Source organism: Polyangium jinanense (assembly GCF_028435365.1).
The window spans coordinates 1-85,848 of sequence record NZ_JAGTJJ010000050.1; the positions used below are offsets into that span (position 1 = coordinate 1).

An 85,848-nucleotide genomic window follows, 5' to 3' on the forward strand; every position below is an offset into this window, starting at 1 on the left:
AGCGCTGGACTCGGGGTCGATGAACTGCGCGATGCGCAGTTCATCGAACAGGCCGTGGCAAGACCCGCGACGACCTTGCCAGCTGAGACAGCAGCGCTGCCGTATGTGCTGGGAACGTCTTCCCTGTCGACAGCGCGCATCGCGCGCTGTCGCCCCGGGTCCAGCGCTTGCGCTGGTCCGGGTCCAGGGGTGGACAACCCCTGGTCGGGGTCCGGGGTGAAACCCCGGCGCCACGCCCCCACCACGGGCTTGCCCTGACACGCGCATCGCGGTAGTGGACCTCCCGCGGCCCGCCTTCCCAGCGGGACGGGGTTCGTGTTGACGAATCCACGGGCGAACGGCCGCGATGACCTCCTCATGACTGAGCTCGCGCTCATCCTCGGCATCAGCCTGCTCGGCATCGGGTTCGCGGGCTACCTCGCGCGCTGGGTGCTTGGTTGCCCTACGGGGGAGGGGGACATGCCGCGCGTGGCTGCTCGTATCCGCGCGGCTGCGGTGTTCTTCACGAAGCGGCTGCGCGGCACCATCCTCGCTGTCTCGGCTGTGCCTGGGGGCGGCATCTTCCTCGCTTATGGCCTTGCTCGGCAGAAGCCTGAGGCCCAGGCGTTCCCGCCGCTCGAGCTCGGGGCTTGGCTCACGCTTTCGTTCGCTCTCGGCGTCGGCTCGGCTGTTGCGGCTGCGCAGGTTGCTTCTTGGACTGCCGCGCGCGCGAACGTGCGTGCGGCGAGTGGTGCTCGGCGCTCGCTCGATCATGCGCTGCAGATCGCCATCCGCGGCGGCGCTGTCTCGGGGCTGTTTTCTGTCTCGCTCGGGCTTGTTGGGCTTGTCGGCCTCTTCGCTGCGGTCTTTGCGACGAAGGGCGGCTTCTCGGCTGAACCTGGCGCTGCGCTGAAGCTTGCTCCCTCGATCCCGCTCGTCATCGCTGGTTATGCGCTCGGCGGCGCGTTTGCTGCGCTCATCGCCGAGCTCGGCGGCGGCGCCTTTGCGAAGAGCGCGGACATGGGCGCCGACCTTGCTGGCAAAGAGCTCGGCTTGCCTGAGGACGATGCTCGCAACCCGGCCACGATCGCGGATCTTGCGGGCGACTGCGCGGGGGAGGGCGCGGGCAAGGCTGCGTCCGCGTTTGCTTCGACCGTGGCGGAGAACCTCGGCGCGATGCTGATTGGGGCTGCTGTCTTCCGCGGGAACGAGGGCATCCCGAGTGTGCTCTCGATCATGCTGTTTCCCGTGGTCACGCGCGCTTTCGGCGTGCTCGCCGCGATGTTCGGCGTGATGGTCGTGCGCACGGATGACCGCGAGGATCCGATGAATGCGCTCGCTCGGGGCTTGTTCGTGACGGCGCTGCTCGGCGCGGCGGGCACGGCGGGCGCGGCGAAGTGGCTGCTCGGCAAGCACTGGCTGCCGCTCTTCGGCGCGGCCGCCGTGGGCATGGCTGCTGGGATCCTCCTCCTCTTCGTGGCGCAGTACTACACGGAGAGCCGCTACCGTCCCGTCCGTGAGATCGCCGAGGCCGCGCGCGTCGGCCCGCCGCTTGCGCTCCTCCGCGGGGCTTCGGTGGGCCTCGAGGGCGCGCTCGCTCCGCTCGTGATCCTCGGCGCGGCCGTGGCGTCGGCGCACGTGCTTGGCGCGCGCACCGGCCTTGAAGGCGGCGGCGCGCTCGGGATCGCGGTGGCCACGATGGGGCTGCTCGGCACGGCTGCTTACGCGCTCGCCATGGCCGGGTTCGCGCCGATCATCGACAGCGCGGGCGGGATCGTGGAGATGACGATCGGTCGCGAGCGCCCGGATGTTCGCGGGCGGACCGTGGTCCTCGACGCCGTTGGCAACACGGCGAAGGCGTTTGCCAGGGCGCACGCGGGCGCGGCGGCGCTCCTCGCGACCTCCATGCTCGTGTCGGTTTGGCTGGAGGAGGCCAAGCGACGGCTGCCTGCGGGCAAACCGGCTGCGGCGGCCGCGAATTCGCTCGCGGTGGGCCGGCCGGAGGTGTACCTCGGCGCGGCCGTCGGCATCGTCCTGGTCGTATGGTTTGCCTCGCGGTGTATCGGTGGCGTGTCACGCGCGGCCAGGCGTGTGCTCGATGAGGCGCGCCGGCAGATCAACGCGCCCTCGTCGCTCGGGACGAGCACGGCATGGACCCCGCCGCATCCGCGGGCGTCGCGGTCGAGCCAGTCCGCGGCGCCTGCCACGCGGGGTGGGCTTGTGGCGCCCGACCTGGACGCTTGCGTGGAGCTCGGCAGCCGCGCTGCGCTCGGCCATGCGATCACGCCGGCCCTGGTCGCCGCCTCGGTACCGATCGCGGTGGGACTGGGCTTGCGCTTCGCCGGAACGGAAGATAATCCTCTAGCCGTTGCCGACGCGGTCGCTGCCTTGATCCTGGCCGCGACGATCGCAGGCGTCCTTGGCGCGCTCCTGCTCGGCAATGCGGGGGGCGCTTGGGACAATGCGAAGAAGTACATCGTGACCGGGGCGCACGGCGGGCGGTACCTCGTCGACGAGACCGGCGCGCGGGTCGACAACCCGACGTACCTCGCGGCGGCCTGCGGTGACACGGTCGGCGATCCGCTGAAGGACGCCGCCGGGCCCGCGATCCACGTGCTCGTGAAAATGCTTCCCGTGGTCACGCTCGTCTTTTTGCCGTTCTTCGTCTAGTCCGCGCCAGAAGGCGCGAAAACCACCCGATCGACGCGCCCGCTCGCCGCGGGACAAACCCCCCATTCAAACGTGCCGCCTCCGATCACCGACGCACTCTCCACCTTGAGCGACCGCGGGCTGCGCCGTTTGCTCGGCGCTCGCACGTTCCTACGCGGACTCGAATACTTCCGAAGGCGCGTCGTCGAGGACATCGACGTCCAGGAGATGAGCTCGAGCGGCGTCGTCCGCGCGAGCGACTCCGAGCCGTACCCGGTAAAGGTCGAGCTCACGCCGGACGGCATCAAGTCGTACTGCTCGTGCCCGACGTTCTCGAAGGGGGGCCAGCACTGCAAGCACGTCGCCGCCCTTCTCATCACGCTGCGGGATCAAGCCCGCGGCGCGCAGCCGAGGCCGGGCCCGCCCGCCCCGATGATGCCGCAGACGGCGCACGCCGGCGGCGATGCTTTGAAGCGCGTGCGAAGGCGCGATCGTCCGCGCGGCACGCAGCCGCCGCTCGGTAGCCCCGGCCCGGGCGCCCCGATGGGGCACATGGGCGCAAGCGAGAGGACCTCGATGGCCGCGATGGGACCGCCCGGCTCGTCCGTGATCACAGCGCCGCAGCAAGACGCGACGGCGAAACAAACCGGCATCGGCGCGTGGCTGCCGCCCGAGGGGCTCGGCGGCTCGCGGCGCGTGGAGTTCCGCCTGCACGTCCGCCAGGGCGCGCTCACGGTCACGGTGCTCGACGCCGACGCGCGCGTGCCGATCCTGCCCTCGACGGCGCTCGCCTGGCAGGCGCTCTACCCGACGCCCGATCGCGACGCCCTGCGCCTCCTCGCCCGCTTCGAAAGCGGCAACCCGCGACACCCCGCGGTCGACGTGCGTGGCGAGGACGTGGCCGAGCTTCTGCCCTTGCTCGAAGGCCAGCGTGTGCTGCTCGAGCCCGCACTCATGCAGCTCCGTTTCGCCGAGGAGCCTTTGCGCCCGCGCTTCGACCTCGAGACCGTCGGCGGTGACACGATCATCGTGAAGGCGAGCTTCGAGCGCCCGACCGACAGGCGCCGCTTCTCACTGCTCCAGGGCGGCTGGTTCGAGGGTTGGCCCGGCTGGCACGTCGACACGCAGGAGGGCATCGCGCGGCGCCTCGACAAACGCGTCTCGCCCGCCGCGATGCGCAGGCTCCTGCGCTCGCCCACGATCGGCGAGCCGATGCGTGACCTCGTGCGCCTGATCATGCAGGGCTTGCCGAAGGTCGCGCTCGAGGTCGGCGCGGAGCTGCCGGACCTCGCGCAGATCGCCGACGTCGTGGATCTGCCGCCGACGTTCCGCATGCGCGCCGGCGGTTCGCTCGTCGAGGCGCACGTGCAGCTCTACGCCGCGTATGGCGAGGAGGAAGTGCAGGTCCGCGCCGACGGCATCTCGCCGCCCGTGCTTGTGCAGCCGCCCGAGGAGGGCATGAAGCGCGCGCGGTGCGTGCGTGTCGACATCGCGGCGCAGCAGGAGGCGGCGGCGCGCTTGCTCGGCCTCGGCCTCAAGCCCGACGAGACGGGCCAGGAGTTCGTGGCGAATGGCGACGCGGCCATCCGCTTCTGGAGCGATGGCCTCGCGGAGCTGCCCGAGGACTGGGACCTCTTCGTCCCCGAGGATCTCGTCGACACGCAGGTGCGGCACAAGCCGCTCGGCGTCTTCGCGAAGGTCACGAGCGGCATGGACTGGCTCAACGTCAAGCTCACGTTCGAGAGCGAGGGCGTGGCCGTCGATCGCGACGAGCTCCGACGCTGTCTCACCGAGGGCAAGCGCTACGTGCGCCTCGAGGACGGCTCGTTCGCGCCGCTCGATCCGGACACGATCCGCGCCATGCTCGACCGCGAGATCGAGCTCATGACGGCGGCCGGTCGCACCGGAAAGCTCCCGCTCGCGCACGCGGGCCGTATCCAGGAGCTGCTCTCGCAGGTGAGCGGATCGAGCGTGGGCCAGGGCGCGCGCGAGCTCTTCCACAAGCTCTCCAGCATCGAGGAGATCGAGAGCACGAAGAAGCCCCGCGCGCTCAAGGCGACGCTGCGCCCCTACCAGGAGGCCGGCCTCTCGTGGCTCAAGTTCATCCACGACATCGGCTCCGGCGGCGTGCTCGCGGACGACATGGGCCTCGGCAAGACGGTGCAGACGATCGCCCTGCTCCTCAGCGTCAAGCAGGAGGAGAAGCACGTCAAAGCGCTGATCGTGGCCCCGACGAGCGTCGTGACGAACTGGGAGCGCGAGCTCGTCCGGTTCGCGCCGACGCTCAAGGTGGCGCTCTGGCACGGCGCGGATCGCAAGGACCAGATCGAGGAGGTCCAGGAGGCCGAGGTCATCATCACGAGCTACGCGCTGCTCCGCCGCGACGAGGAGTTCCTCGCGAAGCTCGACCTCACCTACGCGATCCTCGACGAGGCGCAGCACATCAAGAACCCGCTGTCCGCGACCGCGGCCGCCGCGAAGCGCCTCAAGGCGCGCCGCAGGCTCGCGCTCACGGGCACGCCGATCGAGAACCGCCTCTCCGAGATCTGGTCGATCTTCGACTTCGTCTCGCCGGGCCTGCTCGGCTCGCTCGACAAGTTCGAGGCGCGCCTGGCGCGCCCGATCGAGGCCGGCGACTACAAGGCCGCGCAGCGCCTGCGTTCGATCATCCACCCCTTCATCCTGCGCCGCACGAAGCAGGAGGTCGCCAAGGACCTGCCCGAGAAGATCGAGACCGATCAGATCTGCGATCTCACGGGCGATCAGCGGTCGATCTACATGCAGGTGGCGCGCGAGGTGCGGGCCCAGGTGCTCGGCGAGGTGGAGCGTGTCGGCATCGCCAAGAGCCAGCTCCAGATCCTCGCGGGCCTCACGCGGCTGCGCCAGGCGGCCTGCGATCCGCGGCTCCTCGGCCTGCCGCGCGAGTTCTCGGACGAGGACTCGGGCAAGCTCGTGGCGCTGCGCGAGCTCATCGCGAACGCGGTCGAGGGCGGCCACAAGGTGCTCGTCTTCAGCCAGTTCGTGATGATGCTGAAGATCATCGAGCGGGCGATGAAGGAGGACGGCGTGGCCTACGAGTACCTCGACGGCGCGACGAAGGACCGCGCGGAGCGCGTGGAGCGCTTCCAGAACGATCCGACGGTGCCGGTCTTCCTGATCAGCCTGAAGGCCGGCGGAACGGGCCTCAACCTGACGGCGGCGGACACGGTCATCCACTTCGATCCGTGGTGGAACCCGGCCGTGGAGCAGCAGGCGACGGATCGCGCGCACCGCATCGGACAAACCCGCGTCGTGACGGCGTACCGCCTCGTCGCGGAGGGGACGATCGAGGAGAAGATCCTGCAGCTCAAGGCGAAGAAGCGCGAGCTCGTGGCCTCGGTCCTCAGCGAGGATCAGGGCGGCGCGAAGAAGCTCACGAAGGCCGACGTGGAAGAGCTGTTCGCGGTGGATTGAACGCGGCCCTCGGGGGGAGGGCCGGGGGCAGGGAAGGGGCCCGCGCCGCGTCTTGCGGCCGCGGGCCTTACTTCTTCCCGCTCAGGATCATGAGGTGGTACTTGCCGAACTCGCTCTGGCCGAGGGTGTAGAGCACCTCGATGAGCAGCCGGTAGGGCGTGGTCTTGTCGGCGACGATGCGCGCCTCGGACGTGGACGGGTCGAGGCCCTTCGCCGCGCGGACGGCCTTGTCGATCTCGCGCGCGTGCTGCAGCGAGTTCGCCAGCGGCACGATGTAGAGGTCGTTCGGGCCGCTGCGCTTGTGCTTGGCTTCGATGCCCGACTGCGCGAGCTGCTCGCGGCTCGGCAGCGTCACGACGGGGGTGGACTCTTCGCCGACCAGGATCTGCGTCTTCGAGACGACCACGAGCACGCCCTCGTCGCTCGGCTCGCCGACCATCACGGATTGCGGCAGGCGCAGGTCGTCGGACTGCGGGATCGCGCCGGCCGACGAGGCGAGGCTCTTCAGCAAGAAGACCAGGATGATGGTCATCAGGTCGAGCATCGCCGTGATGTTGAGGAAGTCGATCTCGGGCTCGCGCGCGTTCTTGCGCTTCGCCTTTCGAAGGGCTGCCTTGTACTTGACGATGCTGCCCTTCTGGGCCTGCACGGGACGCGGGCGCGGGGCGGGACGGGGCGCGTTCGGGCCGCTGTCTTGCCCGGCTTCGGGCTCGAAGGTCTCGTCGATGTTCATCGCGCCACCCCGAAGTGCACGTCCGAGAAGAGCTCTTCTTCGCCGTCCTTCCGGAGCGCGTCCATCGTGTCGATGATCGTCCCGTACTCGACGCCCGGGTTCGCGGTGATGGTCACCTGGGTCTCCTCCTTGAACTCGGGGGCCGCGTTCTTGAGCCGCTTCGCGCAGCTCGTGACGGCGGAGAAGTCGTGCACGCCGCCCTCGCGCATCGGGATCGTGATGCCGGCGCCGATGCCCTGGCAGCCCGGGGCGACGTTGCCGCTCGAGGTCTTGAGCGAGATGCCCTGCGTCGTGATGAACGCCGAGAGGTTCAGCGCCTTCGTCGCCACGTCGCTCCGACCTTTGCCGCCGATCGCGGGCGGGGTCGTGTCGATCGAGGCGATGAAGGTGACCGAGACGCTGGCGAGCACGAACATCATCACGTTCGTGATGATGTCGAGGAAGGGCACGATGTTGAGCTCACCCGCCTCCTCGCCCGGCTCCGGATCTTTCGGCTGGGAAAGCCGCCGGATGCGCGATTTCTGCGAGGCGCTGAGCGGAGCGTCGTGGGTCTCGGCCATGGGCGACGCTCTAGAAGTTCGGCTTGGCGATCGTCAGCAGGTTGAACACGCGCTCGGTGGTCGACTCCAGATCGTGCTGGATGTTCTTCGACCGCGTGTGGAGCAGGACGTGCGCGATCATGCAGAGCACGGCGATGCCGAGGCCGAACGCCGTGTTGTACATGGCCTCCGCGATGCCGTTCGAGAGCATCTGCTGCTTGACGGCGGCGGAGAGGCCGGGGGCCGAGATCGAGGCGAAGGTCTTGATGAGACCGCTGACGGTGCCGATGAGGCCGATCAGCGTGGCGATGTTCGCGAGGGACCAGAGGAGCGCGACGCGCTTCTCGACGGCGGGCTTGAGCTCGGAGAGCTTCTCGCTGAGGGCGGCGTCGATCTCGTCGGCGCCTTTGCTTGCCTGCGTGAGGCCGGCCTTGACGAGCTGCAGGATCGGGTAATCGCCGGCGTCGCAGAGCTTGATGGCGCGGTCGATGTTGCCTGCGACCACGAGCTTCTTGATCTGGGCGAAGAACTCCTTGGAGTTCACGCGGTAGCGATCGAGCTGGAAGTAGGCGCGCTCGATGATGACCGTCACCACGATCGCCGAGACGACGAGGTTCATCACGAGGAAGGTGGGGTTCTCCTTGATGGCCCCCCACATCCCGACCTCTCCTCCTTCGGACGCCAACATGAACAGGTGACGCATCCTCGCAGTCCCTTTCTCCCTACCTAGTCACCAGAGCGCCACGAGCCGTGGTTATGCCCCATGCGCAAAAGTCGCGTTGGGGCGCGACTATAGCCGTCGCTCGATCTCCCAGGCAAGCGACAGACGGCGCGTGTGAGCGGAGCCCCCGCCGAAGCGAGACGTGGGCTGCTTGGGCTTTGTCCGATGAGGCTGGATCCTTCCAAGTTCGTGGCGAACGTGCGGTGTTTCCCGTGTAGCTCGCGCGATCTCGACCAAATGTTGCTTGACGAGAGAGGGTCTGAATCGCGAAGATGCCGGTCGCCTGGGCGATGAAGCTTCAACGTGGGCCGATTCGCGCTGGGTCGACGGAGACGACGATCCTTGGATACCGGCCATTTGCCCCGTTCGGATGCGGGCGGGTAGACTGGCCCCGGATCACGCGAGACCGTGCGCGAACACGGGATCTCGAGATCCATCCGGGATCACCGCTTACGAAGAGACCCGAGACGGAACGAAGCCAAACACCCTACTTGCGTTGGGGCGCGCGGCTCGGCTAGCGTCCTGGTTCGCTTGGATGCCTTGGCCGAAGTCGCACCCTCCCCAGCGATGCAACGAAGCGGAATTCAACGCGGAGAGCAACGAGCGGGGCGCGGGGCGCGAGGCCGCGACGGCCAGCGCGATCGCACGAAGACCGTCGCAGTAACTGCCGCATTCGATCCGGAATGGCTTTCATGTAGAGTGCGACACCTCGGCCCGAGCGGACGCGAGGCAAGCTGGAGGACCTGACAAATGCACGCAGCGTACGAGCACTTCAAAGAAGGTGGATGGGGCATGTGGCCCATCTTGTTCTGGTCGATCCTCACGATCGGCATCATCGTGGAGCGCTCCATCTATCTGTTCGGCGCGTCGATCAACAAGGACGTCTTCCTCGCCACGATGCAGAAGTGCATCCTCGCGGGTGACGTGGCCAAGGCCGTCAAGATGTGCTCCGCCGCCAACGCGCCGCTCGCCCGCATCGTGCAGGCTGGCCTCGTGAAGGTGAACCGTCCGGACGAGGAAGTTCAGGCTGCGATGGACGAGGCCGCGCTCCGCGAGCTTCCGCGCCTCAGCAAGAACACCGCGTACCTCGGCCTCCTCGCGAACCTCGCGATGCTCTCGGGCCTCCTCGGCACCGTGACGGGTCTCATCATGGCATTCGGCTCCGTCTCCGGTGAGTCGATCGATCCGAGCCAGAAGGCGCGCGTTCTCGCGGCAGGCATCTCGGAGGCCATGAACTGCACGGCGTTCGGCCTCGCCGTCGCGATCATCGCCCTCATCGGCTTCGCCATTCTCAACGGCAAGACGCAGCACCTCGAGGACGACATCAACGAGGCGTCGGTCATGGTGCTGAACCTCGTCGTGACGAACCGCCAGAAGGTGAACGTCGCGGCCGTGGGCCAGGCGGCTGCCTGAAATCCACCTCCGGGGCGGCGCCTGCGCCCGCGCCGCCCCCGCCGTGATCTCGGGAGAAACTTTCACCCAGATCCGTTGTCGTACAAAGGGCAATGCCCTGCCCACGAGGGCGGGCAACGGTAGCGTGTAGGGGGCGCGTCATGCGTCCCCATCGCAGTACGCTCGCGAGAGCGAGCATCGCAGGAGGCAGCCCATGGGTGGCGTAGACGTAGGCAGCGAGGGCGGCAAAAAGAAGGCGACGAACGCGGAAATCAACATGGTCCCGTTCATCGACCTGTTGATGTGCACGATCGCGTTCCTCTTGATCACGGCTGTGTGGGTCACGAACTCGCGCATGAACGCGGACGCGCAGGTGCCTGGGCCGCCGAACCCCGACAAGGAACTCACGCCGCAGACGCCCGAGAAGGTGCTGAATCTGCACATCGGCGAGAGCGATTTCGCGCTCGTGTGGAAGCAGGGCGCGACCGTCGTGAGCGAGGTGCGTGTCCCCAAGCCGCCGCCGAGTGACAGCGCCGTGATCCGGTATTCGGACCTCGCGAAGAAGATCGAGGCCGAGTGGAACACCAACGGCAGCCATCGCGATCCGAGCGACAAGAAGCTCGATCAGGCGATCATGCACACCGACAACCGCACTCCTTTCAAGGAGATCGTCGCGGTGCTCGACGCGCTCTACGCGACGAAGCGCAAGGTGAAGCTTGAGGCTGGGGAGAAGGATCTCCCGGCCTTCAACATGACGTTCTCCGTCCGCTGAGCAAGGAGACCTGAGATGGGTGGCCACGCCAAACCTCCGGCGAAACATCACAACCCGCACGCCCACGTCATCCACCAGCCTGGCCGGCGGTTGATGCACCACATCCCGCTGAAGTTCGTGTGGAACAAGGTAGCGGGACACGGCAGGCGGAGCGGCAACGCCGCGCTGAACCTGGTCAGCTTCATCGACTTCTTGATCACCACCGTCATCTTCCTCCTGATGTCCTTCTCGGCGTCCGGTGAGATCACGGTCGACAAGAACGTCAAGCTGCCGAAGGCCGAAAACGTCGAGGACATCATCGACGCGCCGATGGTCGCCGTGAACGGCAACCAGATCCTCGTCGACGGCACGCTCGCCGGCTCGACGCGCGCGATCGAGGAGCTCGGCCGTATGCAGAAGATCGACGAGCTCTTCAACCTCCTGAAGAACAAGCGCGAGCTCTGGAAGCAGGTGCAGCCGAACAAGCCGTTCCCCGGCGTCTGCATCCTCCAGGTCGATCAGAACGTGCCCGCGATCGTCGTGAAGAGCGTCTTCCAGACCGCTGCGTTCGCCGGTTATCCGAACGTCAGCTTCATGGTCGCCAAGCTCCCCAAGAGCGGCTGAAAGCTACCCCCATGCCGCCCAGCGCGGATGAACGACCCCGCGGCCTGCCCTCGCTGATCCAGTCCAAGCAGGACCGCGGGGCAGGCCGTATGCGTTGGCCCGCCCCCAAGGTCTGGGCCTGGATCGGCCTCGTGATGGCCGTTACGGTCATCATCCAGTGGAAGTGGTCCCAAGGCCGCCTCGAGAGCGAACGAAGCGGCGTCCTCGCCAAACAACGCGCCGTCGTCGCCGAGCTCGGTCCCCGCTGGTTCCCCTTGCGTGACCGGATCGAGCGCTGGACGGTCGACCTCGCGAAAGACCCGGCCCCGGACGTCGTCGAGACGGAGATCCTCAAGGCCTGGAACTTCCGCGACAAACCCGGCATCTACCTCCGCCTCGACGCCGACCAGGCCACGAGCGCGGATGCCATCCGCAAAGCCGCGAACGATTCGTTGCGGGATGGTTTCACCGCCTGCCTGTTCACGGCGGAAAACAAGAACCAGCTCTCCGACAAGGAGTGCAAGCTCACCCGAGATTGCGCCTTCGGCGAGATCTGCAACGAGCTCGATCGCTGCGCGCCGCCCGCGCAACCCTACAACCTGCGCGTCGCGTACCGAGCGATGCGTATCCTCTCCGAGGACTGGGTGCGGGAGGCGCAGGAAGCATCGGGTGAGCTGAAGCTGCGCGCGCTCACGAGCTTTTTCGAGGACGCGGTCCGCGACGACATTCCGATCGCGGTCGATCTGCTCACCCGCGCGCAGTACTTCGCCGTCGTCCTCGACGAGACGCCGCCGAACTTCCAGGTCCCCGCGGGCATGTCGAAGTCCGAGGCCTTGCGCGCCGTGCCCCATGCGTCGCGCGTCGGCATCTGGCGGCTTTCGGACAACAAGCTCGTCCTCCGCATCCGCCGCTCGCCCGAGGTGGAGCTCAAGATGGCCGGCGCGCAGCTCGATGAGCGCGTCGTGAACGCCCAGAAGCGTCAGGCCTTGAGCTGCGCGCTCGCGAACACCGTTCGCGACGCGATGGGTGATGCCCAGGCGGGTGTCGTCCCTCCCACGCCGTAAGACGCGCCGCCTCAGTTTTCCGGAAAAACCCGCGCCAGGATGTGCAGATCCGTGAGGTTCTGCCCCGTCGGGCCCGTGTCGATCGCCGTGCCGAGGGCACGGTGGATCGGAGCGTCGTCGTAGCCGGCGAGGGCTGCGTCGATTCGTGTTGCATCGAAGTCACCCGCCGCGCCGGAGCTCACGACCGCGCCCGCGGCGGAGGAGCTTCCGTCGGTGCCGTCCGAGGCACCGCAGAGGAGCGCGACGCCCGGCGGGAGTTTTTTCAGGGCAGCCAGCGCGACCCAGCCCGCGCGTCCGCCACGTCCACGCACGGGCGGTAAGGCGAGCGTCGGCTCGCAGGCGACGACGATCGCGCTCCCCGGGGCGAGGGCCGCGGCCTGCGCGAGGCGTTTTTCCACCACATCACGCGCGTCGCCGCCTTCGGGTGGGTCGATCCGGACGGAAAAACCCCCAGCGGAAAGGTGTGCGGCGGCCACGCGGGCGAAGTCCTCGGGGCCGGCGAGCAGGTGAGCCTCGGTGCGCGTGGGAAAGGGTTGTTCCGTTGTGTCGTCGAGGTAAGGGGCGAGGCGCGCGGCGAGCTCTGCCGGCGCGTATCGGGCGAGCGCGGCGCGAGCTTCGGCCGCGGTCGTGGGATCCGGGACCGTGGGGCCGGAGCCGATGTCGTGGAGTGCGCCGCCGACGACGTCGGAGAGGGCGAGCGTCTGCACGAGCGCGGGCGCTGCCGCGGCAGCGAGGCGTCCGCCCTTGATGCGCGAGAGGTGGCGGCGGACGAGGTTCACGTCGTGGATGGGCGCGCCGCCTTCGAGGAGCGCGCGGACGACGCGGCGTTCGTCCTCGAGCTCGAGTCCGGGCGGAGGCAACACGAGGAGCGCGGAGCTGCCGCCCGAGATCAACGCGAGGACGAAATCCTTGGGGCCGAGGCCATCGACTTGCGCGAGGGCCGCATGGGCGGCTGCGACGCTGCGTTCGTCGGGGACAGGGTGCGCCGCGCGGAGGACGACGGGCGCGCTTCGGAGATCGAGTCCGCGAAAGTCGGTGGGCGCGCCGTCGACGGTCACGACGAGCGTGCCCTCGATGGAATCGCCCCAGCGGGAAAGGGCGCCTTGTGCCATCGCGGCGGCCGCTTTGCCCGCGGCGAAGAGCCGGACGCGCGCGCCCTCGGGAGGTCGCGGGGGCAAGGCCTCGGCGACGAGGCGCGCGGGGTCGAGCGCGGAAAGGCTTTCGAGGAAGACCTCGGCGAGGACGCGCCGCAGGGCCTCCTCGGCGGCGCTCATCGCACGAGCCGATCGGCCGCGTCCACGAGGTGAACGGGGACGATGTGGCGCCAGGCGAGCGTGACCGAGAGCAGCGCGCCCTGGTCGATCAGGCGGAAAGGACCCGCGTCGGTGAACGCGCTCGGCCGGATGCGGAGCGCGCCCCGCACACCGAGAATCGGCCCCGTGGCCGTGGCGAAAAATGGGATGCCGATCCCCATGGAGAACTCGAACCCCGGCTCGGCGCCAAACGTGCCTCCACGCGGTGCTTCCCAGAAGGCGCCCATGCCGAGGGCGAACGAGTCGAGGACGAGGTCGAGGCGCGCAGGACCACGCTCCAGGTTCGTCGCGAAGCGGCCGAGGAAGAGCGGCTCGAGCACCACGCCGGCCGCGATCGATCGCGTGACCGCCGGGCCGTCCGTGCCGAGGGCGTCCGTGTAGTGCACGTACAGGCCCGCGGACGAGAGGTACAGGAGGGACGCGTGCGCGGCGAGCGCGGGGCCTCCGCGGGCGAACGCGGCGCCGGCCCCGATGCGCATGTCGAGGTCGCCGTCGAGGCGCCCGTACACGCCGTCGGGCCCGTCGTCCTCGGCGCGCGCGGCCGCGGCCGAGCTTGCGAGCGCGAGCAGCACGGCGAGGCCCGCGCCGCGCGCCCAAGAGACGCGCGCGCGGCTCAACGGACGAACGCCTCCCGCATCGCGTCGCGCAGCTCCGGGGCGAAGATCAGCCGGCAGCGGGTGAGCGTCTCGTTGCGCAGACGATCGAGCAAGAACGAAACCTCCGACGGGGGACGGGGCCTGCCCTTCGGGAAGACCACGTGCAGCGAGTCGTCCTCGGCATACGGCGTGTCCGTCGCGACGTCGAGGCCCACGTAGAGGTCCGGATCGAGCCCCTGCTCCGCGGCGATCGCGCGCGCGGCGGCGAGCGCCTTCGTTCGCGCCTCCTCGTCGAGCGCGCCGAACGCGTGGCTCGTGGATCCCTCGTCCTCCCCTTGCGCCTCGGGCGATAGCTCGATCGTCTTGAAGAGCGAGCGCGCGCGGAGCCTCCGGCAGAGATCACTCAGCGTCGGGTCCTTCGCGTCCTCCCACGCGTGGATGGCGCCGAGCAGGACCTGGTCGTCGAGGTCGAGGTACTGCTCGAGCGTGGGTACGTCCCCGGCGGCGACGGCGGCGATCGCGGGTGGCAGGACGGGCAGGCGCGTGCCATCCACGACGAGCGCGAGGGCACGACGAAGGATCGCGCCGATCATCCACTCGGCCGCGCGCGTCGCTTTGTGAAAGTAGACCTGTTGGAACATGAAGTAGCGCGCGAGCAGGAACGACTCGATCGCGACGATGCCCTTCTGCCCGTCGATGGCGAGCGAGGGCGCGTGGTGGCCGGGTGGGCCGCTCGGCTCGCTGAAGCGGAGGCTGCGGAGCAGCCACGGCAGGTCGTAGTCGCCGTAGCGCACGCCTGTCGCGTGCGCGTCGCGCAGGAGGTAGTCGCAGCGATCGACGTCGAAGGTGCCGCTGACCGCGCGCGCAAGGTAGGGCAGCTCGTGCTTGCCTGCGACGAGATCGGCCACGCGTCGCGGCAGGCTCGGGTCGTCCTCGGCGAGGATCTGGTGCAGCTCGCATGCCGGGTCGAGCAGGATTCGGGCGGTCCATGTCTCGTGCTCAACGGCGCCTGGCATCGCAGCCTCGAACAGATGCGAGAGCGGCCCGTGCCCCACGTCGTGAAGCAGCGCCGCCGCGATGGCATCGCGCGCGCGTTCGCTCGTCACGCGTTGCCAGAACGGCAGCTCTCGATCGATCTGCCTGAGCCGCACGAGCAGAAGTTTCATCACGTGCGCGGCGCCGATCGCGTGCGAGAAGCGCGTGTGCTCCGCGCCCGGGTACGCGAGCGAGGTGAGCCCGAGCTGGCGGATACGCCGAAGCCGCTGCATCTCTCGTGCGCCGAGGAGTCGCGGCACGATCGAGTCTTCTTCACTTTCGAACGCGACGAGCCCATGCACCGGGTCACGCAGGATCACGCTTGTCCTCCAGGAATCCATCGTAGTCCCGCATCACTTGTCCGGCATCTCCTGCGCGCATCGGGAGTTCCCTGACGCCTTCGATCACGCTCAAAAAATTCCCGGAAAAACCCATGTCGAAATCCAGTCGTGGTAGCAGCGGAGCCCATGCGAGGCGCGCGAGATGCGCACGAAAACGGCGCGAAGACACGCAGAAATGCGCCGATTGGGGGGTGTCGGTGTTCACTTCGTCGTGTAGTGTCGTTCGTTGGACGTGAAGCGAGTTGACGCATCCGAAAACCCTCCTCCCATGTCGGTGATGTCATGACCTCCATCGGCGGACGACACGGCGAAGCCGCTCTGGAACCTGCACACGGTGCCTCGAAGGGACAACGCGCCTCGCGCGCTTTGGACCCCGAGCCCGCGTCCGACGAGACCGGAGGCGGATCGCCCCGCCGGCTCGATCACATCCTCCGCGCGCTCCCCGACTCCGAGCTCGCGGCGCTCATCCGGCGCCTCGGCATACGCATCGATACGCAGAAGCGCATCGACGCTCCATCGCAGGTCGCCCGCGCGCTCGTCGGCATCCCCGACGTGCGTGATCCGTCGCGCCTGCAGGCGTCGAGCCGGGAGCTCTTGCACCGGATCGCCGAGGCCGGCGGCGCGCTCGTCGTGCCGACGCTGCCCTCGGGGCTAGAGCCGCTCGTCGCGCGTGGCGTGGTGTACGCGCGCAAGATCGACGAAGGCATCGAGCTCGTCCTGCCAACCGCGTTCCTCGTGCAGCTCAAGTCCTGGGAGAGCGAGGACCCGCGCGCCCTCCGCGCGCTCCTCTCGCAGGCGTCCTTCGAAACGGTCAGCGCCGTGGCCGCGCACTACCTCGGCCGTCCGGCCACGCCGCCGATCGCGCTCTCGCTCGAAGCCGCATGGGAGACGCTCTGCGACACGGCGCGCTTGCAGTCGGAGGTCGAGCGGCTCGCGCCGGTCGAGCGTCGGTTGCTCGAAGCGATCGAGGCCGTCGGCGGTGAGGTCGACACGCAGGAGCTGCTCGACCTCGAGCGTGAGCCCATGCGCCTGCGCGGCGCCACGGGCATCACCGCCAGCCGGCGAGGCGCGGGCTTCGCGCTCGAGCGCCGCGCCTTCCTGATCCCGATCCACCCGAACCGCCACGTCATCCCGACCGAGATCGCGAACATCGTCGGCGCCGAGCGCCGCAAGGCCCGCGAGGCGCGCCGCGCGCAGATCCGATCGTTCGTCCTCGAAGAAGATCACGCGCCGCGCCGCGCCCGCTTCGCCCCCGACCCGGGCATGCTCGCGCTCGGCCTGGCGTACGCCGTGCGCGAGCCGGGGAGCGACGTTCGTCCTGGCGTGGGCACGCCTCGCTCGCTCCTCGTTCGTCTCGCCCAGCGCTTCGGCCGCGACGTGGAGATGGTCGCGCTCTCGGCTGCGGTCTCGCGCGCCATCGGTTTGTGGGAGCCGTCCGCCGCTTCCGCGGCCACGCCGCCGGGATCACTCGCCGTGCACGAGCTCGGCCGTGTCCTCTTCGACACGTGGCGCCGCGGCGGCGCGTGGGACGAAGCGCGCCCCGAGCGCGAGGTGTTACGTGCGGCCTCCGAGGGCCGCGAGTCGAGCCCGATCGGCGCGCTACGCGAGATGGTCATCGACGCGTTGCAAGAGCTCGGCGAAGGACGCTGGGTGCCGTGGGCCTCGCTCCGCGGCTACCTCGCCGCGGACGATCGCATCGGCGGCGTCGAGCGGCTCCTCCGCCGCTGGGGCGATCGCACCTCGAACGAGGCGCCCGAGGTCCTCGAGATCACCCGCCGTATCGCGCTCGAGTCCTTGCCGGCGCTCGGCATCATCGACCTCGGCGGCGACGATCTCGACGACGGTCCCGCCTTGCGCCTCACGCCGCGCGGCCGCGCCATGCTCGCGGGCACCTCGCCGAGCTTCGATCCGTCCCCGAGCCATTTCGTCGAGACGCAGATCCTCCAGATCGCCCCCTCGGCGCGGATCGCGCACGTGCTCGCGCTCGTCCCGTTCGCCGAGATCACGCGTATCGGCGACAAGGTCGACCTCCTCCTCGCGCCCTCGTCGATCGCGCGCGCCCTCTCCGCGGGGCTCGAGAGCGACGCGCTGCGCGCGCGGATCGAGGCCGTCGCGAAGCTCCCCGAGGGCATCTCGCAGATGCTCATCCAGGCGAGCGTGGTGATCGGCCGCGCGAGCTTCGTCCCGGCCGCGGGCTTCTTGTGGGTCGAGGACGCGGAGATCCGCGAGCTCTTGCGCACGCGGCGCCCGGCTTCCGAGCTCTTCATCGATCCGTCCCCGCCATCTGGTTTGCTCCTCGCGCCCGACGTTGATCTCGAGCGCCTCGTACGACGCTGTCGCGCGCTCGGCGTCGAGGTCGAGTGCGACGGCAACCTCCTGCGCGCGCGCTCCGTCACGCCGATGCCTTCGAGTCAGGAGGCGCCGTCGCGCGCGCCTTCGACGAGCCGCGGTCGATCACGGACGCCGGCGCCGCGCACCACGCGCTCCTGACGGAGGATCACGCACGCCCGGAAAGGCGTGCGTGGTCGTGAGGCGCGGCGCGCAGCCGTGCTTTCCGGGAGGCATGACGGCCGATCTGGCTGATACTCCAACGCCCATGCCCCCCGATCGGCTGCGAATCGTCATCGGCCTCGCGAGCGCGCTCGGGCTCGCCGTGCTCCTCGCGCAGCCGAAGGTGAAGGCGCTCGAGCAGCGCTTCGGCGTCACCGTCCTCATCTCCGCGGGCGTGCCGTTCCTTGCGATGGGCGCAGTCTTCTCGCTCGACAGCGTGGGCATCTTGACGCCGCAGGTCCTCATCGACCTCAAGCCCGCGTTCGAGTTTGGCCTCGGCTGGGTCGGGTTCATCGTGGGCTTGCACTTCGACGTGCGCAAACTCGACGCGCTGCCTGCGTCGCTCGGCCCCGTCATCGTGCTCGAGTCCGTCGTCCCGATGCTCACGACCGCGGGCTTCTGCGCCATGGCGCTGCTCGGCATGGGTGTGCCGTGGGAGCGAAACGCCTTCGCGCGTGACGCCCTCGTGCTCGCGGCCTGCGCCGCGCCGAGCGCGCCGATCAGCATGGAGCTCTGGGAGCGCCGCGTCGGCCGCAAGGCCGCGCGCATGATCGACGAGATCACGAGCCTCGACGAGGTCACGGGCCTCGCGCTCCTCGGCGTCGTTGCGATCCTCTTCCGCCCGGAGAACGACACGACACGCTGGGTCTTGCCGGCGTCGGCGTGGCTCCTCCTGACGCTCGGCCTCGGCGGCGTGCTCGGCATCCTCACGTACGTCCTCCTGCGCGGCGCGCGCAACGCGGCCGAGGAGCTCACGCTCCTGCTCGGCGCGGTCGCGCTCTCCGCGGGCGTCGCGGGCTACCTCGCGCTCAGCGTCCCCGTCGTCTGCGCGATCGCGGGCGCCTTGCTCGCGAACCTCCCGATCCGCGATCTCGAAGGTTTGAAGAAGACGCTCCTCGACGTCGAGCGCCCGATCTACCTGATCTTCCTTCTCGTCGTCGGCGCGACGTGGCGGCCGCTCGAGTGGCAGGGCTGGCTCCTCGCGACCGCGTTCGTCCTCGCGCGCGTCGCGGGCAAACGCCTCGGCGCGATCTGGTCGAAGCGCGTGGGCCCGAAGGAGCTGCCGAGCGCGCGCATGCTGGCGCTCGCGCTCGCGCCGCAGAGCCCGAGCGCCATCGTCCTCATGGTCAGCGCGGCGACGCTGTACCACGGCTACGGCCCCGAGCGCGTCCGCTGGGCCATCAACGCCGTGATCATCGGCGGCGTGCTCACCGAGGTCGTGGTGCGGATGCTCGAGTGGCGGCGCCGGCGCACCGGCGTGGATCTCACCCCGATCCCGCCCACCCGCGTGCAGGCCCCGGAGGCGCCGAGGCCCCAGGTTGACGAAGCTCCGGTCATCACGACGACCCCGGAGGGCAGCGCGTGATCCGCGCAGCGCTCGTCCTCGCGCTCGTCGCCGGCATCTCCTTCGCCGCGCGCTCCTTCTTGCCCGCCGACGCCACGATCACGGGCTCGGGCGCGGCGCTCGCGTTTGGCTTTTTGCTGATCGCGGCGATGCAGACGGGGCACATCTTCCACGATCTCCGTTTGCCGCACCTCACGGGCTTCATCCTTTGCGGCGCGATCTTCGGCCCCGAGGTGCTCCGCCTCATCACGCCGTCGATGCTCGGCGACCTCACGCTGGTGAAGAAGGTCGCGGTCGGGCTCATCGCACTGAACGCCGGATGCGAGCTCAACTTCGCGCGCCTCCGCCCGAAGATCCGCAGCATCGGCCTCGTTTCGATCTTCGGCCTCCTCACCGAGTTCGTCCTTCTCTTCGGCCTCTTCGCGTTCGTCCTCAAGCGCATTGACTTCACCGCGGACATGACCTCGGCGCAGCGCCTCGCGGTCGCGCTCATCTGCGCCACCGTCCTCTGCGCGCTTTCGCCGGCCGTCGTGATGGGCATCCTCAAGGAGACGCGCGCGGTCGGCCCGCTCAGCGAGATGTGCCTCTCGATCGTGGTGCTCGCGGATCTCGCGGTCGTCATCGCCTTCTCGTTCACCGAGTCCGTGGCGCGCGCCGTGTTCCCGCCCGAGGCTGCGGCAAGCGGCGCGGGCGGGCACTCGATTTTCGGCGCCCTCGCGGTGCACATCTTCGGCTCCATCGCGACCGGCATTGCCGTCGGCCTCATCTCGGCGCTCTACATTCGCCGTGTGGGCCAGCGCATCGGCCTCTTCGTTTTCGCCGTCCTCTTCGTCGTCGCCGAGATCGGCGGCGCCCTGCACCTCGACCCGCTGCTCGTTGGCCTCTCCGCGGGCCTCTTCCTGGAGAACATCAGCCCCGTCAGCGGCCACGAAGTCATCCACGAGACCGAGGTCGCGGCGATGCCCACCTTTGCTGTCTTCTTCGCGGTCGTCGGCGCCGAGGTACACCTGCACGCCTTCTTCACGGTCGCGCCCTATGCGGCCATGGCGGCGCTCACCCGCGCGGCGGGCATCTACGCCGGCGCGCGCTTCGGCGCTCGCGTCGCGAAGGTCGATCCCGAGGTCGCGGCCCGCATCCCCTTCGGCATGTTCCCGCAGGCCGGCGTCGCGATCGGCCTCGCGAACCTCGTCGCGAACTCGTTCAAGCCGTGGGGCCAGGCCGCATCCACGCTCATCCTCGGCACGATCGTCATCAACGAGATGCTCGGCCCCGTCCTCTTCCGCATCGCCCTCGCGCGCGCGGGTGAGATCAGCAAGAAGCGTGAAGCAAGCCTCCTCGATCTGCCCTCGCACGCCCCCACGCCTGAGGCCGACGTCGAGGCCACGTGACGCGAAGCTCGCGCGCGTGGCCTTTGCGCCGGGCTTCCCTGTAACATCGCCGCCGGAGGACGAGAGGTGACGAGCGCATTCGATCCGGGGCCTTCGGGCGACACGTTCCCGTGCGGCCAGTGCGGCGCGAAGCTCGGCTACGACGCCGGCGCGCAGGCCATGAAGTGCCCTTATTGCGGCTTTCAGCAGGCCATCCCGCAGGCGACCGGGGGCCTCGTCCGCGAGATCCCGATCGAAGAGGGCATGCGCCTCGCCGCGCGTGGCTACGGCACGCCGGTCGCGCAGGTGAGCTGCCGCGAGTGCGGCGCGACGGTCAACGTCCCGCCGGGCGAGCAGACCGCGACGTGCACGTTTTGCCGCTCCCACCAGGTCCTCGCGCAGGAGTCCGCGGGCACGGCGATCCGGCCCGAGTCCGTCGTCCCTTTCAAGGTCGACAAGAACAACGCGAACCATCGCTTCGAAGAGTGGCTCGGCTCGCTCTGGTTCCGCCCGAACGACCTCAAGAAGATGGCCAAGGTCGAGGGGTTTGCCGGCGTGTACGTCCCTTACTGGACGTTCGACGCGCGCGTCGACTCCTCGTGGACCGCCGAGGCCGGCTACCATTATTACGAGACCGAAACGTACACGGACGAGCAGGGCAACCGTCAGACGCGGCAGGTGCAGAAGACGCGCTGGGAGCCGGCGCGTGGCCGTCGCACCGACGCCTTCGACGACGTGATCGTGTGCGCCTCGAAGGGCCTTCCCGAGAACCTCGGGGATGACTTCCGCACCTTCAACACGCGCGAGCTCACGCCCTACCGACCCGAGTTCCTCGCCGGCTGGCGCGCCGAGTCCTACGCGATCGATCTCATGCCCGCGTGGCAAACGGGGCAAACCATCATGGCCTCCACCCAGCGGAGCCGCTGCGGGAGCGACGTTCCGGGCGACGAGCACAGGAACCTGCACGTCGACAACCACTTCTCGTACGTGACCTTCAAGCACGTGCTCTTGCCCGTGTGGATCGCGGCCTATCGGTACCAGGACAAGCCCTACCAGTTCCTCGTGAACGGACAGACCGGCGAGGTGATCGGCAAGGCGCCGTATTCGTTCTGGAAGATCTTCTTCTTCGTTCTCTTCCTGGTCGCCCTCGTCGTGGGCATCGCCGTCGTCGTGAAGGGCCAGAAGAGCGGTTCGTCGTCGGACGAGCGCACGCCGGCGACCTCGCCCGCGAAGGCCCCCTCGCGAAGCCGTCGCTAGGTTCTTCTCTCCGCACCTCTGGCCGCGCTCGCCGCTTGCAATCGCGGGCCGACGGGGCACGCTCTCCGGCCATGCGATCGATCCGTCCGCCCCTTCGAAAGCGCCGCGCGCGAGCCGCGGTGCTCCTCGCCTCTGCGCTCGCGTTCGCCGCGCCGCTCGCTTCGCCCTCGTTCGTCGCGACTGCTCGTGCCGAGCAGAAGGCCGAGATCAAGGTCCCGTTCGAGAAGTACACGCTGCCGAACGGCCTCACGGTGATCCTGCACGAGGATCACGCGCTGCCGCTCGTCGTGGTGAACACGATGGTGAAGGTGGGCTCGCGCTTCGAGGAGCCGAAGCGCACGGGCTTCGCGCACCTCTTCGAGCACCTCATGTTCATGGGCACGCGCCGCGCGCCGCCCAAGATGTTCGACACGTGGATGGAGTCCGAGGGCGGCTGGAACAACGCGTGGACCAGCGAGGACCGCACGGACTACTTCGACGTCGGCCCTGCGCACACGCTGAAGCTCTTGCTCTGGCTCGAGGCCGATCGCTTCTCCTCGCTCGCCGACGAGATGACGAAGGAAAAACTCGACGTCCAGCGCGAGGTCGTGCGCAACGAGCGACGCCAGCGCACGGAGAACGAGCCTTACGGCAAGGTCGAGTTGCGCCTCCCCGAGCTGCTCTTCCCCGCGGATCATCCCTACCACCACCCGGTGATCGGCTCGCACGAGGACCTGCAGGCCGCGACCGTGGACGACGTGAAGGGCTTCTTCAAGCGCTGGTACGTTCCGAACAACGCCTCGCTCGTGGTCGCGGGGGACTTCTCGCCGGCCGAGATCAAGCCGGTCATCGAGAAGTGGTTCGGCTCGATCCCGTCCTCGCCCGTGCCCGCGGCGCCCCCGGCGAAGCCCGTGAAGCTCGACAAGGTCGTGCGCGACACGCTCACGGACAAGGTGGAGCTCGGCAAGGTCGTGATGGCGTGGCACAGCCCCGCGCGGTACGCGCCCGGCGACGCGGAGCTCGACCTGCTCAGCGTAATCCTCACCGACGGCAAGGCGAGCCGGCTCTACAAGGCGCTCGTCTACGACAAGGCGATCGCGCAGGAGGTCTCGGCCTACCAAGCGTCCGGAGATCTCGGCTCGTACTTCCTCGTCGAGGCCATCGCGCGCCCCGGCGTGACCCTCGCCCAGCTCGAAGCCGCGATCGACGAGGAGATGAAGAAGATCACGAACGAGGCCGTGAGCGCGGCGGAGATCGCGCGCGCAAAAAACCAGTTCGAGACGAGCTTCGTCTCGCGGCTGCAGTCGGTCACCGCGCGCGCTTCCATGCTGAACCAGTACGAGACGTACGTCGGGGATCCGGGCTTCGCCGAGAAGGATCTCGCGCGCTACCGCGGCGTCACGCCGGAGTCGCTCCAGCGAATCGTGAAGAGCCACCTCGACCCGAACGGCCGCGTGATCATCCACGTGGAGCCCGAAAAGAAGACGAACGGCGCCGGAGGTGCCCCGTGAGGTTTGCCAAGAAGTCGGCCTTGCTCTCGCTCGCCGCGGTGACGGCGCTCGCCGCGTGCGGCGCCGAGCCGCAGGTTCAGCCGGCCGATCCGACGACGAAGGAAACGACCCCGCCCGTCGCCGAGACGAAGCCAGCGGCATCCGCGGTGGACCTGCTCGGCCCGAAGCCGGAGCTTCCGCCGAGCCGTCCGTTCACACCTCCCGCCGTCGAGACGTTCACGACCAAGAACGGCCTCTCGGTCTGGCTCGTGGAGAAACACGGCTTGCCGCTCGTGTCGGCGGTGCTCGTCGTGCGCGGCGGGTCCTCGGCCGATCCGGCGAACCAGCCCGGCCTGATGCACATCACGACCGACATGCTCGACGAGGGCGCCGGCAAGCGCAGCGCCGTCGAGGTGTCGAGCGGCATCAACGACCTCGGCGCGACGCTCGCGCTCGGCACGAGCGCCGACGCGAGCGTCGTTTCGCTCACGGTGCTGAAGAACAACTTCAACGCGGCGTTCGGCATCTTCTCCGATGTCGTCGCGCGGCCGCACTTCGACGCGAAGGAGTGGAAGCGCGTCTCGGAGCTCTGGCAGAACAACCTGAAGAAGCGGTCCGACGAGCCGATGAGCGTCTCGCGCGTGATCAACGCCGCGGTGCTCTTCGGCCCGGACACGCCCTACGGCCACCCCGCCGATGGCTCGCTCGAAGCGGCGGCGAAGCTCGATCTGCCCACCGTGAAGCGCTTCTACACGGAGAGCTTCCGCCCCGATCGCGCGGTGCTCGTCGTGGCCGGCGACATCTCCCGCAAGGAGGTGACGGACATCGTCGACGCGCAGCTCGGCGCCTGGAAAGCGCCGCCCGCGAAAGCCGCGCCGAAGCAGGCGGACTTCCCGGGCCCGCGCGCTGCTTCGGCGCGCCCGAAGCTCGTGCTCGTCGATCGGCCCGGCGCCCCGCAGTCCGTCATCGCGGTCGTGCGCGATGGCGTGGCCGCGAACGATCCCACGCTGCCGCGGCTCGAGCTCATCAACACGGCGCTCGGCGGCTCGTTCACGTCGCGGCTCAACATGAACCTGCGCGAGGAGCATCACTGGGCGTACGGCGCGGGCTCGACGTTCCAGGAGAGCCGCAACAAGGGCGGGTTCTGGGCCATCGCCTCGGTCGAGACGCCCGCGACGGGCGTCGCGTTGAAGGAGATGCTGAGCGAGCTGACGAAGATGGCGGCTTCCGGGCCGACGGCGGAGGAGCTGGAGAAGGCGAAGGCGCAGGATCGCGCCGACCTCATGCAGACCTACGAGACCGTGAGCGGCACGGCGCGCAGGCTCGCGACACTGGCGCGGCTCGGGCTCTCGCCGTCGCACGACAGCGAGGCGACCCGCGCGCGGCAGAGCGCGACGCTCACGGAGGTCACGGCGCTCGCGAAGACGCACGTGGATCCGGCGTCGGCGACGGTGATCGTGGTGGGCCCGCGCGATGCGGTCGGCCCGCAACTCGCGACGCTCAGCCTCGGCGAACCCGAGCTCTGGGATCCGGAGGGCAAGCCGGCGAATGCGGCGGCGAAGCCCGCGGACAAACCGGCCGCGAAGGCCGCGGACAAGCCGGCACCGAAGAAGGGCAAGTAGAAGGCGCTGGGTGGGGAGAGGAAAGGCCCGGTCGACGTGGTGTCGGCCGGGCCTTTTTCGTTCACGGCACGGTCGGGACGAAGTCGACCGGGCTTGTCGGGGCGCCGTTGTGCAGGACGCCGTTGCCGAACCAGTACACGAAGCGCGGCTGCGGCACGCCGTCGATGAGGACTTCGAGGCGGAGGATCGCGCCGGGCGTCGTGCTGATCTCGAGCGCGTCGTAGTCCACGCCCGTATCGACGTGCAGATCGACCGTCCCCGCGGCTTCATTGATGTTCACGTGGTCGGCGCCTTCGAGATCGTCCGTCGTGATGGCGTCGATCGTCGAGCTCGTGTCGACCGACATGAAGATGTCCATCGGGCAAACCGCGCCGGAGAAGCTCGTGTCGCAGGTCGTCCAGACCCGGTACACGCCGCTCGAGTAGTACTCGACGAACACCCCCACGCCGTCGCCCGGGACCGCGTCGAGCTGGACATCGGTCTCGATGCTCATCTCCATCGGCACCTCCGAGGGCCGCGGGCCGTCGTCGATGATCACCGTATCGTCATCGTCGTCGTCGACGATGATGCATCCCGTCGTGGTGCTCCCCAGGCCGACGCAGGCGACGAGCCCGAGAACGGCCGGCCACACCGTCAGTGAACCAAGCTTCACGTTGCGTAGAAAAGAAGGCATCGGGCGTGCTCCTGTTCGGCGGTTTCGCAAGAGACGGGCCAAGATCAGCGGGTTACCGCCCTCGCCGCGGCGACGGCGAGAACGAACGCGACGGCGACGACGACGAACGCGACGGCGACGACGAACGCGAGGGCGAGATCGAAGGTCGCGAGGGCGAGGCCGAGGGCCGCGACGGCGAGACCGAGGGACGCGAGGGCGAGACCGACGGCCGCGACGGCGAGGCCGAGGGACGCGACTCGGTCGACGGGCGCGACTCGGTCGCTGGCCGCGAGGGCTTCGGCGAGGAGGCGGCCGGCCTCGACGGCGCGACCGCGGGGCGCGAGGGCGAGGCGCTCGGCGTGGACACCTCGGGGCGGCTGCCACGCACGTCACGCGGGCTGACCTCGCCGCGCGGGCTGCGATCGACCTGCACGCCACGACCCTCGGCATGCGCGCCGTTGGCCCTGGAAACGGACGGCGCGGCGACGAGCCCGCGCGACGGGGCCGGCATCGTCTTCGCCTGCGCCGTCGTGCTGCGGCGCGAATAAGCGACCGCGCGCGCATCGGGCGCCGAGCGTTTTTCCGGGGCAGCCCCGGAGGGGATCTTCGCCTCGGCGAGCGTGGGCGAGGCCGGGCGATACGACGAACGCGCGTTTGCGCCGCCGCCACCGCCGCCCGCCGTGGGTTGGGCCGGGCGATACGGGCGCGAATGCGCGCCGATGCGGCGAACGACGTCACGATCCCGCACGACGTACGTGTGCACGTGGCGGTGGAAGACGTAGCTCGACGGGCAGAACACGAACGCCGACGACGGCGTCACCCACACGTTCACCGCGGAGCCGCCGAACCAGTACCAGGTCGGCGCCATCGGAGCCCAGCCGACGTAGCCATAATCCGTCATGCGCCACGTGACCCACGCGGGCGCATACACGCGGCCCGGGATCCAGCCCCAGCCGCGACCGCCGATCCAGGTCCAGCGACCGTAATGGAACGGGATGTAGCCCCAGTCGTAATCGCTGACCCACATCCAGTTGCTGTCGGCGTCGAGCTCCCAGTGGCCCGCGGTCTGATACGGCGCGAAGTCCGATCCGACGACGCTCGCGCTCGGCACCCAGACCGTGCCGTACGTGCCATCGTCGACCCACGTGCCGTAGGCCGCGAGCGGCTCGCGGAAATCGTTGAGCGCGGCCGGATCCGTGTCGACGTATTCGTCGGCCGACACCGACACGCTGACCTGCGCGTCCACGGCTTGCGTGGGCTGGAAGCCAGCGGCATTCGGGGCGGTGTTCTCCTCGGGCGCGTCGCTCGTCCAGCCCTGGGGCAGGCCCGCGGGTGTATCCGCTTGGACTGCCAGAGGTGTGAACGAAAGTGCTGCCGCGAGGAGCGACAGCGCGACAGAAGTGAAGCGACGCCCTGGCAAGGCGGGCCGGGGCGCGGGGCGATCGTTGCTGGGCGACGTCTCGGCAAAGCGCATGGCGTTCATGATGATGGGACCTCGTCGAAGCAGTTGCCAGAGCGGAAGCGCTCGTCGCTACGGTCTTGCAAACGTCGTTCCGCGCCGTGATCCCTTGGACGGGCGAGGGGCGGGATCGTTGCTGCGCCTCGTGATCTCGGCCCGCGGGGCGCTCAGAGGTCGGGGCGCGAACCTGCCTGCGCAGGATCTTCGTTCCGATGCAGGTCCCAGTTCCAACGGCCCCTGCAGTGCATGTAAGGTGGCCCCGTGCGTGCACGGCAAGGATGGGCAGGGCTTTTCGCGTTCGCGATGGGCTTTTCCCTCGCGGGCGCTTCATCGGCCCAGGAAAACAAGGCCCGTCTCGACGAGGGCATCCGCATCGACCAGCTCCAGCCGGCCTCGCCGGAGAGCCCCTTCCTTCGTGCGCTCGGACCTCACGAGAAGGGCCCGAACACCATCGAGTTCGCGTTCGGCCTGTCGTTCGACTACGGCATGGGGCTGCTCAAGGCCGTCACCGTCGATGGGCAAGGCGGCGAGAACGTCGCGGCGACGCCCGTCAAAAACGCGCTGCTCGCGCACGTCGGCGGCTCGATCACGCCGCTGCCCTGGCTCACCGTCGACCTCGCGCTCCCCGTCGCGCTCTTCATCAACGGCGACGAGCCGTTCGACAAGTACGGCGTCCTCATCCGTCAGTCCGAGACGTTCGGCGTCGGAGATCTCCGTGCAGGTCTCCATTTCCGTCCGGTCGACACGAAGGCCTTCACGTTCGTCGCGGGCGCACGGTTCTGGGCGCCTGTCGGGTCAACGGCGTCGTTCCTCTCGGACAAGAGGCTTCGCGCCGAGGTGGATCTCGGCATTGCGAGCGAGAAGGACCGGCTGCGGTGGGGTTGCACGGCGTTCGTGTCGCCCCTGTTCTTCATCGATGTCGCCGGCTCCGACGGCGAGCGGATCGCGCTCGCGTGCGCCGCGCAGTTCCGCGCCGCGTCGTTTCTGTGGGTCGGGCTCGAGCCGAGCTTCGCGATGTTCAACCAGACCCACGCGTCCGTGGACGCGGGCAAGGATCCTCCGAGCTCGATCGATCTGCAGATCGAGCCGCTCGCATCGGTGCGCATGGCGTTCGGCGGGATGCAGATCGGTGTGAGCGGCGGGCCCGGGTTCGGCGGCGCCGCGGGCGCGCCGGGCTTCCGCGGGGTCCTGAGCCTCGCGTACGTCGGCGGGGGACGGCCCAAGCCGGTCGCGCCCAAGGGGCCGCCGGATGGCGACCTCGACAAGATCCCCGACGCCGAAGACGCCTGCCCTGCCGAGGCGGGGCCCGAGAACGCGGATCCGAAGAAGCGCGGCTGTCCGTCGAGCGACAAGGACGGCGACAACATCATCGACGAAGAGGACGCTTGCCCGCAGAGCCCGGGCGTCAAGCACGCGAGCGCCGAGGCGAACGGTTGTCCGGACGTCGACAACGATCAGCTCCCGGAGCCCGTGGACAAGTGCCCCGTGGAGCCGGGGCCGGCGCCCGAGGGCTGCCCGAAGTACGCGCGGCTCAAGGGAGAATCGTTCGAGATCAAACCGCCGATCAAGTTCAGCACGGGCGATCAGCTCACGCCCGAGGGGCAAGCGGCGCTCGAGGAGATCGCGGCGACGATGCGCGCGAACCCGAAGATCGAGCAGGTCAGCGTCTCGCTCGGCACGAAGGGCGTGAGCGCGGACCTCAGCGATCGGCGGGCGCAGGCGATCATCTTCGTGCTGCGGTCGGGTAGCCTCGACTCGAACCGCTACGAGCTCGTCCTGCGCGACGATCTGCGTGCGGGTACCGTTCAGGCGCGCATCATCAAGTAGGACCATGACCCGAGCGAAGGCAGCTCTGTCCCGCGGCGCGCTCGCGCTCGTCGCGGCGGCTGCCTTCTTCGGGCATGCGCGCGCGATCGGCGCGGGCTTCGTCTTCGATGATCGCGGCGCGATCCAGGAGAACCCGGTCGTGCAGGGCGACCTCGATCTCGGGGCGCTCTTCGGCTCGGATTTCTGGGGGCGTCCGCCGGGCGAGGGGCCGGGGACGTGGCGGCCGCTCGTCGTGCTCTCGTTCTGGCTGAACAAGCACATCACGGGCGGGTTTCACGAGACGAACCTCCTCTTGCACGCGGCGACGTCGGTGGTGCTCGCGCTCGCGCTTTCGCGGCACACGGGGCGGACGACGTTCGCCGTCGTCGCGGCGATGGTGTTCGGCGTGCTCGGCGTCAACACGGAGGCCGTGGTGGGGCTCGTGGGGCGCGCGGACGTGATGGCGGCAGGGCTAGGGTGGCTCGCGTGGTTCGTCGCGGGGCGCGCGGACGAGCCAGAGGAGCCTCGGAGCAGCCTGTGGGCGGCGCTCGCGTTTGCGGGGGCGCTCGCCTCCAAGGAGTCCGCGATCGTCTTTCCGCTGTTTCTTTTCCTGGCCGATCGGCTCCTCGCGCCGCCGGGGCGCGCGCCACGGATCCTTTCGGCGCGGTACGGTTCTCTCGTCGCCGCGGCGGTCCTCGTGATCGCGTTGCGCACCGTGGCCTTCGCGTCGCCGCTCGCCGCGGTTTCTCGCGAGCTCCAGGCAAACCCGCTGCTCGCCGAGGGATGGGGGCCGCGGATCTTTACCTCGCTGCGGCTGTTTGCCATGGCGCTCGGCAAGATCGTCCTGCCCGTGGGTTTGTCGGCGGACTACTCGTACGCCGCGATCCTGCCCGAGCACAGCCCGTTCGCGCTGCCTGTCCTCGTCGGGGCGCTCGTGCTCGTGGGACTCGTCGTGCTTTCGATCCGCCTGCGCCGGCGAGAGCCGCTCTTCGCGCTCGCGGCCGTGATGGTGCTCGTGCCGTGGATCGTCATGAGTCAGCTCCCCTTCGTGCTGCCGACGATCTTCGCCGAGCGGCTGCTTTATCTGCCGGCCGCGGGCTTCGCGCTCATGGTTGCGCGGATCGGCGAGTGGATGCTGGAGCGAACGCCGGGGGGGCTCGTTTTCCCCGCAGCATCCGCGGGGAAGGGGAAGAAGCGCGCGGCGCAGAAGCGGCCGAAGGTGGAGCCGGCGAACCTGCGCTCGTTCGTGCTCGTGCTCGGCCCCGTGATGCTCGCCAATCTGGCGCTCGCGTGGAGCCGCGCCGCGGACTGGGAGAACGATCGGACGCTGTTCGCGTCGGCGATGGAGGTCGTGCCGAGGTCGGCGCGGGCGCATCACAACTACGGCTCGGCGCTGCTCAACGAGGGCAAGTCCGCCGCGTCGATCGCGTCGTTCGAGCGTGCCGTCGAGATCCTCCCGACGTGGTCCGAGCCGCACGCGCAGCTCGGGGTGGCGATGCTCGACACGGGGCGCGTGCGCGAGGCGGAAGAGCACTTCCGCAAGGCCGTGGAGCTCGATCCGGACTCGACGAAGGCCGTCTTCAACCTCTCGGTTTTCCTCGCCCGGCAAGGCCGACTCGAAGAGGTGCGGGCGAACCTCGCGCCCTTCGTCGAGCGTCACCCGAACCGCGCCCGCGAGGCCGCGCTACTCCGTCAAATCGAGGCGGATCTGCGTTCCCCGCAGCGCCCCTGACGCTTCATTCGTCGTCGTCCCAGCTCCGACGCGCCGCCGCCGCGTCGCCCTCGGGCGGCGGTTTTTCTCCCGTCGGGTTCGAGCTTTTGCGCAGCCGCGCGAGCTCGTCTTCCGCCATCGAGAGCCGGCGATCCGCCTCGCGTAGCCGGCCGCTCACCACGCGCAGGACGCCCATCGCGATCTCGGCCGTGTCGTGCACTGCAGCGCTGAAATCCTCGCCCGACACGCGCAGGAGCTCCACGGGTTCGAGGCTCACCGCCGTCGCGGCGCGGGGCTCGCGATCGATGATCGACGTCTCGCCGAAGACTTCGTTCGCACCGAGCCGCACGACCTCCTTGCCCTCGACGCGCAGGCTCACCGAGCCCGAGATGATGAAGTAGAGCGCGGCGCCCGAATCGCCTTGCCGGAAGATCACCTCGCCGCGCGGCAGGCCGAGCACCTCCGAGGTCCGCGCAAGGCCCACGAGCTCATCGCCCGAGATCTTCGAGAGGATCGGGACACGCTGCAAAAAGAGGACTTTTTCGATCGTCGTGTACATGCCGTCTCCCGCGTCGATCCCGCTCCGCCCCGTCCTCGCAAAGTACGCAGCCCACCGCGCGACGACCCGATCCGGATCCGCCGAAAGGGCCCGGAGTTTTTCCTCCGCGCCCTCGGCACGCGTCTCGACCACCGCGATCGCCGCAGCCTCGCGCACGAGCGGATCGGGCGCGTCGAGCGCGACGAGCGCGTCCTTCGCGCACGCCTCGATCCGGTGCGCCGCGACCGCTTCGAGCACGAGCGCGGCGCGGTACGGGTCGTTCGACTGGAGCTCGGATCGCACGAAGGTCACGACGTCGTCCGTGCTCGGAGCCGCGCCGCCGCGCGGCAGGCCCTCGGCGAGCTCCAGGTAGCGCTCGAAGAGCGCGACGAGCCGCGCGCCGCGCCGGCGATCGAGCAGCGATTCGAGCACCTCGAAGGCGTTCGCCCGGAGCGAGCGATCCTTGCCGAAGACGTGCGTCCGCACGCCGGCCACGACCTCGCGCGGGTAGACGAGCTCGCAGAGGCGCAGGATGCGGATGAGGCCCTTGCGCAGGCGGCGCTCGACGTGCGCGTCGAGCAGCGGGCGCGCGAGGCGAGGGCGGACCAGGAGGTAGGCGTCACGCTCGCGCTCGTGCGTCTGGGCTTCGCGTTCGATGCGCTCGCGGATGGGCTCGAGCGGCGCAGGCGGCGCACCAAGCGCGAGGCGCAGCCGCGAGGCAGAGGCGAGCACCTTCTGCCTGACCCGGTCGTCCGGTTCGTCCACCCGATCGAGCAGCGCGGCGAGTGCGGCGCTCGTGCCGATCCGCGAGAAAAGTCGTGGGATCGCGAGGCGCACGGTCGCATCCGCACCCGGATCGGAGAGCGTCGCCACGAGCCGCGGGATCGCGCGATCGCCGAGCGCCACGATGGCATTCGACGCGGCCTTCCCGAGCGTGTGATCGGCGAGCGCTTCGCAGAGGAGCGGCAAGAGCTTCGGCGCGGCTACCGTCGCCGAGGCCGAGAGCGCAGCCTTTCTGACGGCCGGATCTGCGTCGGCGAGCAGCCGCGCGACCGCGCGTTCGAGCTGCGGTTGTCCCACCAAACCAAGCACCCGCGCGGCCGTCACGCGCTCGGCGGGATCCTCGCTGTCGAGCAGATCTCGCAGCCTCGGCGCGCCTTCCAGCATCCCGCCGAGCCCGCCGTGACGGAGCAGCGCCGCGATCGACGCGGCCCGCACGGCCTCGTCACCCCCTCGCGTCGCGAGCGCGCAAAGCTCCTCGTGTGCGTCTTCGCCGAGCGCGTTCGCCAGGAGCTCGACCGCGATGCCTCGGACCTCGGGATCGGTATCTTCGAGCCGTTCGCGGGCCAGCGTCGCGGCGTCGGGGTGCCCCACGGCGCGGGAGGTGCGGAGCGCCGCGGCCCGCACGCGCGACGAGACGTGCCGCGTGAGCGCGGGCAGCGCCTCGCGGACGCGCGCCGGATCGAGCTGCCGCAGCCGATCGAGGGCGAAGAGCACCTGCGGCGCATCGAGGCTCGACAGCGCCCCCGCGAGCGCGGCCACGGCCCTGCCGCCGCGCTGGGGCATCTCCGGCGTGAGCTTGCCGCGCAGGAGCGTCCCCTGCATCGCCTCCACGTAGCCGCGCCGCACCGTGAGCAGGAGCGGCAGGATCGTGAGGCCGATCGGCAGCGTCACGTAGCCGAGTTTCGCCGCGGCCGTGATGAGCGAAGCTCCCGGCTGTGCTTCGTTCGCCGAGGGGCTGAACGCGAGCAGCAGCGCCGCGCCGACGCCGCAGCCGAGAGGCTTCATGATCGCGGACGCGAGCGTTCGCACCCGATCCCGGAGCGCCGCGGGGAACGGGAAGAACAGGATCTGCAGCGTCACGTCGAAGATCGAGAACTGCAGCGCGTTGTCGCTCGCCTTGAGCACCGCCGCGAGCGGCATCGAGGGGAAGGCGAGGAGCAGCGTCGTGCTCGCGAGGAACGCGATGGGCATCGTGGCCGCGCCGCCGAGCACGCCCGCGCGATCGAGCATCCGCGGCGTGACCACGAGCTGGACGAAGAGCCCGACGATCCCGATGACGCCGTAAAACGTGCCCATGAACCGCGCGAGCGAATCGCGGTCCGGGTACGACGTGCGGGCGATCGCCTTGAACTGGTAATCGCCGACCGTGAGGATCGTGTAGACGACCAGGATCGTCACGGCGAGGGCGCCGACGTACCGCGAGTTGAAGAGCGGCGTCTGCTCTTGCTTTTGCGCGTTCGGCCGATCGTCGGCGCGGCTCCGCGAGGTCGTGCCGTGCCTTCGCGCGACGATGCGGCAGAGGAGGGCCACGCCGAGCAGGGCCGCGACGAGCACGAAGATGAGGTTTTCCGCGCCGATGATGGGCGCGATCGCGCCCGCGCCGAGGCCCGAGACCACCGTGCCCGCGATGTGCCCCGCGCCGATCAACCCGAAGATCCGCCGGGCGCTGCGCGCGTCGTAGAGGTCCTGCGCGATGCTCCAGGCGAGCATGCCGGTCAGGTTCGCGATGACGTCGGCCCAGATCGCGAAGATCAGGTACGCGGGCCCGATGTCCTCGCCGATGAGCACGCGGAGCAGGACGTAACTCGCGGCCGCGCCGAGCGCGAACACCGCGCCGAAACGCGCGCGCGGCAGCTTCCGGAGCCCGCGCTCGTAGCCGAAGGCCACGACGGCCGAGACCACGCCGTACGCCATCCACATCGGCGCGATCCACGTGACGGGAAAACGCGTCAAAAAGAGCGCGTCGCGCGCGGTGCGGCCGACGACGAGCAAGAGGGCGGACAGGAAGAGCAGCGTCGACAGGAGCACGACGCGCTCGACCTCGGCCCGGCTGAGGGCGATGCCGAGGAGCGACGACGCGGCGGCGTGGCGCGCTTTGTCCCGGTTCGTCGCGACGGTCCCCTGGCTCGGGCCTTCGTGCGGCAAGGACGGGGATGCGGTCGGGACGGGAGGTTCGGCCACGTGGCGTGAAAGGGTAGTATACCGTAACGAGACGGTCGCCTTGGTAGGCCATGGTGGGCGCCCGGCTCCCGATGTCGGGGCAGGCCCGAGCCCGGCTGTTCGTGTTCAGGACGACCGGGCGAGCGCGACTGTGGCAACTGGGGATACGTTTTTCGCGACGAACGCGCCGTGACGCGCCGTCAATAATGCCAGGGGAATTTCTTGTAATCGGGTTTGCGCTTTTCCAGGAACGCGTCGCGGCCCTCTTCGGCCTCCTCGGTGCCGTAGGCGAGCCGCGTCGCCTCGCCGGCGAAGAGCTGCTGGCCCACGAGGCCCTCGTCCGGGAGGTTGAAGCCGTATTTCAGCATTCGCATCGCGGTCGGGCTCTTGCCGTTGATGAGCGCGCCCCATTCGAGCGCCACCTTCTCCAGGTCCTCGTGCGGCACGGCGGCGTTCACCATCCCCATCGCCGCAGCCTGCTCCGCCGTGTAATCGAGGCCGAGGAAGAAGATCTCCCGCGCCTTCTTCTGCCCGACCTGACGCGCGAGCAGCGCCGATCCGTAGCCGCTGTCAAAGCTCGCCACGTCGGGATCCGTCTGCTTGAACCGCGCGTGCTCCCGGCTCGCGAGCGTCATGTCGCAGACGACGTGCAGGCTGTGCCCGCCGCCCACGGCCCAGCCCGGCACGACGGCGATCACGACCTTCGGCATGAAACGAATGAGACGCTGCACCTCCAGGATGTGCAGTCGGCCGAGGCGCGCCGCGTCCACCTCGCCGGCCTCGCTCCCCTCGTATTTGTACCCATCCTTGCCGCGAATTCGTTGATCGCCGCCCGAGCAGAAGGCCCAGCCGCCGTCCTTCGGCGAGGGGCCGTTGCCCGTGATGAGCACGCAGCCCACGTCCGACGTGATCCGCGCGTGCTCGAGCGCCGTGTAGAGCTCGTCCACCGTCTTCGGCCGAAACGCGTTGCGCACCTCGGGCCGGTGGAAAGCGATACGCACGGTGCCCTGGTCCACGGCGCGGTGGTAGGTGATGTCCGTGAACGAAAAACCCGGCACCTCGCGCCAGCGCGCGGGATCGAAGATCGCTGAGACGGTCATGGAATCGAGCCTCCTCGCGGCCGCGACCCTACACGTCCCCCGCGGCATCCGCCACAGGCCCTCGCGCGTGTTGTCAACTTGTCACGCGTGGCGCATCCGTCCGGCCAACTCGTCACGCGGAGGGCTCCGTCCGGATGGAATCGCCCGCGCGCAGCAGGATTTGCTCCGTGGCACGAGCTGTGCTCAAACACGCGGGATGGATACAGCTTCGTCGGGTCTTTTGGACGGGAGGCGGCGCATGTTTCGCTCGGCGTGGGCAGCGCTTTTGGTCGCGGCGGGGGGGCTCACGAGCGGCGCGGCGGAGGCGCAGACGGTGGCGCTCCAGTCGCAGCAGCCCGTCGTCCGGACGCCCCAATCGGACCATACGGCCACGCCCTGGGACATCAACCGCGAGGAGTGCCTGGACCCCGAGGACACCTTCACCTTCAACCTCACGTTCTCGGGGTTCACGAGCTCGTATTCGTTCGAGGTCTGGGGCACGACGACGGCAGGGATCGATTGCAAGGATCCGATGCAACGCACCGGCGCCGCGCCTCAATGCTTTCAGCTCAATCCATCGGAGCTCCCTCAAGCGAACCCCAAGGACAACATCGGGAAGGTCGTGCTGACGGCGCAGGAGATGGTGGCCGTCGATCAGGACCCCGACGTCCAGGCCTGCGCGGAGAACAGCATCACGGGGGCGGAGAAGGCGCTCGCGGTGCATTTCATGCTCTTCGGGAGCGGCTCGGTGGTCGCCAGCGCGACGTGGTCGAAGACGAAACTCGACCTCTGGGGGCCCGCTGCCCCGAAGAACGTGTCCCTGACGCAGGGGGACGGTGGCTTCGAGGTCGACTTCGATCCTCCGACGGACACCGATTTCGCGGGCGTCGCCGTGTATTGCGCCAAAGGAAACGCCCTCTTCCCGAGCGGTCAGACCATCAATGGCGGCGCGGGGGGGAGCGGGGGCGCGGGCGGGAGCGGGGGCGCGGGCGGCGCGGGGGGGAGCGGGGGCGCGGGCGGGAGCGAGAGCGCGACGTGCACGAGCCCCTTCGCCGCGGGGCAGCGGCCCGATCCCACGTGGACGCCTTGTGGCACCACCAGCAAGGTCTCCGATCTGGAGAACGGCGTCACCTACGCGGTCGCCGTGGCGGCCAAGGATACCCGTGGCAATGTTGGACCGCTGTCCGAGGTGCACTGCGTGGCGCCCATCCCGGTCGACGATTTCTTCGAGGTCTACAATCAGCTCGGCGGCAAGGGCGGTGGCCTCTGCTCCGCTTCGGCTTCGCCCAGCTCCCGGGCCGCGGGGCTCTTCGGCGGCGCGGTCGCCCTGTCCGCGGTCGCGTTCGGCTTGCGACGGCGCAGGAGACCGCAAAGAGGCGGACGCGGCGCCGGCAGCGAGGGGGCGTCGTGATGCGGACGAAGATTTTCGCTTCGGCGCTCGTCGCCCTCGCCGCGCTGCTCGCCGCCGAGGGCGCGGAGGCGCAAACGACGAGGCGGATCCGCGATTCGAACTGGCGACAGAGCGAGCGCGGGAGCGTGCAGCAGGGCAGCCCTCAGCGGTTCGCGCTCGAGCTCCGCTTTGGCCCTTATTATCCGGCCGTCGACGACGAGTTCGGCGGCGATGGCCCGTACAGCAAGTTCTTCGGCGACAAGGGCCGGTTCCATTTCGGCGCCGAGTTCGATTGGCAAGCGCTGCGCATTCCCTGGGTCGGCTCGCTCGGACCTGGCATCGGCCTGGGATACACCTCGGCGTCGGGCAAGGCCTTCCGCGAGGGGACGTACGACGCGCCCGACGGGGCGTATTATTATGACGATCGGCGCGTGGGCGAGACGTCGCTCACCATTCTCCCGATGCACCTCTCGGCCGTGCTCCGCTTCGACGAGCTCTTCCGCCGCACCGGGATTCCGATCATTCCTTATGGCAAGATCGGCTTCGGTGCGGGCCTCTGGTGGGTCGACGTCGGGGATGAAACGGCAGAGGTCGGGACCGGCGATGACGCCGTCAAGGGCCGCGGATTCAGTTATGGCGTGCACTGGGCGCTCGGCGGCATGCTCGCGCTCGACTGGCTCGGCCGCCGCTCGATGGCCGCGCTCGATCAGGAGTCGGGCATCAACCACGTGCACCTTTTCGGCGAGTGGACGAACCAGAACCTCGGCCTCGGCGCGAATCAAATGAAGGTCGGCACCTCGACCTGGACCGTGGGCCTCACGCTCGAGATGTGAACACGCGTCAGGGGGTTTCGAGGGCCCCGGGCGTATACACGAACGGCTTTCCGTTCGCGGGATCGACGAGCCCCTCGGTGTACGCCTTGATCTTGGCGTCGCCGAGGAGCTCGGACCAGTGGCGGATCCGCGCTCGGGCGCGGTCGATCTCGGGTGTTTGGATGCTCCACGCCCTCGCCCGGAGCAACGCGTCGGCGTAATGGCGGACCAGGGCGGCCTCGGTCGCCTGGAGCCAGTTTTCCCGCGCGGACTGGAACATCTCCTCGCGCCTCCGGCGGAGCTCCTGCGACATGGAAGCGAGGTTCGGATCGCCGCTCGTCGCGGCCTTGTCGAGCAACTCTTCTTCTTTGTCGGTGTAGAGTTTTACGCGGGGCGGCTCGGCGCCCGCGAGGCGCTGACGCAGGACGTCGTAAAGGGCGGCTTGCTGGATGCGCGCGCGGATCGAAACGACGCGGGGCTCGGGGCGCACGGCGAGCCAATCGAATTCGCTGCTGAGGCTGTGGACCACGGCGAAATCGTCGTCGTACGCCTTCTTGACCTCCATGATGTTGCCCGCGTAGGGCTCGATCGCCCGATCGATATCGAGCCGCCGGGGGATTCTCTTCACGATCGCGGCGTACACGCACGCGGGCTCGTTCTCGTCCTCGGCCTTGCCGGGCGGGCAGGCGGCGTCGGGAGCTTCGGCTGCAGGCGTGGTCTCGGGGGCGGGATCGGCGGGGGTGTTCGTGGTCGCCGCCGGCGCCGCCACGCGTGGCTCGGAGGGCGTGGGTGTGGCGCAGGCCGTGGCGGCGGTCGTGAGTGCGGCGAGGAGGAAGGAGCGTCGCACGATGAGCCGAGTATACAGCTTGACGCCGCGTGCGTGCTGGGCGAATGCAATTTCGTGGGCAGCGATCTCTACGATGTGAGCATTCGATCCTACCGGGAGTGGACGCGCGACGAGGCCGAGCGGCGCGCCCTCGCGCTCGGGCCGAATATCGAGACGGCGGTGCGCTTCTTCGACGAGGAAGGTCCCTTCGTCGAGGCGCGATTCCACGTGAAGAGCATTCACCCTGATGCGCCGATCGCGTGGGATCACGGCTTCGTGGTCCGGCTCTTCGACGAGGCCGTGCTGGAATGCGAGGCGCCTGCGGGCGAGACGTTCGGCTACGAATGCACGCCCCTCGCCCGCGAGATCCAGACCCTTTGGAAGATGAAGTTCGAGTTCGACAAAAAGAAGAAGCTCCCCGTCCTCGTCGCGGACGTCCTCGTGAAGCAGCGCGGCTCCGGGCGCAATCGCAATCCGATGGGGGACACGGCGGAGTTCGTCGCTTTCTTGCCGAAGCGGCTCGCGCCGAACATCTCGAAGCTAGGACATTTCGCGTCGCGTGCTTGGTCCGGGCCCACGTGGAGGCAATGTGAAGACGAACCGAGGACGAAACGGCCGCGGTTCGCGCATGTGTTTCCTGTTCGCCGCTCGTTCGTCCTGGGAACGTCGCTGGAATCCGCGATAGGCATCGTGCCCCGCGCCGAGGGAGGCGTGTATGTGCTGACCCCGCTGCTCCTCGCCGCGGTTTCGCGGAACGGCGAGGTCACGCCCGTGTTCGAGGTCGGAGCGGTGAGCGGGGGCGCCGTCGCGAAATCGATCGCCGTGGATAGCGCGGGGAACGTGTGGATCGGCACGGCCAAGGGATTGGTCCTGCGCGAGCGCTCGGGCGAGGTGACACGTTTCGGGGCGAAGCACGGGATCAAGAGCGCGGTGGGCGTGGCGATCGGGCCGGATGGACGGGTCTTCGCCGGAGGAAAGGACGGGCTTTTCGTCCGCACGGAGGCGGGAGGGTCGTGGTCGCTCGTCCATCCGGACCTCGAGGGCGAGGATATTCGAACCGTGCATGCCGGCGAGGACGGCACGATATGGGCGACGAGCCTCCGATACGTGTGGAGGGTTCGTCCGGATGGAACCCTCGACAAGATGGGCAGCCGGCAGGGCATCGGTAGCATCAGGCATGTGATTCCGCTCCCGGACGGCTCTGCCTGGGTCATCCCCACCCTCGGGGCCGTCGTCCGCGTTGCCGCGACCGCCCCGAGCGCGACGCCTTGCCCGATCGCGCAAAACCTGGCCCCCGAGGGAGTTTGGGAGGGGGTCGTCAGGAAAAACGGCGCTTCGGTCCTCGTCACGGGAACGGCGCACGTCCTTCGCATCGAGGAGGACGCGGCGCCGCGTTGCTTCGTTTTCGAGAATACCTGCGAGGCGCTGCGCGAGGAGAACATATGGGTCCCCTACGTGTGTCTTTCCCACGAGGGGGACGTGTTCGTCGCGACGGCGATGGGGCTCTCGATCGCGCGGGCCGAGGATCTCGCCGCGGCAACACAAACGACGCCGCTCAATGCGGATCTGCCGCACTTCGCGCATATCGAACCGGTTCGGCTGCAGCCGGGGAGCGACGAGGCGTCGGGTGGGGACGTCGTCGATTTCCAGGGCAAGAACGTCGTGCTGACGGGCACGCTGGGGACGATGATGCGCGCGGAGGCGGAGAAGCTGCTCGTGGCGCACGGGGCGGTGCTGTCGGATTCGGTCGGGAAGAAGACCGATTACCTCATTGCAGGGGCCAAGGCCGGGAGCAAGCTGGCGAAGGCGGAGCAGCTTGGCGTGAAGGTGCTCGGGGAGGATGCGCTCGTCGCCTTGAAACAAGGGAAAGCGGCGCCGGCCGCGAAGGCCGAGGCAAAAGAAGCGAAGCCCGCGAAGGCGCCGCCGCGCAAGGAAGCGGCCGATCTTGCGCGGTTGTTCCCGCTTTCCGATCAGCCCGGCGCGCCCGCGGGAAACCTCGAGCGTGGCCTCATGCGGAGCCTCGCGGAGTCGAGCGTGCCGATGACGCCAGCGCAATGGAAGAAGCTCGTCGCCAAACACAAGAAGTTCCTGGATGCCGGCGGCGCGGGCGGAGTGTTCCATTCGCTGGAGGCGAGTGGCCTGGTCATGGCCGTGTATGCCGGCGGGTCGGGAGGGAAGCGGGACGATCAGGCGAGCTTGCAACGCCATCGGCTCCCGCCCGATTTCGACGCGAAAAAAGCGCGCCTGCCCTGGGCGAGCGGCTGCAGCATGATCGCGGAGAAGGTGGATTTCTCCGGCGCTGATCTCTCGCACGGCAATTACACCGACTCGTTCATGGCCGGCGCGCGTTTCGACGGCGCGAAGCTCGCCGGCTCGGATTTCTCGCGCACGGACTTCACGGGCGCGAGCTTCCGTGACGCGGATCTCTCGGGCGCCGATTTCGAGCACTGCGATCTGCGCGGCGCGGATTTCACGGGCGCAAAGCTCGCCGGCGCGCGGTTCCCGGGCGCGAAGCTCGACGGCGTCATCGTCTGATTCAGGGCTCGACGAAGAATTTCGGCGCTTCGATCCGCTCGCCTTTGCAACGCGGGCAGCGGCTCGGGCGGCCGAAGGCGCGGCGATCCTCGAAGACGTATCCACAGCCGAGGCAGGTCGCGGGGCTCACGCCGAGGGCGCTGCCTTGCCCGGCGAGCGAGCGGGCGACGTGTTCGAGGTGGGCGAGTACGTCCTTCTCGCGGAGCCCGAGCGAGATGGCGAGCGCGCGCGCCGTGGATCGACCGGACCGCAATGCTTCGAGCAGCGCCTGCCGCGTGGTCTCGGCGCGCTCCTTGGGTACGGGCGGCTCCTTTTCCTTCATACGACGACAATTCTACAGGAAGAGCGCACGGAAAGCACGGTCCTCCGTGGGGCGGGCGGCGAGGAAATGCCGGGACGCCCTGATTTCCTGATAGAGTAGGGCTGATGAAGCGCTCGCTCTTCCTCCTCGTCCGGGCCGCGATCGTCGTGGGCCTCGGGCTCGGTTCGGTCGCATGTTCCTCGAACGCCGAGGAGCCGCTTGATTGTCCGACGATCTCGCCGCCCGCAGGCGCACCGAAGCTGCTCGGGGCCGATTGTGATCCGCTGGTCCCGACGCAATGCGGCTATCCGTTCCCCTCGAACGTGTGGCTCGAGGACGATACGAGCAGGCCGACGGGGAAACGCGTGGCGTTCGGCGCGACGACACTCCCGGTCGCGGCGGGCCACGGGCCGCTGGATCCGGAATGGTGGGCGCCGAGTGATGGGTTTTCCCCGGGGCAGCCGGCGTTGACGCACCTGCCGGGTGCGACGATCACGGGATTGCCGACGCAGGATTCGATCGAGCTCTCGCTGTCGGACACGTCGCCAACCGTGATTCTGGATGCGGAGACGGGCGAGCGGGTGCCTCATTTCTCGGAGCTCGATCAAAGCCTCGTGACGGAGGCGGACGAGGAGCGTGCGCTGCTCGTGCGGCCGGTCGTGCGTCTCGCGGACGCGCGGCGGTACATCGTGGCGATCCGGAACGTGGTGGACGCGGGCGGCAAAACCATTGCGCCGTCCCCGGCGTTTCAGGCGCTCCGGGACGGGACGGGGTCGTGTGAGCCTTCGGTCGAGAGGCGGCGCGAGCTTTACGGCGATATCTTCGCGCGGCTGGAGAAAGCGGGGATCCCGCGGAAGGATCTTCAGATTGCGTGGGATTTCACCACGGCGAGCCGCGAAAACAACACGGCGGGGCTCGTGGCGATGCGGGACGACGCGCTCATGAAGGTGGGCGCGGAGGGGCCGGAGTACACGCTGACGAGCACGGAGGAGTTCACGGAGGAGGAAAACCCGCGGATCTGGAGGCGGCTCGTCGGGATGATGAAGGTGCCGCTGTACCTGGACGCGCCGGGGCCGGGGGCGTCGCTCGTGCGGGGGGACGATGGTTTGCCGAAGCAGAACGGCTTCGCCGAATACGAGTTCGTGGTGCACGTGCCGCACGCGGCGAAGCAGGGGCAGAAGCTCGCGCTCATCCAGAATGGCCACGGGCTGCTCGGCTCGAAGTTCGAGGGGGGCGACGGATACCTCGGGGAGCTCGCGAATCGGCACGGATACGTGGCCTTCTCGGTGGATCTCGTGGGCATGGCCAGCGAGGACGTCCCGAGCATCACGGACGCGCTGGTGACGGACGCGGGGGCGTTCCGGAAGAGCGTGGACCGGCAGCACCAGGGCATTCTGAACAGCCTTTTGGCGATGCGAATGATGTCGGGCCGCTTCGTGAACGAGCCGCTCTTGCAGGTGAACGGCGAGAGCGTGATCGACCCGGCGCAGCGATTTTACCGCGGCGATAGCCAGGGCGGGATCTTCGGGACGACGTACATGGCGCTCTCGACGGACGTGATGCGTGGGCTCGTGAGCGTGCCGGGCATGCCCTACACGATGCTGCTGGATCGGAGCACCGATTTCGCGCCGTTTTTCCTGTTCCTGAAGGGCGCTTACGGGACGGGCCGGAACATTCAGCTCGTGGAAGGGCTGATGCAGATGTTGTGGGATCGAACGGAGCCGAATGGATACGCGCCGTACATCCGGGAGAACATGCTGCCGGGGACGCCGGCGCATGATCTTTTGATTCACGTGGCGATCGGGGACTACCAGGTGTCGCCGCTCGGAGCGCACATCCTGGCGCGGACGGTGGGCGCGAAGAACCTGGCCCCGGTGAATCGAACGATCTGGGGTGTGGACGAGGCGCCGGCGCCGCTGTCAGGGGCGGCGATCGTGGAGTACGATTTCGGTTTGCCAGAGGCGCCGAAGACGAATACGCCGCCGAAGGGGGAGGATGATCCGCACGGGAAGGTGAGGGCGCTCGATGCGGCTTATTCGCAGAGCGATGCGTTTTTCCGGACGGGGGTGATCAAGCCGTTCTGCGAGGGGGCGTGTAATCCGGAGTGATCAGGGGGCGCAGAGGCCGCTCTCGCATTTCTTGTTGTAACACTCGATGAGCTGGGTACACGGGTCGCCCGGCCCCTTGACGCAGGTTTTCTGACCATCGCCATCCGGATCTGCACATTGATTGCTTGCGCAGTTGCCGTTGACGGAGCACGGAAGGCCCAGCATGCTCTCGCAGCCTCCGCCTCCGTTGCACGCAAGGTTGTCGGCGTGCAGGCAAGATTCCCCGTTGCCGAAGGAGGGATCCTCTTCGTATTTAGGTGTCCATTCACAAAGGCCAAGCGTTCCGGGCCGATTGCAGCTTTTACAAGGGGCGTCGCACGCATTCGAGCAGCAGACCCCCTCCGCGCAGTAGCCGGTTAGGCAGTCGCTTGGACCGGCGCAGTATTGGCCCTGCGCACACCTGGGACAAAAGTTACCGCCGCAGTCGACATCCGTTTCGTCGCCATTCTTCTTGCCGTCGCTGCAGCGAAAGCAGCTCTTTGTATCGGGATCGCAGAAGCTGCCGCTCGGACCGCAATCGGCATGCGTCAGGCACTGGACGCATGCCCCTTCCGCGTCGCAGAGCTTACCGCTGTTCATGGTGCAAGGAGTGCCCTGCGCCTCGACGACAGAGACTTCCCCGCCCTTCCCATCACATTGCGCCTGCTTACAGTCCCCTTCGGGCTGAGGGGTTACCGATGTTCCTGCCGCAGCGAGGGTGCGCGTGCATATCCTTGCGGCACACGTCCACTTCTCGCATGCCGTGGAGGTTCCACAGTCGTCGACGCTGATGCAACCTACACACTGGCCGTCGCCGTCGCAGACGCCAAGGGGACACACTGCGTGCCCTGCAGAGGGGCGCTGCGTGCAGACGTTCGCCTCACAGGTCCAGAAGAAGCAAAGCGGTGATTCACCGCAGTCGGAAGGCACGACGCAGGCCCGGCAGTTTGCGTCCTCGCATACCTTCTCGTACTCGTCGATGCCAAGGGCGAGGCCGCATCCGACGATCATGCCGGCGAGAAGAATGGCCAGCGGGATCCGGATGGAGCGCATCGGGGCACCCTTCAGGGCAAGGGCTCACGCTCTCAAGGAGCGCATACGCCGTTCGTGCATGTATTATTGAAGCATTCACCAGGCTGATTGCACGAATCGCCGGGGGCCTTCACGCAGGTCTTTTGGCCGTTACCGTCAGGATCGGCGCAGCGGAGACTTGCGCAATCACCGTTACCGGTGCAGCTGGTATTGAGTGCCTGCAAGCAACTCGCCGCTGCGCTGCAAGCCAGACCATCAGCGTTCAAACAGGACATCCCGTTCCCGTAGGAGGGGTCCTCGCCATATTTGTCGATGGGGTTGCACTCGCCAATAAAGTCAGGCAGATCACACGCAAGACAGGGACCACTGCAAGGAGAACTGCAGCATACCCCATCTGCACAATTGGCAGTCGTGCAGTCTCCTGCGATATTGCAAGTTTTGCCCTGCGTGCATTTGGCGCATCGATCGCCCCCGCAATCGATATCACCCTCGTCCCCGTTCTTGATCCCATCCATGCAACTGAAGCATGTATTGGACTTCGTATCGCAATAGACCCCGGCGACCCCACAATCCGCATCCGTATTACACTCGACGCAATTCCCCTCGCCGTCGCAGCTCTTCCCACCCCCCACGCTGCAAGGCGTCCCCTGCGCGGCAGGCATGCTCATCGGCGTCCCGCCCACGCACGACGAAAGCTGACACTGCGTCGACGGCACGTCGCTATCGTCGTTCGCCGTCGTCTCCTCGCCGTTCCCGTCGCACTGGATCTGCTTGCAATCCCCCGGGACCTGAGCGGGTACCGGCGTGCCGGACGGCGCGAAGGTCAGGGTGCAGACGCCGCTGTTGCACGCGAACGGCGCGCAGTCCGACGGTTCCCCGCATTGCTCCGGGCTCGTGCAGCCGGTGCATTGGCCGTTCGCGTTGCATTTCAGCGCGTTGTTCACGCCGCACGGCAGACCCGCCACCTTCACATGCGCGTTTGGCTGGCCTTCGCAGCCCTCCACCGTGCACGGGTCGCCGTCGTCCGCCGCGAGCTTGCATTCGCCCTTCAGCGCCGTGCTCTCGCCGTTGCGTTCGATGTCCTCCGCCTCGTTCGAGCAGCCAGGGCCCTGCAAAAGGCCGATCATCGCCATCGGCAAGAGCAAGATCCACGTCGCGCGATTCGTTCGCCGCATGTCCCGGTTCTCCAGTCCCTCAGAACGAGCCGACCACCATGCCGCCCGTCTGGCCCGCGCCAAAAACCGGGACGACGTTCACGCCCATGAGCTTCCGGCCGAACGGCGTGCGCGGCAGCAAAAACAAGCCCAGCGTGCCGATCGCCGCCACGCCGCCAATGATGTACCCCGCCATCGCCCCGTTCGCCGCCGCGTCCTGCGACGACAACGTGTCCTTGAGCTTCGCGCACGCCCCCGCGTTCGGCGCAAACCCGCCCGCGCCGCACAGACCCGAGGTCGTCGGCGTCGTTCGCCGCAGGACATCGAGCTGCTGATCCGCCTCGTCGCTCTTGCCGTTCGCCATCACCGTCAGGCCCACGCCGAGCCCGAGCCCGAGCACCGTGAGCCCTGCGCCGCCGATCATCCCGTACGTGCGCCACTTCGGCGAGGGCAACGGCGGCGGCTTCGGCTCCTCCTTGGGCTTCTCCGGCTCCGCCTTCTCGGGCTCCGTGGGCAGCGGCGCCAGCGCGAACTCCATCTCGCTCTCGGTCGCCGGCGCCACCGCGAGCAGTTCCTTGCCCGGGTCGAAGCCGAACTTCTTCACCTCGATCTCGTGGCTGCCCGGATCGACGAAGATCGGCGCCGCGAGCGGCGTGCGGCCCGCGGCGCGCCCGTCGACGACCACGTCCGCGCCCTCGACGTTCACCTTGATGTAGAGCGTCCCGAGCTTGAGCTTCGCCTCGTCGAGCAGCTTCTGCGCCGCCTGCTTCTCGATCGCCGTCGCCGACTTCGCCTCGCGCACGTAGAGCTCGAGGTGCTCGGCCGCGTCACGCGGCTTGCCCGTCTGCAGCTCCGACTGGCCGAGGATCAGGCCGTAGGCCGGATCGGGCTTCAGCTTGAACGCGGCGAGCGCCGCGTCCCGCGCCTTGTCCCACTGGAAGGCCTTGTGCGCCTTCTTCGCGTCCTCGAACAGGCGCGTCGACTCCTTGTCGGCGTCCGCCGGCGACGGAGCCGGCGTCGGCGTCGGCGTCGCGGGCGCCGCGGCGCCTTTGTCTGGCGTCGCCGGCTTGCCCGGAGCGCCCTGCGCCCACGCGGCCGGCGTGCTGGTCCAGACGCCCGTCACGAGCAGGCCAGCTGCCCACCATCGCCCTCGTCGCATCGTCATCGCCCCTCGGCTCCTTGCTTCCGGCGCGCATTGGACCAAACAAGAGGCCTTTCCCTCAAGCGTAAAGTTTCGATCCGGACGCGGTCCGCGCCGCCCCGAGGGGGCCAGGCCCGCGCCCCGCGCGGAGGCCGAAGCCGGTATCGCCCCGGCGCGAAAAGTCGAGGCGCTCGGAAGGCGAGCCAACATCGTTGGTGCACCAATGAAAATGACCCCCGTGCAGCGAGAGACGTTGACCGACGGGACGGTGCGCTTGCGCGGCAGTTCCTGCGCGTATCTGTTCACGCGCCCGAGGCCGAGGGCCACGCTCGTCACCATCACCGGCCGCGACGTCGACGAGCTCGGGGACGCACCGACGGCCGAGGTTGACGCCGAGATCCAGCGCTTCGGCGCGCCCCTCCTGCTCTTCGTGGACCCGAGCGCGGCCACGAGCGTCGCGAACGCCGTGGCCGACCGCTGGACGAGCTGGTTCGCACGCCGCCGCTCGGTCCTCGAGCGCGTCGACATCCTTGTGAGCTCCCGCTACCTGGAGCTCACGGTCGCCTGGAGCCGCCATTACTCCGGCGCCGGGGACCTGATCCGCATCCACAACGACCCGGCGCGTTTCGACGTCCTGCTCGCGTCCGCGGCCCCCGGCGCCCAGCGCCCTGCTCCTTCGCGTTTCACGGAGCCGGCGGCGCCGATCCAGCGCACCCGCGCCGCGGACGGCGCCCTCGCGCTTTCGAGCCTGGGCCTCACGTTCGGCCTTTCGAGCCCCGGGGACGGCGCCCTCTACACGACGATCCGCGGCGTCGATCGAGGTCAGCTCGGCGGCATGCCCTTCGACGAGATCTTCGCGCGGATGCCTGCGTCCGGCGCGCCGATCACGCTCTTCGTCGACACGCGTGGCGCCTCCGCGCCGGCCGAGATCGTACGCGACAGCTGGAGCGCATGGTTTTCCGCGGCCCGCGCGCGGCTCCGGCGCGTCTTCGTGCTCGTCGACTCGGGCGCCGTGCGGTTCAACGTGGCCATGGCGAAACACGGCTCGAACACGGACGCACTCGTCGCCATCCATACCGATCCCGGGGATTTTGCGCGCGCGGCGCAGAGCCTTTTGCCCGGTTTCGTTCTTCCGCCGGTCTGACGTGAAACTAGCTCCCTCGGCAGGACCGTGTTCCAATCGTGGGATGCGCCGCTCGCTCCCGCTCGCGCTTGCCGGGCTTTTGATCGGCTCGTTCGCCTCGGCCGAGGAGTCGACCTCGAAGACGCCGCCCCCCGCAGGCGCGTCCGCGCCCGCCGCGCCCAGGGCGCCCGTGAAGAAGGCCCGGAAGGCGAAGAAGGCGAAGAAGCGTGATCCGAAGGCGCCCGTCGCGAGCTCGCCGAGCTTTCAAATTCTCGCGAGCGGCGTGAGCCGCGTGTGGATCGAGGTCAGCGAGAAGGTCGACGTGACCGAGCACAAGGCCGAAGGGCGGATCGCGTACCGCTTGAAGGGCGTCGTGGTGCCCACGCGGACGAACCGCCTGCCGCTCGAGACGATGTTTTTCCAGACGCCCGTCGGTCGCGTGCTGCTCGTCGAGCTCGACGACGGCGACGTGGATCTCGTGGTCGAGCTGAAGCAGCCGAGCACGCCGAGTTACAAGCTCGTCGAGACGGAAGGCGGCGTGACGCTGCAGGTCGATTTCCCGGCGTCCGCTACGTCGAAGCAAGCTCCCGCCGAAGGGGCGACGCGCTGAACCGACGCGTGGTCGCCGCGGCGCTCGGGTTCGCCGCATGGATTTCGGGGACGCCTTCGCGCGGGCAGGACAAACCCGGCGTGCAGCGCGAGGTGCAGTTCCGCGCCGACGAGGCGCGCGCGGATCCCGAGCGTGGCGAGGTCGAGCTCGAAGGCGGCGTGGTCGTGACGTACGACCGCTTCCGGCTCACGAGCCGCAAGCTCGCGATCACGCTCGGCCCGAGCGCGGTCGAGATGCGCGGGACGGCGAAGATCTTGCACTGCCCTTGCAAGGATCCGCCCGTTTCGCTGGAGATCTCGGGGGCGCGGGCGACGGGGCAGGGGGACCTCGAGCTCCGATGGCCGCGGCTCTACTTCGGGCCCATCCCGGTGTTCATTCTGCCGTGGCTCCTCGTGCGGCCCGCGGATCGCGTGGGGCTCTTGCCGCCGCGGTTCGCGATGCGCGGCGACGACGGCGCGCTCCTCGGCGCAGGCGCACGGTTTCCCTGGCGCGGCGCGGACGGGAAGTTGCGCGCGGTCGAGCTCTACGCGTCGGGATACGTGCAGGGAGGCGTGGAGCTCGGCGCGCGGATCGAGGGGCCCACGATGACGGGGCGGTTCACGTGGGATCGGCTCCGGCAGGATCGGTTCGTCGCGGATACACACGGGTTCGTCCGGACGGACGCGCGGCCGGACGTGCGGATCGCCTGGGATCTGGATGCAATCCGGGGTGCGCGGGGGCTCGTGGCGACGCCCTCGCTCACGGCGGCGGCGCAGCCGTTCGACGTGGGCGCGGCCAGCGTGACGATGCAAGTCTCACCGGGTCGAGGCGTGGGCGCGATCCTCGGGACCGGGCTCACGGCGAGGGCGCGGCGTGGGGAAGGGCCGATCGTTTGGGGTCCAACGGCGTTCGCCGGGGCCTCGGGCGCAGTGGGGCGACGCGGGAGCTGGGAGGCGAACACGGCGCTGGCGATGCTTTCAGGGCAAACGAATGCGCCGTATGCGCGCGCCGAGGCGGGGATCGAGGTCGCGCCGCGGCTCGGGCCGCTCTTCACGCGGGCGCGGCTCGGGACGCGGGCGCGGCTCGCGGGGCCCGAGGGCGCGCCGATGGCCTGGGACGCCGTGGCCGAGGCGCGGGGCGAGGCGTCCGTCACCCTGGAACGGTCGTTCGGCGAAGCGAAGGACGCGGCCCCGCTCGTGCACCGCATCACGCCGCGGCTCGAAGCGCGTGGCGCGGTCGCGCAGGGCGCGGGAACGTTTTTCCAGGCGATACGGCCGGATCTCGGGCCCGTGCTCGGGCTCGCGGCGCTCTCCGTGTCGAGCTCGATCGGGAGCGCATTCGGCAGCTCGCTCGAGGCCGAGGTCAAGGGCGGGTTCGTCGCGACGAACACGGGCACGAGCGCGGTCGGGTGGGCGAGCGCGGAGGGCACGTACGGGGCCGTGAGCGCGCGGGTCGAGGCGATCGCGAGCAAGGGGAGCGTGGAGCTCCCGGACGAAGCGGGGGATGGAATTTCTGCGCTCGCGGAGCTACGCGTGGGCCTGGAGGACAAGACCACGGTCCTGCTCGACGTGTACGGGCGCGCGGCGGGAACGGGCGCGCTCGCGCGTTCGCTCGGCGGCGGGCTCCTGCTCGGCGACACGATCGGGATCGTGGCGGAGCGCGGGCTTCTTCTGGGCCTGGGTTATGCGAGGCCGCTCTTCGGCGGCGTCACCGGGAACATCCGCGCCGACGCCGACGTGTGGACGAGGGCCCTCGTGGGCATGGGCGGCGCGCTCGCGTATCGGCATCCGGACGGGTGCGTGGCAGTCGAGGTCGGCGGGAGCCGTCGCGCGGGGCGAAAAGGCACGGACATCTGGGTTTCGGTCGACCTCGTTCCCCCGCTGCCGACGCGGCCCGTGCCGCGTTGACTTGCACGCGGAGGATTCGAGCGCGACCATGGCAGCGACGTGCCGAGCGAGACGACGCAAGGGGCGACCAAGGCGCCGAAGGCGCACGTGATGGTGGTCGACGACGAGCCGGCGCTGCGTCGCAGCCTGGCGCGCGTGCTCCTCGCCGAGGGCTTCGACGTGATGACGGCCGAGGACGGCGCCGCCGCACTCACGCTGCTCTCGACGGCGCGCGCGGTCGACGTGGTGCTGCTCGACGTGATGATGCCCGGTCCGAGCGGCATGGAGGTGCTCGCGCGGATCAAGGAGCAGCACCCCGAGGTCGAGGTCGTCATGATGACGGCGTTCGGCGACATCGACACGGCCGTCGCGGCCGTGCGGCAAGGCGCCTACAACTTCCTGACGAAGCCGTTCGGCCCCACGGAGACCGTGGCGCTCGCGCTCATGCAGGCCGCGGAGCACAAGCGGCTCGTCGATCGAACGCGCGTGCTCGAGCAACGCCTCGTGGAGCACGAGCGGTTCGGCGAGCTGATCGGCCGCTCGTCGCGGATGCAGGAGGTCTACCGGATCGCGCTCGGCGCAGCGCCGACCACGTCGACGGTGCTGATCCTCGGGGAGAACGGGACGGGCAAGGAGCTCGTCGCGCGCGCGATCCACCAGCACAGCCTGCGGAGCGACAGGCCGCTCCGCGCGATCAACTGCGGCGCGATCCCCGAGACGCTCGTGGAGACCGAGCTCTTCGGCAGCGTGCGCGGCGCATTCACCGGCGCGCAGGATCGGCCGGGGCTCTTCGAGCTCGCCGACAAGGGGACCGTGTTCCTCGACGAGATCGGCGATCTGCCGCTGAGCGCGCAGGCGAAGCTGCTCCGCGCGCTCGCCGAGGGCGAGATCAAGCGCGTGGGCGCGACGCAGCCGAAGACGGTCGACGTGCGCGTGATCGCCGCGACGAACGTGGACCTGAAGGAGCGGATCGCGTCGGGGCGTTTCCGGGAGGACCTTTATTATCGGCTCGCCGTGATCCCCGTGCATTTGCCGCCGCTCCGGCAGCGAAAAGAGGACATCCCGCTGCTCGCGTACCACTTCTTGCACAAGTACGCGCGGCGGAGCGGGCGCGACATCAAGCGGATCGGTGTCGAGGCGCTCAGGCTCCTGCGCGAGCAGCCCTGGCCGGGGAACGTGCGGCAGCTCGAGAACGCGATCGAGCACGCGGTGGTGATGGCGCGCGGGGACTCGATCCTGCCGACGGATCTGCCGTTCGGGCGAGACGAGGCGCACGTGGAGGAGGACGGGGCGGCGGGGGATACGCGGGCGTTCTGGGGCGATACGCTGTCGGAGCTGCCGTTCACGCAGGCAAAGGAGAAGGCGGCGTTCGCGTTCGAGCGCGCCTACGTGGAGCGGCTGCTCAAGCGAACGGGCAACAACGTGAGCGAGGCGGCGCGGCAAGCGGGGATGGATCGCTCGAATTTCCGGCGACTCATGAAAAAGGTCCGCACGGCCTCGGACGACGGCGTGGGCGAGGATGACGACGTGTGATGTCCGCGAACACGGTTGCAGCGAGCGAGCCCCTGTGAAAAAGAGCGCGGACATGGCGCAGCGGTCGATCCGGCGATGGCTTCTCGGGGCGGCCCTTTCCCTGGGCGTCGCCGCCTTGCCGGCGCCCGCGGAGGCCAGAGAAAAGGTCGTCTACGACCTGCGGCAGATCCTGGAGATCGCCGAGCGAAACCATCCGAACGTGCTCGCGGCCCGGGCGCGTCTCGCGCAGGTGCGCGCGCAGCTCGACGAGGCCCACCGCGCGCCGTTCAGTCAATTCCGCATGAGCGGCGGCGTCGGTCTAGCGCCGACCGTGCTCGGCAACAACGTGTTCAGCCCGAACACGGACGTGTCGCTGACGAGCAGTCTCGGGCTCGCCTGGAGGGCCAGCGTCGACGGGGTCGTGCCGCTCTGGACCTTCGGCAAGATCACGAACCTGTGGGACGCAGCCGAGGCGAACGTCGAGGTGAACAAGGCAAACGTCGAGAAGGAGCGCGACGCCGTGCGCCTCGACGTGCGCCGCGCCTATTTCGGCCTGCAGCTCGCGCGCGACGGCGCGCTGCTCCTCAAGGACGTGCGCAGCGCGATCGACAAGGCCATCGGCAACGTGAAGAAGTCGATCGAGGAGGACGAGGGCGATCCGATCGAGCTCTTCAAGCTGCAGACGTACACGGCCGAGCTCGAAGTGCGCGAGGCCGAGTCCGCGCGATACATGACGGTGGCGCTCGCAGGTCTCCGGTTCTTCACGGGGATCGCAGATCTCGACATCCCCGACGCGCCGCTCAAGCCGCCGAAGCACAAGCTCGGGCACGTGTCGCGGTACCTGACGGCAGCGCGGCTGCATCGGCCGGAGCTCGCGATGGCGCGGGCCGGGGTGCAAGCGCGGCGCGCGCAGGTCGAGGTCGCGCGGGCGCAGCTCTTTCCCGATATCGGGCTCGGTCTCAACGCGGGCTATGCGCGGGCGCCCGAGGTGGCAAACCAGATCAACCCGTTCGGCGGGGATACAGCGAACTTCTTCTGGTACGGCGCAGCCGTCGTGTTCCAGTGGAAGCTCGATTTCCTGCCGCAATCGTCCCGCATCCAGTTCGCCGAGGCGCAACTCGAAGAAATGCGCGCGACGGAAAAATACGCGCTCGGCGGCGCAGGGGTCGAGGTGGAGACGGCCTACGCCGAGGTGATCGACTGGCAGAAGCGCGTGGACGCGTACGCGAAGGCCGTGTCGTACGCCCGGAAGTGGCTGGTCACGGTGCAGCAGGGGATCGACGTGGGAACACGCGAGGAGAAAGACGTCCTCGACCCGGCGAAAGCATTCGCGACGAACCGCTTCAGCCTGATGAACGCAACGATGGAGCTCGATCTCGCGATGAGCCGGCTCGCCAAAGCAACCGGCTGGGACGCGATCGCGCCCGACGGGCTCTGAGGCGCTTCGCTGGGGCGTTGCCCCAGGCCCCACCAGGGGCTGTCCGCCCCTGGACCTGGACCAGCGCAAGCGCTGGACCCGGGGTCGATGAACTGCGCGATGCGCAGTTCATCGAACAGGCCGAGTAAAGACCACGAACGACGCTGCCGACCAAGACAGCGTCATTTCGATTGGCAACGCTGTTCCTGGTCTTGCCACCGGCTCGTGGAAGAACCGCGCATCGCGCGGTTCTTCCAACCCGAGTCCAGGGCTTGCCCTGGTTCGGGTCGAGGGGCGAACAGCCCCCGCGGGGTCCGGGGCAGCGCCCCGGCGCGGCGACTCCAAGAACTTATCGGACCACGATCCAGAGCAGGATGAGCAGGAGCGCGACGAGGCCGCTCGCGCTGCCGACTGCGATGGCGAGTTGCGTGCGCGGCGGCGCGTTTTGCCAGAAGTTCGCGAGCGCTGCGAGGCCGCCGCCTGCGGGCGGGGGCGCATGCGTGGGCTGACCGGGACGCGCCATCCATGCGGGAGGCGCGCCGGGGCCCATCGGCAAGGGGCCCGTCGTGCCGGGGATGTTCACGGCCGGCAGGTTGTTCTGCGAGGTCATGAGCTGGCCCGGCATGGGCGGCGGGCGGAACATGCCCGGCGGCATCCCGGGCTGACCCATCATGCCGGGAGGCGGCGCCGCGTACACGCCGGATGCCGCCGACGGGGGCGCGCCGAACCCGCCCGGGTTTGGAGGGCCAAACTGGCCCGGCGGCGGCAGGTTCTGCAGCTCGGGGAACTGGCTCGTGTCGAGCGGCGTCGTCTTCGCGTACTTGTTGCCCGGACCGAACATGCCTTGCGCGGCTGCGAGGTCTTCCGGCTTGACCGGCGCCGTCGGCGGATCGTCGAGGTTTGCCGACGGAATCGCGTACTGGTGTTGCCCGCGGCTCGGCTCGAGCATGCGCGTCTTCTCGCTGTCGGGCACGCGCTCGGGCAGTTCGGGTTTGACGTAGAACGTCGTGGGGGTGTCGCGCCGCTCGGCGGGCGCGTCGTCGTCGTCGGGCGCGTGGCCTGGGCTCGACGGGAGCGCGGGCGTGAGCTCGTCGAGCGGCGGCAGCACGTGGCCTTCGGGGAGCGGGAACGCTTGCGTCGCCTCGCTGTTATGGATCGGACGAACCTCCGAGGGCGTCGGCGCGCCGCCGTGGAAAGGCCCTGCGTGCGAGGGCCGCGGTGGCTCGGGCGCGGCGGGTCGCTGGGGCTCGCTCATCCATGCGGAGAGGGAACGATCGCCGAAGGGCGCGAGATCGCGGCAGAGCTCGAGCACGCTGCCTTGTCGATCGTCGCGGTCGGGCGCGAGCGCGCGCATGATCGCCTTGCACACGGGCTGCGGCAGGTCGGGACGAAGGCGCGCGATGTCCGTCGGCGGGCCTGAGCAGAGCGCGAAGACGAGGTCGCCGATGGTGTCGGCGTCGTACGGCTTGCGGCCGGTCAAGCACTCGTAGAGCACGACGCCGAGCGAGTAGAGATCGCTGCGGCCATCGACGCCCGAAGGGTTCCGGAGCTGCTCCAGGCTCATGTAGTACGGCGTGCCGACCGTGGAGCCGGTGCGCGTGAGCGAGCCGCCGGGGACGGGCGCGTCGCTGGCGATCTTGACGATGCCGAAGTCGAGGAGCTTGACGTCGTAGACGCCGGGGCTCGGGCCCGGGCCGAGGTGAATGTTGTCGGGCTTGAGATCGCGGTGGACGATGCCGTGCGTATGTGCCTCGGCGAGGCACTCGCCGACCTGCAGCGCGACGTTCACCGTGAGCTCGAGCGGCAGCTGCCCTGCCTCGTGCAAGAGCTCGCGCAGGCTCTGGCCGGCGAGCAGCTCCATCACGAGGTACGGGCCCTCGGTCTGGCTCATGCCCATGTCGACGATCTTCACGGCGCGCGGGCTCTTCAAGAGGCTCGTCGCGCGCGCCTCTTGTTCGAGGCGCTGGTACGTCGTCGGATCGAGCAGGGACTTCAGGGCCAGGCGCTGGCCGGTGCGGACGTGCTCGACCTCGTGGACGAGGCCGTTGCCGCCGCCTCCGATGAGCCGGAGGACGCGGTAGCGACCATCGACGATGGTACCGGGACGGAAGGCGGGAACGTCGGCCTGTACATCTGCCGGAGCTTGCTCGGGGCGAATGGGGGCCATGGGGATAGCGGCTCGGACGCGAGTCTAGATCAGCTCGTCGCCGAGGGATACTTTCCAGGAGGGGGAGGAGCGACGCGGCGGCTTGGGTCCTTGAACACCCACGACCTTGGCACTACCGTGGCCGCTCACCATGGCGACGAGCGAGGCTCTGGCAGCCGCAACGAAAGTCGAGACGGCAGGCTCCCGCTCCCGCGGGGACGTTGTCTTCTACACGGTGCTCGCTCTCTGCGCCGCGGCGTTCCTGATCACGATCCACGTGATCTTCTTCAAGGCGCCCGTCGAGTCGACGATGGGCATCGTCCAGAAGATCTTCTACTTCCACGTGCCCATCGCGTACTCGATGTACGTCGGGGCCGCGGTGTGTTTCGTGGGTTCGGCGGGCTACCTCGCGCGCGGCACGCGCGGCTGGGACGCACTCGCGCGCGCAGGCGCGGAGTGCTCCGTGGCGATGGGCGTGCTCGTGCTCGTGACCGGGGCGCTCTGGGGCGCGAAGGCGTGGGGCGTGTACTGGACCTGGGATCCGCGGCTCACGACGGCGCTGCTCTCGGTGCTGATTTACGTGGCGTACGTGGTCCTCCGGGCGTTCGCGGGTGACGGGGACTCGGAGCGGAAGTTCGCGGCGGCGCTCGGGGTGCTTGGCGCGGCAAACCTGCCGATCATCCACTACTCGGTGCAGAAGTGGGGCGGCAACCACCCGAAGGTGATCTCGTCGGGCGGCGGCGGGCTCAAGCACCCGGACATGAAGCTCGCGCTCATGCTCGGGTTCTTGACGTTCACGCTGCTCGCGGTGGTGTTGATTTGGACCCGCGTGCGGATCGAGCTCGCGGCGGCGCGGCTGAGTGAGGCCGAGGAAGAAGCGCTCGAGCTCGGCGTGGGCGAGGAGTAGACGACGATGTCGGCGGATCAAGCAGCACAGCAAGCGCCCGGCGCGGCAGGGCAGGGGACGGCCGACGATCGCTCGACGACGTTCCGCGCGGTCGAGGGCGGCAACCAGATGCAGAGCGGCGAGAAGCTGCTCGTCGAGGCGTACGCGTTCATCTGGATCGTGGTCCTCGTGTTCGTCGCGTCGATGTTCCGGCGGCAGCGTCGGCTCGACCGGCGGGTCGAGACGCTGGAGGCGGCGCTCCAGAAGGCGCGTGCGAAGAGCGGGGGCGACTGACGTGCCGGACTTCGGTCAGATCACGCCCCAGCACGTGATCTACATCCCGAGCGTTCTTCTCCTCGGGCTCGTGGTCGGATACACCCTGGGCGCGCGCGCCGTGCGCGCAGAGCTCGAGAAGCGCAAGCGCAGGATGAAGGAGTAGGAGCCTGTGGTGGATTTCTCGCTGTCCGAAGAGCACAAGGGTCTCATCGAGACCGCCCGCCGCTTCACGAAGGAGCGGATCATCCCGATCGCGGCCGCGTGTGATCACGAGTCCCGCTTCCCGATGGAGGTGTTCCGCGAGGCGTGGGAGATCGGCCTCGTCAACCCGACGGTCCCGGCCGAGTACGGCGGGTCGGGCATGGGCGAGCTCGAGAACGCGATCATCACGGAGGAGCTCGCGTACGGGTGCACGGGCATCCAGACGAGCCTGCTCGCGAACGGCCTCGCGCTGACGCCGATCAAGCTCGGCGGGAGCGAGGAGCAGAAGAAGAAGTATCTCGGCCTGCTGACGAGCGAGCCGGTGATGGCGAGCTACGCGACGAGCGAGCCCGACGCAGGCAGCGACGTGGCCGGCATCAAGACGCGCTTCGCGCAGCACGGCGACGACTACGTGCTGAACGGGCAGAAGTGCTGGATCACGAACGCGAGTTACGCGCGGTTCTACGTGATCTTCGCGACGAGCAATCCCGACCTCCGGCACAAGGGCATCGCGGCGTTCATCGTCGATCGCGACACGCCGGGGCTCCGCGTGGGCAAGAAGGAGGACAAACTCGGGCAACGCGCGAGCGACACGGCGCAGATCTTCCTCGAGGACGTGGTCGTGCCGAAGGCGAACCTGCTCGCGCCCGAGGGCAAGGGCTTCAAGCTCGCGATGGAGACGTTCAACCAGACGCGTCCCGACATCGGCGCGGGCGCGACGGGCCTGATGCGTCGTTGCCTCGACGAGTGCGTGGCGTACGCGAAGGAGCGCAAGACCTTCGGGACGCCGATCGCGAACCACCAGCTCGTGCAGTGGATGATCGCGGAGATGGCCATCCGCGTGGAGGCGACGCGGCTCCTCTACCAGAAGGCCGCGTGGAACCTCGATCACGGCGTGCGCGATCCGATCGTCTCGAGCTTCGCCAAGGCCTACGGCGCGGACAGCGCGATGCAGACGGCCGTCGACGCCGTGCAGGTCTTCGGCGGCAATGGGTACGTGAAGGAGTACCCCGTCGAGAAGCTCATGCGCGACGCGAAGGTCCTGCAGATTTACGAGGGCACGAGCCAGATCCAACGGATCGTGATCGCGAAGCAGCTCTTCGGGGGCTAGCCCCCACATCCCCGCCTTTTCCTCCCGCCCCCTCTACACGCGCGCGCCGACCGTTGATATCAACGAAGGCTCGGAAATTTCCTTTCGCGGGAGGAATGGCTTCATGCGGACACGTCGCGCGCACCTCAATACCCCCAAGGCGTCCACGGGCGCCGGTAAGCTCCTCGGCACGGGCACCGTGCTCGCCTCGTTCGTCTGTGCAGGCGCCCTCGTGGCGCTCGTGTCGGCGTGCGGGGACGGGAGCAGCAACGGCTCGGGGGGCTCGGGCGGCCAGGGCGGCGCAGGCGCGACGGGCGGCCAGGGCGGCGACGGGCTCCAAGACTTCGTGACGAGCGCGTCGAGCAGCTCGTCGTCGAGCTCCTCTGGGGCCGGCGGGCAGGACGCCGGGCCGACGTGCGACCCGCCGAACCCCGCGGGCGGCACGTCCGTGTTCGCCGCCGCCTACGGGGATTCGCAGACCCAGAGCGGCGTGTCCGTCTCGACCGACAAGATGGGCAACATCCTCCTCGCCGGCGCCTTCCAGGGCGCGATGAACCTCGGCGGGACCATGCTCACGAGCGGCGGCAAGGAGGACGCGTTCATCGCGAAGTTCTCCCCGAACGGCCAGGTGCTCTGGGCGAAGCGCTTCGGCGACGCGCAGAACCAGAGCGCGACGGGCATCGGCGCCGACGCCGAGGGCAACGTCTACGTGACGGGCATCTTCATCGGCACCGTCAATTTCGGCGGCCAGAACCTCACGAGCGATACGAACTTCTTCCAGGACGTCTTCCTCGTGAAGTTCGCGCCCGACGGCACCCACCAGTGGAGCAAGAAGTTCGGCGATTCGAACATCCAGTACGCGCGCGCGCTCGCGGTCGACGGCATCGGCAACGTCGTCATCTCGGGCTACTTCCAGCAGCAGGTCGACTTCGGCGGCGGTGTCCTCACCGCGTCGGGATCGGCCTTCGACGTGTTCCTCGCCAAGTTCAACGCCACGGGGCAACACCTCTGGAGCCGGACGTACGGCAACGAGGCGGATCAGTCGGCGAAGAGCCTCGCCGTCGACGGCTCGGGCAACGTGTACGTCGCGGGCGAGGCGTCGGGCTCGATCGATTTCGGCACAGGGCCGCTCACGGCCGCGGGCAACCCGAGCGCGTTCGTCGCGAAGCTCGATTCGCAAGGCGCGCCGATCTGGGCGAAGATCAGCGCGGGCGCGGGCAAGGCTTCGGCGAACGCGGTCGCGGTGTCGCCCACGGGCGCGGTGGCCGTGGCCGGGCAGTTCCAGGGCACGTTCGATCTCGGCGGCAAGCCCATGACGAACCCCGACCTCGACGACGCGTTCGTCTCGGTGCTCACCGCGGGCGGCGCGCAGACGTACACGCTCAGGTTCGGCGACGAGACGTTCCAGCGCGCCGACGGCGTGGCGTTCGCGCCGAACGGGGACCTGCTTCTGGCGGGCGCGTTCACGGGTTCGATCGATCTTGGCGGCGGGGCCATTCCGAGCGCGGAAGGGTTCGACATGTTCCTCGGCCGCTTCGCCGCGAAGGACGGCTGCCTCGAGTGGGGCCGCGGCTACGGCGGGCCGCTCGTGCAGTCGCCGCAGTCGCTCGTCTTCGATCCGGCGTCCGGCAACGTGGTGCTCACGGGCAGCTTCGGCGGCACGGTCGACTTTGGCCTTGGCCCGGTGTCCGCGGCCGGTGACGACGCTTTCCTCTTCGCTGTCAAGCCCTGAAACGAGGGTTACACCCGCCCCGGGGCTGATTTCCGGGGTGCGTTCGTGTGACACGTCGCGGCAACGAAGCCGCCGCCAACCGTCCAACACGTGCGACGCGATGAGCCCTGGGCAGAGAGGGCAGGTTGCGGGCGCGCCGGGGGCTTCTCCGGGGCTTGTGGTGCGGCGAGCGCTCTGAGATCCTGATCGACAATGCACGCCTACGTCGAATCTTCGACGGGAAGGCGCGTGTGGAACGGGTGCACGTCGGTGCGCCTCTCGGAGCTACCCATGGCTTTGTTCCGGCAGCCCTCGAAAGGGATCCTTACCTCGTTTGCCGCGCTCACAGGGGTCGCCGCGGCCGCCGCGTTCACCGCGCCGGCCGACGCGCAGGAGGCGGCCGCGTGCCTCTCCCAAAACCCCGCGGACTGGCCCGCGCCCTCGCGGCCTTACTTCATGATCATCGCCGACACGTCGGGCTCGATGACGACGTGTACGACGCCGCCCTCGGCCACGACGGTCGAGTGCGACTCGTCCCTCGCTGGGTACAAACTGAACTCCTGCGGCATGATTCCGAGCCGGCTGAACGACGCCAAGTGCGCGCTCCGGCAAACCGTGCAGGCATTCGGCGGCGAGGTGAACTTCGGGCTCTCGACGTACGCCGGCGTCATGAAGAACTGCACGTTCGGCGCAGGCGGCGCTTGCGTGAGCGATTGCGGCGTGCCGAACGGGACCACGTGCAACCCGGACAACTACGGCTGCACCATCGACCCGCTCCCGGGTGGCGATAGCATGGGCCAGTTCGACAACTGCGGCAACCTGCCCGCATGCACCACCGGAAACGGGACCGGGCCCGCGTTGCCGAACCTGGCGGAGGGCTCGTGGCGCAACGGCGGCAACGTCGTCGTGCCCTTGCCGAAAGATCCCTGGTGGGGGCCGGCCGCGCCCGCCTCGAACGTGCCGGAGCTGCTCCAGTGGTTCGACGGCCTGTGCAACGACAACAAAGAGCTCTTCGCCGAGGGCGCCACGCCGATCGCGGGCTCGCTACGCACCGTCACCCAGTACCTGCGATCCGGCTGGAACGTGAGCTGGAGCGCGTCGAACTACTGCCAGACCGGCTTCGCCTTCGGTTCGAACCTCGGCACGCCGATCGACGCGATGGATCGGCTGTGCCGCAGCGTGAACGTCATCCTGGTGACCGACGGCGACGAGACGTGTGACACGCAGGCTGCCGCGGTGAGCGCCGCGCAGGATCTCTGGCAGAACGGCGTCACGCTCGGGACCGCCCCCAACCAGAAGACCTGGAAGGTCCCGGTCTACGTCGTCAACTTCGCGGGCGGCTCGACGTCGAATACGGACGCGATCGCGGCCGCCGGCGGCACCGTGGCGTCGTACTCGGCGAACGACGAGGTCTCGCTCGCCAAGGCACTCGCGCAGATCGTCGGCTCCGCGGCCAAACCCGAGGTCTGCAACAACGGCGACGACAACTGCAACGGCTGTACCGACGAAGGGTACAAGCACTACTGCAACAAGGGCGCACCGGCGAAGGTGTGCTGTAGCTGGTCGACGCCCGCGCAACGCGCGACGTGCCTCACCAACTACACCAACTCGATCACGGTCGCGGATCCGGACGGCAACGAGCAACTCCTGCCGTGTACGACCGACGCGCAGCAGGCCGCTCCCGCGACGTGGCTCTGCTACGACCCGAAGGAGATCTGCGACGAGGCCGACAACAACTGCGACGGCAATGGGCCGGGCAAGACGAACCTCGTCGACGAGGGCTTCAACAAGTGCGGCAACCCCGCGAAGTGCCCCTCGACCGAGACCTGTGACGGCCAGGACAACGACTGCGACGGCGTGACCGACGAGGGCGTTTGCCCGAACTGCGTGCCCTCGCCCGAGGTCTGCGACGGCTGCGACAACGACTGCGACGGCATCGCGGACGACAACATCGCCGCCGTGCCGTGTGGCCAGTCGACCCCGATGAACTGCCAGGGCACGCAGGCGTGCAAGCCCGCGCAGCCCGTGCCGCAGCCGGGCCAGTGCGTGGCGGGCGGCGGCCTCGCGGCTTGCCAGAACAACCCGATCGCCGAGACCTGCGACAACATCGACAACGACTGCGACGGCATCGTGGACGATTCGGTGCCGCCGACTGCGTGTGTGCCCGCAGGGACGCCAGGCGGCATCGTCTACGGCGGCACGAGCCAGTGCAAGCAGGGCCAGAAGCCGTGCGGCAGCAGCACGTGCACGGGCTTCGTCGGTCCGTCGGCCGAAGTTTGCGACGGCATCGACAACGACTGCGACGGCCAGGTGGACGAGCAAGCGGTGGGTGTGGGCACCTCGTGTGGCCAGGCGCTGCCGCCGTGCACGCCCGGCACGCTCGCCTGCGTGAACGGCGCGCTGGTTTGCCAGGGCGGAACGGGGCCGCAGCCCGAGGTCTGCGACAACGTCGACAACAACTGCAACGGCATCGTGGACGAGGCGCCGCTCTCCGACGGTCCGGCCGCCGGGGCGAACGGCTGCTGGCAGAACGTCGGCAACTGCTGCGTCTTCAAGAACCTGCAGTGGTGCCCGCCTGCCGGCGCCACCTGCAACGGCAACGGCACGCTGGTGTCGCCGTGCAACAAGGGCACGCTCGTCTGCACCAACGGCGCCTGGTCCTGCCAGGGCCCCGTCGGTCCCTCGACCGAGCAGTGCGACAGCGCGGACAACGACTGCGACGGCATGATCGACGACGTGCCCGGCACGGGCGGGCCCTGCGGCTCGGACGTGGGCGAGTGCGTCGCGGGCGTGCAGCAGTGCGGGGCGAACGGCGTGCAGTGCGTCGGCCAGGTCGGTCCCTCGACCGAGATCTGCGACGGCAAGGACAACGACTGCGACGGCCTCGTCGACGACAACGTCGGTGGCCTCGGCAAGCCCTGCGGCATCAACCAGCCGCCCTGCTCGCTCGGACAAACGGCGTGCGTGAACGGCGCGATCGTTTGCCAGGGCGGCATCCAGGCGCAGGCCGAGACCTGCGACGGCGTGGACAACGACTGCGACGGCGCGATCGACGACGCGCCGCTCTTCGACGCACCCAACGCCGGACAGAACGGCTGCTGGGCTCTGCCGGGCAACTGCTGCCAGCACGGGAATCTGCAGTGGTGCCCGCCGCCCGGCGCGTCCTGCTCCGACAACGGCATGCTCGCGCCGCCCTGCAACAAGGGCTCGCTCTCGTGCCAGGGCGCGCTCGGCTGGGTCTGCGTGAACGCGAAGGGCCCGCAGGCCGAGGCGTGCGACGGCCTCGACAACAACTGCGACGGCACGATCGACGACGGCACGTTCATGGGTGAAGGCGCGGCCTGCGGCACCGACACGGGCCAGTGCTCGCCGGGCGTCATCGACTGCGCCGGCGGCATCCTCGACTGCGTGGGCGACGTGTCCCCCAGCCCCGAGGCTTGCAACGGTCTCGACGACGACTGCGACGGCACGGTCGACAACGGCATCGTCGTCGGCGGCTCGTGCACGCCGGCCTACGACACGACGCTCTACCCGGGCCCGCGCGACAAGGGCGCCTGCCAGCCGGGCACCCTGCAGTGCGACGGCATGGGCGGCGAGACGTGCATCGGCGGTACCGGCCCGCAGCCTGAGATCTGCGACGGCGTGGACAACGACTGCGACGGTTCGATCGACGAGACGGGTCCCGCGCCGGACGGCATCGACGGCACGGCAAACCCGGTAGATTCGACGCAGGTGATCGGTGGCGCTTGCGGTATCGACACCGGCGCTTGCCAGCAGGGCCAGTGGGCGTGCCTCAACGGCATCTTCGCTTGCCTCGGTAGCCAGGGTCAGACGGACGAGGCGTGCGATTGCCAGGACAACGACTGTGACGGCACGACCGACGAGCAGGACCCGAACGGCCCCGCGATCTGCGCGCCTGGCAACTCGTGCGTGAAGAGCGGAAGCGCGTGCACCTGCGCGACGCCCTGCCAGGGCGGCGAGTTCCCGTGCCCGCCGGGTCAGGCTTGCGAGGAGGTCATCTCCAGCGAGACCGGCCAGCCGCTCGGCAACTTCTGCATCGCGAACAACTGCGGCGACTGCGCGACGAAGACGGTGAAGGACGCGGCGGGCAAGGTGCTCTGCGCGCCCGCGGGCACGCCTGCGGACGCGGACTGCATGGTGCCTCCGGTCTGCCTCTGCAAGGGCATCGCCGGCTGCAAGGAGCCTTGCGACGGCGTGACCTGCGGCGCGGGCGAGGTCTGCACGAACTACGGCCCGAACGCTGGCAAGTGCGTGCAGAACAACTGCTTCAACGTGCCCTGCGTGGGCTGCGGCAAGGTCTGCAACGGCGGCTCCTGCGTGGACAACCCGTGCAAGCCCGACAGCTGCCCGACGGGCCAGGTCTGCAAGCCGAACGATACGTTCACCGGCTTCACCTGCGTCGACTCCTGCGCGGACAAGAGCTGCGGCGCGAGTGAGGTGTGCAAGGACGGCCAGTGCGTCGCGGGCTGCGATCCGGCGTGCGTCGGGGCGCAGGTCTGCGACCTGTCGCAGTCGCCTCCGGTGTGCGTGGACAGCAAGTGCACCACGCCGTGCCCCGACGGCTCGTACTGCAACCCGGTGACGGGCAGCTGCGGCAACGATCCGTGCGAAGGCGTGATCTGCCCGATGGGCCAGGTCTGCCAGAACGGCGATTGCTTGCAGGGTCAGGGCGGCAGCGGCGGCGCGGGCGGCGCGGGCGGCGCGGGCGGCGAGGGCGGCGCGGGCGGCACGAACCCGACGACGTCGACGGGCACGGGCACGGGCGGCGCGCCTCCGGACGACAGCGTCTGGGGCCTCGCAACGGGCGGCGGCGGATGCGCATGCGACGTCGGCGCGCAGGATCGGAACAGTGGCTTCGCGCTGGCGCTCGCTGCGCTCGCGCTTGGCATCGCACGCAGGCGGTCTTCCGGGCGCCGCGGCGTTACGGAGGTGTCGCGATGAGCTCGCTAGGCAAGGCGTTCCGACGCTTGGGGCTGCGCTCGGCCAAGCCGAGCTACGCCCCAAACCCCTTCGGGCTGGTCCTCTCGTCCCTCGTGGTCTCGGCGCTCGCGCTCGGGGCCGCGGGGTGCACGACGGACGCGTTCTGCTTCGACAAATGCGCCGGCGACACGCCCTCGGGCTCGGGCTCCGGCTCGGGCTCGGGCGGATCGGGCGGTCAGGGCGGCGAAGGCGGCGACAACTGCTTCCCGTTCTGCGGCACCGACGGTGGTCCGGGTGGGGGCGGCGGCGGCGGCGGCGGCCCGTGCGTCCCGACGAACGGCGGCGTCGAGAAGTGCGACGGCCTCGACAACGACTGCAACGGCGCGGTCGACGACGGCCCGAACATCAACCTCGAGAGCAAGACGACGTGCGGAACGTGTGACAACAACTGCTACACGAAGCTGCTCAACACCGATCCCACGACCATCACCTGCGTGCCGAGCCCGAACCCGGGCACGGAGCCGGGCGAGTGCACGGGCACGTGCGTGTCGGGCTACTACGACCTCGATGGCGACAAGGCCTGCGAGTACTACTGCATCAAGAACACGCCGGACGACGCGTCGTGCAACAACAAGGACGACGACTGCGACGGCGTGAAAGACGAGGACGTCAACCTCTGCACGAGCACGACGGACTGCGGCAAGTGCGGGAACAACTGCGTCGTCATCAACGGCACGTCCGAGTGTGCGACGACCGCGGGCGCCGGCGAGGCGTGCTCCCCGGCGAACACGCAGTGCAAGATCAAGCAGTGCGACGTGGGCTTCTACGACCTCGACAACTCCGTCGCGACGGGCTGCGAGTACCAGTGCACCCCGTCGAACGGCGGCGTCGAGAAGTGTGGTGACAGCGTCGACAACGACTGCGACGGCAAGATCGACGAGGCCGACGACCTCTCGATGGATCCGCAGATCGGCAAGAACTGCTTCGGCGATCCGGACGGCATCTGCGGTCTGCTCGCCGCCGCCGGCAAGACGGCGTGCGTCGGGAACAAGGTCGTCTGCGCCGGTCCGAACGTCGTCGTCGAGGGGCAGATCCAGGAGATCTGCAACGGCCTCGACGACGACTGCGACGGCCAGGTCGACGACAGCCCCACGGACGCCGGCAACTCCTGCGGCCAGAGCAACATCTTCCCCTGTCAGTTCGGCAAGCAGCAGTGCCAGAACGGTCAGCTCGTCTGCGTCGGCGCGGTGAACCCCTCGGCCGAGCTCTGCAACGGCCAGGACGACAACTGCAACGGCGCGATCGACGACATGCCCGTCGACGTGGGCGCGACGTGCGGTTTGACCGACGTCGGTCCCTGCCAGAAGGGCGTGGAGCAATGCCTGCCCGGCGGCCAGAAGACGTGCGTCGGTGAGATCGCGCCGAAGACCGAGACGTGCAACGCCCAGGACGACGACTGCAACGGGCTCGTCGACGACGTCGCGGGCACCGGCTCGGCGTGCGGGCAGAGCAGCACGTCGCCTTGCAAGCTCGGCACGCTGCAGTGCATGGGGCAGACGCTCACGTGCGTCGGGAACATCGACCCGAAGGCCGAGACCTGCAACTCGATCGACGACGACTGCGATGGTCAGGTCGACGAGGGCATCCCGACCCAGCAATGCGTGCCCGTCGGCGCGCCGCCGAACCTCGTGTACGGCGGCCTGAGCAAGTGCGTGAAGGGCACGCAGACGTGCGGCGGCGCGTGCACGGGTTACATCGGGCCGAGCGCGGAGACGTGCAACAGCCTCGACGACGACTGCGACGGCATCGTCGACAACAACCTGAACCTCGGCGCTTGCAACGTGCCGCCTGCGCCCCCCGCGGGCGCGACGTCGCCGTGCAAGGCGGGCCAGCAGTCGTGCGTGGGCGGCGTTCTGACGTGCCAGAATTCGGTCGGACCGTCGAGCAGCGTCGACAGCTGCGGCGTGGACTCGAACTGCGACGGCACGCTGACCGGTCAGCCGAACCTGCAGACCGACGTCGCGAACTGCGGCGCGTGCGGCAACAACTGCTACGCGAACGCGGTGCACGCGATCTGGTCGTGCACGTCGGGCATGTGCGCCTTCCAGGGTTGCGAGAACGGCTACTACGATCTCAACAACGACAAGAAGTGCGAGTACAGCTGCCAGTACAAGCAGGCGCAGGAGATCTGCAACGGCGAGGATGACGATTGCGACGGGCAGATCGACGAGGGCGTCGTGGCCCCGACGCCGGTGCAGGTCTGCGGCGTGAGCGTCACGGCCATGCGGCCGGAGTGCACGTCGCAGGTGACGGTCGCATGCACGCAGGGCGCGTGGAAGTGCACGTTCCCGGCGGGCGTGTGCAACGGCGCGGCCCCGAACTACTGCTCGGGCGCCACGGAGGTCTGCGACAACCTCGACAACGACTGCGACGGCATCCTCAACGAGAACGTGCCGAACTACGGCAAGGCCTGCGCGAGCGACGACGGCCTTCCGGCGCCCGGACACGGCGCCTGCCGCAAGACCGGCACGTTCGTGTGCAGCGGCGCGAACGCGACGACGTGCAACGCGGTCAAGGCCGACTGCGCGACCTTGCCCGGCGGCTGCACCGAGCAGTGCGACGGCGTGGACAACGATTGCGACGGGCTCGTCGACGAGACGTACGTCTCGAAGGGCTCGAACGCGACGTACTACGTCAAACCCGCGGTCACGCGCATCGCGACGAGCCTCTGGATCTACAGCTACGAGGCGAGCCGGCCGAACGCCGTCACGGATGTCGCGAACAACGTCATCACGCCCGGCAACGGCAACGGCTACCACGTGACCGCGCCTGCGGGCACGACGCTCGACAAGACGCTCGCGTGCTCGGTGCCAGGCAAGCTGCCGTGGTTCAACGTGACGCCGGCCGAGGTCGAGCAGACGTGCAACGCGATGGGCGGGTCCATCTGCTCGACGGCCGACTGGACGACCTCGTGCCAGGCGACGCTCGGCTGCTCCTGGGGCTACAACCCGCGCGGCGCGGCGTGCACGTCGACGTACGACGCCACGAAGTTCTGCAACATCGGACCCTCGTTCGACTTCAGCTCGTCGATCGCGGGGGATCAGGACGGCTTGCTCTTCACGGGCTCGACCAGCCTGCAGAACTGCTGGGCGGACTGGTTGAACCTGCAGGGCAACAACGCCACGACGGGCAAGCTCTACGACATCACGGGCAACCTCCGTGAGATCACGAAGAGCGCGACGAACACGTATCCGCTCATGGGCGGCGCGTTCAACACCGGCGACCCCGGCGGCGCGACGTGCTCGTTCCAGTTCTACACGGTCGATCCGACGTTCAAGCTCTTCGACCTCGGCTTCCGCTGCTGCTTCGCGCAGAACCCCGGCTGACAAAACGAATCGAGCGGGCGCCTCTCTCGGCGCCCGCTCGATGTCTCGCGTCCCTCGCGAAGGCGCGCCGTGCGCGCGCCCCTCGCGGTTCGCTCAATCCCTTCGATCGTGATGATTCGAGAGCGCTGCGCCGTCGGCCGCGGGCAGCGTGAAGTGGATCGTGCTCCCACGCCCCACCTCGCTCTGCGCGCCGATGTGCCCGCCGTGCGCCTCGACGATGCCCTTGGCGACGTAGACGCCGAGGCCCATGCCCTGACACGCGCGACGCCCCTCCGGCGGCCTGCGCGAGAACAGCATCGGCCGATCGAGCTCGGCGATGCCCGGACCCGTGTCGGTCACGGAGAAGCGCGCGCCCGACGGTGCGGGCTCGGCGCGGATCGTGATCGAGCCGCCCTTCTGCATGAAGCGCGCGGCGTTGCTCACGAGCCGCGAGAGGACCTGCAGCACGCGGGCACGATCGACGTAGAGCGCCGGCAGGTGCGGCGAGACCTCTTTCGCGACCGCGATCGGGCGCTGCGCCGTGGCGAGGGCCGCGGCCAGCGCGGCGGCCTCCACGATCGACGCCGCGTCGTGCACCTCCTGTCCGATCGGCAACTTCCCCGCGTCGATGTTTGCTGCGTCGACGAGGTCTTCGACGATCTGGTTCATCTCCAGCGCGGCACGCTTGATCGTCTGGAGCTGACGATCGTGCGCTGGATCCCCGCCGAGTTCGCGCGCGAGCAGCGTCGTCGTCACCATCACCACGCCGAGCGGGTTGCGCAGGTCGTGCGAGACGATGGTGAGCAGCTCCGCGCGCTGCGCTTCGGCGCCTTTGGCGCGCCGCTCGAGCTCTCGACATCGCCGCTCGAGCTCGGCCACGTAACGCGCGTCTTTCGTTTGCACGGCTGGCATGCGAGCGCGCTTCGTCGCGGGGCGCGTCGTGCTTCGCGACGGCCCATTTGCCGGCTTGCTTGCTTGTTTGCGTTTCCTCGCTTCGGCCACGATCGCCTCTTTGATTGGCAGGGTAACGCGACATCGCGCGGCGGATGCAGTCGGAGATCGCCTCACTCCGCCATCCGTGCTGCGATGTCCGGAAGCGCCCGCGTCGGGTTTCTCCCGATAGGCCGCTCAGGCGCGTCTCCACGGCCCAAGAAGGGCACAAATCCGTGCCTGAGGTTCCCTGCCTGCGGCTATCATCGACCCTTGCCCGCGACGCACGCTGCGCCTCGGGTGAGGGGTAGGCGGCGACGCGCGCTCCATTGATGACCGGGGGTTTTACGTCGTGAAGACGACAGACGAAACTGGGCTCGGGCAACAACACGGCGGCCTCTCGCCGCTCGTCCTCGTGGTCGACGACTTCGACGACAACCGCGAGATGTTCACGGAGTTTCTTTCGTTCTCCGGGTTCCGCGTGGCGCAGGCTGCAACCGGGCGAGAGGCGCTGACACAGGCGTTCTCCCTCTTGCCCGATCTGATCCTCATGGATCTATCGCTGCCCGAGCTCGACGGGCTCGAAGCGACGCGGTTCCTGAAGAGCGACGAGCGGACCAAGCGCATCCCGATCGTGGCGCTGACGGGACACGCGCTCGCGGGTCACTCGAAGGACGCCAAGGAAGCAGGTTGCGACTCGTTCTTGACGAAGCCGTGCCTGCCCGACGCGCTGGTGACCGAGATCAAGCGGGTCCTCGGCGCGCGCGCTCGCTAGCGACGCGCACCGACGACGTTCATTACAGAGGGGGGGGAACATGAGAGCATCCGTGGGCTCACGGGTGGGCGTGCGCGCGGATGGCGTCACGCAAGAGGCGGGCAGCTTCGTCCCAGTCGACGGGCTTGACCAGGACCGCGTCGAACGCGCTGTTCGCGAGCTTGGCGCGCGCGGAGAGATCGCGCCGACCCGTGCACGCGAAGAGCGCCATCCGTTGCGTCGCGGGATCGGAGCGCAGCGCTTCGGCAACGACGAACCCGTCGATGCCGGGCATGCGCAGATCACACAGGACGGCATCCGGCACGTCCTGCGTGGCGAGGAAGACGCCGCGCAGGCCGCCTTTGGCGCGCTCGACCTGGAAGCCGTGGGCTTCGAGCGAGGCCTCGGCGATCGCGAGGAAGTCGGGATCGTCGTCGACGATGAGCACGCGCGGGCGGAACACGCTCGTCTGCTCCATCTCGCCGGCTCCGCCCATCGTCTCCGCCATCCCGCCCCCTCCGACTGCGTGCAGATCGCCGTCCGCGCGAGAACACGCGCGACGAGACGTTTCGCTCCCCCATGTCTTGGACCAGCGCGCGCGATGCGCAATGCGGCGGCGCGGTCTCTGCGAACTTCGTCCTCGCGAGACGCCGGATCCGTCCGGCGGCTCTCTTCACGAACTCCACGATCCTCGGCGTTTCCTGCGTGCTACGCAGTGTGCGTCGTGTGCTCGTTCAACGCTTACCGCGCCCCTTTTCGGGCTCTAGAGTGTGCCTCATGAGTGTCGACGAGGTTTTCTTCGACCGAGTGGCCCACGACCTGCGTGGCGAGCTCTCGACGATGCTCGCCGGCGTCCACTACTTGCTCCGGTTCGGCCGGGATCTCTCGCCTCCGACGCGCGAGATGCTCGAACGGGTGAGCGGCGCGGGCGAGCGGCTCACGCGCATGCTCGCGGAGCTCGACGACGCCGTCTGGCTGCTCGACACCCACAAGCCGCTCGTGCTCGCGTCCCTCCGCTTCGGCGATCTCGTCGACGAGGTGATGACGCGCATCGAGCCCACGGTGAAGACGCGTGGCATCCGGCTCGTCCTCGAACAGACCGACGCCGACGCGGCGGCCGAGCTCGTCGGCGATGTGGATCTGCTCGCCACGGCGCTCACCTCGATCGTCGATCTCGCCACCTTGCGCGCGCCTTCGGGCACGGTGCACGTCACGGCCGAGACCCGAGACGGCGCGCCGATCGTGCGGGTGCGGGACGAGGGCGAGGCCGTGCCCAAGGACGTGCTCGCGCGCCTGTTCGAGCCCTTCGTCGAGCGGGAGATCGTGCCGCGCGAGACGCATGGCCGGCGCAAGCTCAGGCTCGGGATCGGCCTGCCGATCGCGCGGGCGATCTTCGAAGCGCACGGCGGCTCGCTCGTCGTGGATCCGAGCGACACGGGGCTCACGCTCCGGGGCGTGATCTCCTTGCGCAAGGCCTCCGAGATCCCGGTCGAGCCCGAGAAGGCGCGCGCCGCGTCCGGATAGCCGGTGTCTTGCGACGACCGGGCGGGCATGCTCCGCTCGCCTCCCATGGCACGCGTGAACATCGTCTTCCTGGGTGTTGCGCTCACGCTCCTCGGGGGCTGCTCCGAGCCGGCCGGCGCCGCGCGCACGTGCAGCGGCGTCGCGCTCGACGGAGCGCTCTTGATGCTCGCCACGAACCTGCAGGCGAGCGGCCTCGGGCGCATCGACGAGACCGGCTGTTTGACCGAGATCCCGGACATCGCGCTCGGCGTCGATCCGCTGCTCTCCACCGGCTTCGGCGGGCCGTTCGTGTGCGTGCGTGATCAGGGGCTCGTGCGCGCCGTCGATCCGGATTCGCTCGCGCTCACGCGCACGTGGGTCGCGTTCGGCGAATCCGAGACGACGTTCGAGCTCGCGACGGGCGGCAAGGCGGGCGGGCCGCACAACCCACACGACGCGGATCTCGACGCGGAAGGCAGGCTCTGGGTCGCGCGGTACGAGCAGCCCGGCGTCGCGGTGATCGAGCCCGACGGGAGCTTCGGCGGCACGGTCGATCTCTCGATGTTCGCCGACGTCGACGGCCTGCCCGAGGTCGAGGCGGTGCGTGTCGTCGGGGATCGCGTCTTCGCGTCCGTGCAGCGCCTCGATCGTCGCACGTGGAAGTCCGCGGAGAACGGCGCGCTCGTGGCGATCGACCTCGCCTCGCGCAGTGTCGTCGGCTCCGTGGACCTCGGGGGGAAAAACCCGTTCGGCCGCATGAGGCCGGTGCCGTGGGATCCTGCGGGCAAGACCGTCGTGCTGGCGATGCCGGGCGACTTCTACGCGATCGACGAGGGCCACGCGGCCGCGATCGTGGATCTCGACACCCTCGTGGTGACAGGCATCGCCGAGGAGAGCGCGTTCGAGGGCTCCCTCGTGGAGGTCGAGCTTGCGGCGCCGGACGAGGCGTATGCGATCGTCGCGGGCACAGGGCTCGAAAACGCCACGCGGCTCGTTCGGTTCGATCCGTCCGGAAAAACCGCGCCGATCGTTCTGGCCGATACGCGGGAAGGTGGCCAGGGCGGTAACTACGACTACGGGGGCCTCGCGGTGGTCGGCCGCCACGTCCTGCTCGGCGACAAAGCCCACGGCGCGCCTGCGATCCACATCTTCGAGCGCGTGACGGGACGTGAGGTCGGCACCCTCGCGCCCGAACGACTTCCGCCCGTGTCGCTCTTGCCGTTGCCGTAGCGCGTCGGGAAGCGTGGAGGGGCTTCGTTCGGACGAGCCGTGCTCTCGCGCGCGAATCCCCTTTCGCCCCTGTGCCTCCCGGGCGAACTTCGTTTACCATCGATGGAAACGCCTTGGCTGACCGAGCCCCTTCATCGATGTTGAGCTCTGCGCTCGCCGAGCGTGGCGTGTCGATGCGTTCCCTCGAAGAGGCGATCGCGCGGCAAGTCGTGCACGGCGGTGACCTCGTGACGAACCTGCTCGAGGTCGGCGGCGCCCGCGAGGAGATGCTCGTGCCTCTGCTCGCCGAGGTGCTCGGCCTCGAAGAGGCGCCCTCGGGCAAACTCCCGCTGCCGCCCGCGCCGGTGCTGCGCCTCGTGCCCGGGGATCTCGCGATCAGGCACGGCATCTTCCCGCTCGCGCTCACGCGGCGCATCCTCACGATCGCCACCGCCGAGCCCCTCTCGCCGGCCGTCGAAGGTGACCTCGCGTTCGCGCTCGCCGTCGAGATCCGGCAGAGTGTCGCGCCGCTCGTGCGCATCCGTCAGGCGATCGCCGAGGCCTACCAGATCCCGCTCGAGCGTCGCTTTCTCCGGCTCGTCGCCAAGCTCGAGAGCCGCCCCGATCCGAGCCCGACGGTCATGCCACCGCCGCGGAGCATCGGGTCCTCGCGTCCGCCGCCCCCGCGCCTTCCGGAGCTTCCCGTCGCGACGCCGCTGCCGCCCACGCAGATGCCGCCGACGCAGACGCCGGACACGCTCGTCGCGGGCGCGGCGCCGCCGATCGCTCCGACTCGCACGAAGCTCTCGGCCACGCCCATCGCGGCGCGCGCGGCTCGTTCGGACCACCCCAAGCCCGCGCCGACGGTCGCGGTCGTCGAGCCGAAGCCCATCTCCGCGCCCGCCGCGATCCCTGCACCTCCGCGGCGTCCGCTCACCAGCGACGAGTTGCCCGAGACCGTCGCCGCGCCGCCGGGGTCCGCGTCGATCGCGGACACGGCCGACGAGGAAGAAGCGCCCGTCTCGCGAAGGCCCGAGCGTTCCGTGCGACGCGAGTCGAATCGCACCCGCACGAGCACCAGCGTGCTCCGCCGCGCGGTCACGGGTGATCGCAAGACACGCGTCGCCGAGGCTCCGGATCGCCGCACCGCGCGTCCTCGCCGCAAGGGCCCGTTCACCACGGCGATGGCGGAAGACGAGCTCGGCGAGGCGACCACGACCGACGCGGTCCTCGACATCTTCTTCGCGTTTGCCCACCAGTTCTTCGAGTACACGGCGCTCTTCGTCGTGCACGGCGACGTCGCGGATGGACGCGACGCCTCGGGCCCCGGCGCAGGCGCGGCGCGGCTCATGTCGCTCTCCGTGCCCCTCGACCGCCCGAGCGTGCTCGCTCTCGCCCGCGAACGCAGGGCGCCCGTGATCATGCCGCCCGCCGTGGGTGACCTCGACGTCCAGATCGCCTCCGAGCTCGGCCGATCGGGCCGCACCGAGGCAGGGACGCGCGCCGCTGCCGTGCTCGTCCTGCCGATCGTCGTACGAAACCGGACCGTCGCGCTGCTCTACGGCGACGACGGCTCCGTCGACGTGGAGCTCTCCGCGCTCGGCGACGTCATCGCCATCGCGGGCCTCACGGCCGAGGCGATCGAACGCGCCATCCTGCGCAAAAAGCGCGGCGGCGCGGCGGGCGATGGTGCCCCGGCGAAACGCCCTCCCAAGCCCGCGCCTCCGCCGCAGGCCCCGGGCGCAGCGCGCCAGGTCGGCCTCGTCGCGCTCGCCCGTGCCTTCGAGCTGCCTGCGCGCCCCGCGGACGGCGCCGAGCCTGCGCCGCCTGCAGCCGAACCGAAATCGCCGCCGGCGGCCATCTCGTCGATCGCCGTCACCTTGCCGTCCGCCTCCGCGATGGCGCCGGCCATGCTCGAGGCGAGCCCCAAGCCGGCCGCGTCCCCTGCGGACGAGATCTCCTTCGCGGGCATCACCTCGAGCCAGCCGAGCGCCGCGCCCCGGCCGGCCCCCGAGCCGCCGCGCGTGGCCCCTCCGGCCCCCGCGCCCCCGGCCGCGGCTCCCCCGGCCCCTGCGTTCACGGAGACGCTCCAGAGCCCCACGCCCGCGCCGGACTCCGTCGTCCCGCGTGCCGAGCCCCGCGCCCTGCGCTCCCCCGACTCCGACAACGCCTGGGAGCTCAGCGGCCGCCGCGGCGGCCCCATGTCCCGTCGCCGCCGCACGCCCCTCGGCGTCGTCGCGACGGGCCGCATGCGCCTCGGACCCACCACGCCCCCGCCTCCCCCCATCACGGCCGTCTCCCGGCCGCCGGAGGCCGGCCCCGCTCCAGCCCAGCCCCCGCGTGCCGCGCGCCGGGCCATCGCGCCGAGCTTCGGCGGTCGCAGCAAGGCCTCCCTGGGCCTCGGCGCCCAGCCCTTGCCTCCCGAGCCGCCGCCCAACGCCATCGCCGCGCCGCCGACGCCTCCCGTGCCTCCCGTGCGCCCCGTCGTGCCCACGGCACCCGCGCCCCCGCCCGACGCCTTCGCGCCCCCGCCCGAGGTCCCCGCGACCCCACCCGCGCCCGCACCGCCCGTGCGTGTGCCGCCCCCGGGGGAGATGAACTCGCCCTTGCCTCCGGAAACGCTCCCCGGCCCGCCAGTCGAGACCTGGGCCCCCCGCGCGGCCAAGGACGAACCCAGCGCCGTGCCCGTGGGCAGCACGCTCCCGAACCGCGCGCGCGCCGCGGGCTCCGATCCCATCACCCTCGTGCAGCGCTTCCTCGAATCCGGCGCGGAGGACGGCGAGGCCCACAAAGAGCTCGTTCGCCTCGGCGAGGCCGCGATGCAGGCCATCATGGCCCGCTTCCCCGGCCCGCTTCGCATCGACCCGCGTGTCCTCTCGCGTGGCGCCGAGCTCCCGCTCGCCTCGCGCAGCGGCCCTCTGCTCGGCCTCATCGTCGCGATCGGCCGTCCTGCCGTGCCGTTCCTCGCCGTGCGCAGCACCGCGGGTGATCCCGACGTCCGGTTCTGGGCGACGCACCTGCTCGGCGAGCTCATGTATCCGGAGAGCGCGCATGCCATCTTCGTGCGCCTCTTCGACGACGCCGCTCCGGTTCGTCGTGTCGCGCGTCGCGCCGCTGCGATGCTCATCGCCGCGAGTCCCGTGACTGAAGCGCCGATCCTCCCGACGCTCGAACGTCTCGCGCGGACCTCGACTGAGCGTGCCGGCCGGCGCCTGCTCGCAATCGAGACCCTCGGCGAGCTCGCCGTCCCCAAGTCGGTTCCGGTGCTCATCGCAACGCTCGGCGAGACGACCGTGGAGCTCGCGGAAGCGGCACATCGCGCGCTCGTGCACGTCACGCGGCACGACTTCGGCCGCGACGTACGCAAGTGGAACGCCTTCTGGACGACGAACGGCGCGCGAGGTCGCGTCGAGTGGCTCATCGACGCGCTTCTCTCGGAATCGCCCACGCTCCGTCGCGCCGCCGCAGAGGAGCTCGCACCGATCGTCGGCCGAGATCTCGGCTACTACGACGATCTACCCGAGGACGAACGCGAGGCCGCGCAGGTCCGCTACGTCCTCTGGTGGGAGCAAGAAGGCCGCCACAAGAAGCGCAGTTGAACCGCGCTGGTCTCATCGGGGGGCGTTTCGCTGGGGCGTTGCCCCAGGCCCCACCAGGGGTTGTCCACCCCTGGACCCGGACCAGCGCAAGCGCTGGACCCGGGGTCGATGAACTGCGCAACGCGCAGTTCATCGAACAGGCCAGGTCAAGACCAACGACGATCCTGCCAGCGGGCAACGTGCCCGTCGCCAGCGTGAAACGCCCCCTCGTGGTCTTGCCACTGCCCTTTGGGAAGAACTGCGCATCGCGCAGTTCTTCCCCCTGAGGTCCAGGGCTTGCCCTGGTTCGGGTCGAGGGGCGAACAGCCCCCGCGGGGTCCGGGGCGGCGCCCCGGCGCGGCGGCTTGCGACAAAAAGCCACGAGGGGGCTTGAGGCCCCCTCGTGGTGTTTTCATCGATTGTCAGGAACGGTCACCGCTCACTTCTTCGCGGCGCCGGACTCCTTGATGACGAGATCGATCATCTTCTTGAACTTCGGGAACGGCTGGGCACCGCTGATGAAGTAGCCCTCCGTCTTGCCCGCGGCTGCGATGTGGAAGCCGGGCGTACCGCTGATGCCCGCCTTGTCTGCCACGCCGCTCTCGCTCTCGATGAACTTCTTGTGCGCCTCGCTGTCGAGGGCGGCCTTGAACTTCCCGAGGTCGAGACCCTGCTCCTCCGCGTACTTCTCGAGCGTCGTACGGGCGAACGCGTCGGGCGTACCGGCGCCCTTGAAGAGCGCGGTGTGCATCTTCCAGAAGCCCTCGTTGCCCTTCTGCTTCTTGGCCTCCTCGGCCGCGAGAGCTGCGGGCATCGCGTTCTTGTGGAACGGCAGCGGCTTGTGGCGCCAAACGATCTTCACCTTGTCGCCGTAGGCCTTCTCGACCTGGGCGACCGTGTCCTCTGCGCGCTTGCAGAAGGGGCACTCGAAGTCGCTGAAGATCTGCATCACGACCTTCGCCTTGTCGCTGCCCTTCCAGGCGGACTCGGCGGGGGCCACGTCGACCGTCTTCTTCTCGGGCGGGGGCGGCGTCTTCCCGTCCTTGATGATCTCGTTGTAGAGATCCTTCGCGGCCACGCCCTTCGCGAGCAGGTCCTGCGCCTTCTTGATCTCCTCGTCGATGACGGTCTTGAACTTCTCGATCGGCTGGGCGCCGACGAGGCGGCGACCGTTGATGAAGAAGTGCGGCGTGCCGCTCGCCTGGAGCTCGTCGGCGAGGTCCTGATCGGCCGTGATCTCGGCACCGTACTTCTTGTCGAGGATCGCGGTCTTCACCTTGTCGACGTTCAGGCCGAGCTCCTTGGCGTAGCCGAGCAGATCGTCGTCGGTGAGCTTCTGCTGGTTCTTCCAGAGCAGATCGTAGGCGGCCCAGAAGCCCGCCTCGCCCTTCTGGGCGCGGGCTTCACGCGCGAGTTCCGCGGCCGGCTCGGCGCGCGGGTGCATCGGCAGCGGGTTGTCCTTCCAGACGATGCGGACCTTGTCGCCGTAGGTCTTCACGACCTCGTCGAGCGTCGGGACCACGCGGCTGCAGAAGGGGCACTGGAAATCGGACCACTCGACGATCGTCACGAGCGCCGTCTCGGGGCCCTTCGCGGGCGACGTGCCGACGGGCACCTTCCAGACGGTCTTGTCCTCTTGCTGCGCCTGCTCGCGGTTCGCCGGCGGGGGCGCCTTCGCCTTGTTCTCCTGCGAGAGCTTGGCGTAGACCTTCTCCGGCTTCGTGCCCGCCTTGATCGCGGCGTCGGCGGCCTTGAGCTGCTCGTCGATCACCTGCTTGAACTTGTCGATCGGCTGCGCGCCGCTGAGCAGGATGCCGTTGATGAACGACGCCGGCGTACCGGAGACGCCCGCGGCCTTACCGGCGGCGAGGTCGGCGTCCACCTTCGCGGCGAACTCCTGCTTGTCGTAGGCGGCCTTGAACTTGGCCTTGTCCACGCCCGCCTGCACGGCCCACTGCTCGAAGTTCTCGGGCGTGAGCGCGCGCTGGTTCTGGAACGCGACCTCGTGGAACTTCCAGAAGGCCTCGGGGCCCTTGATGCGGAACACGGTCTCGGCCGCGACGGACGCGGGACGCGCGTTCTTGTGGAAGGGCAGGGGGTTCGACTTCCAGATGATGCGGAGCTTCTGCGGGCCGTACTGCTCGCGGAGCTGCGTCAGCGTCGCCTCGACCTTGCTGCAGAAGGGGCACTCGAAGTCGCTGAAGAGCACCAGCGTGACGGGCGCGTTCGGGCTGCCCCAGGTGGGATCCTTCGACGAGACGGGGACCGACGCGTCGCTGTGATCCCACGTCCCGCCGGCGACGTACTCCTGCGTCGCCTCGGCGCTGGCCGTGTGGCCCCCGGCGCCGCGATCGATGCCCCACATCAGCGCCATCCCTGCCATGAAGCAGAGAAGGAAGCCGACGATGGCGGTTCCTTTGTTCATGTTTCTTCTCTTCCTTTACGAGACGGTGCTGCCCGCGCGGCGCTCCTCATCGCGCTGCGAGAGCCGACACCCCGATCGCCCCGATGAACGTTCTTCGGGGCGAAAATCCACGATCTCGAGCGTCGTCTTTCGATCGACGCTGCCGTGACACGTGCGGATCGGCGGCGCCCCCCCGCCTTCAACCAGAAAGGGCGCAAAACCGATTCGCGAGTTTTTCCTCTTCGCGCTGGATCGCTTGCATTCGTCTGTCGCTCGCGTGCGATCCCGCGCGCGAGCGACCACGACAAGCGTCAGGCGCGAGGAGGCCTGTCGATCTCTCGGCGAACACCCCTCAGCGGGGCGCCCTCCACCGGCGGGTACGCCGGGAGCTCGACGGCGAACGCCGGTCGGAGATCGAAGGACGCCGAAAGCATGGCGTCCGGTACGGTCGCGACGAACGACGCGATGGGGTTCTGTTCGCCGTGGGAGGGACCGAGGGCTGGACCGAAGTCCGTCCCGTCACACGAGACTCCCGCGTCGATGCGCGCGTCGGTCATCGGGTGGATCCGCCCTGGCGCGACCGCCGTGGCGCCGCGCTCGTCACACATCGCCGCGATCTGAGGATCCACCTCGTCGCTCGGCCCTATGGACGTGGGGGGCGCGGTGCAGTCCACGGCGTCCTCGCTCTCCGGCTGCGCTGCACGCGGCGCAGGCCCGAGCGACGACGACGCATCGTCTTCGCAAGCAGGTACGATCGCTGCGTATGCGCGGAGCGGCACGAGCCAAACCACGGCGAATACCGCCGCGATGGCCAGCGCACGAAGAACCGCGAACCGCAACACCGACCTATCCATAGCCGACCGGAGGGCTTGCGGCAATTGTCTGTGGCCCTCCACGCTCGTCGCGCCTTCCAGATGCCGAATTATTGGCCCACCTTGTCTTACATTCCTAGCGTGTGGGCATGGCGACTGCCCCCCTCGACATGGATCGCGCCGGCATGGAAGGCGCGGCGCAGGCGACGCGAGCTTCGGACCTCGCCGCTCCGCACGACGACGAGCGCGCCGGCGCGGGGCCCGGCGAGGAGCTCCCGCGGGTCCTTGGCCGGTACCTCTTGCTCCGCCGCATCGCGCGCGGGGGCATGGGCGAGGTCTACCTCGCGTCGACCATGGGCATCGAGGGCGCCGAGCGGCCCGTCGTCGTGAAGGTCATTCGCCGCGATCACGCGAGTGATCCGAGCTTCATCGCGCGCTTCCTCGACGAGGCCCGCGTGCAGGCGCAGCTCCAGCACTCCGGCGTCGCGCAGGTCCTCGAGGCCTCGCTCGACGACGAGACCGGCGAGCCCTACGCGGTCGTCGAGCACGTCGAGGGCAAGAGCCTCGGCGACGTGCGCGGCCGCGCGCATGCGCTCGGATATCGCGTCGGCTGGGCCGAGGCCGTCGCGGTCGCCACGATGATCGCCGAGGCCCTCGCGCACGTGCACGAGCGCAAGGATCCCGCGGGCCGCGCGCTCGCGATCGTGCACCGCGATCTCTCCCCGCAGAACGTGATGGTCAGCTACGCGGGCGACGTGAAGATCATCGACTTCGGCACCGCGCGCGGCATGAACCGCCGCTGCCGCACGGTGAGCGGCGTTGTCTTCGCCAAACCCGGCTACGTCGCGCCCGAGGTCGCGAACGGCGACACCGGTGACGCGCGCGTCGACGTCTACGCGCTCGGCGTGATGCTCTGGGAGCTCTGCGCGGGCCGGCGCTTCTTGCAGGGCGACGCGGCCGTGCACATGGCCGCCGTCGCGCGGAACGCGCAGAACCTCCCGCCCATCGCCGCGCAGATCGGTGCGCCGCCCGAGCTCGACACGATCCTCGCCAAGCTCACGGCCTTCGATCGCGAGGTGCGCTACGGCCTCGCCCGCGTCGCCGCGCGCGACCTCGCCAAACTCCTCGGCGCGGCGCCTCCCTTGCCCGGCGGCGAGCGTGGCGTGCGCGCGCGGACGCAGTACCTCATGCAGTCGCTCTTTCCGAGCGAGCCTGCGAAGAGCCGCCGCGAGTTCGCGCGCCTCGTCACCGCCGCGCGCGCCACCTTCGAGGCAACGATCGAGGAGAAGGTCCGCCCCGCAGCGCCGCAAGCTCTTCCTGCCGAGGAAGAGGGCCTCTTGCCCGGCACGCGTCTCCGGCTCGTGCGCGAGATCGGCGGCGGCGCCACGAGCGTCGTGCACGAGGCCGAGCACGTGGATCTCGGCCGCCGCGTCGCCGTGAAGATCCTCGCCCCCGAGCACGGCGCCTCGCCCGAGTTCGCCGCGCGCTTCCGCCACGAGGCCCGCGCCATGTCGCGCCTCTCGCACGAAGGGCTCGTCGACCTCTACGACTTCGGCCGCGCCGCCGACGGCCGCCTCTTCTGCGTCATGGAGCTTCTCGAAGGCGAGACGCTCGAAGCCCTGATCTCCCGCGAGCGCGAGGTCGATTGGCAACGCGCGCTCCGCATCGTGATCCGCGCGCTCGGCGCCCTCGAGGTCGCGCACACCGCGGGCATCGTCCACCGCGACGTCAAACCCGCGAACGTCTTCTTGACCCAGAGCGGCACCGTGAAGGTCCTCGACTTCGGCCTCGCGCACACGCCCGAGGACATCGGCGAGGCCGTCCTCGGCGCGCCGAGCGGTGACAACGCGGTCGCGGCCGGCTTCACGCTCTTCGGCACGCCCGAGTACATGGCGCCCGAGCAGGCCGCGGGCGGCCGCGTCGACGGTCGCGCCGACCTCTACGCGCTCGGCTGCGTGCTCTACGAGATGCTCACCGGCTCGCTACCCTTCACGGGCGCGAGCGCCGCCGCGATCGTCGACGCGAAGATGAAGGGCAGCCCCGAGCGGCCGCGGGATCGTGCGCCTGGCAAGCGCTTGCCCGAGGCCGTCGACGAGCTCGTCATGCGCGCCCTCTCGCGCCACCCCGGCCTGCGTTTCCAGAGCGCCGCCGAGATGCGCGAGGCCGCGATGCTGGCCCTCGGCGCCCCCGTGCGCGCGCGCCGTCGCCGCAGGACCGCAGGGTTTGCCGCGCTCGCCGCCGCGATGGCGTTCGCGACCGTCCTGCTCGCCGGCAAGGCCAGGGACATCGGCGCGATGATCCCCGTCGCGTGGAAGTCCGTCACCGCGCCCGCGCCGGCCGTCGTGGCGGAGCCCGCGCCCGCTGCCGCGCCTGCGACCGATCCCGCGCCCGCCGTCGCTGCGGCCGCCGCGCCCGTGGCCGATCCCGCTTCCGCGCCTGAGCCTGCGCCCGCGCCCGAGCCTGCAGCCGCGCCCGAGCCGCTCCAGCTCGCCGAGGTCCCGATCTCGGCCGATCCGGAGCCGTCTCGGCCCGCGCCTGCGCGTCCTCGCCCGTCGAACCGCGCGTCCAAGAAGGAGGCCGCCGCGAGCAGCCAGATGGTCGCGGCCGTCGCGCAGGCGGACAAGCCGAGCGTCACGCCCGCCTCGGGCGACAAGGCTTCTGCAGGGGCGAACAAGGTCGTCCACGCCGACGACGTCGCGCACGTCGAGCCGACCGAACCTTCACACGCCGAGCCGGCATCGAAGGACAAGGACGAGCAAGCTCGTTTGAGGCGCAAGAAGAAGACCCGCATGGCCTCCAAGCCGGCCGATGGGGGTATCGGGGGCGCAGCTCGGCCTGGCCGAGCGGAGCCACCGATCGTGAAAGACGGGCAAGGCGCGAAGCCGGCGAACAAGACCAAGTAGCCGTCAAGCTCCCCCGGCAGCGCTCATTTTGCTCGATCGCGCGCCGTCACGTTGTATACCGCGCACACTCGATGGCCCAGATTGCTCCGCCCGCCGTGGGTGAAAACGTCGTCACCTCCGGCCCGCCGCACCGAGCCATTCTCAAGCTCGCTCTGCCAACGGTCGGGGCGATGCTCACGCAGAGCGTCGTCAACGAGATCGACATCGTCTTCTTCGCCCGGCTGCCCTGCCCGGAGTCGTCGAACGCGCAGGCCGCGCTCCTCCCGTCGCTGATCGTCCTCTGGCTCTTCGGCGGCTCGCTCTCCGCGATCTCCGTCGGCACGCAAGCCTTCGTCGGCCGCCGCTTCGCCGAGAAGAAGCACGAAGACGCAGGCGCGGTCCTCTTCAACGCCGCGCTCTTCGCGCTCGTCGCGGGCGTCATCTTCTCCGCGATCGGCTACCTCGCCACGCCCCACATCCTCGGCGCAATCATCAAGGTCGAGGGCGCTCGCACGGCCGCAGACGAGTATCTGCGCTGGCGTCTGCTCGGCGTCACCTCGATGGCGACGACGTTCGCCTTCAAGGCCTTCTTCGACGGCATCGGCAAGACGCACATCCATCTCGTCTCGGCCGTCGTGATGAACGCGCTGAACATCGTGCTCTGCTTCTTGCTGATCTTCGGCAACGCCGCGCTCGGCATCCAGAAGATGGGCATCGCAGGCGCGGGCATCGCAGGGTTCGTCTCCACGTACGTCGGCCTCGCGATCATGGTCGGCTACGCGCTCCTGCCGCAGTTCCGGAAGCTCTACGCCCCGTTCCGCTGGAAGAACCTGGACCGAGGGCTCACCTGGTCGGTCCTGAAGCTCTCGATCCCGAGCAGCGTGGCGACCATCGCAGTGATGACAGGCTTCGCACTCTTCGCGATGATCGCAGGCAAGCTCGACGAGGTGCACCCCATGGGCGTCGTCTCGGCGATGTGCCCAGGCGGCAAGGCCGAGCCAGTGAACGGCGCAGCGACGACCGTGATCGTCGGCGTCCTCAAGCTGACGTTCACCGCATGTCTCGCGTTCGGCACGTCCACGGCAACGCTCGTCGCGCAGTCCCTCGGCGAGCGCAACGGCGACAAAGCCGAGACATTCGGCTGGACGTCGGTGCGTCTGGGTCTCCTGATCTTCGGCGTCGTGGGTCTCTGCGAGGCCGTCTTCGCGCCGCAGATCCTCTCGTTCGTCACGCACAGCGACGTCGTGCGAGACGTCGCACTCGGCCCGATGCGGCTCATGGGCATCTGCACGCCGATCATCGCAATCGGAATGATCCTCACGCAGGCACTCTTCGGCGCCGGCAACTCGCGCTTCGTGATGATCGTGGAGCTCGTGCTCCACTTCCTCTGTCTCGTCCCGCTCGCATGGCTACTCGGCATCACGCTCGACCTAGGCCTGATGGGCATCTGGGCCGCCGGCGTGGTCTACGCCGTGCTCCTCGCAAGCGTGATGGTCTTCAAGTTCCGCAGCGGCGACTGGAAGAAGATCGCGCTGTAGGGAAACGTGTCGCCGGGGTTTCACCCCGGGCCCGACCAGGGGTTGTCCACCCCTGGACCCGGACCAGCGCAAGCGCTGGACTCGGGGTCGATGAACTGCGCTCCGCGCAGTTCATCGAACAGCCGCAAGCAAGACCCGCCACGACCCTGCCCACCAAGACTGCAGCGCTGACGTCTCGCCGGGCAACGCCCCCGTGGTCTTGTTACGGGCCCGTTGGAAGAACTGCGCGTAGCGCAGTTCTTCCACCAGAGGTCCAGGGCTTGCCCTGGTCCGGGTCGAGGGGCGGACAGCCCCCGCGGGGTCCGGGGCAGCGCCCCGGCGCAGCGGCTCAGCTCAGCGCCCGAACGCGGATCCCGTCCAGCGATATCGCACCGGGCCGAGGTTGCTCCAGGGGAGCAGCAGCGGCTCGATGCCGCCGACTGCGCTCGTCTCCTGCGCGAAGGGGTAGGTTGCGGCGGTCCATTCGGTTGCTTTGCCTGGGGCGAGCTCGATCTCCACGAGCTTGCCGGCCTTCACGAATCGGTGGGTGCCGCTCACCTTCTTCTTGCCGATCGAGCGCCCGATCTCTGCGGCGAACACGCGCTTCAGGCCCTCGCCTTCGACCTTGTAGACGAGCAGCACGTCGCGATCGACCGTGCCGCTGCTCCCCTCGAGCGTAGCGTTCGAGTGCAGCGTGCCTTGCACGATGATCTCGGCTTTGCCGTCGCCGGTCAGATCCATCGCGCTCACCTCGCTGATGTCCGTGCCCTTCGTGAACTGCGACAGCGTCAGGAACGAGTAGCCCGTGCCGCCCTTGAAGCCCTTGCCGAAGATCACGAGGTCCCGATCGTGGAGCAGCACCGTCTCGGCTTGTTTGTCGCCTGAAACGTCTGCGGACACGTTGAACCGCGGCTTGCCCGCTACGCTGCGCTCTTTCTTGTAGAGCGCGTACACCTGCTCCAGAAGCTCGCCGGCGCTCGGACCCTTGGGCGCCTCGGGCTTCACGGTCTCGCTGGACGGCTTGGAGGCGGCTGCGGGCGGAGGCGTCGCGGCTTGTGTCGCCTCGCCGGCCTTTGTGAAGGCCTTGCCGTTCCATTTGTACGTCCGTGAAGCGATCGTCTCCCAGGGCAGCAGCGCGGGATCCATCGAGGTCTCGCGTGACTCGTTGTAGTTGCCTGCGTGGAACTCCTTCGCTTTGCCGGACAGGATCGTGATCGCGACCTTCGCGCCGTCGCTGTCGAAGCGAACCTCGTTCTCGACTGCGCCCTTCTCCGTCACGACCGCGATCTCGTGCTGGAACAGCGTCGCCGGCACGTCGGACTTGCCGAACTGCAACACCTGCAGGTACTCGCGGTACTTCTTCGGCGTCCCGAGACGCTTGCGCAGGATGATCTCCGCCTGCCCGTCGCCCGTCAGATCCCGCGCCTCGAACGAGGGCAACATGCCTGCGGAGACATCGACGCCGAGGTCGTTCCAGTAATACTCGGTGCCTTTGCGGAACGTCGGACCGAGGACCACGAGGTACCGATCCCACACGAGCACGCGCTCCTTCAGCGCGTCACCTGCGACGTCCGCGATCAGGTTGAACTTGGGCGCGCCGCGGACGCTCTTCTCCTTGAGCAGCCCCTCGGCGAGCGCTTGCTCGCTCTCGATCGACACGGGCGGCAGCGACTCGTACTTCGTCGAGGGCGCCGTACCGACTGCGGACTCGATCGTGCTGCCCGTGTCGGCGTCGTGCACGTGGATCGCGCCGCGCAGACCGACGCGGGTCGTGGCGGCGGGGGGGAAGGCGGTCCAGGGGATCGTTGCTTCGAGCGTCCAGCCGCCGCTGCGCGGGGCCTCGATGACCTTCGCGCCCGTGATGGCCTTGCCTTCCTTCGTCTTGGCCGCGCCGGGGGCTTTGCCCGGGTCGCCGGGGTAGAGCAGCACTTCGTGGACGACGCCGCCCGGGAAGCCGAGCGTGAGGGCGACGTGGTCGCCGCCGCCGCCGCGCAGGACGTCGTCGTTGACGTCGACCGCGACGAAAAGGCTCGTGCCGTCGTAGGAGAGGGCGGCTTTGGCTTCGAGGTCCGTCTTCGACGGCTTGCCCTTGGTGGCGTACGAGAGCGCCATCAACGAGGGCCACTCCTTGGGTACGCCGTCGAGCTTGATGGACTTGGCTTCGACGAGCGCGGCGCGCACGGCCGACCCTTCGGCGGCGGCGGGAGAGGTGGCGAAAAAGGCCCCCGCGAGGGCGGCGAGGGCGGTGAGGGCGGAGCCAAGGCGAGCGCGGTGGGGCGTCATGAGCAGGATATGGACGGGGGTAGGGGACCTTTGTTCACCGGGTGTGAGGCCCCGCGAAGGCCGTTGTTCCCGCGAAGATACCCGGGGGTTGTGACGAGCGGGAGGCGGTCAATCGTGTGTCCAGGGGGGTGGAACGTTTGAACGGTGGTTGGTCACCGTTACGCGAGGGCGACCGAACGTTCGATGGGGGACGGGAGAACGTGACGCGAGAGGGATCGAACGGCTGAAGACGCGCGCGTCAGCGTGGACCGAGGTTCTTCGAAGGCTCGGAGACGCGCGCGTCAAACGTGACGCGAGGGTGTTCGAAGCTTCGAAGGGGGAGGAGAGAGCGTGACGCGTGGGGGGTCGAAGGGTTGGAGACGCGCGCGTCAGCGTGGACCGAGGGGGCTCGAACGCTTGGCGGGGCACATGCCGTGGTGACGCGCCAAAAAGCCGTCGAGCGGGACCCCTGGAGTGTCGCTAATACCTTAGGAGATCCCCCGGCTCTGCCGGGGAGGCAGCCGAAGTTTGACATTTCCGGGGGTCTAAAGGCGGAACCCCCTTCGTGAGCCGCTCAAAGCAACACGAAAGGGGTTCCAGTGGACGAGT

58 protein-coding genes are annotated in these 85,848 nt (G+C 69.2%); 36 read left to right on the forward strand and 22 right to left on the reverse strand.

Annotated features, from left to right (window positions below; genetic code table 11):
* Positions 1–357 precede the first annotated feature (357 nt).
* Together KEG57_RS42660 and KEG57_RS42665 are read left to right on the forward strand one after the other, a co-directional pair.
* The gene (locus tag KEG57_RS42660) at positions 358–2,649 is read left to right on the forward strand and encodes a sodium/proton-translocating pyrophosphatase (RefSeq protein WP_272427737.1); all 2,292 of its coding nucleotides are present in this window, start codon (positions 358–360) and stop codon (positions 2,647–2,649) included.
* Positions 2,650–2,754: 105 nt separating this feature from the next.
* The gene (locus KEG57_RS42665) at positions 2,755–6,081 is read left to right on the forward strand and encodes a DEAD/DEAH box helicase (protein ID WP_272427736.1); all 3,327 of its coding nucleotides are present in this window, start codon (positions 2,755–2,757) and stop codon (positions 6,079–6,081) included.
* Between the two features lie 67 nt (positions 6,082–6,148).
* Here KEG57_RS42665 and KEG57_RS42670 read toward each other — a convergent pair whose 3' ends face one another.
* Genes KEG57_RS42670 through KEG57_RS42680 form a run of 3 tightly spaced genes read right to left on the reverse strand, consistent with a single transcriptional unit; the run spans position 6,149 to position 8,011 of the window.
* The gene (locus tag KEG57_RS42670) at positions 6,149–6,814 is read right to left on the reverse strand and encodes an ExbD/TolR family protein (RefSeq protein ID WP_272427735.1); all 666 of its coding nucleotides are present in this window, start codon (positions 6,812–6,814) and stop codon (positions 6,149–6,151) included.
* On the reverse strand, positions 6,811–7,374 hold the full coding sequence (locus KEG57_RS42675) for a biopolymer transporter ExbD (protein WP_272427734.1): 564 nt from the start codon (positions 7,372–7,374) through the stop codon (positions 6,811–6,813). Before KEG57_RS42675 ends, KEG57_RS42670 begins: the two co-directional genes overlap by 4 nt.
* A gap of 10 nt (positions 7,375–7,384) precedes the next feature.
* Positions 7,385–8,011, reverse strand: coding sequence for a MotA/TolQ/ExbB proton channel family protein (locus tag KEG57_RS42680; RefSeq protein ID WP_272427733.1), 627 nt, complete (start codon positions 8,009–8,011; stop codon positions 7,385–7,387).
* 855 nt (positions 8,012–8,866) lie between these two features.
* On the opposite strand from KEG57_RS42680, the gene KEG57_RS42685 reads away from it, so the two are divergent.
* The 4 genes from KEG57_RS42685 to KEG57_RS42700 all read left to right on the forward strand — a co-directional run bounded on the left by KEG57_RS42685 (position 8,867) and on the right by KEG57_RS42700 (position 11,884).
* Positions 8,867–9,487 (forward strand): MotA/TolQ/ExbB proton channel family protein, encoded by a 621-nt coding sequence (locus KEG57_RS42685; RefSeq protein ID WP_272458863.1) that lies wholly within the window; start codon positions 8,867–8,869, stop codon positions 9,485–9,487.
* A gap of 193 nt (positions 9,488–9,680) precedes the next feature.
* A complete protein-coding gene (locus tag KEG57_RS42690; protein WP_272427731.1) occupies positions 9,681–10,238 on the forward strand; it encodes a biopolymer transporter ExbD in 558 nt (185 codons plus the stop codon).
* A gap of 15 nt (positions 10,239–10,253) precedes the next feature.
* The gene (locus KEG57_RS42695) at positions 10,254–10,841 is read left to right on the forward strand and encodes an ExbD/TolR family protein (RefSeq protein WP_272427730.1); all 588 of its coding nucleotides are present in this window, start codon (positions 10,254–10,256) and stop codon (positions 10,839–10,841) included.
* An 89-nt stretch (positions 10,842–10,930) separates the two neighbouring features.
* Complete coding sequence (locus tag KEG57_RS42700) at positions 10,931–11,884, forward strand: hypothetical protein (RefSeq protein WP_272427729.1); 954 nt, start codon at positions 10,931–10,933, stop codon at positions 11,882–11,884.
* An 11-nt stretch (positions 11,885–11,895) separates the two neighbouring features.
* On the opposite strand, the gene KEG57_RS42705 is transcribed toward KEG57_RS42700, so the two are convergent.
* From KEG57_RS42705 to KEG57_RS42720, 4 genes are read right to left on the reverse strand one after another with little or no spacing between them, the layout of a single operon-like run.
* A complete protein-coding gene (locus tag KEG57_RS42705; RefSeq protein ID WP_272427728.1) occupies positions 11,896–13,158 on the reverse strand; it encodes a DUF4147 domain-containing protein in 1,263 nt (420 codons plus the stop codon).
* On the reverse strand, positions 13,155–13,814 hold the full coding sequence (locus KEG57_RS42710) for a hypothetical protein (RefSeq protein ID WP_272427727.1): 660 nt from the start codon (positions 13,812–13,814) through the stop codon (positions 13,155–13,157). Before KEG57_RS42710 ends, KEG57_RS42705 begins: the two co-directional genes overlap by 4 nt.
* A complete protein-coding gene (locus KEG57_RS42715) occupies positions 13,811–15,148 on the reverse strand; it encodes an HD domain-containing protein (RefSeq protein ID WP_272427726.1) in 1,338 nt (445 codons plus the stop codon). Before KEG57_RS42715 ends, KEG57_RS42710 begins: the two co-directional genes overlap by 4 nt.
* Positions 15,135–15,374, reverse strand: coding sequence for a hypothetical protein (locus KEG57_RS42720; protein ID WP_272427725.1), 240 nt, complete (start codon positions 15,372–15,374; stop codon positions 15,135–15,137). Before KEG57_RS42720 ends, KEG57_RS42715 begins: the two co-directional genes overlap by 14 nt.
* Before the next feature lie 77 nt (positions 15,375–15,451).
* Here KEG57_RS42720 and KEG57_RS42725 point away from each other — a divergent pair, with 77 nt between their 5' ends.
* The 6 genes from KEG57_RS42725 to KEG57_RS42750 all read left to right on the forward strand — a co-directional run bounded on the left by KEG57_RS42725 (position 15,452) and on the right by KEG57_RS42750 (position 24,779).
* On the forward strand, positions 15,452–17,659 hold the full coding sequence (locus tag KEG57_RS42725; RefSeq protein WP_272427724.1) for a hypothetical protein: 2,208 nt from the start codon (positions 15,452–15,454) through the stop codon (positions 17,657–17,659).
* A 106-nt stretch (positions 17,660–17,765) separates the two neighbouring features.
* A complete protein-coding gene (locus KEG57_RS42730; RefSeq protein WP_272427723.1) occupies positions 17,766–19,085 on the forward strand; it encodes a cation:proton antiporter in 1,320 nt (439 codons plus the stop codon).
* Positions 19,082–20,452 carry a cation:proton antiporter gene (locus tag KEG57_RS42735; RefSeq protein ID WP_272427722.1) on the forward strand — a complete coding sequence of 457 codons (1,371 nt, stop codon included), beginning with the start codon at positions 19,082–19,084 and terminating at the stop codon, positions 20,450–20,452. Before KEG57_RS42730 ends, KEG57_RS42735 begins: the two co-directional genes overlap by 4 nt.
* Positions 20,453–20,518: 66 nt before the next feature.
* Positions 20,519–21,688 carry a TFIIB-type zinc ribbon-containing protein gene (locus KEG57_RS42740; RefSeq protein WP_272427721.1) on the forward strand — a complete coding sequence of 390 codons (1,170 nt, stop codon included), beginning with the start codon at positions 20,519–20,521 and terminating at the stop codon, positions 21,686–21,688.
* A gap of 71 nt (positions 21,689–21,759) precedes the next feature.
* Complete coding sequence (locus KEG57_RS42745; RefSeq protein WP_272427720.1) at positions 21,760–23,178, forward strand: M16 family metallopeptidase; 1,419 nt, start codon at positions 21,760–21,762, stop codon at positions 23,176–23,178.
* Entirely contained in the window at positions 23,175–24,779 is a 1,605-nt protein-coding gene (locus KEG57_RS42750) for a M16 family metallopeptidase (RefSeq protein WP_272427719.1), read from the forward strand. The genes KEG57_RS42745 and KEG57_RS42750 overlap by 4 nt, the downstream gene beginning before the upstream one ends.
* A 61-nt stretch (positions 24,780–24,840) precedes the next feature.
* Here the strand turns inward: KEG57_RS42750 and KEG57_RS42755 are convergent, their stop codons facing one another.
* Positions 24,841–25,452, reverse strand: coding sequence for a hypothetical protein (locus KEG57_RS42755; protein WP_272427718.1), 612 nt, complete (start codon positions 25,450–25,452; stop codon positions 24,841–24,843).
* 52 nt (positions 25,453–25,504) lie between these two features.
* On the reverse strand, positions 25,505–26,914 hold the full coding sequence (locus tag KEG57_RS42760; RefSeq protein ID WP_272427717.1) for a DUF6600 domain-containing protein: 1,410 nt from the start codon (positions 26,912–26,914) through the stop codon (positions 25,505–25,507).
* 237 nt (positions 26,915–27,151) lie between these two features.
* Between KEG57_RS42760 and KEG57_RS42765 the strand changes: the two genes are divergently transcribed.
* Complete coding sequence (locus tag KEG57_RS42765; protein WP_272427716.1) at positions 27,152–28,717, forward strand: OmpA family protein; 1,566 nt, start codon at positions 27,152–27,154, stop codon at positions 28,715–28,717.
* A gap of 4 nt (positions 28,718–28,721) precedes the next feature.
* Complete coding sequence (locus KEG57_RS42770) at positions 28,722–30,428, forward strand: tetratricopeptide repeat protein (protein WP_272427715.1); 1,707 nt, start codon at positions 28,722–28,724, stop codon at positions 30,426–30,428.
* Between the two features lie 4 nt (positions 30,429–30,432).
* Here KEG57_RS42770 and KEG57_RS42775 read toward each other — a convergent pair whose 3' ends face one another.
* Together KEG57_RS42775 and KEG57_RS42780 are read right to left on the reverse strand one after the other, a co-directional pair.
* The gene (locus KEG57_RS42775; RefSeq protein WP_272427714.1) at positions 30,433–33,909 is read right to left on the reverse strand and encodes an Npt1/Npt2 family nucleotide transporter; all 3,477 of its coding nucleotides are present in this window, start codon (positions 33,907–33,909) and stop codon (positions 30,433–30,435) included.
* A 179-nt stretch (positions 33,910–34,088) separates the two neighbouring features.
* Positions 34,089–34,988: a 1,4-dihydroxy-2-naphthoyl-CoA synthase gene (locus KEG57_RS42780; protein ID WP_272427713.1), complete on the reverse strand. Its 900-nt coding sequence runs from the start codon at positions 34,986–34,988 to the stop codon at positions 34,089–34,091.
* Between the two features lie 238 nt (positions 34,989–35,226).
* Here KEG57_RS42780 and KEG57_RS42785 point away from each other — a divergent pair, with 238 nt between their 5' ends.
* Both KEG57_RS42785 and KEG57_RS42790 read left to right on the forward strand, forming a co-directional pair.
* Entirely contained in the window at positions 35,227–36,378 is a 1,152-nt protein-coding gene (locus KEG57_RS42785; RefSeq protein WP_272427712.1) for a hypothetical protein, read from the forward strand.
* Positions 36,378–37,190: an MXAN_2562 family outer membrane beta-barrel protein gene (locus KEG57_RS42790; protein WP_272427711.1), complete on the forward strand. Its 813-nt coding sequence runs from the start codon at positions 36,378–36,380 to the stop codon at positions 37,188–37,190. The genes KEG57_RS42785 and KEG57_RS42790 overlap by 1 nt, the downstream gene beginning before the upstream one ends.
* Positions 37,191–37,197: 7 nt before the next feature.
* Here the strand turns inward: KEG57_RS42790 and KEG57_RS42795 are convergent, their stop codons facing one another.
* Positions 37,198–38,016, reverse strand: a complete 819-nt coding sequence (locus tag KEG57_RS42795; RefSeq protein WP_272427709.1) for a hypothetical protein — start codon at positions 38,014–38,016, stop codon at positions 37,198–37,200.
* Positions 38,017–38,049: 33 nt separating this feature from the next.
* On the opposite strand from KEG57_RS42795, the gene KEG57_RS42800 reads away from it, so the two are divergent.
* Positions 38,050–40,530, forward strand: coding sequence for a pentapeptide repeat-containing protein (locus tag KEG57_RS42800; RefSeq protein WP_272458864.1), 2,481 nt, complete (start codon positions 38,050–38,052; stop codon positions 40,528–40,530).
* A gap of 1 nt (position 40,531) precedes the next feature.
* Here KEG57_RS42800 and KEG57_RS42805 read toward each other — a convergent pair whose 3' ends face one another.
* Positions 40,532–40,852 (reverse strand): transcriptional regulator, encoded by a 321-nt coding sequence (locus KEG57_RS42805; RefSeq protein ID WP_272427707.1) that lies wholly within the window; start codon positions 40,850–40,852, stop codon positions 40,532–40,534.
* Positions 40,853–40,956: 104 nt separating this feature from the next.
* Here KEG57_RS42805 and KEG57_RS42810 point away from each other — a divergent pair, with 104 nt between their 5' ends.
* Positions 40,957–42,939, forward strand: a complete 1,983-nt coding sequence (locus KEG57_RS42810) for a hypothetical protein (RefSeq protein WP_272427706.1) — start codon at positions 40,957–40,959, stop codon at positions 42,937–42,939.
* Here the strand turns inward: KEG57_RS42810 and KEG57_RS42815 are convergent, their stop codons facing one another.
* From KEG57_RS42815 to KEG57_RS42825, 3 genes are all read right to left on the reverse strand, one after another.
* Positions 42,940–43,104, reverse strand: a complete 165-nt coding sequence (locus KEG57_RS42815) for a hypothetical protein (protein ID WP_272427705.1) — start codon at positions 43,102–43,104, stop codon at positions 42,940–42,942.
* Between the two features lie 899 nt (positions 43,105–44,003).
* Complete coding sequence (locus KEG57_RS42820) at positions 44,004–45,125, reverse strand: hypothetical protein (protein WP_272427704.1); 1,122 nt, start codon at positions 45,123–45,125, stop codon at positions 44,004–44,006.
* Positions 45,126–45,144: 19 nt separating this feature from the next.
* Positions 45,145–46,269, reverse strand: a complete 1,125-nt coding sequence (locus KEG57_RS42825; protein WP_272427703.1) for a PEGA domain-containing protein — start codon at positions 46,267–46,269, stop codon at positions 45,145–45,147.
* 199 nt (positions 46,270–46,468) lie between these two features.
* On the opposite strand from KEG57_RS42825, the gene KEG57_RS42830 reads away from it, so the two are divergent.
* From KEG57_RS42830 to KEG57_RS42850, 5 genes are read left to right on the forward strand one after another with little or no spacing between them, the layout of a single operon-like run.
* Positions 46,469–47,389, forward strand: coding sequence for a hypothetical protein (locus KEG57_RS42830; RefSeq protein ID WP_272427702.1), 921 nt, complete (start codon positions 46,469–46,471; stop codon positions 47,387–47,389).
* 43 nt (positions 47,390–47,432) lie between these two features.
* Positions 47,433–47,978, forward strand: coding sequence for a hypothetical protein (locus KEG57_RS42835; RefSeq protein ID WP_272427701.1), 546 nt, complete (start codon positions 47,433–47,435; stop codon positions 47,976–47,978).
* 8 nt (positions 47,979–47,986) lie between these two features.
* Positions 47,987–49,864: a hypothetical protein gene (locus KEG57_RS42840; protein WP_272427700.1), complete on the forward strand. Its 1,878-nt coding sequence runs from the start codon at positions 47,987–47,989 to the stop codon at positions 49,862–49,864.
* A 39-nt stretch (positions 49,865–49,903) separates the two neighbouring features.
* Positions 49,904–51,376, forward strand: a complete 1,473-nt coding sequence (locus KEG57_RS42845; protein ID WP_272427699.1) for a sigma-54-dependent transcriptional regulator — start codon at positions 49,904–49,906, stop codon at positions 51,374–51,376.
* A 52-nt stretch (positions 51,377–51,428) separates the two neighbouring features.
* A complete protein-coding gene (locus tag KEG57_RS42850; protein WP_272427698.1) occupies positions 51,429–52,793 on the forward strand; it encodes a TolC family protein in 1,365 nt (454 codons plus the stop codon).
* A 328-nt stretch (positions 52,794–53,121) separates the two neighbouring features.
* Here KEG57_RS42850 and KEG57_RS42855 read toward each other — a convergent pair whose 3' ends face one another.
* Positions 53,122–54,939: a serine/threonine-protein kinase gene (locus tag KEG57_RS42855; protein WP_272459573.1), complete on the reverse strand. Its 1,818-nt coding sequence runs from the start codon at positions 54,937–54,939 to the stop codon at positions 53,122–53,124.
* Positions 54,940–55,069: 130 nt separating this feature from the next.
* Here KEG57_RS42855 and KEG57_RS42860 point away from each other — a divergent pair, with 130 nt between their 5' ends.
* The 7 genes from KEG57_RS42860 to KEG57_RS42890 all read left to right on the forward strand — a co-directional run bounded on the left by KEG57_RS42860 (position 55,070) and on the right by KEG57_RS42890 (position 67,409).
* On the forward strand, positions 55,070–55,825 hold the full coding sequence (locus KEG57_RS42860) for a cytochrome c biogenesis protein (protein WP_272459574.1): 756 nt from the start codon (positions 55,070–55,072) through the stop codon (positions 55,823–55,825).
* Positions 55,826–55,831: 6 nt separating this feature from the next.
* Complete coding sequence (locus tag KEG57_RS42865) at positions 55,832–56,098, forward strand: CcmD family protein (RefSeq protein ID WP_272423957.1); 267 nt, start codon at positions 55,832–55,834, stop codon at positions 56,096–56,098.
* A 1-nt stretch (position 56,099) separates the two neighbouring features.
* Positions 56,100–56,243 (forward strand): hypothetical protein, encoded by a 144-nt coding sequence (locus KEG57_RS42870; protein WP_170228964.1) that lies wholly within the window; start codon positions 56,100–56,102, stop codon positions 56,241–56,243.
* 9 nt (positions 56,244–56,252) lie between these two features.
* Complete coding sequence (locus tag KEG57_RS42875; RefSeq protein ID WP_272459575.1) at positions 56,253–57,392, forward strand: acyl-CoA dehydrogenase family protein; 1,140 nt, start codon at positions 56,253–56,255, stop codon at positions 57,390–57,392.
* A 103-nt stretch (positions 57,393–57,495) separates the two neighbouring features.
* On the forward strand, positions 57,496–59,103 hold the full coding sequence (locus KEG57_RS42880; RefSeq protein ID WP_272459576.1) for an SBBP repeat-containing protein: 1,608 nt from the start codon (positions 57,496–57,498) through the stop codon (positions 59,101–59,103).
* Positions 59,104–59,373: 270 nt separating this feature from the next.
* Positions 59,374–64,044, forward strand: coding sequence for a MopE-related protein (locus KEG57_RS42885; RefSeq protein WP_272423963.1), 4,671 nt, complete (start codon positions 59,374–59,376; stop codon positions 64,042–64,044).
* Positions 64,041–67,409, forward strand: a complete 3,369-nt coding sequence (locus KEG57_RS42890) for a MopE-related protein (RefSeq protein WP_272423965.1) — start codon at positions 64,041–64,043, stop codon at positions 67,407–67,409. The genes KEG57_RS42885 and KEG57_RS42890 overlap by 4 nt, the downstream gene beginning before the upstream one ends.
* Positions 67,410–67,502: 93 nt before the next feature.
* On the opposite strand, the gene KEG57_RS42895 is transcribed toward KEG57_RS42890, so the two are convergent.
* On the reverse strand, positions 67,503–68,291 hold the full coding sequence (locus KEG57_RS42895) for a sensor histidine kinase (RefSeq protein ID WP_272423967.1): 789 nt from the start codon (positions 68,289–68,291) through the stop codon (positions 67,503–67,505).
* 379 nt (positions 68,292–68,670) lie between these two features.
* Between KEG57_RS42895 and KEG57_RS42900 the strand changes: the two genes are divergently transcribed.
* Positions 68,671–69,093: a response regulator gene (locus KEG57_RS42900; protein ID WP_272423968.1), complete on the forward strand. Its 423-nt coding sequence runs from the start codon at positions 68,671–68,673 to the stop codon at positions 69,091–69,093.
* A gap of 58 nt (positions 69,094–69,151) precedes the next feature.
* Here KEG57_RS42900 and KEG57_RS42905 read toward each other — a convergent pair whose 3' ends face one another.
* Entirely contained in the window at positions 69,152–69,580 is a 429-nt protein-coding gene (locus tag KEG57_RS42905; RefSeq protein ID WP_272423970.1) for a response regulator, read from the reverse strand.
* A 269-nt stretch (positions 69,581–69,849) separates the two neighbouring features.
* Between KEG57_RS42905 and KEG57_RS42910 the strand changes: the two genes are divergently transcribed.
* The 3 genes from KEG57_RS42910 to KEG57_RS42920 all read left to right on the forward strand — a co-directional run bounded on the left by KEG57_RS42910 (position 69,850) and on the right by KEG57_RS42920 (position 75,383).
* Positions 69,850–70,596 (forward strand): sensor histidine kinase, encoded by a 747-nt coding sequence (locus KEG57_RS42910; protein WP_272423972.1) that lies wholly within the window; start codon positions 69,850–69,852, stop codon positions 70,594–70,596.
* 45 nt (positions 70,597–70,641) lie between these two features.
* A complete protein-coding gene (locus tag KEG57_RS42915) occupies positions 70,642–71,805 on the forward strand; it encodes an NHL repeat-containing protein (RefSeq protein ID WP_272423975.1) in 1,164 nt (387 codons plus the stop codon).
* A 137-nt stretch (positions 71,806–71,942) separates the two neighbouring features.
* On the forward strand, positions 71,943–75,383 hold the full coding sequence (locus tag KEG57_RS42920; RefSeq protein ID WP_272423976.1) for a GspE/PulE/PilB domain-containing protein: 3,441 nt from the start codon (positions 71,943–71,945) through the stop codon (positions 75,381–75,383).
* A 418-nt stretch (positions 75,384–75,801) separates the two neighbouring features.
* Here the strand turns inward: KEG57_RS42920 and KEG57_RS42925 are convergent, their stop codons facing one another.
* Positions 75,802–77,787: a DsbA family protein gene (locus KEG57_RS42925; RefSeq protein WP_272423977.1), complete on the reverse strand. Its 1,986-nt coding sequence runs from the start codon at positions 77,785–77,787 to the stop codon at positions 75,802–75,804.
* A gap of 290 nt (positions 77,788–78,077) precedes the next feature.
* Positions 78,078–78,608, reverse strand: coding sequence for a hypothetical protein (locus KEG57_RS42930; protein ID WP_272423978.1), 531 nt, complete (start codon positions 78,606–78,608; stop codon positions 78,078–78,080).
* A 119-nt stretch (positions 78,609–78,727) separates the two neighbouring features.
* Here KEG57_RS42930 and KEG57_RS42935 point away from each other — a divergent pair, with 119 nt between their 5' ends.
* Positions 78,728–81,481 (forward strand): serine/threonine-protein kinase, encoded by a 2,754-nt coding sequence (locus KEG57_RS42935; protein WP_272423980.1) that lies wholly within the window; start codon positions 78,728–78,730, stop codon positions 81,479–81,481.
* A 71-nt stretch (positions 81,482–81,552) separates the two neighbouring features.
* Positions 81,553–82,998 (forward strand): MATE family efflux transporter, encoded by a 1,446-nt coding sequence (locus KEG57_RS42940; RefSeq protein WP_272423982.1) that lies wholly within the window; start codon positions 81,553–81,555, stop codon positions 82,996–82,998.
* Between the two features lie 333 nt (positions 82,999–83,331).
* On the opposite strand, the gene KEG57_RS42945 is transcribed toward KEG57_RS42940, so the two are convergent.
* The gene (locus KEG57_RS42945) at positions 83,332–85,260 is read right to left on the reverse strand and encodes a DOMON domain-containing protein (protein WP_272423983.1); all 1,929 of its coding nucleotides are present in this window, start codon (positions 85,258–85,260) and stop codon (positions 83,332–83,334) included.
* Positions 85,261–85,848: the final 588 nt, after the last annotated feature.

Coding starts and splice junctions, on each gene's coding strand:
- KEG57_RS42660 (WP_272427737.1), top strand. CDS start 358: ATGACTGAGCTCGCGCTCATCCTCGGCATCAGCCTGCTCGGCATCGGG.
- KEG57_RS42670 (WP_272427735.1), bottom strand. CDS start 6,814: ATGAACATCGACGAGACCTTCGAGCCCGAAGCCGGGCAAGACAGCGGC.
- KEG57_RS42675 (WP_272427734.1), bottom strand. CDS start 7,374: ATGGCCGAGACCCACGACGCTCCGCTCAGCGCCTCGCAGAAATCGCGC.
- KEG57_RS42680 (WP_272427733.1), bottom strand. CDS start 8,011: ATGTGGGGGGCCATCAAGGAGAACCCCACCTTCCTCGTGATGAACCTC.
- KEG57_RS42685 (WP_272458863.1), top strand. CDS start 8,867: ATGTGGCCCATCTTGTTCTGGTCGATCCTCACGATCGGCATCATCGTG.
- KEG57_RS42690 (WP_272427731.1), top strand. CDS start 9,681: ATGGGTGGCGTAGACGTAGGCAGCGAGGGCGGCAAAAAGAAGGCGACG.
- KEG57_RS42695 (WP_272427730.1), top strand. CDS start 10,254: ATGGGTGGCCACGCCAAACCTCCGGCGAAACATCACAACCCGCACGCC.
- KEG57_RS42700 (WP_272427729.1), top strand. CDS start 10,931: ATGCGTTGGCCCGCCCCCAAGGTCTGGGCCTGGATCGGCCTCGTGATG.
- KEG57_RS42705 (WP_272427728.1), bottom strand. CDS start 13,158: ATGAGCGCCGCCGAGGAGGCCCTGCGGCGCGTCCTCGCCGAGGTCTTC.
- KEG57_RS42725 (WP_272427724.1), top strand. CDS start 15,452: ATGACCTCCATCGGCGGACGACACGGCGAAGCCGCTCTGGAACCTGCA.
- KEG57_RS42730 (WP_272427723.1), top strand. CDS start 17,766: ATGCCCCCCGATCGGCTGCGAATCGTCATCGGCCTCGCGAGCGCGCTC.
- KEG57_RS42745 (WP_272427720.1), top strand. CDS start 21,760: ATGCGATCGATCCGTCCGCCCCTTCGAAAGCGCCGCGCGCGAGCCGCG.
- KEG57_RS42755 (WP_272427718.1), bottom strand. CDS start 25,452: ATGCCTTCTTTTCTACGCAACGTGAAGCTTGGTTCACTGACGGTGTGG.
- KEG57_RS42760 (WP_272427717.1), bottom strand. CDS start 26,914: ATGAACGCCATGCGCTTTGCCGAGACGTCGCCCAGCAACGATCGCCCC.
- KEG57_RS42770 (WP_272427715.1), top strand. CDS start 28,722: ATGACCCGAGCGAAGGCAGCTCTGTCCCGCGGCGCGCTCGCGCTCGTC.
- KEG57_RS42780 (WP_272427713.1), bottom strand. CDS start 34,988: ATGACCGTCTCAGCGATCTTCGATCCCGCGCGCTGGCGCGAGGTGCCG.
- KEG57_RS42785 (WP_272427712.1), top strand. CDS start 35,227: ATGTTTCGCTCGGCGTGGGCAGCGCTTTTGGTCGCGGCGGGGGGGCTC.
- KEG57_RS42790 (WP_272427711.1), top strand. CDS start 36,378: ATGCGGACGAAGATTTTCGCTTCGGCGCTCGTCGCCCTCGCCGCGCTG.
- KEG57_RS42805 (WP_272427707.1), bottom strand. CDS start 40,852: ATGAAGGAAAAGGAGCCGCCCGTACCCAAGGAGCGCGCCGAGACCACG.
- KEG57_RS42810 (WP_272427706.1), top strand. CDS start 40,957: ATGAAGCGCTCGCTCTTCCTCCTCGTCCGGGCCGCGATCGTCGTGGGC.
- KEG57_RS42815 (WP_272427705.1), bottom strand. CDS start 43,104: ATGCTGGGCCTTCCGTGCTCCGTCAACGGCAACTGCGCAAGCAATCAA.
- KEG57_RS42820 (WP_272427704.1), bottom strand. CDS start 45,125: ATGCGGCGAACGAATCGCGCGACGTGGATCTTGCTCTTGCCGATGGCG.
- KEG57_RS42825 (WP_272427703.1), bottom strand. CDS start 46,269: ATGACGATGCGACGAGGGCGATGGTGGGCAGCTGGCCTGCTCGTGACG.
- KEG57_RS42830 (WP_272427702.1), top strand. CDS start 46,469: ATGAAAATGACCCCCGTGCAGCGAGAGACGTTGACCGACGGGACGGTG.
- KEG57_RS42835 (WP_272427701.1), top strand. CDS start 47,433: ATGCGCCGCTCGCTCCCGCTCGCGCTTGCCGGGCTTTTGATCGGCTCG.
- KEG57_RS42850 (WP_272427698.1), top strand. CDS start 51,429: ATGGCGCAGCGGTCGATCCGGCGATGGCTTCTCGGGGCGGCCCTTTCC.
- KEG57_RS42855 (WP_272459573.1), bottom strand. CDS start 54,939: ATGGCCCCCATTCGCCCCGAGCAAGCTCCGGCAGATGTACAGGCCGAC.
- KEG57_RS42860 (WP_272459574.1), top strand. CDS start 55,070: ATGGCGACGAGCGAGGCTCTGGCAGCCGCAACGAAAGTCGAGACGGCA.
- KEG57_RS42865 (WP_272423957.1), top strand. CDS start 55,832: ATGTCGGCGGATCAAGCAGCACAGCAAGCGCCCGGCGCGGCAGGGCAG.
- KEG57_RS42880 (WP_272459576.1), top strand. CDS start 57,496: ATGCGGACACGTCGCGCGCACCTCAATACCCCCAAGGCGTCCACGGGC.
- KEG57_RS42885 (WP_272423963.1), top strand. CDS start 59,374: ATGGCTTTGTTCCGGCAGCCCTCGAAAGGGATCCTTACCTCGTTTGCC.
- KEG57_RS42890 (WP_272423965.1), top strand. CDS start 64,041: ATGAGCTCGCTAGGCAAGGCGTTCCGACGCTTGGGGCTGCGCTCGGCC.
- KEG57_RS42905 (WP_272423970.1), bottom strand. CDS start 69,580: ATGGCGGAGACGATGGGCGGAGCCGGCGAGATGGAGCAGACGAGCGTG.
- KEG57_RS42910 (WP_272423972.1), top strand. CDS start 69,850: ATGAGTGTCGACGAGGTTTTCTTCGACCGAGTGGCCCACGACCTGCGT.
- KEG57_RS42915 (WP_272423975.1), top strand. CDS start 70,642: ATGGCACGCGTGAACATCGTCTTCCTGGGTGTTGCGCTCACGCTCCTC.
- KEG57_RS42920 (WP_272423976.1), top strand. CDS start 71,943: ATGTTGAGCTCTGCGCTCGCCGAGCGTGGCGTGTCGATGCGTTCCCTC.
- KEG57_RS42925 (WP_272423977.1), bottom strand. CDS start 77,787: ATGAACAAAGGAACCGCCATCGTCGGCTTCCTTCTCTGCTTCATGGCA.
- KEG57_RS42935 (WP_272423980.1), top strand. CDS start 78,728: ATGGCGACTGCCCCCCTCGACATGGATCGCGCCGGCATGGAAGGCGCG.
- KEG57_RS42940 (WP_272423982.1), top strand. CDS start 81,553: ATGGCCCAGATTGCTCCGCCCGCCGTGGGTGAAAACGTCGTCACCTCC.
- KEG57_RS42945 (WP_272423983.1), bottom strand. CDS start 85,260: ATGACGCCCCACCGCGCTCGCCTTGGCTCCGCCCTCACCGCCCTCGCC.